Source organism: Staphylococcus sp. Mo2-1 (genome assembly GCF_046721385.1).
Taxonomy (GTDB): domain Bacteria; phylum Bacillota; class Bacilli; order Staphylococcales; family Staphylococcaceae; genus Staphylococcus; species Staphylococcus equorum_A.
In genome coordinates this window covers 1,268,773-1,384,115 of the sequence record NZ_JBEUUK010000001.1, presented here as the reverse complement: position 1 = coordinate 1,384,115, position 115,343 = coordinate 1,268,773, and the positions used below count along the sequence as shown (strand labels likewise).

Sequence of the window (115,343 nt, the reverse complement as noted above, 5' to 3'; positions counted from 1 at the left end):
TTTCAAACAAAAATAATGTAATATATTTAAATTAAACAGTGGTGGTGTTTGTAATGTTGAATAAATCAATTGATAAAAGAGATAGAAACGAACGTAGCTTACCATTGGTAGTAAGGTTAAACTATTTAGATAAAGTACCTCGTTTAGGTACATTTAGTAAAAACTATACACGCCGTTTTCATGATACAGATTTATTTTCACAAAGAATGTGAAAATTTTTAAAACAACGTGTGAAAAGTTTGAGAACCTACGAAAGATATTAATACAGACAAAGTCTGGTTAAGCTCTGTTATAGAACAGTTAACGTTAAAATTAAAGCTGTTCATTTAGATTGTATTGAATCTAAAAAATCTAATTGCATCACTTAATAGTGAGCATGTAAATAAAAAAACGAGATAATACCTAAAGATTCTAGGTATTATCTCATTTATAAAAATCACACTTATAATAGAAGATATTGATAGTTATTATTAAAAAATGATACATGAGCATATGGTAACAGCGAGTAGTACACGCCGTTTTTACTATTAATTAAATACGATTGTTTTATTTCCTTTTGTAACTATTACTTTATGTTGAACGTGGTATTCAACAGCTTGTGCTAATACACTTGATTCAACATGACGACCAATTTTTCTTAAGTCTTGAACATTATAACGATGATTAATACGTGTTACATCTTGATCAATGATAGGGCCTTCATCTAAGTCAGATGTTACATAGTGACTCGTAGCTCCGACAAGTTTCACTCCACGTTCCCAAGCTTGTTTATAAGGATTTGCTCCAATAAATGAAGGTAAGAAGGAATGATGAATATTGATGATTTGATTTGGATATTGGCTCACGAAATCGTCACTTAAAATTTGCATATATTTTGCTAATACAATGAGTTCAATTTCGTGTTTGCCACAAATATCTAAAATATATTTCTCAACTAAATCTTTAGCATCGTTGCTAGGCACATAATAAAAAGGAATATTAAACGTTTCTGCAAAATGTCTATTATTTTCGTGATTACTGACAACACATACAATTTCCGCAGGTATTTCTCCACGTTTCACTCTCAGTAAAACTTCATTGAAAGCATGATCTTCTTTTGAAACAAATAAGGCAATTTTAGTTTTATGACTATTATCGAATAAGTTAAATTCAATATCATTTTCACTTAGTGTTTTTTCTAAAGCTTCTTTTACTAAAGGCACTTTATTAAATTCAAATCGTAAATATAATTTTCCATCGGCATCTTGTGCATGATCATATTCTGTAAAGTGATCTAAATGTAAAATATTAGAATCATATTGTGAAATGATATTTGTGATTAATGATGTAATTCCAACTTTGTCTGAACATGTTGCTAGTAATATGTATTTATCTTCCATTTTAAGCACCTCTAATTTTGAAAAGTAACTCAGAGTATAATGAAGATTCTGAAAAAAGTAAACGGTTATAGCTCAATTTAATAACTTTTAAATTTTTTAAATCTTTTTCTATGCGCAAATGGGTAAAGTAGGCTATAATGATTAATAGTGTTTTTATCTTAAAAGAGTAATAAGTAATTTAAGAAAATAACACTTTTCACAAAAATAATACGCTTACAATCAAAATGTTTTTTGTTTGTAACTTATTTATAAGATATAAGATTGATTATTTTGATAATTGCGCCAATGATAAAAAACAATGAAAATTTCATTTCACTCTTTTATTTTCTTGAAAATTGTATTAAGATGTAATTTGTGTTTCAAGAAGCGTGTATTATTGCAATTTCTTGTGTCCGGATAAAATATTCTTTTATGAAAGGTAGATTAAAGTAATGGATAGACAGCATTTCACAGATTTAATTCAAACAAAATTTAAAATGGTACGTATTGAAGCGAGGTTATACGCAAGATACGATGGCCCAAACTATTGGTCTTTCAAAAAAGACATTAGTTCAAATAGAAAAAGAGAGAGTATTACCTAACTGGACTACGTGTGTATCAATTTGTGCGTTATTCAGAGATTCAGATGTTCTAAATAGTACTTTTGGTTGTGATCCTTTAGAAATGGTACAAACGATTTCTCGTAATCATTGTGCATACCCTAACCATTCTACAACAAGTGACATATACTGGAATACGATTGATAGCCGCAACGGTTTCATCTTACAAAGTAATAAAGTAAGTGATATCTATCGTGTACTTAATAACGAAACGCAACCAATATTTGGAACGTCTAAATTAAGAGAAGCTGAAACATACTTCGGCAGAATATCAAAAGAAGAATTAATGCACGTATAATATTAATTCATTTTGTGATAGGAGAATCATTATTTATATAATTGGGTGACATGGGACTTTAAATTGTATATGAATGATTTAGTCACTTTACTCTACTTGACCTAAACAAAGATTTAGGTCTTTTTTTATTTGGTTGTTTTGTCACTTTATTTTAGTTGCTTGTGATATTTAAGATGAATTAAGTAACTAAATATAGAAAACAAGGTATTTTTACTACACATTTTTATAGTAAGTATTATACAATGTAAAAATGATTGTAATTTAAAATGGTCTTTCAATAAAACAGAAATAAATTATAGAATTTAAAGGAGAAATCATCTATGCATACTTTTTTAATAATTGTATTTATGATGGTGATTGGAGCATTGATAGGTGGGGTAACAAATATTTTAGCAGTTAGAATGCTATTTCATCCATTTAAAACCTATTATATTTTTAATAAACGTGTGCCCTTTACACCAGGATTAATACCAAAACGTAGAAAAGAAGTCGCTGATAAGATTGGTCAAGTAGTTGAAGAACACTTATTAACAGAAAGTTTAATCCAATCAAAATTAAATGCACCATCTTCAAGACAAGCAATTGAAGAAGTATTACTTAAACAAATTCAAAAATTAAAACAAGAACATATGACATTGCAATATTTCGCTGATAAGTTAGATTTAGATGTTGCGCAGTGTAGCAAATGAAAAATTAGACTTAGTGATTTCAAATAAATTAGATGCATTTTACCAAGATAATCAAACTACACCTATCAAACAGATTATTCCTGAAGAAATAGAAGCTAGTATTGATAGTAAAATAGATTTAGTTCCTGATTTATTGTTTGAAAGAGCAAGCGTGTATCTAAGTTCAGAAAAAGGTGCAACTGATATTGCATCTATGTTGGAGACTTTCTTCAACGAAAAAGGTAAAATAGTTGGCTTATTACAAATGTTTATGACTAAAGAGAGTATTGCTGATCGTATTCAACATGAACTTATTCGTTTAACTAAACATCCTAAAGCTAAGGCAATTGCAAAACAGGTCATTGATAATGAATATGAGACTATGAAAGCTAAAAATTTAAATGAACTTGTTAGCGAAAGTCAGTACAATTCATTTAAAACTTCTATAACTGAATTAGCTGTTGGTTATTTAGATGTAGATAAAGTATCAAAACAATCGTTTAATACTTTAATGCCAAGCTTTATTCATTTCTTAGAAAGTAAAGTTTCTCAAAAACTAACAGATGTTATTATAGAGAATATATCTAAACATATATCTCCAATCATGAAAAAGATTAATTTAAGACAAATGGTTGAAGAACAAATTAATACATTTGATTTAGCTTATATAGAAAGATTAATCATTGATGTCGCAAATAAAGAACTGAAATTAATTATGCTTTTAGGTTTTTTATTAGGGGGCATAATAGGGCTATTACAGGGCGTAATTGCAATTTTTGTATAACATATTAAATTATGTTATTGTAATACCGATGTGGTTTTCACACATATACAAAAAGGAGTGAAGCATAGTGGCAGTAAATTTACACGATCATGCAAATCAATTAGAACAAGCTTTAAGAGAAAGTGATGAATACCAAGCTATTCAAAAAGCTTATGCAAATGTTAAAGAAAATAAAGAGTCAAAAGAATTATTTGACGAATTCCGTGAAACTCAATTAGAATTCCAACAAAAACAAATGCAAGGTGAAGAAATCGGTGAAGAAGAGCTACAAAAAGCACAAGAACAAGCTCAAAAAATCGAAAATGATTCAAACATTTCAGAATTAATGGCCGCTGAACAAAACATGAGCCAAGTATTCCAAGAAATCAACCAAATCATTGTTAAACCTTTAGACGAAATCTACGCTGACTAATATCAATTAATCAGATTTTTGATTTCCAGCTACAATACATTTTATGTATTGTAGCTTTTTTTGTTTTATCGACTGAATCTTAGACAATGTGGTAAAATATAGAGATACAAGGTATTCGCATGCACACATCTTAAAATTTGAATGAGCAACTAATTCATTTATAGATTGTCTTGCATGTATCATCTTAAATAAACCTTTAGATAAAGGAGAACTGTACTGTATGGTGAAATTTATTCATTGTGCTGACTTACATTTAGATAGCCCGTTTAAGTCAAGAAGCTATTTAAGTCAGTCGATTTTTGAAGATATGCAAAAAAGTGCGTACGAAAGCTTTAAAAAAATAGTAGATTTAGCATTGAATGAAGAAATAGATTTTATGATTGTTTCTGGTGATTTATTTGACCAACAGAATCGGACATTACGTGCAGAAGTGTTTTTGAAAGAGCAATTTGAGCGCTTATCTAAAGAACAAATATTCGTCTATATTTGTCATGGCAATCATGATCCTTTATCATCGAATATTGGAACAGAATGGCCAGATAATGTTTCAGTGTTCTCAGAAAATGTTGAAACTTATCAAACAATCACTAAAAATGGAGAAGAAATCTATCTTCACGGCTTTAGTTATCAAAATGATGCGAGTTACGAAAATAAATTAGATGCTTATCCATCAAGTCAAGGCCAAAAAGGAATCCATATTGGCATACTTCATGGTACATATAGTAAATCTAGTGCGAAAGACCGCTATACAGAATTTAGATTAGAAGATTTAAACAATAAGCTGTATCATTATTGGGCACTAGGTCATATTCATGAACGTCAACAATTAAGCGATATGCCTCAAATTCACTATCCAGGTAATATACAAGGCCGACACTTTAAAGAATTAGGTGAAAAAGGTTGTTTACTCGTAGAAGGCGACGATTTAAATCTCGAGGCTAAATTCGTACCTACACAATTTATTCGCTTTGAAAAAGCAACGCTTGAAACAGATAAAACTTCTAAGCAAGGTCTTTTTGAAGCAATTCAAACTTTTAAAACACAAGTGAGAAAAAATGGTAAATCGATTTATCAATTGAAGGTTATTGTTAATTCCGATCAATTGATACCTGAACAAGACGTCATACAAGTTCATGAAATGATTAGTGATTATGAAGAAAATGAACATAACTTTGTATTTATTGAAAATTTAACAATCAACAATAAATATGAAGATCAAAATACATTAGTAAAAGAATTCTCGCCAGAGTTAATCGATGACAACACTGTTTATGATAAAGCTATGAACGATTTATATTTAAACCCTAAAGCTTCTAAATATCTAGAAAATTATAGTGATTTTGATCGACGTGGTTTGATAGAACATGCCGAAGAATTATTAAAGTCAGATATGAGGGAGGAATAATATGAAAATTAAATCGTTAGAGATATATGGTTATGGTAGATTTATACAAAGAACAATCGAATTTGATGAGACTTTCACTGAAATATATGGTGAAAACGAAACTGGAAAGTCTACGATACAAGCCTTTATTCACTCCATCTTATTTGGTTTTCCAACAAAAAAAGAAAATGAGCCGCGCTTAGAACCACGATTAGGTAACCAATATGGTGGTAAATTAACTTTAATTCAAGATGATGGCACATTAGTTGATGTAGAGCGTATAAAGGGTAGTGCAGTAGGCGATGTGAAAGTTTATTTACCTAATGGCACGATTAAAGATGAAAATTGGTTGAAAAAAGAATTGAATTTTATTTCTAAACGTACATACCAAGGTATTTTTTCTTTTGATGTACTTGGGTTACAAGATATTCATAAAAATATGGATGAGACACAATTACAAAATTATTTATTACAAGCGGGTGCATTAGGTTCTACAGAATTTACTAGCATGCGTGGCATTTTAAATGAGAAAAAAGAAATGTTATATAAGAAAAATGGACGTAATCCAATTATTAATCAACAATTAGATCAGTTGAAAGACTTAGAGAGTCAAATTAGAGCAGAAGAGTCGAAGTTAACTACTTATAAAAGACTTGTGGATGATAAAGATAAATCAGAACGCGGGTTAGATAATATAAAGCAAAATCTAGCACAGTTATCTAAAATGCATAACGAAAAACAAAAAGAACTCACTTTGCATGAACAAACACAAGAATGGAAAACATTAGAATCTCAACTAAATATTGAACCAGTACTTTTCCCAGAACAAGGTATTGATCGCTACGAATCTGCAAAAATTCAAACCCAAAACCTTAAAAGAGATTTGGGTTTAAGAGAAGAAAAGTTAGCGCATCTTAAATCAGAAAATGAAAAAATCAATGTTCCGAAACAAAGTGATATAGATGCTTTCAATCATTTACACCAACAAGAGAATGAAATTAAACAAAAAGAATACGAACTTAAAGCTATTGAAAAAGACATCCAAGATAAAGAGCGCGAAAAGACTGGTCTGAAGTCTAATATTGGTCGGCATGATGTGCATCATCAAGTTGACAGTTCAGAAGCAATGAAAAGCTTTGTAAGTAATCAAATTAAAAACAAACAAGAACAAACTGCATTTGTACAACAACTCGAACGTAATATCGAAGAAAATAAAATTGATCAAGAGACCAATGCTACGGAAATAGATGCTTTAGAAGCAGATATTGTACCTGAAGAAAATTTTGAAAAGAAAAAACAATATAATAAACAAGTATTTGAGCTTCAAGAAAAGAATAACCTTTACCAAAAAATGAAAGAGGCTTTTGATAAAGATCAACAAGAAAATGAGAAAAAACAGAATTTATTACGCATAAGCTTAATTATATTAGCAGTAATAAGTATAGGACTAACGATTTTCTCATTCGTATCTGCGAACATACTCTTTGGCGTTGTATTTACGATATTGTCAGTCATATTTATCATAGGCGTTTTCTTTGTAAAATCTAAGGAAATAGGTCATAGTGAAACTTTCTCAAAAGAAATAGATGATTTGCAACGACAAATTACGCATTTAGAAGATAATTATGATCTTGACTTTGACTTGGATGATCAGTACCGAGTGCGGGAACAGTTGCATAGTACAGTTAAGACAAAAGAAGCACTTGATAAAAAGGCCGACTATTTAGCAACGAGTTTAGAGCAAGCTCAAAAACAATATCAAGAAGCACAAGACAGTATTCATAAAGTTAAAACAGATTTGCATTTATCTGATAAAATGTCAGATGAACTAATCATTGATAGTATTGGCACAATGAATAAGATTAAAGACTACGATAAGCATATCGATGAACTTAAAGAGCAAGCGCGTCAATTACGTGAATCGTTAGAAGCATTTTATGCACATGCTAAAGAAATAACTAATAATCAATTTACGTATTTTAATGATTTATCACTATTCCATGACATTAGACAGTGGCTCAAAGAAGAAACAAGTAATCTTGAAAAATGGAATAGAAACGATGAGCAAATCAAATTAATTGAGAGTGAAGTATCGCAACTACACAATCGATTAAACGAAAATAATAATGTGATTACACAGTTATTTGGCTATGTTAATGCTTCTGATGAAGAGAGTTATTATCAACAACATGTACAATATCAAAATTATCAACAACAAATGACAAGGTTTAATGATTTATCGAAATACTTAGAGAATCAAAATTATAATTATGATTTAAGCTCAAGGTTAAGTGAAAAGACTTATGCGCAATTAACGCATGAAGATGAAGTCTTAGCACGACAAGTAGACGAATATAATGATCAATATTTAGAAATGCAGTCAGAAGTTAGTGACTTAAACGCAAAAATAACTGATATGGAAACAGACAAGACATTAGCTGATTTAAGACATAGATTCCATATTCTTAAAAATAAAGTAAATGATGAAGCAAAAGATTGGGCAAGTCTGAGTTACTTACAATCTTTAGTAGAAGGTCACATTGCACAAATTAAAGATAAACGTTTACCAGAAGTGATAAGCGAAGCAACTGATATATTTACGCATTTAACAAATGGTCATTACGTACAAGTGACTTATGCTAACGATGAATTAATGGTGAAACAACAAAATGGTCAAATGTATGAACCAGTAGAACTTAGTCAGTCTACTAAAGAAATACTTTATATTTCATTGCGATTGAGTTTAATCAAAACGTTAAAACCATACTATCCATTTCCAATTATCATTGATGATGCATTTGTACATTTTGATAAACAACGCAAAGAAATTATGATGAATTATTTAAGACAAATGCCGAAAGACTATCAAATTTTATTCTTTACATGTGTGAAAGATACAAGTGTGCCTTCAAAACAAATCATTACGTTGAATAAATTCGAGGAAGGCGGTAAATAATGAGAAACGTAGAAAATTTAAAGCCTGGAGATTCTGTAGATCACTTTTTTCTAATTCATAAAGCAATACAAGGTGTGACAGCTCAAGGCAAAGATTATATGACACTACATTTACAAGATAAAAGTGGGGATATAGAATCTAAATTATGGACGGTTTCAAAAGAAGATATGAAAATATTAGAGCCTGAACAAATTGTCCATGTTACTGGTGATGTTATCAATTATCGTGGTAGAAAACAGATGAAAATCAATAAAATACAGTTAGCTAAACCAGAAGATAATATGAAAACACAAGATTTTGTTGATGGTGCGCCATTAACACCAGATGAAATTCAAGAAGAAGTTTCACATTATATGCTAGATATTGAAAATGCTACGCTACAACGTATTACGCGTCATTTGATACGTAAGCATCAAGAAGCATTTTTCACATTCCCGGCGGCAAGTACACATCACCATAACTTTTCTAGTGGTTTAAGTTATCATGTATTAACGATGTTGCGTGTTGCTAAATCTATATGTGATATTTATCCTTTACTTAACCGTAGTTTATTATATAGCTCAATTATTTTACATGATTTAGGTAAAGTAAGAGAATTAAGCGGACCAGTTGCTACATCGTACACAGTAGAAGGTAATTTACTTGGTCACATCTCCATAGCGAGTGATGAAGTTGCAGAAGCGGCAAGAGAGTTGAATCTTGACGGAGAAGAAGTACTTTTATTGCGCCATATGATTTTAGCACATCATGGTAAGATGGAATATGGTTCTCCTAAGTTACCGCACATGAAAGAAGCAGAAATATTATTCTTTATTGATAATATCGATGCTAAAATGAATATGTTTGAAAAAGCATATAAGAAAACGGATAAAGGTCAATTTACTGAGCGTATTTTTGGACTAGATGGCAGACAGTTTTATAATCCAACGTCACTAGACTAATCACGTCATTGTTTATATAAGAGGATAGTTTGGAACATCAAGAACACATCCTCAAATTAAATACACCAAGCCATTTGTTTTTCTGTTGGCTTGGTGTTTTCTATTATAAAAAAGGCTGATAGAATCTCTTTTAGAATCTATCAGCCTTTTTGAATTTGTGTGAGCTATTTCAGAGACACTGTGATGGCTTTTTATTGTCCTGTAGACATTCGAGCGCCACCTTGTTGCATAGCTTGTTGCTGTTGCTGTTGTTGCTTGCTGTTGTTTTATTTTTTCTGGGTTTAAGATTGAATCTTCAATAGCTTTTTTGATATCTCTATCCTTATAGTCTACATTATATTCATCTAATAATTCTTTGTATGCATCTGTTAATAGTTTAGGCTCTTTTTGTACTTTAGATTGTAATAATTGAGATTTAAGTTTATCTTTTTGTTTATCAAAGTCGTCTTCTTTGTCTGCTTTAATAATATGATAACCATAATCTGTTTTCACTACTTTAGAAATTTCGCCTTCTTTAAGTTTAAAGAGAGCTTTTTCAAATTTATCTTCCATTTGGCCTTTCATAACATAACCTAAGCTACCGTCTTTTTTAGCTGATGATTTATCTCCTGATTCTTCTTTTGCGATTTCACCAAATTTGTCTGGATCTTTATCGACTTGTTTTTTGATTTTTTCTGCTTTTGCTTTTGCATCTTTATCAGATAAACCTTCTTTATCATCTTCATTTTCTTTTACTTTAATTAAGATATGAGAACCTTTTTTAGTGTTTTCTTTGATTTCTTTATCTGAAACATCGACTTTGTCATTAAGTAATTCTTTTTGATAAGCTTGCGTTTTCTTCTGTTCTTTATAATCACTTATAGACATTTTTTGCTGTTTTAACATACTTTCAAATTGTTCTTTACCGCCATATTGTTTTTGTTCTTTTTCAACTTCTTTGTCGATGTCTTTCGTATTAACTTCGTCTTTATATTTATCTGCTAGTAATTTGTTTAATAAGATTGAGAATGAACTGTTGGCAATTTGTTCATCGCCCATTTTGCTCATGACATCTTCTACTTTAACGTCTCCGGCTTTTGATGAAATAATCGTATCATCTTTTGAATCTGTTGCACTACTACCACAAGCACTTAATAGCAACGCGCTTGCCGTAACCGGAAGTATAACTTTTTTAAATGTTTTCATGGTTGGAAACTCCTTTTGTAATAATAACAACGTAAATATAACATATTATGCTGTGTTCACCAATAAGAAACCCTATTTCTAAGACTATAGTATTAGTAAATATATAAAAAAATAGATTATTAAAATTAATTTGAATAAAAAACAAAAAAGTGGGATAGAAATCAAAATTTAAAATTTGATTTCTATCCCACCCACAAGACGTATTAGGTATCTGATAGATAGCATGCTCGCTTGTATGTCAAAGACACTATGCATTATTGTTCATATTTAGTGTCAACTTTATTTAGAATATTAATACCAGTTTGATGTTCTTCTATATATGAACCTTCATTGGAAAATAGTATTATTTTTAAATAAAGAAAATCCATTACTGAATAACCCATATTTAATGCAAGAATAAACATAAAGTAGTGACCAAATTGTGGGAACTGTATGCCGGCATATGCACAGATGCTCGTAATAATGATTACAGGCGTAATTAAATCAAAGCAAAAGTAATATTTATTTACAGGTGTGTTCACATACGTATTATAAAAAGGAACGGATTTATGTCGCACTAATTTATATTTTTTGAAAGATTTATAATAAGGAAACAGAAATACTAAATGAATTGCTTTATGAATAGGGTATAAGATCACCACTAACACTAAAAATACTAAAAAATATTGATCCGTCAATTTCGTATTGGAAAAGAAATACAAAATTTCATAGGCAATTAAGAATGTAATGATCGTTGTGACTAAACTTAGAAATGCGATTCTAGGTAAGCCGAAACGTGCATTTATATCAATTTGGCGTGTACATAGATACATAACTAAATCATGCTCCTCTACTTAATAAATATCAGCACTTATATACTTTCGTATTATCTATCCTAACAGTAAAAAGGTCAAGATAATTTTGAATATGTAATAGGGCGCATATAAAAGAAGAAATAAGCGATCAATTGAATGCTTTTATAGGAGTTTATATCAGTATATAAAAAGAGCTGTAAACCTCATTATGGACAATGCTAAAGGTTACAGCTCTATGTTTAGGTTTGATAGATGTTTAGCATAAAATCAATTGAATAACTGTAGGTTACTTATCTTTTTCAAAAGTTTTGCTAATTTCTTCGCCACGATTTTGTAAATTCTCGATATGAGACTGTAATTTTTCAATGTTAGGGTTGATATCAGATTTGAAATCACCAATCATTGTTTTCACTTCATCACCAATTGTACTACCAAATTCTGTACTTTCAGATTTAATTTGAGAGATATAATTCGTAATATCATTTATACTTTGCTTAATGGTATTAATTTCTCTATCAACTTCTGATTCAGCGCCGGCAGGTCTTTTTGTTTGTGCATTAAATTGGTTAGACTCTCTTTTATCGCGATTCATTAAAGCAAAGCCAAGACCAGTTGCAACGCCAAGCACCAAGACCTAATAATATTTGAGCTGTTTTCATAAAAATTCTCCTCATTTCTAAATAATATCGCATTCTTTAATATGTTTTATATACCCCGTATGAGATAAGATAAGCATATTTAGTCGAATTGAGCTGCTATTTCTTGTGCGAGTTTAGCTTTTTGGTCATCATCAATCGTATCTTCATGCGTTTCCCATTTATAGCCAAAGCCATCCACATCGTTTTCATATCTTGGTAAAAAGTGGAAATGAAGATGGAAGACAGATTGATCGGCAAATTCACCATTATTCTGTATAATATTTAATCCATCAGGGTTAAATGCTTTTTTAATCGCATTTGCCACTTTAGGTAATGTTGCACCAATATGTTTCATTGTCTCAGTATCTGTTTCGAAAATATTGGCTGATGCTTTTTTAGGAACTAATAGTGTGTGACCTTTTGTAACTTGAGAAATGTCTAAAAATGCGTAAACATAATCATCTTCGTATACTTTATGGCTAGGTATGTCACCATCAATAATTTTACTAAAGACTGTTTCTGACATGAATCTTCACTCCTTGTAAGATTGTTACTGACTATTATAGCATTAGTATATTATTTCCGTCATTTTTCGCAGTAAATTTATGCCTATAGACTGATTTTTGATACAATATAATTTGTGGAGGTGCCATATGACAGTAAAAATAGAACATTTAACAGGCGGTTATGGTAAACGACCTGTAATTAAAAATATAAATTTTGAATTAACCCAAGGTGAAATTGTTGGGCTTATTGGATTAAATGGAGCAGGTAAAAGTACGACAATCAAGCACATGCTTGGTTTACTGACACCTATGGAAGGTGAGATGACAATTTCTAATATAAATATAAAACAAGATGTTGAAACTTATAGAAGAAAATTATCTTATATTCCAGAGTCTCCAGTTATTTATGAAGAATTAACATTGCAAGAACATATCTACATGACAGCTATGGCTTATAATATTAGCAAAGAAGCCGCAATGGAGAAGGCACAACCTTTATTAAAAACATTTCGCTTAGAAGATAAATTAAATATATTTCCAAGCCACTTTTCTAAAGGTATGAAGCAAAAAGTAATGATTATTTGTGCCTTTATTGTAGATCCAGAATTATACATTATTGATGAACCATTTCTTGGATTAGATCCTCTAGGCATTCAATCAATGTTAGATTTAATGGTTGAGAAAAAAGACGAAGGTCGTACTGTATTAATGAGTACACATATTTTAGCAACTGCAGAAAGATACTGCGATAGATTCTTAATTATGGACGAAGGGCAAATTGTAGCATTCGGAAACTTAGATGAACTAAGAGCACAAACAGGCTTAGAAGGTAAAACATTAGATGAAATATATATCCATGTCACACAAGGTGGCCAACAAACATGAATCAAAATGCGAAACAATTATTTAATACAAGAAAACAAGAGATAAGCAAAGAAAAGCAATACTATAATAAATTCATCTTTAATGGCCATTTCTCCGTATTTCTTGTAATTATGTTTGGTGCCTTTCTAGTAGGCTATGGTGATTGGCTACAATCTATACCACATGATTTTAATTACGCTTTGATTGCTAGTATCGTCGTAGCATTAACATCTATGTTTCCAATTAGAACGTTGCTTAAAGATGCGGATAGACTTTTTCTATTACCATTTGAAAAACACATGTCGGAATATATGAAACATAGTTTGATTTATAGTTACTTTTCTCGAATAGGGTTTCAAGTATTAATACTAATTGTGTTATTCCCATTGTTCTTTGTGATTAATAATCAAACGTTTGGTTTTTATATTTTGTTTGCTGTATTAGCACTCATTTTCCCATTGCTAGGTTTATTATTAAAATGGCAATGGTATAAATACCGATTAGAAGGTTGGTCTCTGTATGTATTACTCTTTATTATTTTCACCTCGGGATATTACTTAGCATTAGACCCGAAACAATTATCAAGTATTACTTCTGTTTTCCTCCTCGTGGGTATAACAATGTTAATCCGTTATCAAAATAAGACACATTTATATCCTTGGGAAAGAATGATTAAATCAGAACATCAACATCACATGAATTATTATAAATTCGTTAATATGTTCACGGATGTAAAACATCTTAAAGAAACAGCAGTAAGAAGAAGCTATCTAGATCCATTGCTGATTACGCCTAAGCGTAAAAAGTTTAATTCAAATTATATGTATCTTTATTTATTTATAAGAAGTTTTGTACGTGGTAAAGATGCTTTTAATATTATTTTAAGGTTAGTAATGCTTGCACTTGTTTTAATGTTTTGGTTAGAACAACCTATTATCATGTTAATTATTGGTAGCTTGTTTATGTACATTATCTTATTACAAATGGCACAATTTTATACACAACAAGCCTATGGGTTGTGGCCACAAGTATGGCCCGTTACTGAATCGAAAGTAATAAAAGGATATGAACAATTCTTGTATAGATTAATGTTAATTGTAGGAGCGTTATTTATTATCATCTATGCTGTAGTATTTCCGCTCTATAGTTACTTTGGTTTGTTATACTTCCTTGTAGGTTGGCTAACAATTTTAAATGTCATTAAAAAACTTAAATATCAAGAAACATTGTTAAGAGATTAAAAAAAGTCGTTTCTCGATGTGTTAGATAGTTTATCTAGCGCATAAGAAACGACTTTTTATTTTAAAAATTGTAATTTCCAATATTAATTATCATCAATCGGGAATAAATATCTTTCGAAATAACTCGAATGTTGACGACTTGAGCCGAAGAACTGGCTTAATGCCGGCTTATCAAAGTTGTCTTTGAATAAAGACGAAGCTCTAAAATCTTCATAAGCATTTCTACTTTCGAAGCCAAAGTAAATCTTATATGTTAAACCTTGTTCCGGTTTTAAGAAACGATAACTTCTATAACCAGCAAATTGATTGAAATCAGTAGAAAAGCCTTCCAATTTTTTCTCTAATTGATAAGCATGATCTTCTGAAGTCGGAATAAATATTACTGAATAAAAGTTATTCTCATCTAAATCGCCCTCAGCCTTTAGAACTTCATAAACTAAAGGTTGTTTTAAAACGGATTGATTATCTGTTTCTTCAATGATTACTGAAGAGTCAGAAGCTGAAAATTGTAATAAGTTATGATCAGGGTTATTAAGTCTGATTTGATTCAAATAACCAAAAGTACCATAAGATGCATGAATTTTCATAAGATTTCCCCCTTGCTTTGTTTAAGAAAGTGCATATAACTATTATACTGTACTATAGATATATCTATGTTATCAAATAAATATAATAATAGTCTTTGATAACATTATAATAGATTTCTAAAAGAAAACAATAGTCAAATGATTAAGATGGTAAAAGTAGACTGTTTGTCTTTTTTATGACATTTTAACACAATGAAATACGGGGTATATAACAGTATGGTATTATAAATAAGAATGATTATAATGTAGGAGGATTCAAGGTGCATAATAAAAATAATACAATCCTAGATATGATAAATGGTGAGGCGGTAGACCACACACCAGTATGGTTTATGCGTCAAGTTGGTAGATCACAGCCTGAATATAGAAAATTGAAAGAAAAGTATTCTTTATTTGAAATTACACATCAACCTGAGTTATGTGCTTATGTTACACATTTACCAGTTGATAATTATAATACAGATGCGGCGGTGCTGTATAAAGATATTATGACACCACTTCAGCCGATAGGGGTAGATGTAGAGATTAAATCTGGTATAGGTCCAGTAATTCACAACCCTATAAAAAATATACACGACGTTGAAAAATTAGGAAAGATTGATCCTAAGCGTGACGTGCCATATGTTTTAGATACAATAAAAATATTGACTGAAGAAAAATTAAATGTGCCATTAATTGGTTTTACGGGAGCGCCATTTACATTAGCAAGTTATATGATTGAAGGTGGACCTTCAAAGAATTATAATTTTACTAAAGCAATGATGTATAGTGACGAAGCAACTTGGTTTGCACTTATGGATCATTTAGTAGACATGTCCATCACATATACCTCTGCTCAAGTTGAGGCTGGCGCAGAGATAATACAAGTGTTTGATTCATGGGCTGGGGCGTTAAATGTAAAAGATTATCGTTATTACATTAAACCGGCGATGGAGAAACTTATTAAGGGTATAAAAGCGAAACATGATGTACCTGTAATATTATTTGGTGTAGGTGCAAGTCATTTAGCACAGGAGTGGAATTCATTACCTATCGATGTATTAGGTCTAGATTGGAGACTCTCTATCAAAGAAGCTGGAGATTTAAATATCACTAAAACACTGCAAGGCAATTTAGACCCATCATTGTTATTAGCACCATGGGACGTTATTGAAGAAAGATTAAAACCAATATTAGATCAAGGTATGGAACATGGACAGCACATTTTCAACCTTGGACATGGCGTTTTTCCAGAAGTTAAACCAGAAACACTTAAACGTATAACAACATTCGTTCATGATTATACTAAGAGATAGTAGACATAAACACACGTCATCAAGAGTAACAATTTATTATGTCATATACATCTAAAATTTATTATACAAAAGGATGATTTAAAAATGACAAAAACAATAGGCTTATTAGTTATGGCATATGGAACACCATATCAAGAAAGTGATATTGAGGCTTACTACACAGATATTAGACATGGGAAAAAACCTACTGAAGCAGAATTACAAGACTTAAAAGACAGATACAAACATATCGGTGGGTTATCACCATTAGCTAATACAACCAATCGCCAAGCTGAAACACTTTGTGATGCACTAAACGAAGCTTACAGTGATGTTGAATTTAAATTATACATTGGTTTGAAACACATACATCCTTTTATAGAAGATGCGGTTCAATCAATGTATGATGAAGGTATAGAAGAAGCAGTTACAGTAGTATTGGCGCCACATTATTCTAGTTTCTCAGTTGGTTCATATAATACGAGAGCTCAAAAAGAAGCGGATAAATATGGTATTACATTTAAACATGTAGAACACTATTATCAACAACCTAAATTCATTCAATATTGGACAGAAAAAGTGAATGAGTCATTATCGGAAATTCCAGAAGAAGAACATAATGAAACAGTGTTAGTTGTATCAGCGCACAGCCTGCCAAAAGAACTTATTGAGCAAAATAATGATCCATATCCAAATGAATTACACCATACGGCACAATTATTAGAAGAACATTCTAATATTCTCCATGTAGCTGAAGGGTGGCAATCTGAAGGTAATACTGGTACACCGTGGTTAGGGCCTGATGTTCAAGATTTAACTAGGGCGTTATATAAAGAACATGGCTATAAAAATTTCATTTACACTCCTGTTGGTTTTGTATGTGAACATTTAGAAGTGTTATACGATAATGATTATGAATGTAAAGTAGTCTGCGACGAATTAGGCGTTAACTATTTCCGTCCCTCAATGCCTAATACGGATCCATTGTTTATTGGGGCAATCGTTGATGAAATCAAAAATGTTTATTAAAGGAAGCGTGAACTGTTTTGACTAAAAGTATTGCGATTATTGGTGCTTGGTATTACAGGTTTATCAAGTGCATATTTTATTAAAAAACAACGACCTGACATTGATGTCACTATATATGAAGCATCTAATAGAACTGGTGGTAAAATTCAAACTTATAGAACTGAAGGTTACACCATTGAACTTGGGCCAGAATCCTATTTAGGACGCAAACAGATAATGACAGATATTGCTAAAGAAATTGGTTTAGAAAATGACCTTATTACAAACCAAACAGGACAGTCTTTTATATATGCTAAAAATAAATTATTTCCTATCCCAGGCGGATCAATTTTAGGTGTGCCAACTGACATTAAACCATTTTTAAAGACAAAATTAATTTCTCCTACGGGTAAATTAACAGCTGGATTAGATTTATTTAAGAAATCGATAGAAATGAACCATGATATTTCAGTAGGATCATTTTTCCGCCAACGTCTAGGGGATGAAGTGTTAGAAAACTTAATAGAACCTCTAATGGGTGGTATTTACGGTACGAATATAGATGACTTGAGTTTGATGAGTACTTTTCCAGAATTCAAACAAAGAGAAGAACAATTTGGCAGCTTAATTAAAGGTATGCGATATGAAAAAGAACAACGACAAAAACAACGTCAACTATATCCAGGTGCGCCAAAAGGACAATTCAAGCAATTCAGACATGGTCTGAGTTCATTTATAGAAGCTTTAACAAAATATGTTTTAAATCTAGGTGTCAAAATAGAGTTTAATACGCCTATTCAAGATATTATTGTTGCTCAAAAATCTTATGAAATCGTCACATCAGAAACGAAAACTGAATATGATGGTGTCCTAGTTACTACGCCACACCAAACATTTATGCAATGGTTTGGCAATGATCCTTCCTTTGACTATTTCAATACAATGAATTCTACGACTGTGGCAACAGTCGTATTAGCTTTTGATGAAGAAAATATTGAAAACACATATGACGGTACCGGATTTGTCATTGCGCGTACAAGTAAGACAAGTATCACTGCATGTACATGGACAAGTAAAAAATGGCCATTTACAACACCAGAAGGTAAAGTACTTATTCGTGCATACGTAGGTAAACCTGATGACACGGTCGTGGACGATCACACAGATGAGGAAATTGTAAATATTGTTAAAAAAGATTTGAGTCAAATGATGACATTTAAAGGTGCACCAGATTTCAGCATCGTGAATAGATTACCTAAAAGCATGCCGCAATACCATGTAGGCCATATAGATCGTATTAAAGAATTACAAACACATATTAAAACAAGCTATCCAAGACTACGTATTACTGGTGCCTCATTTGAAGCAGTAGGGTTACCTGATTGTATTCAACAAGGCAAAAATGCTGTCGAAGAATTAATAGCTGAACTATAATAGAAAGTTTAAAGAGCCGCTACTTCGATATAATAAGTTATTATATCGAAGTAGCGGCTTATTTTTATATTTTTAATTGTTGGATAATTTAATATTTATAATAATTGTGAGATACTTAATATATAGTGTAGTAGAAACGTATGCAGTAGCAATATAACAATGGTTTATGAGCTATTGTACAGGGGGAGTAGTTATGACAGATATTATAATTGTACATTCAAAAATTGGAGATGCCACAAATCATTGGTATAAATGGTTAGCTAATAATCTTATTTTAGAAGGTTACAATGTAACATTATTTGATTTACCAGTAGAAGAAAATGATAATCTTGAGCAGTGGGTGGAAAGAATGAAAGACCAGATCACTGTAAAAAAATATGAAACGTATTTTATAACACATGGTTTTGGTACTTTAGCATCACTAAAGTATATAGAAGAAATGAATATAAACCACATCGAAGGATTGTTTAGTGTTGCGGGCTTTATGGATGACGCGGAAGAAATAGATGCCTACATCGATCCTGAAACAAAAGCAATCGATTATGAGATTGTTAAAAATAAAGTAGATGAATTTTATGGTTTATGTTCTAAAAATGATGAATATGTATCGTATTTAGAAACTAAAAGATTAATGGATACATTAAATGGTGTATGTAAAGTTACAGAGAACGGTGGCCACTTTATAGAAGATGATGGCTTCACTACATTCACAATTTTACATGGAAAAATGCAAGGCATTATGAGTAAGTAATTTACTATTGTACATTAAAGAACATTATTTAGTTAGTTATTGTTCTTTAATGTACAATATTGAATGTAATGACATCACTATAAATGTAGTATTTAAGTATGAAAACAATAGAATTTTGTATAAATAAGGAACTAAAGATAAAATATTATTATTATATTCCTTTTTTACACAAAATAGTTTATAAAAGTTATTGACTAAAGTGTTGGAAATTTATATACTAAGTTAGTATTGATTGATAGGGGATGTGCAAACATCAATTATCGCATTAAAGTTTTAACTCCTGATTAAGCCAATGTAAATTACTTTTAAAAAGTTGTTGACATTAAGTAAAGATTCATGGTATATTAATTGGGTAGGCGTCATTAATAATATTACCGCGGGATGGAGCGGCGGTAGCTCGTCGGGCTCATAACCCGAAGGTCGGTGGTTCAAATCCGCCTCCCGCAATTTTTTATTTTAGGTCTCGTAGTGTAGCGGTTAACACGCCTGCCTGTCACGCAGGAGATCGCGGGTTCGATTCCCGTCGAGACCGCCATTATCATTATGGTTCAGTAGCTCAGTTGGTAGAGCAATGGATTGAAGCTCCATGTGTCGGCAGTTCGACTCTGTCCTGAACCATTTTTTTAATATTAGTTTTGGCGGTTGTGGTGAAGTGGTTAACACATCGGATTGTGGTTCCGACACGCGTGGGTTCGATCCCCATCATCCGCCCCATAATGATTAATTAAGCGGGTGTAGTTTAATGGGAAAACCTCAGCCTTCCAAGCTGATGTTGTGGGTTCGATTCCCATCACCCGCTCCATTTTAATTATTCCACAGTAGCTCAGTGGTAGAGCTATCGGCTGTTAACCGATCGGTCGTAGGTTCGAGTCCTACCTGTGGAGCCATATGGCCCCGTGGTCAAGCGGTTAAGACACCGCCCTTTCACGGCGGTAACACGGGTTCGAGTCCCGTCGGGGTCATACAAACAGAAGTGAAATATCGCTTCTGTTTTTTTATATTCTATTGGAGAGTTGTCCGAGTTGGCCGAAGGAGCACGCCTGGAAAGTGTGTAGACGTCACAAGCGTCTCGAGGGTTCGAATCCCTCACTCTCCGCTATTTGATTATGATTTCCCTCATTACTCATCATTCCTTAGAATGTTGATGTAGTGGGGGTTTTTTATTTCGTCTAACTATTAAAAAGATGGGTACTAAACAAAGAAATTGTGATTTTTAAATTTAAAAACTATACTAAATTAGAAAGCTTGAAAATCATAATTACGGGGGCTCATACTTGGAAAATAGAATAGATTATTATGAAATTGCTAGGGAAGAAATGGCATTAATTATGGATTTGGAAAAACAATTAAAGAAAACATCTATTAATAGAAAGTTACGAGAGTTGATTAAAATACGTGTTTCTCAAATAAACGGCTGCGCTTTTTGTATTGGTATGCATACTGCAGATGCTAGAAAAATGAAAGTATCAGAAGAAGAAATTTATTTATTAAACGCATGGCATGAAACAAATATATATTCTGTAAAAGATAAACTAGCTTTTAAACTTGCAGAAGCAGTGACAAATATTACTGTAAATGGCGTTACAGAGGAACTATTTAACGAAGTTCGTAAAGTGTATACAGAAGAGGAGTACACAGACTTAATATTAATCATTAATCAAATTAATATGTGGAATAGATTATCTATTTCTATGGGGAATAAACATATCGTGTAAGTCATAAATTTATAGAAATAATAAAGGAGAATCAATAATTTAATATTGATTCTCCTTTGTTATTTAGTGCGTTTTAATCATCTTGTTCATTGTTTAGTACATCGCCACTTTTAGCATCTATTGTGATTTCGTGCTTAGTACTATCATCTTTTAGGTCTAAATCGTAAACGAGTTTGCCATCATCTTCAGATAGGGACCATTCTTTGATGTCGCCATCAAATTCTTCTTGTCCTTTTTTGATAGCATCTTTATAATCGATGGCATCACTATATTTAAAGGCTTCATTTTTATTTACTGAATCTTCATTTTCAGTGTTTTTATTTAAAACTTCTTTGTTTTTATCAGAAATGATAACTTCTGATTCTTCACCATTTTTTTGTTGCTCTATTTTATAAGCCCATTCACCATTACTCTTTTCATAAGAGATACCTTTTAAGTCTTGTCCGCTATATTCATCTTGTGCTTTTTTAATAGCATCTTCAGGGCTTGTTTTGATTTTATCTAAAGCAATAACTTGTTTATCTGTATCTTTATTACTAGAATCCTCAGATTTAGTATCGCTCTCTGAATCTCCATTACCACATGCTGTAAGCAAAATACCTGATAGTGCAACCGCAGTCACCAATTTTAATTTCATTTTTATCTCTCCTTGTAAATGATTCATTAACAAGTATATACCCATTAATAATACTTTTAAACTATAAAATAAAAGAAAAAATAGTTTTTTGAGGGATTTTAGCGTGGAAAAATTTATATTTTTGAATATAAATAACTAAAAATGATAAATTAAACATATTTTCTATTTATGATATTCCAATTTTGAAAGCACATGTTTGTCTGCTTTTTTTATAATGTGACTCAGTTAATGCCGCCAATGGAAACTTCGATGTTCATATCAAACAATGCTATCACCCATGTAGTTAATTAAATTGTTGAAACAATTTTAGGAATAGAATACAATCACTTAAATGACTCGTTAACTTATCATCTTATAATGATTTAAAATCTACAAGATACACGGAGAAGAGGGGTATTATTAAAATTAAATTCTCCTTTTAAATCATGAATGTTTATATGACTTTTTAAATTGCTAATACTTGCTATTTTATACCCATTCATCATTAATATTGGTGTTTTATTTTTGTTCCATTTAACTGAAAATGTAATTTGCTCATAATTGGTGAATATCCATTCAATTTTTTCTTTGTTTAGTTTTAAATCTTCTTGCTTCAATGCTAAGTAATGTCTATTTTCATAATTAAAGTTTTCCAATTATATCTTTAACCACCTTTTAATATTTTATCTGCAGTCATCACAGCTAATAGGTTATTTTGTCGTATAGCCTCTAATTTTAAATTAAATATAGGTGTTACATATGTATCTGCGGTTCTGGGAACTTCATTTATAGTTTTTGATAAATAGTTAAGCCATTCTTTTTTCTCTCTATAACTCATTTTACTAATTGAAAAATGCTTATTCTGTCCATGTCTAAATAGTCTTGTCGTATACTTCGGCGCAAGTTTGTCACGGAGCACTCGCTTTTTGTATACTTTACTGCAATATATAGCGTTATAGATATTACTTATAGTAGAAAAATATTGTTTTGGTGTGCTTTTCTTAGTAGATAGATGATTTTTTTCGAGAAATCATTCACAACAATGTAGTATTCATAATCAGTTTTAATAGAATAATTTTTTGAATTCATTAGGAATTCTATAGTGAAAAGTTGATCCTCTGCAGTTTTAGCATTTGTTTTAAAACGAATTTTATTTTTATGTATAATATTACTTTTAAACATCTTTAAAACTGATAATGCATAAAATAAACTGTTTTCTATAATATCTGCTCTTGGCACATTACCATTTTCAAACACTGCTTTCGGAACACCTCTACCTTTTCCTTCCACACCATACTTACCAATAATTAAATCACTATTATTTTCTTTCCCATATATGTAAAGGTCCTCTAACGCTCTTTCATGCAAGTAATCATCAGAATCTAAGAAGAAAATGTACTCCGAATTACTCATGCTTATGCCTTTGTTTCTTGGAGCACTTGCGCTTCCTGTATTTTTATTTAATCTTTTAAATTTTATTAAATGCTTATAATTAACCCAATATGCTTTAATAGTTTCAATGGTTTCAATATCGTTTGAATGATCATCTATAATTATTAATTCAAAATCTTTATGACTCATAGTTTGATTTAGAATTGAATCGATAGTACGAGAAATCATTTTTCCATTATTATATGTAGGCATAATGACACTAATCATTTTCATAAGAAATCACTCCTTTAAACTAAAATAGCAAAGTTAAATATGAGATGGAATAAAGTTTAGTAAAGTGTGAAAAATATAACGGTAAATGTAAAAAAACATATGTATGAAAATTCAAAAGCTATTTGAAATAATAACAAGCTTTAAAAATTAGAATGTGTGACTAAAAATTTAACTTATAAAACCTTTGCGTAGTCATAACATTAAAGTGAAGATTTGGACCATGTTAAATAATAATAAAAGCGTTATAATATAATATGAGATGGAGGAATGTAGGCGTGGAATTTTGGTTGAAAAAACAAGCAGAACTAAATGGTGAAAAGGTGTTTATAGATGATGGCACAAAGCAAATTTCATTTAATAAGACCTATCAATATGCTTCGAGATTAGCATATCAATTAAAACAATTAGATAAGCCAAGAATTGGATTATATATCGATAATTCGATAGCATCTGTCATTTTAATTAATGCGGCGTGGCTAGCTGGAATTGAAATTGCTATGTTAAATACAAGGCTGACTAAGAAGGAAATGCTTGCACAAATGGCATCAATTGAGGTTGATACTGTGATAGCACGTGAGCCAATACAATTAGAAGGTATTCATATAGTTAATTTTGAAAACTTATGGACTTATTTGGATGATAAGCAATTTGAAGCTTCATTTTCAATAGAACGTATTGCATCAATTATGTTTACATCAGGGACAACAGGGCCTCAAAAAGCTGTGCCACAGACATTTAGCAATCATTATGCAAGTGCAAGTGGTTGTAAAGAAAGCCTTGGGTTTGATCAGAATACTAAATGGTTATCGGTATTGCCTATTTATCATATTTCAGGATTAAGCGTAGTATTAAGAGCATTAATTGAAGGCTTTACAGTTCGTATAGCATCTAAATTTAATTCTGTAACTATGTTAAATATTATAAAAGAAGAATTACCTACACATGTGTCACTCGTACCACAAACCTTAAAATGGTTAATGGATGAAGGGTTTAATCAACCTTATCATGTTCAAAAGATATTACTTGGTGGTGCGAAACTCTCTAGTGCTTTGATTGATCAAGCACTTCAAAGTAGATTGCCAATATATAATTCCTTCGGTATGACAGAAACGTGTTCACAGTTTTTAACTGCCTCACCAGAGATGTTAGCACATCGTTATGATACAGTAGGGAAACCGAGTGAAAATGTTGATGTAAAAATTAAAGCTCCAAATACGCAAGGTCATGGTGAATTGTTAATCAAAGGAGATAACGTTATGCAAGGTTATCTATATCCTGAAAATAAGCAAGATACTTTTGAAGCAGGCTATTTTAATACTGGTGACATTGCAGAAATAGATGACGAAGGTTATGTCATGGTTTATGATCGCAGAAAAGATTTAATAATCAGTGGTGGAGAAAATATCTATCCTTATCAAATTGAGTCAGTTGCTAAGAATTATTTTGGCATAGAAGATGCGATGTGTGTCGGCATAGAAGATGATACTTGGGGGGAAGTCCCATATTTATATTACGTTGCGAATATAACAATATCTGAGGCGCAATTATTAGAACATTTCAAACAAAATTTAGCAAAATATAAAATACCTAAGCAATTTGTACGTGTTGAATCATTACCCTATACATCAACAGGAAAGCTACAGAGAAACCGTTTGAAACTTTAAATTCGAGGTGGATATGAAATTACAAGCAGTGAAATTATACGAATATAATACTAGTTTTAAACATGCTATTGTGACGCCGAAAATTAAATTGAGTTGCCGGAAGGTATTAATTATTGAATTAATTACTGATACGGAGCAACATTATTTTGGTGAATGTAATGCTTTTGAGACGGATTGGTACTCACCAGAAACGATAGAAGTTGTACGCCGCCAAACTGAGAAATGGATTAAACAATACCAAAATGAAACGTTTAATCATTTTGGAGAGGCACAAGCAACATTAGGTTGTTTGATGGCATATCCAGCTACAAGAAGCATGCTAGTAATGGCTTTTTATCAAATGTTTTATGAAATGCATTCATTTAATGTTCCTTATGGCGCAACAGTCAGTGGTTTGACTGAAGGGAATTTAAAGCAACTTGTAGATACCCAACCACAACGTGTTAAAATAAAATGGTCACAGCATATACTACAAAATATTGAAATGTTAAAACAATTAGATTTTCAACCGGATATCGCAATAGATGCGAATGAATCTATTCAAGATAATGAGTCGCACAAGTTAAAACAACTGGCTAATAAATCATTACTCTATATCGAAGAACCTTTTAAATCGTTAGATAAACTAGAGGCTTTTACTAAGTCTGAACTACCACCAATCGCAATTGATGAAAAAGCATTATCTCAAGATCAAATTATGGAAATCATTGCTAATAATCCTATTGATGTAGTTGTGTTGAAACCATTTAGATTGGGTGGCGTAGATAAAGTATTAGAAATCATTAACGTATTAAAAGCAAAAGATATCAAAATTGTTATCGGTGGTATGTATGAATATGGATTAAGTAGATATTTCACCGCATTGTTAGCTCAATTTGCTGACTATCCAAGCGATATCACACCAGAAGGTTATTATTTTAAAAATGATATAGTAAATAATGCAGGCATATTAAAAGGAGATTCAATATATTTTGAACCTCCTGTTGTTAATACAGCACAATTAAAGCGCGTTTATTAATCTTTTTTCTTTTCTTTTTTCTTTAATGGTACTGGGTCAAAGCCACCTTTATGAAGTGGATGGCATTTCGAAATTCTTTTAACACCTAACCACGTACCTTTAAATGCACCATAGACTTGTATCGCTTCTCTCGTATATTCAGAGCAAGTTGGATAGAAGCGACATGTAGCAGGTGTCATTGGCGAAATGAAACGTTGATAAATACGTATAAGTCCTAGGAACAATGTTTTCATTATAATTTTGCCTCCAACAAATAACTTAGCATAGATAGTTTAACATAATTAAAGGGAGAAGGATGAACGTGAAGTTTAAAGATAGCGAAAATGATGATGTGTTTTTATCATATAAAAATGACGAAAATCATGCTGATGGTAACCATGTCTTGATTATACCTATATTTCAAGGAGAGTTGCTGTTTACCAATCATAAATTGAGAGGTATAGAGTTTCCTGGTGGCAAAAAAGAAATAGGAGAATCCAGTGAGGTAGCAGCAGACTAGAGAATTATTTGAAGAAACAGGTGCAACGATAAAAAAGTGTAATTATATTGCGCAATATCGTGTAGAAAGACAAAATGGATTAAGCTTTACTAAAGATGTATTTATGGTTGTCGTTAAGGATGTAGCGCAACAAAACGACTATTTAGAAACAAATGGACCTTTATTTTATAATAATGTTTATGATATTCCAGAAGAACGTAAAAGCTATTTATTGAAAGATGCAGACAATTTTACAATGTTTAGAGAGAGTGATGGAGCTTGGATTTTATTCATAGAAAACGTATGCCAGTTGAATCATCAACACATTTTTTTGAAGAAGTCACATATCGTGTCGATGCGTTAAAAGTGCGTGGCCTCTTAATGGCACCTAAAGCTAATGTTGAAAGAATTGTAATTTATTTACGAGGTGGAAAAGGGCAAGTAGGTATGGTACGTACAGGACGTTTAATGCAATTTGCAGACGATCATACATTAGTTTTCGGTCCATATTATCGAGGGAATAATGGCAGTGAAGGAAAAGATGCATTTTACGGTGAGGATTTAAACGACGTTACTGTTGCTATTAGAATGTTAAACCAAATGTATCCAGAGGCACATATTCACATGATTGGATTTTCTAGAGGTGGTCTACAAGGATTATTAACATTTCAAGATTTACCAATATCTAGTTATATAATTTGGGGTGGCGTCTCTGATATATATTTAATGTATGAAGAGCGTGTAGACTTAAGAGGAATGCTTAAACGTATGATTGGTCATCCTAAAAAGAATGCTGAAGCGTATAGGCAACGAGATGCAGTTTCTCAAATTACTGAGGATAGCCCACCAATTTTAATAGTTCACGGTGGAAAAGATCATCAAGTTGGTATTCATCAAGCGTATTATTTAGCGGAACAATTAAATCGTATAGGTATGACTTATCGTACATTTTATCAAATGGAAGAAGGACATATTCCTAGACCTTTTGCATTAAAATCTACATTGTCGACCATCAAACAATGGATGACAGATGTTGAAGTCCAAGCATATTAAACAAAATTATAATGAAAAATAAAAGACATGAACTACAATGCTTTCGTAGTTCATGCCTTTTTATTTATTTAACTTATTTGAAACCGCCATTGTTAGCTAAATCTTCTACTTCTGTACCAAATTTTTCGAAATTATGTTTAAAACGGTTAATTAAATCTTGGGCTTGCTCTCTATATGCTTCTGGCTTACTCCAAGCATTAATAGGGTTTAATAATGTCTGTGGTACACCTTCAATTTCTACTGGGATATCTAATCCGAACATATCATCTTTCATATATTCAATTTCACTTAATTGCCCAGTAATAGCTTGGTTTACCATTTGTCTTGTATAGTTAAGGCTAATGCGACGTCCGAGCCCATATTGGCCACCAGTCCAACCTGTATTAACTAGATAAACATCTACACCATGTTTATCAATTAAATTTCCTAATAAATCTGCATATACTTTTGCGTTGAGAGGTAAGAATGGTGAACCGAAACAAGTTGAAAATGATGGTTCTGGCTCTGTGACACCACGTTCTGTACCAGCTAATTTAGCTGTGAAACCACTAAGGAAATGGTACATCGCTTGATCTTTAGATAGTTTAGAAATAGGTGGTAATACACCAAAAGCATCAGCAGTTAAGAAAATAATTGTATTCGGATGTGCTTGCTTTAGATGGTGTCACGATATTATCGATATGATCAATTGGGTAGGCAGCTCTAGTGTTTTCAGTGTAGTAGTTATCATCGAAGTCTACATCACCATCTTCATCGACAACTACGTTTTCTAAAATAGTACCATATTTAATTGCGTCGTAAATTTGCGGTTCTTTTTTATATGAAAGGTTAATTGCTTTAGCATAGCGACCACCTTCAATATTGAAAATGCCGTTTTCATTCCAACCATGCTCATCATCACCAATCAGTTTGCGTGTTGGGTCAGCAGAAAGTGTTGTTTTACCTGTACCGGATAAACCGAAGAACAATGCTACATCACCTTTATCGCCAACGTTAGCCGAACAGTGCATGCTCATGATTTTATCTTTAGGGAGTAAGTAGTTCATTACTGAGAAAATTCCTTTTTTCATTTCTCCAGCATATTCAGTGCCACCAATCAATATCACTTTATGTTTGAAAGAGGTAATTATAAATGTTTCGGAGTTTGTGCCATCAACTTCAGGAACTGCTTTAAAAGAAGGTGCTGAAACAATAGTGAAATCTGATTTGATTTCGCTAGCTTCTTCTTTAGTACTTGGGCGAATGAACATATTTTGTGCGAATAAATTATGCCAAGCTAACTCATTAATGACAGTGAGTTTTAATTGTGAATCTTCATCACTACCTGCATAACCATTAAATACATAAAGTTCATCTTTTTTGTTTAAATGGGCTAAAACTTTATCATACAAATTTAAGAACGTTTCTTCTTCGATAGGTTGATTTATGTTTCCCCAATCGATGTCATCTCTATAAGATGGTTCATTTACAATAAACTTATCTTTTGGAGAACGACCTGTGTATTTACCTGTTTTAGCGTTAATTGCTCCAAGTTCAGTCAATGCACCTTCATCATTATTTAAAATTTTGTTATACAACTGTGTTGTAGATAGTTGAAATAATGATGATGGTTTCTCTAATATACTTTCAATCTTGCTTGTGTATGTGTATGTATCTACCGCCATACTAATCCCTCCAACGCTATTTAGTTAATGTAAGCCTTTACAATTAAAGAGTATAACACATATGAATTAATAGTCCACATCATATTAAAAGGAATTTTAGAAATTTTAAATAAATATTAATAATTGTTAAATTGACAATATATCATAGATTAGGTACTATAGGACTTAACGGATTCTCTTATCCTGAGTGGCGGAGGGACATGGACCCAATGAAGCCCAGACAACCTCTTCTTAATACGAAGAAAGGTGCCAAACCGTTTGCAGACATATATCGTCTGAACGATAAGAGCGAATGGACGTATAAGGGCCTTCTCTCTATTTAATATAGTGATGAAGGCCTTTTTTAATGAGCTCAACAGAGAGAGAATTTTCGTAATTTAAAACTAAAGGAGCAAATTATGACATACAATAGAAGATTATTCACTTCAGAATCTGTAACAGAAGGGCACCCGGACAAAATAGCGGATCAAGTATCTGATGCAATATTAGATGAGATTTTAAAAGACGATCCTAATGCAAGGGTCGCTTGTGAAACTACGGTAACTACTGGTATGGCGTTAATTTCAGGTGAAATATCTACAACAACTTACGTTGATATTCCAAAAGTAGTAAGAGAAACAATTAAAGAGATTGGTTACACACGTGCAAAATATGGGTATGACAGTCAAACCATGGCCGTATTAACTGCAATTGATGAGCAATCTCCTGACATCGCGCAAGGTGTTGACACAGCATTAGAGTATCGTGAAGATGCATCAGAAGAAGAAATTGAAGCAACTGGTGCTTGGTGATCAAGGCTTAATGTTTGGTTATGCTACAAATGAAACGGATACGTATATGCCTTTACCAATCTTCTTATCACATCAACTTGCTAAGAAATTATCTGATGTACGAAAAGATGAAATATTAAAATATTTACGCCCAGATGGGAAAGTACAAGTAACGGTTGAATATGATGAACAGGATAAGCCGCAACGTATAGACACTATCGTTGTTTCTACGCAACATGCAGAAGATACTGAATTGCAACAAATACAAGATGACATTAAAGCGCACGTTATTTATCCAACAGTGCCTGAACATCTATTAGATGAAGATACTAAGTTTTATATTAATCCTACTGGTCGTTTTGTGATTGGTGGTCCTCAAGGAGATGCTTGGACTTACTGGTCGTAAAATTATTGTAGACACATATGGTGGTTATGCACGTCATGGTGGCGGTTGTTTCAGTGGTAAGGACCCAACAAAAGTTGACCGTTCTGCTGCTTATGCCGCACGTTATGTAGCTAAAAATATTGTTGCGGCTAAATTAGCAGACAAATGTGAAGTACAATTAGCATATGCAATTGGTGTTGCTGAACCAGTTTCAATTTCTATTGATACATTTGGAACAAGTAGCGTAAGTGAAGATGAGTTAGTAGAAGCTGTACGCACGCATTTTGACTTAAGACCTGCTGGCATTATTAAAATGTTAGATTTAAAACATCCAATCTATAAACAAACAGCTGCCTATGGTCATTTTGGCCGTACAGATATCTTATTACCATGGGAAAAATTAGATAAAGTAAACCTATTAAAAGATTCTGTAGAAGCATAAAAAACTAAAATTTAATTTTCTGGACTTTTCTATCGAATGATGAGCTATTATCTATTATAATTAAGTTACTGAACACATAAAGGAGCGTTTTTGTTATGAATTCATTAGGGCCAATAGAAATTGGTTTAATCGTGGCAATCATCGTAGCAGTCATTTGTTTGATATTATTTATGCTTGCTTTAAAAAGTAAAAAGAAAGCGCAAAAAAACGCTGAAGAGCAGTATAAATCTAGAGAACAAAAATTAAGCGATGAGCATGAAGAAGAGTTGGAAAAGGAAAGAATAGAAAATAAAAAAACTGTAACGAAGCAAAAGGAAGAATATGCGACTACAGTTAGTTCTAAAGATAGAGAAATTGATGCTTTAAAATTATTTTCTAAGAATCATAGTGAATATGTAACTGACATGAGATTGATTGGTATCCGTGAACGTCTTGTAAATGAAAAAAGAATACGTCCTGAAGATATGCACATTATGGCTAATATATTTTTACCTAGAAATGAATTTAGCGATGTTCAACGTATCAGTCATTTAGTACTGACACGTACTGGTTTATACATCATAGATTCTCAATTATTGAAAGGGCATGTTTATAATGGTGTTAGTGCAGCCCAATTCAAAGAACAACCAATGATGGAGCAGGTATTTAATACTTTAGATCTTGATAAGCATACACCACAAACACTTGTGTTAGATCAGAATGAAGATACGCAATCATTATCGTTTGTAAATTATACATCGCACTTAAATGAAATAGAAAAACTTGCCGGTGATATCCAAACAGAACTCAATTTAAAATTCACACCAACTACTATTTTATACTTCAATCCTAAAAATGAAGGTGCTGTAACAATTTCAAATTATGCACAAAGTTCAAATACTAAAGTGCTAGTGGGTGCAGAGCAACTTGATGAGTTCTTTAATAAATTTGTATTCCACGGTCGAATTCAATACAATGTTGAAGATTTACAACGTGTTATGGATGAAATAGAAACATTTAATTAATGTGAAATACTTAATTTTAACAAAGATAGGTAGCCATATAGGTTATCTATCTTTTTTTGTTGAATTTTAAAATGCCTGAACAATGTATTTTAATTATTAATTCGAGATAATTTGGTAAATTAAAGTCCTTTTAATTTATAATTTAAAGAAAATTGATTAATATAATAGTTATCTAAATAGAAAAGGGGATTTTAATTTGGAACATGTAACTTTTTATAATGGCAATGAAATGCCAATTGTTGGTTTAGGTACGTTTCGTGTCGAAAACAGTAACGAATGTAAAGCATCAGTAAAACATGCGATAGAAAATGGTTACACACATATAGATACGGCAATGGTATATGATAACGAAGAAAAAGTAGGGGAAGGTATCGCAGAAGGTTTAGTAGCTACAGGTAAGCAAAGAAGTGATTTGTTTATCACATCTAAATTATGGTTAGCAGATTATGGCCGTGAAAACGTTGCAGATGCTTATGAAACGAGTTTAAATAAACTTGGATTAGATTACCTAGATTTGTATCTCATGCATTGGCCAGGTACAGATGAAGCTTTAATGATAGATACTTGGCAAGGTATGGAAGATTTATACAAAAATGACAGAGTGAAAAACATTGGTGTAAGTAATTTTAAAACAGAGCATTTTGAAGCGTTGTTAGCCCAAGTTTCTATTAAACCTGTGATTAACCAAGTTGAATTCCATCCATATTTATTGCAAGAATCATTAAGCAGATATTTAGAAGTACAAAATATTCACATGGAATCATGGTCACCACTCATGAATGCGCAAATTTTAGAAGATGATACTGTAAAAAGTGTTGCATCTGAAGTAGGGAAATCACCAAGCACAAGTGATTATTCGTTGGAACATAGAACATGGTGTTGTAGTAATACCTAAATCAGTAACGCCTTCTAGAATAGAAGAAAATTTAAATGTATTTGATTTCCAATTAACATCAGCACAAATTGAGAAATTAGATAAACTCAACGAAGATAGAAGAATTGGACCAGATCCATCTGAATATAGTGGGCACTAGTATGAAAAGAAGAGAGTGAGTTACAAATACGCACTTCTTAAATAGAAAAGGACCAATCTATTTGTTTTTTCAAATAGATTGGTCCCTTTTAAGTCTTTTTATAGTTAAGCCGTATGTTTAACTATTTTTATAATAAGGATGGTGATTGAAGTTATTAATACCTATTGTATTTATATGCATCTGAATTTCAATTAATCGGCTAAATCATGATGTATCCTAATAAACAGGATAAAAATGAAACGCCATATTGCAGTAAAGAATAAATTAAAAAGTTAAAAATGTTCTTTTCGGATGTTAGTAATTTGACTAACTCTGAAGATAAAGTAGAAAATGTAGTTAATCCACCGAGAACGCCGACAACTACAAAGGGATGGACCCAATCTATATTTAATGTCATACCCATCAATAAACCAATTATTAAACTGCCTAATATATTAACAATTGGCGTTGCAATAGGTAGCTTACTATTAAATCTACTTGTACAAACGTTAGTAATAAATCCTCTGATTACAGCTCCGAGACCGCCACCTAACATAACTAACAGTAATTGTGTCATGATATACGAGCCCCCATTTTCACACCAAGATAACAGACAAGTATACCTATAATATAACTACTTAAAGCGTATAAAATCATTAATAAATATGCTTGTTGTTCTAAAAACGAAACAAGCTCAAATTGAAAAGTAGAAAAAGTAGTGAGTGCACCTAAAAATCCAGTAGTTATACCTTTTTTAAGTAATGGATTATTTCTAAAATACTTTATAGTCATCGTTCCAATAAGTCCCATTAAGAAAGCGCCAACAACATTAGCAATAAATGTGTCTGCTTGGAAATTCAGTAGTTTGATTGATGAATGTTAATAGATATCTTAGTAAAGCACCAATCGCGCCGCCTATAAAAATATATAAGTATTGCATTGTTTTTATTCTTCCTCTCGACAAAAAATAAAAAACTACAAAAGTATTATAACTTTTGTAGCATTAATTAGAAAATAATACCAAACGTTGATAGTGAAGCAACGATATGGATGATAAGCACTACTAATATCACATAAGGTAATATTTTACTTGCTTTTCTAACCCATCCAGAATTTTCATGTAAGTGTTTAATTGATTTATCTGCTAAAATAATTGAAATTATTAAAATTATAGCGTTAATAATACTACAAACAAAAATTAATTTGATCATTGAACTAAAATGCATAGTAATTAGAGGATTTCTAGTATTAAAATACAAGCTAATAATAACCAATAAACTAGATAAATAAAAATAAAGTTTTGAACGTGCCATATTTACCTCCTAGTACAATTCATTAAATAATAATACCATAGATTTACAAAAATTTAACTAATTTGTAAATTTAGAATATATATATATTTAGATTTATAGTAAAACATAACAATATAGAGCTTGAAGTATCTTAATGTTTCTTTTTACTCTAAAGATTTTGACAATTTAAGCAAAAAATTAGAATTTAGTGATTAATGGTGGTATAAATGAGTTGTATGGTTAATAACCGTTATAAGAATAATTCTTTATTGAATTATTTATTTAAGTCAGGAGGAATTAGTAATGGCAAAATTAAATGTTGAAGTGTTTGCAGATGGTGCAGATATTGAAGAAATGAAAACAGCTTATAAAAATAAACAAGTAGATGGTTTTACTACTAACCCTAGTTTAATGGCAAAAGCAGGTGTAACAGATTATAAAGCTTTCGCAGAAGAAGCTGTTCGTGAAATTCCTGATGCTTCTATTTCATTCGAAGTATTCGCAGATGATTTAGAAACAATGGAAAAAGAAGCTGAAATTTTGAAACAATATGGTGAAAACGTATTTGTTAAAATTCCAGTCGTAAACACAAAAGGTGAATCAACTATTTCTCTAATTAAAAAATTATCAGCAGACAATGTACGTTTAAATGTAACTGCTGTTTATACTTTAGATCAAGTTAAAGAAATTACAGAAGCTGTAACAGAAGGTGTTCCAACATATGTATCAGTATTTGCTGGTCGTATTGCTGATACTGGTGTAGATCCAGTTCCAATGATGAAAGATGCAGCAGAAGTAACACATAGTAAAAAAGGCGTTAAATTACTTTGGGCAAGCTGTCGTGAAGTAATCAATGTAATCCAAGCGGATGAAGTTGGCGCAGATATCATTACATGTCCTGCAGACGTTGTTAAAAAAGTAAATAACAACCTTGGCCGTGATATTAACGAATTATCAGTTGATACAGTACAAGGATTTGCTAAAGATATTCAAAGTTCAGGATTATCTATTCTTTAATAGAAGATTAAGAAATTTAAATTTCAAATAATAATAAGCTGAGGCAATTCATTCTAAATGAGTTGTCTCAGCTTTTATATTGAGCATAAGTATAGGATGCTAGATATCTGTTATACTGTTGAAGTTCTTAAAATATATATACTTGTTCGATTAAACATGAATGATATAGAGGGGAAGATGATTTATGAAAATACAACAACCCAAAATCAGCGCAAATTTAGAACTTAAAGAATTAGAAGAAATTTTTCAAGATGAAGATGATATAGTTGAAGTTGCGGAAATACAAAATGCTAATTTAAGTAATAAAGTTTTACAAAGATTTGTAGTTTATGGTTCATATATCAAGGATTGTGATTTTTCTAACTCTGATTTAGGTCGCGCTGATTTTACAGATGTTATTTTTGAAAATTGCGATTTCTCGAATACGAAAATGGATCATGGTTCCATACATAGAGTGACATTTAAAAATTGTCGTATGACCGGAACTTTATTTAACTATATGAGGTTTGGAAATACAGTGTTTGATGAAGTGAAAGCTGATTTTATAAGTGTTGTGGACTCTAAGATAGAAGCACTGATGACACAAAAAAGTAACTTTGAAAATGCTGAATTTCATAATTCAAATTTGAAAAAGGTTGTTTTTGACAATAGTAATTTAGAGCATTTATCAATTTACCAAACCCCATTAAAAGATTGTGATTTGAGCCAATCTTATTTTGAGTCATTTGTGGTTAATAAAGAAGACTTATTAGGTTGCAAAGTTTCTAGAAATCAAGCTGTACAATTTGCGGCATTAATGGGCTTAGTTATCGTAGATTAGATGAAATAAAAATCGATAAAATTAAAGTTAATACAAATATTATAAAATTTAATTGAATAACTTAGATAATTGATTTATTATTTAATGAGTATAGTGTACTGTGAAAGTTCTAAAGGAGAAACATTTATGAAACTAGATATCTTTAAACAAAAAGTTAAAAAGCAATTATGGTTTTTAAATAAAAAAGAAAAAAGTCAATTGAATGAAGTATTAGAGGAAGTTACTAAGTCTAGTGATGGACAAAATTTTAATCGTCCTATTGCATTTTCAAATCAATTTTTAAAGGAATATGTCTTTAAAGAGAAAGTTGTATCATCAACACAATTATTTGCATTGCTTATAGGTATTTTAATCACATATATCGTGCTCTTAGGTTTGTTTTTATTTGGTTTTTTGACAAGTCTATCATCTGTGCAATACTTTATTAAACCTGAAGTGCAATTATCTACAACCACTGTTATTTTGACCTTGATTGGCTCAATATTACTATTAATCGTTAGTTTATATTTGATTAAAATGGTAACTGCTTATTTTACGAAAAAATTATTAGAATATAAGCATAATAAAGCACTATAGTTGAATCGTGTTAAGTTAAATGGTGAGAAAGTGTTAAACTTTCTTGCCATTTTTTATGAATAAATACATAGGAAGCATTAACTGTAATATAGGTAGCATTAACTGTAATATAGGTAGCATTTTCAAAATATATAATTGTTTGTGTTCCTTTTGACTTTAATCCAGTGATTGGGATTGCGTTAATATAATATTGTATTGGTGAGCGCTGTGGTTTTACTGGAAATAATGTTATATCGCTATTAATAAATATTGGAACGATCTTGCGTATTTTTAGTAATTGTTTGGCTTGTTTCGTCTGAAGTGTTAAAGATAAATGTCGTGATTCTAAAAAATAATTTAACGTGAGATTAATTGTAGTAGGGTAAGTGAATTGGTGCGTAGTATATTGGCATATTGTTAATATTTCTGGTCCAAGAACTGTTTTGAAATAAAGCAATTGAGTAAGTGGCGTCATATCATATTCACCTCAATCTTAGGTATAAAATTTCAAATGTTTTTGTTGAATTCGTTTTTGATAGTTTTTTAAAGTTGAGACAGAACAATTTAGAAGTTTTGCAATTTCATATTGTTTAAGTCCCGCAAATTTTAATCGTAACCATTGTTGCTCTTTATCAGTCAATAATGATAAAAATTGTTGGAAAACTAGCATACTGTCATAATCATCATTATATAAAGAAGCTTTAACTTCTTGTTCTATAGGATCAACTAGTAGTAGTGGTTGGTGTTTGCGGAAAAGGTCTATCAAATAGAAATTTAATCGTGAATATAAGAAGGTGTTTAATGAGCTGCTTTTTTGTGAATTGTAGATTTTGCTTAGCTCCCACATTTTAATTAAGAGGAGTTGAGCATATTCATCATAATTGTACTTAATATTGTACTTTTTTAATAGATAATGAATAATATGTTTGTACTTTTTATAAACTTCTTCAAAGGTCATTCATTCTCTCCATTGTCGTATATACAACATATATTTCCGGATGTTATTATTTTATTATAAGAAATAGTAATTTTCATTTGCCAAATAGGGATAATAGGTGTTAAATAGTAGTCATAAGATAGATAAATTTTAAGTTTTATAACATTAGCGCGTATTCAACTTAAAGATATAACACTTTAGAGGTATATTATTATCTTCGGACAATTATCAGGAGGTTTATATGGATTACGCATATTTAAATTTAGAACATTTTTTTGCAAGGCATGATGATTTGGATACGATTAAAGATAAATCAGATTTTGTTATGATAAACAACATGGCAAAAGAAATGATGTATCGAGATGGGGAAATAGAAGGTACGATTGATTTAAATCGTTATTTTTATAAAAATAGATCACAAGCCGCAAGCTTTATTATAATGGATTATTATAAAAGTCAAGAGTAATGAAATTAAAATTTCATTACTTTTTTTATGAATATGTAACAACGTTCATATTAAATTGTCTGTTCAAGTAATTAGTGTTAAACTTTATAATCGGATGGCTTTAAAGCTATGATACATATGACGAAGGCGTGTCCTTCCTAATTATTACCTAAGAGGTGTAAACATGACGAAGCATAAAAAAGGCTCAATTCTATCAATCATTGGTTTATTGATAGTCTTAGGTGTAGTCACGGTTGTTGTTTTTTCAATGATCTCAGATCAAATCTTTTTTAAAGAAGTTGACGAACAAGAAAAAGTAGAAAATCTTAAAGTAACTTTGGATAAAGCATCAAAAAAACAAATTGATAATTATACTAGCCAACAAGTTTCAAGCAAAGATAATAAAACATGGAGAGATGCGTCATCTACTGAGATAAAAGCTGCGATGAACAGTAGTGAATTTATTGAAAGTGATACGCAAAAATACCAATTTTTAGAATTAGATAAGTATCAAGGTATTGATGAAAATAGAATAAAACGCATGCTCATAGATAACCCTACGTTGTTAGAGCATTCAGATGATTTTATAAAAGCGACACAGGATAAGCACGTCAATGAAGTTTATTTAATTTCACATGCGTTACTTGAAACAGGCTCTGCTAAAAGTGAGCTTGCAAGTGGTGTAGAAATTGATGGTAAAAAATATTATAACTTCTTTGGTGTAGGTGCACTTGATGAAGATCCGATTAAAACAGGTTCAGAATATGCTAAAAAACATGGCTGGGACACACCACAAAAAGCAATTAGTGGTGGGGCTAACTTCATTCATGATCACTTTCTATCTAATGAAGATCAAAACACGCTTTATAGTATGAGATGGAATCCTAAAAATCCAGGAGAACACCAATACGCTACAGACATTAAATGGGCTGAAAGTAATGCGACTTTAATGGCTCATTTCTATGAAGATATGAAAACAGAAGGTAAATATTATAAATATTTTGTTTATAAAGATGATGAAAAGCACAAAAATTAGATAAGTATTTGAAATATTATTTCTAATACAATAGAACGAAGAATACCAATTGCTATAAAAGCAGTTGGTTTCAGACTGCCAACAAAGCCTCTGATTTTGTTGGCAGTTTTTTTGTGCATGCTTTCCGCCGGCACTGCCTTAGCCTGTAGTCTTCAGCTAGTGATTTATTAACGAGTCAGGCGTCGGCCCAAATTACTGCCAATATTTTAATATTTATAAATTAAACAGTGATGGTGTTTATTATGTTGAATCAATCAATTGATAATGGCAGAGCATCTATAAATCCTATTTTTTAATTGATATTATTCTCTTGAAGTAAGCTTTATTTATTAATTTCATAATTTATATAAAAAAAGAGTCTCCAATTTTGGAAACTCTTTTTTATTATTCTACTTTGTTTTTTTTGCTTATAAGAATGAAGAACATGAGCGCTGATATAAACACTTTTATAGTAAATTTCATATTATCACATCCTAATCTATGCCAACATATTAACATTAAATGGGTGTGAAGATACATCAATAACTACATACAGGTGTATATACTGAGCATTATTCTTTTTCAAAGTAATTGTGCTCTTTTAAAAATTCTTCTGCAACAACTGCGGGCTCTTTGCCTTCTCCATCTGCTTCATAATTTAATTTTTGCATTTGCTCCGTACTTATTTTATCGTTCAATTTATTAAGTGCTTTCTTAACTTCTGGTTGTTCTTTTAAAAGTTTATTTGGTGCTACAGCACTTGCATCATATGTTGGGAAGAACTTTTTATCATCTTCAAGTACTACTAAATCATAAGCCGCAATTCTACCATCAGTCGTATAGCCTAGTGCAACATCTAATTTTTTACTTTTCAAAGCATCGTAAACGAGTCCGATTTGCATCGGTTTAATAGAATCAAAAGCAAAGCCATAATGTGCTTGGAAAGGTGCATAACCATCGCCCCCACGTTTAATCCAAGTGGTATCTGTGCCTACATCTACTTGATCTTTTACTTTTTCTAAATCTGAAACAGTATGTAAATCATATTTTTCAGCAGTTTCTTTGGTTACCATAAAGGCAAAGGTATTTTCAAAACCATATGAATCAAAAAAGGTCTGATTAAATTTTTGCTGAAACAATTTTTTAGTTAAAGCCATCGCTTTTTTAGGGTCAGTAACGGGTTCAGACTCAAGGACACCCACTAAATCTGTCCCAGTATATCGCGTGCTCGAAATATCAGCATCGTTATTCATTAGCGCATTATGCTGGATTGTAGCTGAGCCTAAGTTATTAATGATTGAACCTTTAGTTTTACCTTTTGTATCATGTTCGATAAGATCTATGATCATATATGCCATGATTTGAGACTCACTCGTAGCCAAAGCTGAAACTTTAATCTCGTTCTTTGATTGACTTCCACCAAGTCCTGGCAATCCACAACCGGATAATAATATTGTACTTGCTATAATTAAAAATAATAAATGTTTTAAAAATTTCATTGTCTAGCTCCTTAAAATAAGTACAGAAATAATATTTTTTCAATATATTAATATTAACATATTTATCAAAATATTATAACAACGCTAAATTGTACGGTAGTTGAATACATTAGCATGTAATATAAGGTTAATCATTGCTATAATGAATATAAATAAATTTAATAAGGATGTGTACAATGCGAATAGCTATCATAGGAATGGGCACAGCGGGTGTAAGCTTGCTAAAGGAATTAGTGAAACATGATAATTTTGCAACAATGAATATAGACATGTACGATAATCCTAAAAATATGGGGCAAGGTGTACCTTTTCAAAATGACAGTGATCAATTATTAATCAATATGCACGCGAAACAAATGTCTTTAAATTTAGATAATCAAGGTGAATTTTACGAATGGTACAAATCACAATCGATATTTAAGTTTTCTAATCCGGAGTATTTACCAAGGTTTATATTTGGTCATTATATGAAAGATTTTTTAGAAAAATATAATCAGCAATTTGAAAATGTCCAGATGATTAAAGAAGAAGTGTCAGAAGTTTTCATTGAGGCTGATGTAGGTCAAACGGATGTTAAATATTATGTTTGTACGTCGAAAGACATGTCGAATTGTCAAAAGTATGATGCTGTATTTTTAACGATTGGTACACTGTCATACCATGATCCATACCATTTGAAAGGAAAAAAAGGATATATTCACACACCATATCCAACTTATAATACGTTAGATGATGTGAAGGATACTGACAGAATTGCGATCATTGGCACAGGTTTAGCATCTTTAGATGTAATTCGTTATGTTACTGCACATCATCCTAAATTACCAATTACTATAACAAGTCGCAAAGGTCAATTGCCAAGCGTGAGAGGCGAAATGCCTGACATTGAATTTAAATACTTAACACCAGAAAATTTTAATGCAATAAAGAACGAAAATTTTGGAAACGTACCTTTAGAAAAAGCACTAACTTTATTTATGAAAGATTGTGCATATTATGATATTGCAATTGAAAAATTAGTGCACCGTAGACAAAATGACCCTGTGAAGGATTTAACATATGATTTAGAACACGCAACTGAATTAGGGGCATTCCAAAGTATACTTGAATTAGTAAAAGAGAATTTAAATTGGATTTGGAATAGTTTCAGTAGGGAAGATCAAAAACAATTTTTAAAAGATTACCAATCTATATTAAAGGATAATTCTAATCCAATGCCTCCACGCACAGCTCGATTAATTATAGATCATATCAAAAATGGGACTATTGAAATTAAAAGTGGTCTAGAGGATGTTCAATATGAAGCAAGTCAATTTTGTTTCAAATATAAAAATGAAACAGAGGCAAACCATAAATTTGATGTCGTAATCAACGCAACTGGTTCAAAAACACAACTTTCAGATCTTGATAGTGATGATCAATTGGTTTTGAATCTTGAAAATAGACAGGTTGTACAAGCGCATCCACTTGGTGGTATTCAAATTATTGCTGAAACAAATCAAATTATAAGCCCTCGTTATGGAACACTTAAACACATGTACGCATTAGGTCAATTAACAAATGGAATCAATCAGTCTCGAAATGGTGTAGCAATGATAGTTAAACAAGCAGTTAGCATAGTAAATCAGTTATTACCGAATAAGTAATTACAAAAATAAAAACATTAACTGTATGGTTTCGAGAGGTTAATCTGTTAAATGATAACTAGATTATTAAGGTTATAAAAGTCATAATAAAAATTAATTTATTTTTTCATTAATTTAAGTAAAAAGCTTTTCTTATTAGTATTTAAAGCATTTTAATAATAATAATACGTTAAAAATAAAGCCGACTTAGATAATATGAATTGTCATTCTGCCTAAAATGTAGTACGATATTGGTGTAACTTAGTAAGAGTTACTTGACTCAATCATTAATTACAATTTCATAGATATTCTTTCGGGGCAGGGTGAAATTCCCAACCGGCAGTAAACAAAGCCTGCGACCTGCATTTGATTATTCAAATGTGGCTGATCTAGTGAGATTCTAGAGCCGACAGTAAAGTCTGGATGGGAGAAAGAATGAAGTATAACAAAAACGACACTTTTTAAGTGTTTATTTGGCATACACTTATGTTTGAAAATGGATAAGTGTATTTAACTTGAAGCTAATGATGTTATATCAATATATCCCACACCTGAAATATTTTATTTCAGGTGTTTTTTTATTATTTAGAGGTGATAACGTGAGTCAATATTTAAATTATGCAATCCAATTAGCAAAAATGGTCAATGGTCAAACGGGTGTAAACCCACCTGTAGGCGCGGTAGTTGTTAAAGACGGCCGAATCGTAGGGATGGGCGCACACTTAAAAAAGGGCGATAAACATGCTGAAGTACAAGCGTTAGATATGGCACAAGATGAAGCTAAAGATGGTACCATTTTTATCTCATTAGAGCCATGTACACATTTTGGTTCAACGCCACCTTGTGTAAATAAAATTATTGATTTTGGCATAAAGAAAGTCATATATGCTGTAAAAGATACGACTTTAGCGTCTAACGGTGACGAAATATTACAACATGCAGGAGTAGAAGTTGAATTTCGTCATAATGCAGAAGCAGAACACTTGTACAAAGACTTCTTTATAAGCAAAAGTAAAGAGGTTCCTGAAGTGACAGTTAAAGTAGCTTGTAGTTTAGACGGTAAACAGGCCACTGATGAAGGTGAAAGTAAATGGATTACGAATACAGCCGTTAAGCATGATGTATTCAACTTACGTCATACGCATGATGCTGTACTTACAGGTAGAGGCACGTTAGATGCAGATAACCCTCAATATACAACACGAATTGAGGAAGGTAAGCATCCAATAAAAGTGATTTTATCGCAATCAGGCCAAATTGATTTTGAATTAGACATGTTTAAAAATGCTAATACACCTATTTGGATTTATACACAAAATAAAAACTTGAAAACAGATATTGAACATGTAGAAATTATTATTTTAACTGATTGTTCAATTGAAAATATTTTAATAGATTTATATCAAAAGGGAATTGGGAAATTGTTAGTAGAAGCGGGTCCAACCGTATCTTCAGCATTTCTACAATCTCAATATACGAATGAACTTATCTTATATTATGCCCCGAAAATTATAGGTGGTTCTGGTAATTATCAATTTTATCAAACTAAAAACATTTTTAGATTATCAGAAGTACCACAATTCGAAATTGTTAATTCCCAAATGCTTGAGCAAAACATTAAATTAGAGTTGCGAAAGAAGTGAATAATCATGTTTACCGGTATTGTTGAAGAAATAGGCACGATTAAAAAAATAACGACACAACAATCTGTAGTTAACTTAACAATTGATTGCGAGACCATCTTATCAGACATGCATATAGGAGATTCTATAAGTGTGAATGGCGCATGTTTAACTGTTGTTGATTTTAATAAGCATTCGTTTTCAGTACAAGTAATTAAAGGTACAGAAAATAAGACTTATCTAAATCATTTAAACCAATCTGCAGAAGTGAATTTAGAAAGAGCGATGAGTGGTCAAGGTCGTTTTGGAGGGCACTTTGTGCTCGGGCATGTAGATGAAGTAGCTAAGATTACACGTATACAAGCATCAGATAATTCTAAAATTGTAACAATAAAGCCTACTACTACACTTATTAAACAAATGGTGCCACAAGGATCCATAACTGTAGATGGCGTAAGTTTAACTATTTTTCAATTAAAAGATGCTGAATTCGACATTCATCTCATTCCTGAAACGCGAAGATCCACTATTTTAAATCAAAAACGTGTAGGCGATCCGGTCCATATTGAAACTGATATGTTATTCAAATATGTAGAGAGAATTGTCAGTAATAATGAATCAGGATTAAGCACCGAAAAACTTAGAGCATTTGGATTTTAGGAGGGGTAGTATGAAATTAGATAGTATAGATACAGCGCTTGCGGAGCTTAAAAAAGGTAAAAGTATTGTGGTCGTTGATGATGAAAACAGAGAGAACGAAGGCGACCTAGTAGCTGTGACAGAATGGATGCAAGATAATACCGTTAATTTCATGGCGAAATATGGTAGAGGACTCATCTGTGCACCAATTAGCAAAGATATAGCCAGAAAATTAGAACTCAATCCAATGGTGAGTCATAACTCTGATGTTTATGGTACAGAGTTTACTGTGAGTGTCGATCATATTAATACGACGACAGGTATTAGTGTTGGAGAAAGAACAATGACAGCAAAAGCGTTGATAGAAGAAAATGCAACAGCTAGTGATTTTAATAAACCAGGTCACTTATTTCCGTTAATTGCACAAGATAATGGTGTGTTAGAAAGACGTGGTCATACAGAAGCATCTGTAGATTTAGCAAAACTAACAGGAGCAAAGCCAGCAGCATTAATTTGTGAAATTATGAATGAAGATGGTTCAATGGCTAAAGGTGAAGAATTAGAAGCATTTAAGGAAAAGCATGAGCTTGTAATGATTTCTATTGAAGATTTAGAAACATATAGAAAATCACTCACATCTAAGTTAGAAGCAAAAGCAAAAGTAAAAATGCCTACTAAACATGGTAAGTTTGATATGTATGGTTTTACTTCACAGACGAGTGACGAAGAACTTGTGGCGATTGTAAGTGGAGACATAAAGAAAACTGAGAATGTGCGTATTCATTCTTCTTGTCTGACAGGAGATATTTTTCATAGTCAAAGATGTGATTGTGGAGAACAACTTGAAGCTTCTATGAAATATATAAGTGAACATGGTGGCATTATTTTATATTTACCTCAAGAAGGTAGAGGTATTGGTTTAATTAATAAGTTAAAAGCATATGAACTTATTGAACAAGGTTATGATACTGTGACAGCTAATATTGCTTTAGGTTTCGACGAAGATTTGAGAGATTATAAAGACGCCGCAAAAATTTTAAAGTATTTTGGTATTGAAAGCGTGAATTTGTTAAGCAATAATCCCAAAAAATTCGAAAGTCTAGAAACTTATGGTGTAAATATTGCGAAAAGAATTGAGCTAGTAGTTCCAACAAATAAATTTAATCAAGATTATATGGATACAAAAAAAGAAAAAATGGGTCATTTAATATAGGAGGGCAATAAGATGAATTTTGAAGGTAAATTAATAGGTTCAGATTTAAAAGTAGCAATTGTGGTAAGTAGGTTTAATGATTTTATTACAAATCGTTTATTGGACGGGGCTAAAGATACTTTAGTGCGACATGAAGTACCGAAAGAAAACATTGATGTAGCATATGTACCAGGTGCATTTGAAATTCCATTAGTAGCTAAAAAATTAGCTCAAAAAGGTGAATATGATGCTGTAATCACTTTAGGTTGTGTAATAAGAGGATCTACTTCTCATTATGATTATGTTTGTAATGAAGTGGCGAAAGGTGTTTCTAAGGCAAATGATATTGCTGATACACCAGTTATCTTCGGTGTTGTGACAACTGAAAATATTGAACAAGCAATAGAACGTGCCGGCACAAAAGCAGGTAATAAAGGTGCAGATGCAGCAATTAGTGCAATAGAAATGGCTAATTTATTAAAAGAAATATAATAGAACCAGACTGAAGCACTAACTTTTTTATAAAGGCTATAGGTGTTTCTACTAAAATAAAAAGAATTGGACTTAACGAAATCGTTATTGTCCAATTCTTTTTTGTTAAAGATTATTTTTTTAAAAGACGATATACTAAAGCACTAGCTGCTCCAAAGGCTGCAACTACACCTGTAACGATACCCGCTTTTTTCATTACTTCGGGTTTCATTAACTCTTTAAACATTAAATTTAAATTTTGAGGTCGTTCAGCTAGTCGTCTCATAAAGTAACTAAACCAATCATCCCCATATGGTACATAAATACAGAAATTGTTACCTTCACCAGCTATTTTCTCTGCTAAATCAGTACGGAAACCATATAACATTTGAAATTCGTACTGATTTTTTTCAATATTATTATCTTTGATAAATTGTTTTATATGTGTAATAACTTTATCATCATGAGTGGCAATTGAAGTTACATTTTTAGCGTTTAATAGTCTTTTTTCAATTAAACGTATGTAATTTTCGTCAATGTCTTCTTTAGTTTGATAAGCTATTGTATCAATTTCTTTATATGCGCCTTTAACCATGCGCAATCGTAATTCCGGATATTTTTCTACAAGTGTATCGGCTTCATATAAATAACCTTGAATTACGGTACCTACATTTTTGAATTCACCTTTTAAACGGTCTAACACTTGCGTGATGTCAAATAAACTATCATACTTTTCAGTATCGATATTAATATGCATATTATTAAACTCATTCGCTTTTAATAATATTTCACGTAGATTGCGATAAGCAAGATCTAAATCAAATTCAGAGCCTAACTGGCTTAATTTAATAGACATGTGACCATCTAAGCTATGATTATAAATAGCATACATCACTTCTAATATTTGATCTTTTGATTGAATTGCTTCACCTTCAGTTACAACAAATTCTCCAAGGCAATCTACAGTAACTGTAATTCCCTTGCTGTTTAGACGTTCAATTGTGTTTAATAAGGCTTCGATTGTATTGCCGGCAACCACTTTATTAGCACCGAGCATTGGACCGATTTCCTTAGCACTCTTATTTAAAAAAGGGTTGTTAGATAACCCGATAAAAAAATTTTTCACAATTGGCATATTAATTCCTCCCATTCTGCTTACAGCTGATCTTTCAATATAAGTGTAGCATGAATCTAAAGGGAATGAAATCGTTTACAATAGAATATATTACACTTTATTTTATTAAATACACTTATGATAAAGTGTTGATTATAAGATGCTTTTAATTTTTAAAACAAATTGAGTTTTTCGCGTCTATGGTTATCTTTAAAATGGAAAAAGTACATCGTATTTTGATACAATAAATATAATGAAATTTAACGAGAAGGGGAAGTATGTATTATGTGGAAATGGGAAACCGAAAAGGAAGCTAAAGGTGTCGTTGTAATTGCACATAACATGCTTGAACATACGGGAAGATACGCATATGTAATTACGATGCTTCGCCGAAATGGATATCATGTTATTATGGGCGATTTACCTGGACAAGGGCAAACGTCACGTTCTAACAAAGGTCAAATTGACAGTTTTGATGTATATCATGAGCATATTCTAGAGTGGATTAGAATAGCGAATGAGTATAAAATACCTACTTACGTGTTAGGTGTCGGTTTAGGTGGTTTAATTACACTTAATTTACTTGAAAAAGTAGAAGTACCAATTGAAGGTTTGATGCTTTTATCTCCACTTTTAGAATTTAAAAAGAGTAATAAATCTCGTAAAGACAAAATAATTTCAAATATAGGTAAAGTAGCTAAAGATACAAGATTTAAAGTAGGGATTACAGTTGAAGACTTAACACGAAACGAAGAAGTAATTGAAGAAACAAAAAATGACCAGTTGATGTTGCAAAAAGTAACTTATCATTGGTATAAACAAATCATAGAAATTATGAAAGAAACGGTAACACATTTAACTGATATTAAACCATTACCACTATTGTTAATGTATGGTCTAGAAGATCAAGTTGCGGATGTATCAACAATGGAATTAATTAAAGACAAAGTCACAACCGAAGAATTATATTTCAAAGCATGGGAAGGACTTTATCATGAGGTACATAATGAACCTGAAAGAGATGAAGTAATGAGATATATTTTGGCATTTTTAAATAATAGTGCTAGCAATAATGGCTTTATCGTTCATGATGAACATGAAGTATCTTAATTAAAAGAACCCTTATACTAAAATAGAGTAAGAAAAGCATCGGAAAACTTTAAATGTTATCTGATGCTTTTTTTATAAAATTATCAGAAGTATGGTGTATGTAAATCTATTAGAAAGATTAACAAAATAATATTGTGAAAAAAATAACAAAGTTATTGAAAAACTTATGAAATACTGTTATATTTATATTGTGAAATAAATCACAAACATTAACTAAATGATTGAATACGTGAGGAGCGTCATATAATGAAACAAATTAAAAATAATAAAGTAGTTTTAATAGGTGATGGGGCAGTAGGTTCAAGTTATGCTTTTGCGTTAGTAGCTCAAGGTGTTGCTGATGAATTAGTAATTATTGATTTAGACGAAGAAAAAGTTAAAGGCGACGTCATGGATTTAAATCACGGTGCGCCATATGGTGATTCACCAGTGAAAATCAAAGCAGGCGCATATAATGAATGTACAAATGCAGATTTAGTAGTTATTACTGCTGGAGCAGCTCAAAAACCAGGTGAAACACGCTTAGATCTTATCGAAAAAAACACCCAAATTTTTAAAGGAATTGTTTCTGAAGTTATGAAATCTGGATTTGATGGTATTTTCTTAATTGCAACCAATCCGGTAGATGTCTTAACATATGTGACATACAAAGTATCTGGTTTACCGAAAGAAAAAGTGATAGGCTCTGGGACAATTTTAGATACAGCACGTTTTAAATATGAATTAGCTGAAGAATTTGGCGTTTCACCAGGTAGTGTGCATGGTCAAATCATCGGTGAACATGGCGATTCAGAATTAGCGGTATGGTCTCAAGCTAATATAGCCGGTCAATCTTTATATCAATTTTTAAAAGATGACCCTGAAAAACAACACAGGGTTGAAGAGATTTTTACAAATACGCGTGATGCTGACCTACGATATAATACAAGCAAAGGGTGCAACGTATTATGGGATTGCAATGGGGCTATTACACATTACAAAAGCAATTTTAAATAACCAAAATGTTGTACTAACAGTTTCGAGTTATTTAGAAGGTGAATACAACCAAGAAGATGTCTATATTGGTGTACCAACACAAGTAAATAAAGAAGGTGCTGTAAAAGTTTTTGAAATGCCTCTAGACAGCCATGAGCGCGAATTATTCGAAAAATCAGCTACTATTTTGAAAGAAATGCAAAATAAAATATCTCATATAATTGCATAATTCATAGTTTAAATTTAAACTGTATATAAGATTAATTTTATTAAAAATTCTAATGTTAATTCAGTGAAGAATTTATTTACTAAGAATGATGTTTTTTGATAAATTAATTTTACATGTTTAACTTTATACTATGATTGGGGGATTATTCTATGGGGAAGACATTTACTGATAATGTTGATGGCGTTTTAAGATTAGAAATGGTGTTGAATGACATCGAAGATATCTTTAACAAAGTTCAAAAGCAGTACAAGATGTCGAAAGAAGAAATTTTGATTCTTTTAACGCTTTGGAAAGAAGGATCGATGACTTTAAAAGAAATGGATGATTTTGTGCACATTAAATCTTATAAGCGTACAAGAACTTATAATGATTTAGTGGAAAAAGCGTGGATCATTAAAGAAAGACCACAAAATGACGAACGTACAGTTATCATTCATTTCAATGAAGATTTAAAAGCGCAACGGGAAAGCCTTTTAAATTTCTTCAAAGAAGAAATTGAATCAAAATCAACTAGCATTCAAACTAGTCTTAAATCTATCATTAACTTATAGGGAATAAGCAAAGCCTCGGTAGTCAAATACCGAGGCTTTTGTTTGTCTTTTTTATTTTATTTTCGAATAAATTGTTAATAATCGTGATTGTGTTAAGAAATTATATCTTGAACTCATGAGGTATTCACAGTCTAAATTTTTTCAAGTGCACAGATAAACGGCGGGTTATTCTGTTGATTGATAAATTGATATTGCAATACATGTGCTTTAGTTTGATCAAACTGTGACAAATATTCAATTACAGCATCACGTTCTAATTTACCTTCATCATGACCATGGTAGATCACTAATATAATGACGCCTTCTGGAGCTAATATATCAAAAATTGAGTTGATAGCTGATAATGTACTTTCAGGGTGGGTAACAATCGATTTATCACCTTTAGGTAAATATCCTAAATTGAAAATGGCAAGCATCCACTTTACCGGCTTCAATCTCTTGAATATGCTGTTTTACATGCGCATGACTATCTTGAATCAACATTACATTGTCATAACCTTCAGTTTTTTGTTTTGTATTACTAATAGCTTCTGCTTGGATGTCAAATGCATATACTTTACCGTGAGGCACTTGTTGCGCAAGAAAAAGTGTGTCATTGCCATTACCACAAGTAGCATCTATGACAATGCTTTCTGATGTCATATGTTGTTGAAGCAACGTTTTCGCAAATGGTAAAATGCGTTCTAATTTCATGATTTTATCGTACTTTCAAAATGTTTTCCTTGATATGATTCTCTGCGACCTAGTTCATTATCAATTTCGTTCAGTACTTCCCATTTATTAACACTCCACATTGGACCTACCATTAAATCAATCGGACCATCACCAGTAATTCTATGAACAATCATTTCTTTTGGAATGATTTCTAATTGATCACAAACTAATTTAGTATATTCATCCTGTGACATAAATTCTAACATGCCTTTATCATACTGTTTCACCATTGGCGTGCCTTTAAGTAAATGAAGTAAATGAATTTTAATACCTTGGACGTCCATTTGAGCGACTTCTTTAGCCGTCTCCATCATCATCGTATAGTCTTCGCCTGGCAAACCATTAATAATATGCGTACAAATATTAATATTATGCTTACGTAATTTAGCGATACCTTCATAATATGTTTGCATATCATGCGCGCGATTGATTAAATCTGATGTTTCTTGGTGTACCGTTTGTAAGCCAAGCTCTACCCATAAATATGTACGCTCATTTAACTCTGCCAAATACTCAACCACATCATCAGGCAAACAATCAGGTCGTGTACCTATTGAAAGGCCAACAACACCAGGTTCCTTCAAAGCAGTTTCATATTTTTCACGTAATTCTTCGACAGGTGCATGCGTATTTGTAAATGCTTGGAAGTAAGCAATGTATTGACCGTCACTCCATTTTTCGTGCATTCTATCTTTAATTTGTTGAAATTGTACATCGATTGGATCCACACGATTACCTGCAAAATCTCCGCTACCCGCAGCTGAACAGAAAGTACATCCTCCATGTGCTACAGTACCGTCTCTATTAGGACAATCAAAGCCACCGTCAATTGCTACTTTGAAAATCTTTTGTCCAAATTTATTTTTTAAGTGATAATTCCAAGTGTGATATCTTTTATTCTCGAATGCGTAAGGGAAAAATTGTCCCATAAAACATTTTCCTTTCTGAATTCATTCTAGTTAAAGATTTTAACATATTTTAATGATATAGTGTTTAGTGTAAAATTAGAAATTTTTAAAATAGAGAGGAGCTTACTGTTATGAAAATGCCTAAATCAGTGTGGTGGTTAGTTATTGGGATGGCATTAAATATCACTGGCTCAAGTTTTTTATGGCCCTTAAATACAATTTATATGAATGAACAATTAGATAAAAGTCTTACAATGGCTGGTTTTGTCCTAATGATTAATTCGTTTGGTATGGTCATTGGTAATTTATTAGGTGGTAATTTATTTGATAAATTAGGTGGCTATCCAACGATTATGATAGGTACTGTTATATGTTTAATCAGTACAACACTCTTGAATTTCTTCCACGGATGGCCTTGGTATGCGGTTTGGCTCGTAGCATTAGGTTTTGGTGGGGGTATGATTATTCCAGCTATTTATGCACTTGCAGTGCGCTGCATGGCCTCAAGGTGGCCGCCAAACATTTAACGCAATCTATTTAGCGCAAAATTTAGGCGTCGCTATAGGAGCAAGATCCGGAGGTTTTGTGGCAGAGTTGAGTTTCAATTATATATTTATAGCTAACTTATTAATGTATGTAGCATTTGCAGTGGTAGCAATTACACAATTTAATATTAAACTTGATGTGAAAGTAAAATCGAATGATACGATGTCCTTATTATCTAAACAAAACAGAGTTCAATTTACTGCGCTGTCACTTTTATGTGTGATGTTTAGTATTTGTTGGATTGCATATATTCAATGGGAGAGTACGATTGCTTCTTTCACTCAAGAAATTAATATGTCAATGAGCCAATACAGTTTATTATGGACTGTTAATGGTATTATGATTCTGGTTGCACAACCGCTGATTATGCCGGTGATCAGGTTGCTAAAAGGTAATTTGAAATATCAAATGTTAGTAGGTATATCGATTTTCATAGTGTCATTTTTAGTGACGAGTTTTGCTGAACAATTTTCAGTGTTCATGATAGGTATGATTATACTGACATTAGGTGAAATGTTTGTTTGGCCGGCTGTTCCAACAATTGCAAACCAATTAGCTCCAAAAGGGAAAGAAGGAGCGTTTCAAGGGTATGTTAACTCAGCGACAACTGTTGGTAAGGCTTTTGGTCCACTTATAGGTGGGGTCCTTGTAGATACACTAAATATGCAAGCGATGTTTTTAAGTATGATAGGGTTATTAGTTATCGCAGTGTTTTTCTTAATGATTTATGATAAGAAATTACCAAAAGACGTATAAGTTATACGTGGAAAATAAAAAGTTTAATCATTTTCTCGAACAGGTGTAAGGTTGCCTGTTCGATTTTTTTATAAAAACTAATAAATCGCCACACAGAAACTTTTAGTGTAGCTTTATTTCACGTTTTCCACTTGAAATAAAACCTTTTTTCAAATATCATTAGTAATGTATAGGAGTAGTAACTTAAAAGCTTTTCTACAGAGAACTAGGAAAGGTGGAACCTAGTGTTAAGCATTGAGTGAACTTACCAGGACTTAAATGAATTTATAACATCTCTAACTATTAATTTAAATGAGCGCACATTTAATGTGAAACTGGGTGGTACCGCGGTGAAAGTCGTCCCTTTTGAAGTCGATAATAGTTTGAGGTGTTTTTTTATTGAATAGGAGGAAAAGTAGTGAACTACAATCATAATGAAATTGAAAAGAAATGGCAGGATTATTGGGCAGAACATAAAACTTTTAAAACGAGCGATAATTTAGGTCAAAAAAAATTCTATGCACTAGACATGTTTCCATACCCATCAGGTGCAGGACTTCATGTAGGGCATCCAGAAGGTTATACAGCTACAGATATTATTTCTCGTTATAAACGTATGCAAGGATACAATGTGTTACATCCAATGGGGTGGGATGCATTTGGTCTTCCCGCAGAACAATATGCCTTAGACACTGGGAATGATCCTCGTGAATTTACTAAAAAGAATATTCAGACGTTTAAACGTCAAATTAAAGAATTAGGTTTCAGTTATGATTGGGATAGAGAAGTGAATACTACAGACCCAGAATATTATAAATGGACGCAATGGATTTTTATTCAATTATATAATAAAGGACTCGCTTACGTAGATGAAGTTGCAGTAAACTGGTGTCCAGAACTTGGTACAGTACTTTCAAATGAAGAAGTTATTGACGGTTTGTCTGAACGTGGTGGCCACCCTGTGGTAAGAAAACCAATGAAACAGTGGGTATTAAAAATTACTGAATATGCAGATCGTTTACTTGAAGATTTAAATGACTTAGATTGGCCTGAGTCTTTAAAAGACATGCAACGTAACTGGATTGGTCGTTCAGAAGGAGTCGCTATCGCATTCGACGTAGAAGACAGTGATGCCCAAATTGAAGTGTTTACAACACGTGCAGATACTGTATACGGTGCAACCTTCTTAGTGTTAAGTCCTGAACATGAACTAGTAAATGAAATTACAACAGCTGATCAAGAAGCGGCTATCAAAGATTATCAACAAGAAGCGGCTAAAAAGTCAGACTTAGAACGTACAGGTTTATCTAAAGAAAAATCGGGTGTGTTCACTGGCGCATATGCAACGAATCCTTTATCGGGGCAACAAGTGCCAATTTGGATTGCTGATTATGTGCTTGCCACATATGGAACTGGTGCAGTTATGGCAGTACCAAGTGGAGACCAAAGAGACTATGAATTCGCAAAAACATTTGATTTGCCACTTTTAGAAGTTATCGAAGGTGGAGACTTATCGCAAGAAGCCTATGATGGAGATGGACCACATGTTAATTCAGGTGAGTTAAATGGTTTATACAACGAAGAAGCGATTGCTAAAGCAATTGAATTGTTGGAACAAAAAGGTGCGGGTACTCGCAAAGTAAATTATAAATTACGAGACTGGTTATTTAGTCGCCAAAGATATTGGGGTGAACCAATACCTGTAATTCATTGGGAAGATGGTTCAATGACCACTGTTCCAGAAGAAGAACTACCATTACTTTTACCTGAAACGGATGAAATCAAGCCTTCAGGTACAGGTGAATCTCCATTAGCTAACATTTCAGATTTTGTTAATGTGGTTGATGAAGAAACTGGAATGAAAGGTCGTCGCGAAACAAATACGATGCCACAATGGGCAGGTAGCTGTTGGTATTATTTAAGATATATTGATCCTGATAATGACCAAATGCTTGCAGATCCAGAAAAATTAAAACACTGGCTACCGGTTGATTTATACATTGGTGGTGTAGAACACGCAGTACTTCACTTATTATATGCGAGATTCTGGCATAAAGTTTTATATGATTTAGGTGTAGTTCCTACTAAAGAACCATTCCAAAAATTATTTAACCAAGGCATGATACTTGGTGAAGGTAATGAAAAAATGAGTAAGTCAAAAGGTAATGTAATCAACCCAGATGATATCGTGAAATCACATGGTGCTGATACTTTACGTATGTATGAAATGTTTATGGGACCACTTGATGCGGCAATTGCATGGAGCGAAAATGGCCTGGACGGCTCTAGACGTTTCTTAGATAGAGTTTGGCGCTTATTAGTAACTGATGATGGTTTGATTTCCGATAAAGTGGTAAACAATAACAGTAAAGCTTTAGATAAGAGTTATCATCAAACAGTGAAAAAAGTAACTGAAGATTATAATACGTTGAATTTCAATACTGCAATAAGTCAACTTATGGTATTTATTAATGATTGTTATAAAGCAGATGAAATTTACAAACCATACATTGAAGGTTTCATTAAAATGTTGGCACCAATTGCGCCACATATATCTGAAGAATTATGGACGCAACTTGGACATGAAGAAACAATCACTTATCAACCATGGCCTTCATATGATGAATCATTACTCGTTGATGATGAAATCGAGATTGTTGTTCAAGTGAACGGTAAAGTACGTGCTAAGATTAATATTCCTAAAGACACTTCAAAAGAAGAAATGGAACAATTAGCACTTGGTAATGAAAATGTTAAGGCTGAAATTGAAGGTAAAGAGATTAAGAAAGTCATTGCAGTACCGAAAAAATTAGTTAACATTGTAGCTCAATAATAACAGGAGGAATTATTTATGGAATCTATAACAATTGATGAATTAAAAGAGAAAATTTTAGATAGTGACCCAATTCATATCGTTGATGTTAGAACAGATGAAGAAACAGCTATGGGTGTGATACCAGGCGCAGAAACAATACCGATGAATCAAGTTCCGGATGAATTAAATCATTTTAATAAAGATGAAACATACTACATCATCTGTAAAGTGGGCGGTCGTAGTGCACAAGTAGTACAATACCTTGAGCAAAATGATATCCATGCAGTTAACGTTGAAGGCGGCATGGATGCATGGGGCGACGAAGGTTTAGAAATCAATAGTATTTAAGTTAAAATAAAGCTTATAATATTGAATTGAAAATATTGTAAGTTTTATTTTTAGAGCGTTTATTGCAATTTTAAAATGTCGACAAAGTCTCTGACTTTGTTGGCATTTTTTTGTGCAGTATTCCATAAGCGCAACATCATCTTATAGTCTTTAGCTATGAACTTGTCGAAGACAAAGATTACTTCAAAGAAAAATACAAATCAAAAAAACAAACAAAATGCTATAAGCGCATTTTGTTTGTTTTTTTTGATTTGTGAAGCTTATATTTCAGCATTAAAGATGAAATTCACCCGCGTTTGAACCGGCTACATTACCAGTGACTAAAGCGCTTGTGATATTATATCCACCTGTGTAACCATGTATATCTAATACTTCACCGCATAAAAATAACCCTGGTACGTGTTTTGACATCATAGATTTAGGGTGTATTTCTTTTAATGACACACCACCACCAGTTACAAAAGCTTTATCGATGGGCAACGTTCCATTGACAGTAAAAGTAAATCCTTTAAATAATTCAACTAATTTATTAATTTGTGCATTTGAAATATGGTGAGCAGTTAAGTCATCACTAATTTGTGCTTGTTCAATAATGAATAATAAATAACGTTCTTCGATTAACCCGTGCAAACTATTTTTAATATATTTGTCAGGTGTATCTTTTAATATATTTCTAATTTGTGCTTCTAATTGAGCGACACTCAGATTTGGAAAAACATCAAGTTGCATCTGAATCTCTTTTTGTTTTTGACTTTTTTGCTCTTTATATACAAATTGACTACATCTCAGTGCGGCAGGTCCACTTATACCAAAATGTGTGAATATCATATCCATTTGATGTGTGATACGTTGTTTGCCATTCTTTTTTAATACGGATAGTGCAACATCTTTTAAACTTAATCCTTTTAAACGTTTGTTCTTAATAAATGGTTCAGAAGATGTTATAGGGACTTCGGTTGGAAATAATTCTGTAATTGTATGCCCTAAATGTTTAGCGAATTTATAACCATCTCCAGTAGAACCAGTTTTGGGTACACTAGTACCACCAGTCGCAATAATAAGACTCTTACATTCAAATTGTTGTTGATTATTTAGCATAACTTCAAACGTTTGTTGGGGCGTATATTCAATAGATTGAACAGTTGATTCTTCTTTAACGTCGACATTATTTTGTTGTAACGTATGAATGAGTGCATCTACCACGTCTTGTGCTTTATTAGATACTGGAAACATACGACCATGATCTTCTTCTTTTAAACCTACACCTCTGGATTCGAAAAATTGAATGATGGATTCATTATCAAATACAGAGAAAGGGCTATATAAAAACTTTCCATTACCCGGTATGTTTTTAATAATTTCATCATAAGGAAGGCGGTTAGTAACATTACAGCGGCCACCACCAGAAATTTTCAGCTTGCGACCCAATCCTTTTTTCTTTTCAATTAATAAAACATTTTCACTATTTTGACTTGTCATGCAGCGGCAGCCATGAGTCCACTTGGCCCACCACCGATTATAATTGTTTGATACATTTTATTGCCTCCCTTAGCTATATAGTGTTATTTTATAGTAATATACTTTTGAAAAAAAGTAGTTATAACGTTATTATTAAAGTTATGAGTGTAAAAATTAATTTGAGATAGGAAGATCTGAATGAGTGAAAGTAAAGAATTAGTGAGGGGCACCTTTTTAATTACGCTTAGTATTTTGATTACTAAGGTTTTAGGTGTTATATATATTATTCCATTCTACTCGATTATTGGTGGAGAGGAAAATTTGGCGCCTTTCAACTATGCATACACCCCGTATAATATAGCGATTGCTATTGCAACTGCGGGCGTCCCATTAGCGACTGTCTAAATATGTATCTAAATATAATGCAATGGGCGCGTATAGGGTAAGTGAGAAACTGTACAAATCAAGCTTTCTTGTTATGACTGTAACAGGATTTATAGGTTTTTTCATCTTATATTTATTAGCTCCAACAATTGCATCTATTACTTTAGCAAATAAAGCAGGTGCAAATGGCGGATGGTCAGTAGATGAAATTACATGGATTATTAGAATTATTAGTATGGTAGTTATTTTTATCCCGCTACTTGCTACATGGCGTGGTGTGTTCCAAGGTTACAAATCTATGGGACCGACGGCAGTGTCAGAAGTTATCGAACAAATCGCACGTATACTATTTATTTTAGTTGGTAGTTATTTAGTGCTTAATGTATTTAACGGTAGTGTACTTGCGGCTAATGGTATTGCTACATTTGCAGCGGCTGTAGGAGCAATTGCAGGGATTTTCACGCTATGGTATTACTGGAGAAAAAGAAAGCCTAATATTGAAAAAATGGTTGCAACGGATACAACGGGTATCGATGTATCATACGGTAAAATGTATAAGGAAATTATTTCTTACAGTATCCCGTTCGTCATTGTGAGTTTAAATTTCCCATTATTTAATTTAGTCGATCAATTTACACATAACAGTGCACTCGGTTTAGTCGGCGTTCCAAGTCATATGCATGACTATTTCTTTACAATTTTAAATATGACGACAAACAAAATTGTGATGATTCCAACAGCATTATCAGCAGGTTTTGCAGTAAGTTTAATTCCATTTATTACGAAAACTTATGCAAAAGGTGAATTGCATGAGATGCACAGACAAATGCGTACGTCGTTAGGTGTTTTAATGTTCATCACAGTGCCTGCAAGTTTAGGTATTATGGCATTAGCGTTACCATTATATACAGTCTTTTATAGTTATAATGTTGATGGTAGCCAAATGCTATTCTACTATGCGCCAGTAGCGATTCTAATTGGTTTACTGAGTGTAACAGCATCTATGTTACAAGGTATTGATAAACAAAAATTAACAGTATTTGTTATATTAGCAGCAGTTGTAATAAAAGTAGTATTAAATACGCCATTAATTTTAGCGTTCCATTCTGTCTGGTGCGATATTAAGTACGGCAATTGCATTGTTATTTGCAGTATCATGTAATCTGTATATACTTAAAAAACACGCTAAATTTGATTTTTCAGAAACATGGTTACATTTTGGTAAAATATTCTTATATAGCTTAATTATGATGATATCAGTTGAGTTAACATTCTTTATCTTACAATTATTTATTTCAACACAATCTAAATTTGGATCGCTGATTATAATTATTGTTAGTGTAATTGTAGGTATGTTAGTTTATGCTAGCATGACAATGAAGACAAGGCTTGCAGATCAGTTTTTAGGTGATATTCCACAGAAAATTAGACGTAAGTTAGGTATTGCGAGAATGAGAATAGATAAATTCTTAGCTAATATGGGCGTAGGAACACGTACAGAAGTGAAACAGTTATTAAAAAAAGGCAATGTTACCGTGAATGATAAAAAAGAGAAGTCACCAAAAATTCAAATTAATCCAGAAACGGATATTGTAAGCGTCAATGAAACGCAAATTCAGTATATAGATAAAATCTATTTGATGTTAAATAAACCAAAAGGGTATTTATCAGCTACTGAAGACAATAATCAACAGACTGTTATAGACTTAGTAGATGAATTTAGATATTTAGAACTATTTCCAGTTGGTCGTTTGGATAAAGATACTGAAGGGTTATTGCTCATCACGAATGATGGGCAGTTTAACCACCAATTGATGAGTCCAACAAAGCATGTTTCTAAGACATATGAAGTGATTTCTGAAAAAACTATTACAAAAAATGATATAGAATCCTTTAAAACGGGTATTGAATTAAATGAGGGATTGGCGAAACCTGCTCAATTAGTTGAAGGTGATGAAAAGAACAAATCATTTGTCACAATATACGAAGGAAGGTATCATCAGGTTAAGCGTATGTTTCATGCTATAGATAATGAAGTTTTAGCTTTGAAACGTATTAGCATTGGCGACTTAAAGCTAGATTCAGCATTAGCGCCAGGAGAATTTCGTCATTTAACTCAACAAGATTTTAAACAATTAGGATTAAAATAATGAAGAGGTGTTTTTATGTCAAATTTATTTAAAGCAGTATTAGGAATCGGTGGAGCAACTGGTCGCAGTTGTTCTTTCTAAAAAAGAAAATAGAGATAGATTGAAAGATGAGTATGGCAAATACAAATCTAATCCAGAATCATATAAGCAAAACGCGAAAGATATCGCTAGTCAAATTAGTTCAAAAGCAGGCGAAACTTATAGCGAAGTAAAACAAGATCCTAAAGGTTATGCTTCAAAAGTAAAACAAGACCCTAAAGGTTACCTTAAAGATCAGAAAAATAATTTCAAAAATAGTGTTAAAAAAGAAGACGTAGAGATTGAAGAAGCTAGATTCGATGATGAAGGCGGAGATCCTTCTAATAATCTACGTGTCGTAACTGAAGAAGAATTAAAAAATAATAGTAATAAACGTGATAATAAATAGTAAATTACTATTTGGCGACCTAGTTCACTTTAATGAACTAGGTTTTTTTATGCGTGTGGGACAGAAATCTATATTTTTAACAAGATTTCGTCGTATGAACCCGACCCGACAAAGTAGACTAGAAAATGGAATACAAGCGCTGAAGCGCTTTTTCAATTTAGTCAATCACTGCGAAATTAATCATTGAGGCTGAGATATGTATTTTATCTCACCTTCTTTTTTATATTAATACAGATTTTGAAATATATTAATATATATAGGTTGAACTGTTTTATCTGTTAGCGAAACAGTTGGAATTTTTAAAAAATAATGACATCTCACTGTAGTTTCTGCCACACATCATGTAAAATATTAAATATATAAGTTTGGAGAAGGAAGTGGATCACAAATGTGGAAAGACAAAGTGAAAGAATATGAAGATCTAATCATTGAAGATTTGAAAGGTTTATTATCTATTGAGAGTGTTAGGGAAGATAATAAAGCATCGACCGAATATCCAGTTGGACCTGGTCCACGAAAAGCCTTAGATTACATGTACAAAATAGCTGAACGCGACGGATTTGGCACACATGATGTAGACCATATTGCTGGTCGAATTGAAGCGGGTGCTCGGAGAAGATGTTTTTGGTATATTATGCCATGTTGATGTCGTACCTGCTGGAGAAGGTTGGGATTCTGACCCATTTGATCCAGTTGTGACAGACGATAAAATTATTGCAAGAGGTACGCTTGATGATAAGGGACCAACAATTGCGGCGTACTATGCAGTTAAAATATTAAATGATATGAATGTAAATTGGAAAAAACGTATACATATTATAATAGGCACTGACGAAGAATCTGATTGGCAATGTACTGAGCGTTATTTTGAAACTGAAGAAATGCCTGCTTTAGGATTTGCACCAGATGCAGAATTCCCTGCAATTCACGGCGAAAAGGGTATTACTACTTTTGATGTGATTCAAAACGAAAAAGCAGAAGACCAAGACGAGCCAGAATATGAATTAATTTCATTCAATTCAGGACAAAGATATAATATGGTACCTGATGAAGCTGTGGCGAATGTATCTGTAAAAGAAAACATGACTGATGTCATTCAAAACTTCGAACAATTTGTTCACGAGAACAATATTGAAGGGGAAAGCATCGTTGATAGTGGCGTACTTGTATTAAAAGTTCAAGGAAAAGCCGTACACGGTATGGATCCTTCTATAGGTGTTAATGCTGGTTTGTACTTGTTGAATTTCTTATCTAGTCTAGATTTAGACAAAACAGCAGCTAATTTCGTGAATTTCAGTGAAAAATATTTATTTAATTCTCATTTTGGAGAAAAAATGGGTATGAAATTTCACACAGATGTTATGGGTGATTTAACGACGAATATAGGTGTCATGTCTTATGACAATGTTGAAGGTGGAACATTTGGTGTTAATTTAAGATATCCACAAGGATTTGAATTTGAAGAAGCAATGACGCGCTTCAAGAGTGAAGTTCAACCACTTGGATTTTCAATTGAATTAGGTAAAAACCAAACACCGCATTATGTAGAAAAAGATGATCCCTTCGTTCAAACGTTAGTACAAGCCTATAGAAATCAAACAGGTGACGAAACAGAACCATACACAATTGGTGGTGGCACATACGCACGTAATTTAGACAAAGGTGTTGCCTTTGGCGCAATGTTCAGTGATTCTGAAGATTTAATGCACCAAAAAAATGAATATATCAGTAAAAAGCAATTGTTTGATGCGACGAGTATCTACTTAGAATCACTATATACTTTGTGTGTGGAGGAATAAATATGACAAAAGTATTAATAAATGAAAGATTACTAGAGGAAAAAGATGCGAATGTAGCTTATAACGATAGAGGATATGTATTTGGTGATGGTATTTATGAATATATAAGAGTTTATGACAATCATCCTTTTACTGCCAATGCGCATTTTGAAAGATTATTAAGAAGCGCTAAAGAAATTGGCTTAGAATTAAACTATACAGTTGATGGCCTTATAGAACTTGTACGAGAACTGATAGTCGCTAATGGTATTGTTAATGGCGGCGTATATATTCAAGTGACGCGTGGTACTGCGCCGCGTGATCATGCCTTTCCTACGCCATCAGTAAAAGCGAATATCACAGCTTTTACAAAATCTTATGACCGTCCATACAAATTATTAGAAGAAGGCATAAACGCCGTAACGACTGAAGATATCCGCTGGTTAAGATGTGATATAAAAAGCTTGAATTTATTAGGCAATGTATTAGCAAAAGAATATGCTGTTAAATATAATGCACAAGAAGCAATCCAACACCGTGGTGAAACTGTTACAGAAGGATCTTCAAGCAATGTTTACGCAATTAAAGATGGCGTGATTTATACGCACCCAATCAATAACTATATTTTGAATGGTATTACGCGTATGGTAATAAAAGAAATTGCTGAAGAAAAAGGTATTTCGTTTAAAGAAGAAACATTTACTTTAGAATTTTTAAAAAATGCGGATGAAGTTTTGGTTTCAAGTACATCAATTGAAGTGATGCCAGTTGTTAAATTAAATGGTGAAGCTGTAGGTGATGGAAAAGTAGGACCAATCACTAAATCGCTACAAGAAGGATTTAATAGATATATTGACACGCATAGTTAATAATTTCAATAAATGGATAGAAAATGTAACATATATTAAGGTCAAATTATGTTATAATTCTTACTGAGCCGTTTAATAGAATTCCATAAAGGTATGGAATCAAAATGTGAATTTTAATTTCTCATTTATAGTTGAAATAAAGTATTAAAGATTATAAAATCTTTTATAAGTCGTGAAATTTGGAAGTAAAAAATTTCACAAAAAAAGATAGAGAAATATTAAATTAATACTCTGTTAAGAGCTAATTTATGATATGATGTAAAAGTTATTGTAAATTAGCTCAGACAGTATGAGTATTAATAAATTAAAAAGAACTTGAACCATGATGGGACAATGTGTCAGTCATAAAACTTGAGGCTGCACAATTTTGGTTGGAGTTTATAATTTTGAATTAAAAAATTATTATATATGGCTCTCGAAAATTCTTTTCAGGAGCCATTTTCTAGTTGAAAGTGAGGTGAACGTGTTGGAGCAGTTTTATCAATTAGGATGGACGCTTGATTCAGCAGGTGGTGCATCTGGTGAAGCTTATATGGCTGAACAGGATGGGCAGAAATTATTTTTAAAAAGAAATTCAAACCCCTTTATCGCAGCCTTATCTGCTGAAGGTATTGTGCCAAAACTAGTTTGGACGAAACGAATCGAAACTGGAGAAGTTGTAACGGCGCAACATTGGAAAAATGGTAGAGAACTTACTTTCAATGAAATGCATGAACAAAGAGTAGCTAATTTATTGAAAAAAATTCATAGTTCTAGAACACTATTGAATATGTTAAAACGAATGGAAATGGAGCCGATCACACCAGATATTTTGTTAAATAAAATTAACGCTTCATTATCTAGAGAAGTTTTAACGCATCATGTAGTAAGAAAAGCATTAACGTATTTAGAAGACCATATGCCTAATTTAGATCCACGTTTCTTTACCGTTGTACACGGCGATGTTAACCACAATAATTGGCTATTATCAGATCGTGATGAGCTTTACTTAGTTGATTGGGAAGGCGCGATGATTGCTGATCCTGCAATTGATTTAGGCATGCTCGCTATACAATTACGTTCCTGAAAAAAATGGCCTCACTGGTTAGATGTTTATGGAACTAAAGACTCAATGGACTTACAAAAACGTATGAAATGGTATACAGTTATTCAGTCTATAGGTATGGTCCAATGGTATGAAGAACAAAAGCGCTACAAAGATATGAATATGTGGCTCAAATTCTTAAATGAAGTAATGAATAACAATGCTTTTATATAAGGAGTTATCAGAATGAGAATGCGTTACAAGCCTTGGGCAGAAGATTATTTGAAATCACATCCTGAACTAGTGGATATGGATGGTAGTCATGCAGGGCATATAAGTGACTGGTTTGATAAAGACCAAGAGATATACATTGAAATAGGATCAGGAATGGGACAGTTTATTACAACACTTGCCGGACAAAACCCTGACATAAATTTTATTTCTTTGGAACGAGAAAAAAGTGTAGTGGTTAATATTGTAGATAAAGTTAAAGAACTTGGTCTTACTAACATTAAATTGATTTGTAACGATGCACTGGAGCTCAATGAATATTTCAAAGATGGCGAAATTGATCGCATATATTTGAATTTTTCAGATCCATGGCCTAAAAAACGACATACTAAACGCAGATTGACGTATCATACGTTTTTAGCACTGTATAAGCAAGTTTTGAAAGAAGACGGAGAACTTCACTTTAAAACTGACAACAGAGGTCTTTTTGCTTATAGTTTAGAGAGTATGTCTCAATTCGGCATGTATTTTACTAAACTCAATTTAAATCTTCATCAAGAAGATGACGAAGATAATATAGAAACTGAGTATGAAAGAAAGTTTTCTGACAGAGGTTCAAGAATTTATCGAATGGAAGCAAAATTCCATAAAAATTTATAATGATTTTCAAATTAAAAGCAAGCAATCTATTAGTTTTGATATGCTCCCTTCAAAGTAGACACTTAAAAAGTAAAAACTTTGAAGGGAGTTTTTTTGTGTCTCAAAAACTTAAAGTAGATTTAAATTCACTTCTTATTGCCTTTGACAAATATGAAGAAGGCATGAGTTTTGCGAATATTGTAGATGAATTAAACCTAGATATTCATACAGGTATATTAAGAGATAAATACTATCAATATTTAGATAAAGGTATGGAATCGTTGATTCCAAAATCAAATAACAATAGTTATTCAAAAGAATTTAAAATGAACGTTGTTGATGAATATTTTCATAGTGAGTTATCTTATCGAGATTTAGCGATTAAATACAACGTGCCATCACATAAGACTATAATTAATTGGACAAAACGTTATACTGAGGATAAAGAGAACCAAAATTATTCTTCAATATCTGAGGTGTATATAATGAAAGCGAAAAAAACGACTTATGAAGAAAAATTAAATATCGTTAAATTTTATCTGGATAATGAATTAAGTTACAAAGAAATAGCCCAAAGATTTAATGTTACTTACGGTCAAGTGTACCAATGGATACAAAAATATAAAGAGCATGGCAGCTGACGGTCTAATCGATGGTCGAGGTAAAGGTAAACCTCAATCAATATTAACTTCTGAAGAAGTTAATGAAGCTGAAATTAAAGCATTAAAAGAACGTAATAAAATTTTAGAAATGGAAAATAAAGTTTTAAAAAAATATCAAGAAATAGAAAGAGAGATGATGAATCAAAAATCAAACAAATCACGGCATACGAAACGATCCAAACGCTAAAAGAAGAATATCCTGTTCAACAACTATGCCAAACGCTTGGAATTTCAAGATCCAGTTATTATAAATGGATTCATCGCGTACCTACACAAAGAGATGTAGAAAACGAATCTTTAATGGAAGACATACAAGAAATATATGATAAATATAAAGGCATTTATGGTTACAGACGTATTTACATTTATATTCGAATTAAATTAGGTAAAAAAGTGAATCAGAAGCGTATTTATCGATTAATGAAAAAACTGAGGCTAACTGCTGTCATACGTCGTAAGAGAACACCATATAAACGTTCAACGCCTCAAATCACAGCTGAAAATATATTGAATCGTGAATTTCAAGAAGATAAACCTAACGTTAAATGGTTAACTGATGTAACTGAGTTTCGACTTAAAGCTGGAAACAAAGTATATTTAAGTGCTATTTATGATTTAGGTACAAATAAAATAGTTAGTTATGAAACAAGTGCTTCAAATAATAATCAACTCGTATTTAACACTTTTGATAAAGCAGTATGTAATATGGACTCTACCGAAGGTATTCTTTTGCATAGTGAACGAGGGTACCAATACACATCTAGGCGATTTAGAGATAAATTAAATCGCTTTGGCGTAATTCAAAGTATGTCGCGTGTTAGTAGATGTATAGATAATGGACCAATGGAAAGTGTTTGGGGGATTATTAAAAGTGAGATTTATAGAGGAAATAAACATTATTTATTTGAGAATATAGAAAGAGCTAAAATTATTATAGATGATTATATTCATTTTTTTAATAATGAGCGCATCACATTAAAAATGGCTGATCTCGCTTAATACGAGATCAACCTAAAATTTAATTATTTACTTGTCTACTTGACTGGGTGCAGTTCAGTTTCTAATGGATTGTCGCTTTTCTATTTAAAATATTCCGATTTTGAAAACGCATGTTTGCCTCGGGTATGGGAGTGGGACAGAAATCTAATTTTTCTAATAAGATTTCGTCGTCCCACCCTGGCAAAGATGACTAGAAGTGAAACAAGCTTCATATTATGCGCGTTTTCACTTCAGTCATCTACTGCCAATATAGCAATAGAGTTGAGATATTATTTGTTTTACAGACTCATACTATTCTACTAGGCGTCAGCGCTTTAAAAAATCGGTACAATTAAACCTTATTTAGAGCACATTAAAAATTATCATGGTGACATTCCTGTATATATCGTTGTCGCAGGCAATGGAAGTGAACCAAATTATTTATCTATTCTAGATGATTTTGGTAAAACACCTTTAGTTACATATGGAATGTTTATCAAAGAACAAAAAAAGAAATATAAAAATGACAAGTTTAATACACAAAACTGGCCATACAACGAGATTAACGATGAACTTATTTGTCCGAATAATTGTAGATTACCTTTTATAAAGTATGATTATAGAAATGATAAATATGGTTTTAGAAGAGATTTCAAACTATATGACAGTGATAGTTGTAACGGATGTTTATTAAGAAATCAATGTATTAAAAATAACTCACTATCTAATAAAAAGTAATGAAGAATTAGAATTGGGGATATTTTAAATTTCAAATCATTGCCTTTATTTTACGTAGTAAATGTATTGTATTACTATAGTAAGTAATTGACGTTGTTAAATGAAAGGTGAGGAGGAATTAAATGATGAAATTAGGTAATTATAAAGTACATTATTTAAATGGGGGTATTACTCATATTGATGGGGGCGCAATGTTTGGCGTTGTACCTAAAGCATTATGGACAAAGAGATATGAAGTAAACGAAAAAAATCAAATCCCATTACCGACGCATCCGATACTTATCCAAACTGAGGACAAAAATATTGTTGTTGATACTGGTGTTGGTGCGGGAAAATTAACTGATAAAGAACGTAAAATATTTGGTGTCCATTATGAGAGTGATATGGAAAATGATTTAAAAGCGTTAAATCTAACACTAGAGGATATTGATTATGTATTAATGACTCATCTTCATTTTGACCATGCAACTGGGCTAACGGATAACGATGGGCACGCTATTTTCAGTAATGCAATCCATGTCATTCAACAAGACGAATGGCATGAGTTCCAAAGTCCAAATATACGTAGTAAATCGACTTACTGGCAGAAAAATAATGGAGATTTTAAAAATAAATTAATGCTTTTTGAGAAAGAGATAGAAATATATCCTGGCATTCAAATTCGTCATACTGGGGGACATAGTTACGGACATTCAGTAGTAACAATAGAAAGTGAAGGAGAAAAAGCAGTGCACATGGGAGACATCTTCCCGACACTGGCTCATAGAAATCCATTGTGGGTAACAGCATATGATGACTATCCTATGCAATCCATAAGAGAGAAAGAACGTTTAATTCCAAACTATATTATGCAAGATTATTGGTTCTTATACTATCATGATGCTAATTACTTTGCTGTGAAATTTGATAAGAATAAATTGAATGAAATAGAAACTTATATTTCGAGAAATTAAAAAGGTTAAAGTTATGAACGAAGAGATATGGATAATCACTGTTTTAGAAACGGATGGGTGTGGTCCTTGTGTCTATACAGTGTAAACCTTTATCTCTTGTCTTGTAATGTTTATCAGTGCTTTGAGCGATTGATACATTACATGTTCAAAACTTTAACCTTTTATGATTCACATTCAATAATATCTATAACTTCTCCACTTTTTGCATCTGCAAAAAAGTCATAATATGTTAATGTTTTATTGTTTTGTGTGGTAATACCACCTTGAAAAACAATAAAATTATCATCGGATTTTTTATACGTAATCGGTTCATTCAATATATAAGATCCTACAACATTCATAAAGTATGTTCTTACTTCAGTAATAATTTTATCTGGATCGTGATATTGTAGATCTTTTTGACGTTTATAAAAATAAGTCGCTCCGACAATTGTTGTTAGTGAAATAAATAAGATGATAAGCCAATTCTTTTTATTTAACATAACACAATCTACCTCCAATAAAGTCATATTTATAGTTTACCATAATGAAGATGATATAATAAATAGTAAGGAGTGAGGGACATTGAATATAGACAATAATAAAACATTAGCTAGAATGAAAACATTAACAGAATTACATGGGGCACCTGGTTTTGAAGATGATGTAAAAGCATACCTTAAATCAGAATTAGAACCATTTGTAGATGAGTTTGTTTATAATCGCATGGGTGGCATTTACGGTGTTAAACGTTCGAAAGTAAAGAATCCAAAGCGTGTAATGGTGGTCTGCTCACATGGATGAAATTGGCTTTATGATTACAAATATTACAGAAAACGGTATGATACAATTTACAAATTTGGGTGGCGTTGCTACAGATATTTGGCAAGGTCAACGACTTAAAGTAAAATCGCGTAAAAATGAAGAAATCATCGGCGTGGTGGCGAATATACCTAAACATTTTAGGACAGGTAATGAAGGTGCACCTAAAATAGAAGATTTACTTTTAGATATTGGCTGTGAAAATCCAAAAGAGGTAAGAAAACGTGGCATTGAAATTGGTGATTCAATTGTTCCAGAAACACCGTTCACACAATTATCAGAGCATCGTTTCTCAAGTAAGGCTTGGGACAATCGTTATGGTTGTCTGCTTAGCATTGAATTATTGGAATTATTAAAAGATGTAGAGCTTGGCTATGACTTATATGTAGGTGCTAATGTCCAAGAAGAAGTTGGTTTAAGAGGAGCTAAAGCGTCTGCTGAATTGATAGACCCTGATGTGGCTTTTGTAGTAGACTGTTCACCAGCTAATGATATGAAAGGTAAACAGAATTTATCTGGAGAATTAGGTGTCGGCACATTAATTAGAATTAAAGATGGTACGATGCTACTTAAACCAATTTTTAGAGATTACCTATTAGATTTAGCTGACCAATTTAAAATTAAGCATCAATATTATATTTCACCTGGTGGTACTGATGGTGGAGAAATCCACAAAGCAAAAATCGGTATCCCAACCGCAGTAATTGGAGTTTGTGCACGATATATCCATAGTACAAATGCAGTGTTTGATATAAGAGATTACGAAGTCGCAAGAGCATTATTAACACAAGCTACAACTCAATTAGATGATTCTAAAATTGAAGAATTACAATATAAATAACACACTAAGGAGTGATTGGATGCAACAATTAGAAACTGAACAACAATTTGAGCAACTTAAAAACGAGCAAACAGTATTTTTATTTACGGCTGATTGGTGTCCTGATTGTAAAGTGATTGAACCTGAATTACCACAGTTGGAGGAAAAATACACTAATTACAAATTCATCTCAGTTGATAGAGATAAATTTATAGATATTTGTGTGGAAAATGGAATTATGGGTATACCAAGTTTCTTAGTTTTCCGTAATGGCTCACAAATCGGTAGTTATATTGGAAAAGAAAGAAAATCCATTGAACAAATTGATAACTTTTTAGCTTCTTTATAAAAAATTTTACTTCGTAAATAATTAATGTTGAAATATAAAAATATATACCCTTAGAACTTACATTTTTTCTGTTCCTAAGGGTGTATTTATTGTAAACTATAATAAGGCACGTAAATAGGAGTGTTAACAATGAATGTCTTTCAAATGAGAGATAAATTAAAAGATCGATTAAGCAAACCAGAAGTAAAGTTTACTTTTAATCGTGAAGATGAAACGCTACGTATATCTAGAGTAGACAATGGCAAGGGCGTCACTGTTAAAGTTGCTACGATAGTAGCTAAATATAAAGAACAAAAAGAAAATATAGTAGATGAAATTGTATATTATGTAGAAGAAGCAATTGAACAAATGAAAGGGGAGGGGCTATCAGAGGTTAATAGTGCTCAAATCATGCCAGTACTGAGATCCCCAAGCTTTGATAAAAAAGACAAAGATGGTAATGCATTTGTTATAGAAGAACACACTGCAGAAACAAATATTTACTATGTAGTTGATCTAGGGAAATCATATCGTCTTATGGATGAAAAAATGTTAGAGTCAATGAAGTTATCTAAGCAACAATTAAAAGAAATGGCTTTATTTAATGTGCGAAAATTAGAAAATAAATATACTACAGATGAAGTAAAAGGCAATATATTTTACTTTATTAACTCTAACGATGGCTATGATGCGAGTAGAATCTTAAATACAACATTTTTAAATGAAATACAAGACCAATGTGAAGGAGAAATGTTAGTTGCAGTGCCACATCAAGATGTCTTGATTATTGCAGATATCCGTAATAAAACGGGTTATGACGTAATGGCACATTTAACTATGGAATTCTTTACAAAAGGCTTAGTGCCTATCACATCATTATCATTAGGTTACGACAAAGGTCATTTTGAGCCTATTTTCATCTTAGGAAAAAATAACAAACAAAAAAGAGATCCTAACGTGATACAAAGATTAGAAGCAACAAGAAAACAATACGAAAATAAAGATAAGAAATAAGGAGTATATAGATATGAATTTATTTTATAATAAAGAAGCAGTAGGAGACGTTGCATTTTTACAAGTTGAACCAACTAGCGGTGAGTTCAACTATGAGTATAAAGGTGATGTTGTTGAAATTAAAAGTGAATCACAAGTTGTAGGTTATAACATTTTTAATGTATCAGAAAAATCAACTATAAGTGGAAATGGACATGTTAAGTTAACTGAAACATTAGTTAATGAATTTCAAAAAGCCATTGAAGATGCTTGGATTTACATTTAAATTAAAGGCAGATTTATCTCCTAAGTTTGTTGTAGGCTATGTTGAAACTAAAGAAAAGCACCCAGATGCTGATAAATTAAGTGTGCTTAGTGTTGATGTAAGTACTGAAAAGTTACAGATAGTTTGTGGTGCGCCTAATATAGATGCTGGACAAAAAGTAGTAGTGGCTAAAGTAGGCGCTGTAATGCCAAGTGGTATGGTTATTAAAGATGCTGAGCTAAGAGGTGTAGCTTCAAGTGGTATGATTTGTTCTATGAAGGAACTTGATTTACCCAATGCACCTCAAGAAAAAGGGATTATGGTCTTATCTGATGATTATACAGTTGGCCAAGCATTTTTTGAAGAATAAAAGGAGGTAATGTACGAATGAGTCAGGTTCGACAAGTTATTTGGAGAAGATAATGATTCTACAGAAGATTATCTTAGTAAAAGAAACCAACGACGTCAAAAAGCTACACAACAAGAAGAACAAGATTCATTACTTCCTCAGAACAATGATGTTTATGAAAGACCCAAAGGAAAATTCAGGTTTCCAATGCGTATTTTAGAAGAAGCGAATGAAGCCAAGCATCCAGAAGAAGATTCAATTTCAAAAGATAGTTCAGATTATGGTAATCAACAACATAGTGACCGTCATGCTTCAGACTCAATAAATGCTAATCATAAGCAGAGAAGACGTAGACATATGTATGATAAGACAGCTTCTAATGATGTTAATACACAAACAGAAAATCAGCCGTCACAAAAAGAAACATATTCAGAACCAAAACGAGAACCAAAATCTCATAAAGGTCAACGAATGAGAATACAAACTGATGTTTTACGTGCAAATGCTTCTAAGAAAACTAAAAGAGACATACCTATGTATCATGAGAGTGATTTTAAAGCGAGTGAAGTGCCATCTGCAATATTTGGTACTCAAAAGCCACACCCGCTGGAAAACGGTGTTATAAAACCTTCAGACGAAACTGAAAACGGAAATAGCGAGCAAGTTTCAAATGATGAAGATAACAAAACACAATCACAAACTCTAGCACAGGAATCATCTGAAATACATGACACTAAAATTTATAATGACCAATTTGTAGAACCATCAAATGATGCAACAGACGATGAAAATTTACAAGTTGATAATCAGCAACCATATTCTTTTGAAGATAATGACTATTTAGAAGCGCAAGTGGAAGAAGATAATGAACAGTCACAACAACTTTCTGAACAAAAGCGACGATCTTCAAATGAACAACCTAAAGTAAACAACGCAATTAATATTGAAAATATTTACGCATCACAAATCGTAGAAGAAATTCGAAGAGAACGTGAACGTAAAGTACTTCAAAAACGCCAATTCAAAAAAGCGTTGCAACAAAAACGTCAAGAAAACCAAGATAATAACGAAGACAGCATACAAAAAGCAATAGATGAAATGTATGCCAAACAAGCACACCATTTTATTGGAGAAAGCTCTTTAGACGAAGAGAGCAAAAATAAAAATGTTTCTGAACATCAAACAGAAGCATCGATTCAAGACGCTCAACTATCCGATGATAGTCAACAAAATGAGGATGAAAGCAGCTTAGGCGCTACATCACCATTTAATTATGAAGAAATTGATTTAGATCATGTGCGTGATGTACATACAATTAATGATGAATACGTAAATGTAGATGCAGATTTAGAATCAGAATCGCCTGATAGTGACATTGAAAATCATGCATCAACTGAGTACAAATCATTAAATGATGATGTCGAAACAACCATTTCAAACGATGATACTTTAAATACAGTTGAAGATAATAATGAAAATATTTCTGATGAAAATCTTTATGTAGAAATAGAAGATAATGAAGATATATCAGACGCTCAATATAGAGAAGTGACAAGCCCACAAAATGAATTAACAGAAGCGGATAGTATTATATCTGAGGGCGAGAGCGAAATACATTGTGAAGATCAGGAGTTAGCGACTGAAACAGAACTAAATAGTGCTCAAGATATGACACAACCGTCAGAATCAGAGATGTCATCGGAATCTGTATCTAATGAAATAGCTGAAGTACAACAAGATTCAGCACAATACAATACAGAGCAATCTGATACAGACCAATTTGAAATCGAAGATGAAGTGGTTGATCAAGAAACACAGCTTGATCCTAGTAGTACGCAATCAAGTGTACTAAAAAATGAAACAACTGAATCAAGTGAAGCGACTACAAGTAGCAATCAAACATCAATTAGAAAAGGTAGCAAGCCATTTAATGTTGTTATGACACCTTCTGACAAAAAACGTATGATGGATGCTAAAAAACCTAAGAATAGTAATCAGCATTTTACAAATTCAAGTAACACATCACAATCATCACAAAATGAAAGTAAAGAAATTGAATCCAATGATCTTGGTACTGAAAGTGTAGTTAAAGATGAAACAGTTGGACAAGAGCAACAAGAGCAACAAGAGCAAAATCTGACATCAACGCCCGAAATAACAGAACATCCATCAACTACTATGGATGCATCAAATCATAGTGAACAATCTATCAATCATGGAACGTCAGAAAAACATGACGATGAAATAAATCCATCTTCAGTTGACTCCGCTCAACATGCGGAGCATAAGGAAACTGAAATTAATAATGAACAGACGTCACCAATAACACAAAATCAAGAGCCGAAATTAAAACCCGAGATGGCACACAATCAATTAGACGCTAACAAGACAACTGACGACAGTGGTAAGCCAACAATTAGAAGAGGGCCAAATATTAAGTTGCCTAACTTAGATTTATTAGAAGAACCTAAACAACATGAAATTGATAACGCTTGGATTGAAGATAAAAAACAAGAATTGAATGATGCGTTTTACTATTTTAATGTACCTGCTGAAGTTCAAAACGTTACTGAAGGACCAAGTGTCACACGTTTTGAATTATCAGTAGAAAAAGGTGTCAAAGTTTCTCGAATCACTGCATTGCAAGACGACATTAAAATGGCACTTGCGGCTAAAGATATTCGTATAGAAGCACCAATCCCTGGTACTAGCCTTGTAGGTATAGAAGTTCCTAATCAGAACGCTACCACAGTCAATTTACGTTCAATTATTGAAGATCCCACATTTAAAAATGCAGAGTCTAAATTAACTGTTGCTATGGGGCTTAGAATTAATAACGAACCTTTACTAATGGATATATCTAAAACCCCACACGCACTTATAGTCGGTGCAACTGGTTCAGGTAAATCTGTGTGCATAAATAGTATTTTAATGTCATTATTATATAAAAATCATCCAGAAGAGCTAAAATTATTACTTATTGATCCTAAAATGGTAGAATTGGCACCATATAATGATTTACCACATCTGGTAGCGCCTGTTATTACTGACGTAAAAGCGGCGACACAAAGCTTAAAATGGGCTGTAGAAGAAATGGAACGTCGTTATAAAGTGTTCGCAAAATATCACGTAAGAAATATTACTGCTTTTAATAAGAAAGCAACTTACGAAGATAGAATGCCAAAAATTGTTATAGTAATAGATGAATTAGCTGATTTAATGATGATGGCGCCACAAGAAGTAGAACAATCTATCGCACGTATTGCTCAAAAAGCCCGTGCATGTGGGATTCATATGTTAGTAGCAACACAACGTCCATCAGTAAATGTCATTACAGGTTTAATTAAGGCAAACATACCTACAAGAATTGCATTTATGGTATCATCTAGCGTTGATTCAAGAACCATTTTAGATAGTGGCGGCGCTGAACGCTTGTTAGGTTATGGAGATATGCTTTATTTAGGCAGTGGTATGAATAAACCGATACGTGTTCAAGGCACATTTGTATCGGATGATGAAATAGATGATGTTGTTGATTTTATAAAACAACAAAGAGATCCAGAATATTTATTTGAAGAAAAAGAATTATTGAAAAAAACGGAAGCACAACCTCAGGATAGTTTATTCGATGATGTATGTAGTTTTATGTTGAAAGAAGGTCATATTTCTACTTCATTAGTACAACGCCATTTCCAAATCGGTTATAATCGTGCGGCGAGAATTGTAGACCAATTAGAACAATTAGGTTATGTTTCTGGAGCAAATGGTTCAAAACCAAGAGATGTATACATTACAGAATCAGATTTGAATGAGAATTAAATAGAGATAAAGGAGTGTTACAATGACACATTATCATTTTGTCGGCATAAAAGGCGCCGGCATGAGTTCATTAGCACAAATAATGCATGATCTTGGAAATGAAGTACAAGGTTCAGATATAAATAATTATGTTTTTACAGAGGTAGCATTACAAAATAAAGGTATTCAAATATTACCTTTTGATGAAAACAATATAAAAGAAGACATGGTTATTGTTCAAGGTAACGCATTTCCAAATTCACACGAAGAAGTTGTTAAAGCGAATGAATTAAAACTAGATGTCATACGCTATCACGACTTTTTAGGTCATGTTATCAGTCAGTATACATCTGTAGCTGTAACAGGTGCACATGGTAAAACATCTACAACTGGTTTATTGTCACATGTGATGAATGGGGATAAAAAGACATCATTTTTAATTGGAGATGGCACTGGTTTAGGTATTCCTGCAAGTGATTATTTCGCATTCGAAGCTTGTGAATACCGTAGACATTTCCTAAGCTATCATCCTGATTATGCTATTATGACTAACATTGATTTTGATCACCCTGATTACTTTAAAGATGTTGAAGATGTATTTAGTGCTTTCCAAGAAATGGCACATAATGTTAAAAAAGCAATTATTGCGTGGGGTGATGATGATCATTTACGTAAGATAGAAGCAGATGTTCCAGTATATTATTATGGGTTTTCAAAAAATGATGATGTATATGCGGATAACCTACAAATTAGTGAAAATGGAACTAAATTTGATGTATACATTAAAAATGAATATTATGATACGTTCTTATCTCCACAATTTGGTGATCATAATATATTAAATGGACTTGCTGTAATTACAGTGAGCTATCTTGAAAGTTTGGATGTAAATAATATAAAAGAAGCCTTAGAAACATTTGGTGGCGTAAAAAGAAGATTTAATGAGACAAAAGTGGGAAAACAAGTATTAGTTGACGATTATGCACACCATCCTAGAGAAATTAGTGCTACAATTGAGACAGCTAGAAAGAAATATCCGAATAAAGAAGTTGTAACTGTATTCCAGCCTCATACTTTTAGTCGAACACAAGCATTCTTAGATGATTTTGCTGAAAGTTTAAATTTAGCAGATAAAACTTTCTTATGTGAAATTTTTGGTTCAATAAGAGAAAACACTGGTAATTTAACAATTCAAGATTTACTCCAAAGAATTGATAATGCGACATTAATTGATGAAACTACTGTGAATGCGTTAGAACAATATAGTGATGCAGTTATTTTATTTATGGGTGCGGGCGATATTCAAAAGATTCAACGTGCTTATATGAAAGAAATGGGTGTTACTACCTCATTTTAATATGTTTATGTTAAAATGATTTGGGTATTTATATTAAATAACAACATATGATTAATAGGAGGCGTTTTAAATGGAATGGATTTTACCTATAGTCGGTATTATTGCGGCGGTTGCTTTTCTTATTTTAGTAATTGGTATCGTTGTAATTTTACTTTCAGTTAAGAAAAACTTAGATCACGTTGCAAAAACTCTTGATGGTGTTGAAGGACAAATTCAAGGTATTACACGTGAATCTACGGACTTACTTCATAAAGCAAATCGCTTAACTGAAGATATCCAAGACAAATCAGATCGTTTGAATTCTGTAGTTGATGCAGTGAAAGGCATCGGTGAATCAGCTCAAACGTTAAATGGTTCAGTTGATAGAGTTACAAACTCAATCACGCACAATATTTCTCAAAATGAAGATAAAATTTCTCAAGTAGTTCAATGGTCAAATGTAGCAATGGAAGTTGCTGACAAATGGCAAAACAGAAGAAATCGTAGAGATAGTGCAAATTATAAAGCGAGCAGTGTAGCAGATGATTCTAATCATAGCTATACTACACGTGTAGATAATAAATAATTCGTATATTTAAACAAACAAATGCACTTAAATGAGGTATGAAACTTATTTAAGTGCATTTGTTATAGGAGGCATTCAATTATGAAGTACTATAACCGTGATAATTACGAAAGAAATGTAGAAAGTTATGAAGTGCCAGAATATTTTACTAAAGGTGCCAGAAATGAGTTTGTTTACGGATTTCTAATCGGTGCATTTATTGGCTCAGCTGTTGGATTAATTTCTATAAGCAAGTCACGCACTAAAGATAAATCTCAAGTTGATTCTGAAGATGACTCACGTTTTAAATCTAGTATTATTGAGCAGTCTGAAAGCGAACAAACAGATGCTGAACAACAAGTAGATAGTATTAAATCTACAGTCGCAGATGCGCAAAACAAAGATACTGAAGTAACAGATTCTGAACTAGTCGCTCAAAAAGCGGCGATTCAGCAAGAAAGTTCAGACAACAATTTAGCAGATACGTCACCACAAGCACAAGATCTACAAGATGATAATAATTTGGATCAGAGTGACGACACAACAACACATATTGATCCCAATTCAGAACCGACTGAGGACGAGGTCAGTGCGCAGCAGAATGCTATTAAAGAAGAAGCGAGCAGATAATAACTTAGCTGATTCCACTACTACACCTTCAAATAATAAAGGTACAAAAACTGCAGCTGCAGCAACAGGTGGTGCAATAGCAACAGGTAGTTTAGCTAAAGTTGCACAGGATAAAAAGCAATCATTAAATAATGATTCACAAGTTGCAGAAAACACTGATAATCTTTTGAAATCTGAAGAAACAACGAAAGGTGATAATCAAAAAGATGCGCCTAACTTAGTTACTAAAGACTCAAAAGAAGATGAAAGTAAAAATAATGATCATTTGAAAGCGGGCGCTTTAGCAGGTACTGTCACAGCATCTGGATTAGCGTTAGCAGCTAAAAATAAAAACAAAGCTTTAAATGACGATAATAAAGTTGCAGAAAACACAGCAAGTTTATTAAAACCAGAAACACCTAAACAAAGCACAAAAAAAGATGTGCCTAATTTAGTAACACCTAAAGTTGGTCATGCGGTAGAATCAACTGATAAAGTAGAAAACTCTGCAGACAAAAATAAAAGTAATACGATTGCAAAACCAGAAAAAGCAGAACAACGTGTAAAACAGACACATAAAACTGTAAGTTTCAAAGATGGTATTATTGTTCATAATGAAGCAGAAACTGGTCTTAGTAATCAAACTGCAAACAAAGTACAACAGAGCGAAGCTACTACAAATGCAACAGATAAAACATCATCATTTAAAGATGGTATCCTTGTGCATGATGAAGCAGAAACTGATATTAGCAACCAAAGTGCAAGTGAAGGGCAACAGAACGCGACCACTACTAATACAACAGATAAGACATCATCATTTAAAGATGGCATCCTTGTGCATGATGAAGTAGAGACTGATAAAACAACAGACGATAGTGAAGCACAACAAAGTAAAGGTGGACATAATGAGCCAACTTACTCTAAAAACAGATCGCAGTTGAAAAAATCAGAAAAAGCTCAAAGTAAAATAGACAAAAGAACTTTTAATGATTAATCATTACTAAAACTGAAATATAATAAAAGGAATCGAACATGTTTTGTTCGATTCCTTTTTAATTTATACTTTTTATTAGCTAGGTCATGTTAAGTGTAATACGAATTAGAATTTATTATACTCATTGAGCCTCTTAAAACGATTATGTTACTATTTTTGAAGTATTATAATTACACAAATAACTATGATGCATCTAGAACGTTATTTAAGTCATCTAGAATGCCTACAAATACTTTATTGCATATATTTGATTGATTAGACGATATAGCTACATTTTGATGCCTCAACGTGCAATGTGCTTTGCAAATTTATAATGGACGCTTAAAATTAATGCCAATCCTTTTTTAGTGCTTTTTAAAGCAAAAATAATTATGAGATAAACAATGTATTTATTTAATAAATGTTTGAGTAAATCATTATATAGAAAGTACAATTCAGCATTTATATGACAATAAATTGAATTAAATGAAACTTAAGTTAATAAATTATAGAAAATGAAAGAATAGTGTAAAATATTACTGGTAAATGACTGAAAATTCAGTTACCATTAGGGATATTCACTTACAGAAAGTGAAATTTTAACAATCATTACTTGAACTTATAAGTAGTTATTGTTAGAATTACGTTTAACAAATATTTTATCGCTTTAAAGCAGAATAAAATATCGATTTTAAATTTTTCATAGAGGTGAATAAAATGACAGACAAATTACAAGAATTCAGAAGCGAGATTGTTGATATTAATGAAGAAATTTTAAATCTTTTATCTAAAAGAGGAAAAATAGCACAAAACATTGGTGAGGAAAAACGTAAGCAGGGTACAGCAGTGTACGATCCTCAACGTGAAAAAGAAATGATTAATAAACTATTAGATAAAAATGAAGGTCCATTTAACGATAATGTGATTAAACAATTATTCAAGGAAATTTTTAAAGCCTCTACTGATTTACAAAAATCTGAAAATGAAAAACATTTATATGTATCAAGAAAATTAAAACCAGAAGATACAATAGTACAATTCGATAATGGGGGCATTATTGGAAGTGGTAATAAATCATTCGTATTTGGACCATGTTCAGTTGAATCTCAAGAACAAGTTGATGCAGTTGCGGCTAATTTACAAGCTAGAGGCGAAAAATTCATTAGAGGTGGTGCTTTCAAACCGCGTACATCTCCATATGATTTCCAAGGATTAGGTGTTGAAGGTCTTAAGATTCTTAAAAATACTAAAGACAAATACGGCCTGAATGTAGTTAGTGAAATTGTAAATCCTGCAGATTTTGAAGTAGCAGATGATTATTTAGATGTATTCCAAATTGGTGCACGTAATATGCAAAACTTTGAATTATTAAAAGAAGCAGGTCGTTCAAATAAACCAGTATTATTAAAACGTGGTTTATCTGCAACAATTGAAGAATTTATCTTTGCAGCAGAATACATTGCTTCTCAAGGTAATGAAAACATTATTCTATGTGAACGCGGTATCCGTACTTACGAAAAAGCAACAAGAAACACATTAGATATTTCTGCAGTACCTATTTTAAAACAAGGTACACACTTACCAGTAATGGTTGACGTTACACACAGTACAGGACGTAAAGATATCATGTTACCAACAGCTAAAGCTGGCTTAGCAGTAGGCGCAGATGGCATCATGGCTGAAGTCCACCCTGATCCATCAGTTGCATTAAGCGATAGTGGTCAACAAATGGATTTCGATGAATTCGAGAATTTCTATAATGAAATTAGACCATTAGCTGATATGTACAATAACAAACAATTAAAATAAGATATATATAAAGCCCTTGTTACGTTACTACTTGATTAGTAATTGTAATAGGGGTTTTTTGTGTCTTTATACTATTTTTGAAATGAATGAAGCATATTGAGGTAATTTATAAAATGCTCATGCTTTGGAGTGACATGCTAACTGAATAGCATATTTAAATATAAAATAAAAACTAAATGATGAATCATCAAATTACACTTGATTTTAATAAAAAACATAAAAATTTAAACGAAAAAGGTTTGTTTTCACTGAAAATAAGAAATATAATACATTTAGTAGGTTTATAATTTTATAAAATGACATAATTATGACATTCAAAACAAAACTATTTTACATTTAGTGAAAATATGGTAAACTTTGAAAATGTTATGAAAACAGAGTATAATAATAAAGAAATCGCTTTCAAGGAGGAAATTATGACTGTAACTATATATGATGTAGCTAGAGAAGCAAGAGTATCTATGGCAACTGTCTCACGTGTTGTTAATGGTAATCAAAATGTTAAACCCGAAACACGTGACAAAGTAAACGATGTTATTAATAAATTGAACTACCGTCCAAACGCAGTAGCAAGAGGATTAGCTAGTAAACGAACAACAACAGTAGGCGTTATTATTCCAGATATTTCAAATGTCTATTATTCGCAACTTGCTCGAGGGTTAGAAGATATAGCAACAATGTATAAATACCATTCAATTATTTCAAATTCTGATAATGATCCAAGTAAAGAAAAAGAAATATTTAACAACCTATTAAGTAAACAAGTAGATGGTATTATTTTCTTAGGTGGAACAATTTCAGAAGAAATCAAAGAATTGATTAATAAAACATCAGTTCCTGTAGTAGTTTCAGGTACAAATGGTAAAGATGAAGGTATTTCATCTGTAAATATTGATTTCAAATCAGCGACTAAACAAATTACAAATCAATTAATCGAAAACGGTGCAAAAACGTTTGCTTTTGTGGGCGGAGATTATTCTAAAAAAGCACAAGAAGATGTGCTAGTAGGATTAAAAGACGTCTTAGCAGAGCATAAACTTTCATTAAATGAAGGATTGATTTTTAATGGTAATGAAACGTATAAAGATGGTCTACGTGCATTTGATGCTTTGAAATCTGCTAAGCCAGATGCAATTTTATCAATCAGTGATGAACAAGCAATTGGCCTAGTTCATGTCGCTCAAGATGCAGGGATTAATGTTCCAGAGTCATTACAAATTGTAAGTTTTAACAATACTAGACTTGTTGAAATGGTAAGACCTCAATTATCTAGTGTAATCCAACCGTTATACGATATTGGGGCAGTGGGTATGAGACTTCTTACTAAATATATGAATGATGAAGAAATCGACGAGCCTAATGTGATTTTACCTCATAGAGTTGAGTATAGAGGTACTACAAAATAAAATTTTTGTAGATATAGCAAAGTATAATTAACAATCAATGTTATTAAACTATAATGAAATACAAAAAACGAAATTCTTATTAATTAAGAATTTCGTTTTTTATTTAAATTAAAGATTTAACTCAGTATATGTGATGTAGATTTATTTAAAACCAACTCAGCACTTGTTTAGCATATTTTAAATTGGTTTCCGTAATTTCTTTTTGTCTAGGTATGATGTGATAGTCAGTTTTTTCATCGGTCCAAGTTTGTGGTAGTTCGCAAGGTGCGTATTGTTGCCATTTTGTTAACCATTTATCAGGCAAACGACCAGTTTGTGGTTTTTCTCCGATTAAAGCTAAAAAAACGTGGCTCCAAGCACGTGGGACAACTTTCCAAATATTATAGCCGCCCCCACCAAACATTAATACTTTACCATTTGTGTATTTATCTGCTAAATCTTTAATGATATATGGAATTTGATATAGTGATTCAAGCGTACAGTTTAAATGCGTGAGTGGATCTAAGTAGTGAATATCAACACCATGCACACTCACAATGATATCTGGTTTAAATGAAGCTACTATAGGCTCTATCGTTTCTTTAAATATTTCCAGAAATGAATCATCTTCTGTATAAGGTTCAAGTGGAATATTTACTGTATAGCCAAAACCTTGTTCGCTACCACGTTCTGTGTAACGTCCAGAACCAGGGAAAAGAAATTTTCCAGTTTCATGTATCGAATAAATTAAGGCTTGATCATTTGTATAAAAACTCCATTGAGTCCCATCACCATGATGTGCATCTGTATCAATACATATCACGCGTTGCCCATATTTCTGTATGAGATAGGCGATTGTAACTGCAACATCATTATAAATACAAAAACCATTTGCACGGCCTGGTAGGCTATGATGTAAACCGCCACCTAAATGGCAACCATTGGTGATTGTATCATCCATGATGTGATCAGCTAAATTCAATGCGCCACCCACAATGCGTGCACTGTGCTTATGCATCATTCTAAATTGTAGGGTATCATCGCCATCTAATCCATACTTCTTAGCTTCATTGTCACTTAAAATACCATGTGAAGCACGTCTGATCGCTTGAATATAATCATGAGAATGAATTAATGATAATTCGGTATCATTAGCTATACGTGGTTTAATAATATGATGTGATTTTAAATATCCTAAATCTGTTAATAATTCTGTTGTTAATTTTAATCTCATTTGATTAAATGGATGGCTATTACTAAAACGATATTGCAGTATTTCATTAGAATAGACAAAGCCCGTTGATTGTTGCGTATTACTCATATGTTTCTCCCCTTTAAAAGAAAAAGCGATTCATAAATCGAATGTCATCAAATGCTTGTAATTGTTCTATAGAAATTCTTGAACCAATTCTTGCCATAAGACAATTAGCAGGATGACTTGTAATTTCTGGATCATCTGTTGCAAATACTTCAAGGCCCCCATAACCCATCAATTTCTGCATTAATTTTTTATATTCATACACATCAAGTCCAGAATTTTTCAAATCCCAATGCCAATAATATTCAGTAGTTAACACGATGTAATCTTCATATTCATCAGCTGCTAAACTGACTTTGATAAGTTCACTGCCTAAATGTAAATCACGATAGGCTAGGCTTAACTCTATAGCGCCTAATTCTATTAAGTATTCCAAATTACCACTAGACCAACGTTCTAATGGGTCTGGATAATGATAAGTGACATAGCCAATAATATGCTGTGAATTACGTAGTACAAAAATTCTGCCTTCTTCTAATTCACTAATTTCTTTTATGGCTTCAAATTGATCCGCAAGTGGGCGAAATGCAAAGAGCCCATCATCAAATGTCATAGATTCAAGGTTATTTCTTGAAACAGGACCTTCTATCACAAATGTTCCTTGCTCCAAATGATAAGTTTGAGATTGATATGTTTTTATATGTTCCATTTTTTCACTCCAAACTACCGCATACGCATACAGTAAACAATCTATTATAAGTCTATTATAAGTTAAAAAAGTTTAAAATAACACAATAATGTATTCGTTTACACACTATTATTTTGAAAATTTTGACAATGTTAGTTATAATAATTTTTAAGCAAGCGATTTCATTAAGAGGGGGATTCAAAATGAAAGTAGAAGTATACAAAGGGGAAAATGGAAATTTTAACCTACAAGACTATGAAAAAGAATACGCAAATTTTGACTGGAAAGAAATAGAAAAAGCATTTTCATGGTCAGAAACTGGTAAGATCAATATGGCACATGAATGTATTGACCGCCATGTGGATGAAGGTAATGGTGAAAAAATCGCATTACATTATAAAGATGATAAGCGTAAAGAAAGTTATACTTTTGAAGAAATGAAATCAAATTCTAATAAAGCCGCAAATGTATTAAAAGATAAAGCAAACATTGAGAAAGGTGATCGTGTTTTTGTATTTATGCCTAGAACACCAGAACTTTATTTTGCTTTATTTGGAATATTAAAAATAGGTGCAATTGTAGGACCGTTATTTGAAGCATTTATGGAAAAAGCTGTTGCAGATCGTTTAGAAAATAGTGAAGCGAAAGTGATTGTGACAACGAATGCATTATTGCCACGTATTCCTAAAGATAAATTACCACATTTAGAAACGATTGTAGTCGTAGATGAGGAAGTAGACAGTGAATATGTTGACTTTAATAGTGAATTTAAAAATGCGAGTGACCAATTTGAAACAGAATGGTTAAACTTAGATGACGGTTTGATATTGCATTATACTTCAGGTTCAACAGGCCAACCTAAAGGTGTATTACATGCTCAAAAAGCAATGCTCGTTCATTATATTTCTGGTAAATATGTACTAGATTTTAAAGAAGACGATGTATATTGGTGCACAGCTGATCCGGGCTGGGTGACAGGTACTTCATATGGTATTTTCAGTCCTTGGTTAAATGGTGTGACAAATTGTATCGTTGGAGGTAGATTCTCACCTGAAGCGTGGTACGGCATGATTGAAGAATATAAAGTTACAATATGGTATACGGCGCCAACTGCATTAAGAATGTTGATGAGTGCAGGCGATGATATTATCGACAAATACGACTTATCATCACTAAAAAGTATCTTATCCGTAGGCGAACCACTAAATCCTGAAGTAATTAAATGGTCAAAAGATGTTTTTGGTAAACGCGTCTTAGATACGTGGTGGATGACTGAAACAGGGGGCCATATGATCGTTAACTATCCATCTATGGATGTTAAATTAGGATCCATGGGTAAACCGTTACCAGGTATAGAAGCATCTATTGTTGATGATCAAGGTAACGAGTTGCCACCAAATCGAATGGGTAACCTTGCAATTAAAAAAGGATGGCCATCTATGATGGTTTCTATTTGGAAAAATCCTGAAAAATATGATTCATACTTTATTGGTGATTGGTATGTTTCTGGAGACTCTGCTTACAAAGATGAAGATGGCTATTATTGGTTCCAAGGTCGTGTAGATGACGTTATCATGACGGCAGGCGAACGTGTAGGTCCTTTTGAAGTAGAATCGAAACTAGTAGAACATGAATCGGTTGCAGAAGCAGGTGTGATTGGTAAACCAGATCCAGTAAGAGGAGAAATTATTAAAGCATTTGTTGCTTTACGCCCAGAGTATGAAGCTTCAGATGAACTGAAAGAAGAAATTCGCGTATTTGTTAAAGAAGGTTTAGCCGCACACGCCGCACCACGCGAAATAGAATTTAAAGAAAAACTTCCTAAAACACGTTCTGGTAAAATTATGCGTCGTGTCCTTAAAGCTTGGGAACTTGATTTACCTGAAGGCGATTTAAGTACAATGGAAGACTAATTAAACAAAAAAGTAGTTTTATTTTACTAAGTTTAATCATAAATATTTAACCTGTATTTCCAATGTGAAATAATACAAGCTATTTTATACTCCCTTTATATTATCAACTTTAAGTATGTGCTTTATGCTACACACTAAAGATTATGATGATATTCAGGGAGTTTTTTGTGTAAAATAACAATTTAAGCGTAACATAGGTCACATAAGGTGAATATATTCACTTATTATTTTGAAAGCGCTATCTCTATTAATCGACAACACAACATAAGTTAGTTAATATTAATATGTAAGGATTTATTTTTATCAGTAGTATATATGGGAAATATATGTATTGATTTAAAATTTATTTAAGAAGAGGCGAATGAATTTGGCACACTTATCTGATTTAGATATAGCAAATCAATCAACATTAAAACCGATTGGAGATATTGCTAAGCGGGCGGGCATACCCGCAGATGCATTAGAACCATACGGGCACTATAAAGCTAAGATTGATATTAATCAAGTTCAACAAAAAAATGGTAAGGGGAAAGTAGTATTAGTTACTGCTATGAGTCCAACGCCAGCAGGTGAAGGTAAATCGACAGTTACAGTTGGGTTAGCAGATGCATTCAACGAACTTAAAAAAAGCGTCATGGTAGCGTTACGTGAACCAGCTTTAGGTCCTATTTTCGGAATAAAAGGTGGGGCAACTGGTGGTGGCTATGCACAAGTATTACCAATGGAAGATATAAATCTACACTTCAATGGTGACTTCCACGCAATCACTACTGCAAATAATGCACTGTCAGCATTTATTGATAATCATATGCATCAAGGTAATGAATTAGAAATCGATCAAAGACGTATTGAATGGAAACGTGTTTTAGACATGAATGACCGTGCATTACGTAATGTAAATGTAGGTTTAGGTGGACCAACGCAAGGGGTTCCAAGAGAGGATGGTTTTAATATTACCGTTGCTTCTGAAATAATGGCAATTCTTTGTTTATCTAATGACCTTAATGATTTAAAAGCGAAAATCAGTAGAATTACTGTAGGTTATACTAGATCACGTAAACCTGTTACTGTAGCTGACTTAAAAGTAGAAGGCGCATTAGCGATGATTCTTAAAGATGCAATTAAACCTAACTTAGTACAAACAATTGAAGGCACACCAGCCCTTGTACATGGTGGGCCATTTGCTAATATTGCACATGGTTGTAATTCAATTTTAGCAACAGAAACTGCAAGAGACTTAGCAGATATTGTTGTAACTGAAGCTGGCTTTGGCTCAGATTTAGGTGCTGAAAAATTCATAGATATTAAAGCACGTGAAGCAGGATTTGAACCTTCAGCAGTTGTAGTAGTTGCGACAGTTCGTGCGCTTAAAATGCATGGCGGTGTAGCTAAAGACAACTTAAAAGAAGAAAATGTTGAAGCGGTTAAAAAAGGCATCGTGAACTTAGAACGCCACGTTAAAAACGTTAAAAAATATGGTTTAGAACCTGTAGTTGCGTTGAATGCGTTCGTACATGATACTGAAGAAGAAACACAATATGTACAACAATGGGCAAAAGAGAACGGTGTGAGACTTGCTTTAACTGAAGTTTGGGAAAAAGGTGGTAAAGGCGGCATCGATTTAGCAAATGAAGTGCTAGAGGTGCTTGATGAACCACAAGACTTCAAACATTTATACGAATTAGATTTACCACTTGAAGAAAAAATTGAAACAATTGTTAAAGAAATTTATGGTGGCTCAAAAGTTACATTTAGCGAGCAAAGCACAAAAACAGCTTAAACAATTTAAAGAAAATGGCTGGGATAATTATCCGGTTTGTATGGCTAAAACACAGTATTCATTCTCGGATGATGCAACACAATTAGGCGCACCTGAAGGTTTTGAAATCACTATTCGTGAATTAGAAGCTAAAACTGGCGCAGGATTTATTGTTGCATTGACTGGAGCAATCATGACTATGCCTGGTCTTCCTAAAAAACCAGCAGCATTAAACATGGATGTTACTGATGATGGACATGCAATTGGTCTATTCTAAATTTTAACTATTATATAATACAAACATATTAAAAATAGCTGTAAGGAAATCTATAAAGATAGATTTCTTCACAGCTATTTTTTTAATTGTCAGAGAAGTTTATGAACTAGACACTTTATTTTGTCATTAAATGTTGTTTGATATTGTATTTTTCAGCTTTTTTAAAGTCATAAGTAGTAATTTCACCTTCAACTAACATCCGTTTGAGCACATAGTGTTGGCGATCCAAACCAATTTGTATTTGAGCGTCAGATTTGAGTGAACCATCTGTTTCATAAGGAGTGTAATAATAAGGGCTTTGTAAAAGTCCAATCAGATAGGCTGATTCAGCGATATTTAAGTTTGTAGCTGCTTTTCCAAATAAACTGTAGGATGCTGAAGCGATACCTGTGATATCAGTGCCATTATAATCACGTCCAAAAGGCACGATATTCAAATAAGTATAGATAATTTCATCTTTGGTTAAAATCTTTTCAGTTCGCATAGATAGGATGAGTTCATTAGCTTTGCGATGATATGTTTTTTCGTTTGTCAGTAATTGATTTTTTACGAGTTGTTGTGTGATGGTGCTTGCCTCCAGTTGCAGCTTCTGTATTAAATATATCTTGACCAACAGCTCGAATAATAGCCTTTGGTAAAATACCATTATGATAGAAAAACAAGCTGTCTTCTGAAGAAGTTAACGCCTTTATCACATTGCTATTCACATGTTTTGGTCCTACGATAAGTGAATTTGTTGATCCATTGTATTCTGTTAAAATATGTTTACTGTTATAATTTATATCTTGACTACCGACAATGTTCAGCAATTTAGTACGTAATTCGTTATCTGACATGTTTACAGATTCATCAGTCAAACTTTGGAAGTAAAATACCGATATGGCTAATAGAATAATAAAGGTACATGCGAAAATTGCAAACAAGCCAATGAAAAGATGCTTTAATTTTTTATAGATAATTTCAAATTTAGAGAATTTAGAGTTATGTAAATGATTGTGAACATTATTTTCATGTGTTTGATTTTCCATGTCTGACCTCCTTACGTATGCAATATTATAACATAATATTTGATATTGACTTTTAAAATAGAGTTACTTATAATTAACATCAATTCGATATCGTTTTTGGATAAAGGAGAAGTAACATATGGTGTCATCTTCAGAGAGTTAGTGGTTGCTGTGAACTAACGATGATTCATATGTGAATACACCTTAATGATTTCACTCATCCAAACGTTTAAGTTAATGAACGTATCATTAATAAAGTTGTTTGACTTAAAGTATGGTGGTACCGTGCGCATGCGCCCTTACATTAATTTGTAGGGGCGTTTTTTTATTTTTTAAGTGTTATTCGGTCGCACTTGCTAAAAGTAAATTAAACTTTGGATGATATTTAAAATCTATTCGAAACAATATCTTAATAAATATAGGAGGTATATACAATGACAAATGCATTATTAGAAGATTTAAAATGGAGAGGCTTAATTTATCAACAAACAGACGAAGTCGGTATAGAGAATGTATTGAATAAAGAACAAGTTACATTATACTGTGGTGCCGATCCAACTGCAGATAGTTTACACATCGGTCATTTATTACCATTTTTAACTTTACGTAGATTCCAAGAACATGGGCATCGTCCACTCGTATTAATCGGTGGGGGCACAGGTATGATTGGTGATCCATCAGGTAAATCTGAAGAACGTGTCTTACAAACAGAAGAACAAGTTGAATTAAACGTTCAAGGCATCAGTGAACAAATGCATAAAATTTTCGAATTTGGTACTGATAAAGGTGCTAAACTGGTTAATAATAGAGATTGGTTAAGCCAAATTTCTTTGATTGATTTCTTAAGAGATTACGGTAAACATGTTGGTGTGAATTACATGTTGGGTAAAGACTCCATTCAAAGTCGTTTAGAATATGGTATTTCGTTCACTGAGTTCACATATACAATCCTTCAGGCAATTGATTTTGGTCATTTAAACAACACTTACAACTGTAAAGTACAAGTTGGTGGTTCTGATCAATGGGGCAATATCACAAGTGGAATTGAATTAATGCGTCGTATGTACGGCCAAACAGAAGCTTACGGACTGACGATTCCATTAGTCGTTAAATCAGATGGTAAAAAATTCGGCAAATCAGAAGGTGGCGCAGTTTGGTTAGACGCTATAAAAACGAGTCCATACGAATTTTACCAATTTTGGATCAACACTACAGACGATGATGTAATCAAATTCTTGAAATATTTTACATTCTTAGAAAAAGAAGAAATTGAAGCATTAGAAAAATCGTTAAATGAAGCACCACATTTACGTGAAGCACAAAAAGCCTTAGCTGAAAATGTAACACGTTTCATCCATGGTCAAGCCGCATTAGACGATGCAATGCGTATCTCAAAAGCATTATTTGCTGGTGACTTACAATCATTGTCGGCTTCAGAATTAAAAGCAGGATTCAAGGATGTGCCACAAGTTGAATTGAGCAAAGAAATAACAAATATTGTTGAAGTAATTGTTGAAACTGGTATTTCATCGTCTAAACGTCAAGCACGTGAAGATGTGAATAACGGTGCAATTTATATCAATGGTATAAGACAACAGGATGTGAAATATGAATTAACAGCTGACGATAAAATTGAGAACGAATTTACAATTATTCGTCGTGGTAAGAAAAAATATTTCATGGTTAATTATAAATAATATATATAAAGATAGAAGAATAATACGATATTTAAATTATCGACAAAACAGCCGACAATGCCTTAGGACTTTGTCGGCTGTTTTTGTTTAGCTTGCCTCAGCCTTTATTCTTCGGCTAATACATTTTTTCCACAGGAGTCGGCTAAAGTATTGTCATTTTTTAATGAAAATTGTCTCATGGGAAAAGTGCTTTCTGTAGGATAGAACTGAGTTTAATTTTTATCATAATTATTAATTTGAATAAAATGGAATAGGCCTGATTGTTATGTAATAAAAAACCAACCAAGTCAGATTAATTTACTTGGTTGGTTCAAAATAGGTATTCTGTTATTGTTTTTAATTAAACGGTGAAGTATTTTCACTTTCTTTCTCAGATGACTCTGAAGATGTTGATTTTTGTTCTTTTAATGGTACTTCCACTGTTTGCTCTTTACCATTTCTTTCAATAGTCATTTCTACTGAATCACCAGGTTTTTTATTTTCATATAAATAAGAGCGTAAGTCTGTGTCTTCTTTAACTTTTTTATCGTCTATCGCAGTGATGATATCACCTTCTTTAAGCTCATTATCAGCATGAACTTTGGCAATGTAGACACCATCTTTGCGTTTTGTATTCAGTTCTTCTTTATATTGTTCTGGTATCTCACTTACATTGAGTAAACTAATTCCAATAGAAGGGCGCTCAATCTCGCCATTTTCTACAAGCTCTTTAATGGTAACTTTAACTTCATTACTTGGGATTGCAAAACCAATACCTTCAACTTGTTCACTTGCAATCTTCATTGAGTTAATACCTACGAGATTACCATTAATATCAACGAGTGCGCCACCTGAATTACCAGGATTAATTGCCGCATCTGTTTGTAATACATTTACTTTATTGGTACCGAGCAGATGTTTTCGTATCAATTGTGCGTTCGCTAGCAGAAATAATACCTGAAGTCACTGAGTTAGCAAATTGTAAGCCTAAAGGATTACCCATTGCAAAAACACTGTCTCCTGTTTTTACTTTTGAAGAATTAGCAAAATCAATTGCTTTTGTACCTTTTGTATCATTGATTTTTAATACTGCTATATCTGTTAACGCATCTTTCCCAACTAATTTAGCATCGACTTGTTTAGAATTATGTAATTGTACTTTAATTTCATTTGCACCATCAATGACGTGGTTATTCGTTACGATATATGCAGAACCATTATTTTTTTGATAAATAACACCTGATCCAACACCAGACTTCTTCTGATTTAGAAGATTCACCTTTCAGTAAACTATCTAAATTCTGAGCTTTTTGCATATTAATAACGCCTACAATAGCAGGAGAGACATCGTTAATCATTTGATTCACAGAATCATATTTTTCACTTTTTCCATCAAGTGTATTGCCACCATTGCTACTATTAGAAGCGTCTTGAACGGAAGACCCGTTATCATTTAAACCTGTGCTTTCCATAATTTTCCCAATGCCTAATACCAAAAGCGCACCTATAATACCGGCAACTAAGGCCACGATTATTGTTTTAAACCAGGGGAATTTGGCTTTATGTTTTGACCTTTTATTTTGAGGTTGTTGCGGTTGTTGCGGTTGACGAGGGTTTTGAGTTTCATTAGAGTTATTATCGTTATTAAAATCTGACATACTTTACCTCCGATTTATTCTATATAACCTATTATGCTAGGTTTATACAACTTTTTCTAGTATATCACTATACAACTTTAGACTGAAATATAAATATTCTTGTTCATAAGGTGACTAAATGATAGAATCAATAGGTAAATATAATGGAAAATGAAGTAGGTGGAGAAATGTATAAATTCATTAGCGGTTTGTTAGATTTAATTATTATGAAAATATGTAAATCACTAGAGGTGCAAGGTAAAGAAAATATACCTCAACTTCACAGATATGTAGTGACTTGTACTCACGAAAGCTATAATGAAGTAATCATGTTAGGGACAGCAATATACCCAAATCAAATTCATTACATGGCTAAAAAAGAGTTATTCAACAATAAATGGTTTGGTAAGTTTTTAAGTTCTTTAAATGCTTTTCCTGTAGATAGAGAAAATCCAGGGCCAAGTACATTGAAAAAACCGGTTAAATTATTAAAAGAAAATAAAACGGTAGGTATATTCCCAACTGGTCATCGTATGAAATATGATGAGGGATCGCCAATGAAACGTGGCGCAGTAACTATTGCTTTGATGGCGCAAGCTCCCATTTTACCTGCTGCATATGTTGGACCTAAAGAAATTAAGGGACTCATTACAGGTAAAGCAATTGTTAAATTTGGTGAACCTATCGAAACAAAGCATTTACCAAAAAACATGAAACGCAATGAAAAGTTAGAATATCTAACTAAAGAATTAGAAAGTAGAACGATACAATTACAAAATGAATTAAATGATTATGTGAATGATAAATAGTAAGTTTCAATATTTTTTAAAAAGTTAGACATTTTAATTTATATACGAATTTTTTTAAACTTGTGTTATTATGTAACTGTACAATGACAACAAGTAAAACGTTTACAAACACCACGTGGACATATTGTGCATGTGGTGTTTGTTTGTGTAAATATCTATTTTGAAATGGGGAATTGTTATGTTTAGTTTCTTTCAACGTCTTGGTAGATCTCTTATGCTTCCTGTTGCAGTATTACCAGCAGCCGCGATTATTACAGGTATCGGTAACGCGTTAACAGCAATGGGAGTCTTGCCAACGGTAGCGGCGTTTTTCTCTTCTGCCGGTTCGACGATTCTTGAACAACTAGGTATTCTTTTTGCGATTGGGGTAGCATTAGGAATGGCTAAGAAAAATGACGGTGCAGTAGCACTTGCTGCAGCAGTTGGTTTCTTTTTAACGACAGTGGTTTTAAGTCCAGCAAAATTAGCACCATTATTAGGTGTTAAGGAGACAGGTGTAAACGAAGCTTTTGAACAAATGAATAATTCTAACGTTTTTATTGGTTTATTGATTGGTTTAATTGCGGCGTATACTTATAACAAGTTTAGTAAAACTGAATTACCTACAGCATTATCATTCTTTAGTGGTAAACGTTTAGTACCTATTTTAACAGCATTTTTTAGTATTATATTGGCTGTATTGATGCTATTTGTTTGGCCAGTTATCTATTCAGCAATTGTAACATTTGGGACGTGGATTTTAGATTTAGGTCCAGTCGGTGCTTTCTTATATGGTTTCTTTAATAGATTATTGATACCAACTGGCTTGCATCATGCATTAAATTCAGTGTTTTGGTTTGATTTAGCAGGTATTAATGACATTGCTAAATTCCAAACTGGTGATGGTGCAGTACATGGTATTACAGGACGTTATATGGCTGGTTTCTTCCCAGTAATGATGTTTGGTATTCCTGCTGCAGCATTAGCGATGTACCACACAGCTGAATCTAAACAGAAAAAACGTGTCTATGGTTTAATGTTTGGTGGCGCAGTTTCAGCATTCTTTGTTGGTGTTACTGAACCAATTGAATTCTCATTCATGTTTGTAGCACCAGTATTATTTGTTATACATGCATTTTTAACTGGTTTATCCATGTTTATAGCAGCATTGTTTGAGTGGACAGCAGGGTTCTCATTTAGTGCTGGTTTAATAGACTATGTACTATCATTAATTAATCCTGTTTCAAGTCAACCATTCATGTTATTACTACAAGGACTTGTATTCTTTGTGATATATTACTTTGTATTTAGAATAGCGATTAAAGTATTGAAATTAAATACGCCTGGTCGTGGGGATAACTTACTACCAGATCCAACTACTGATGAAGCGTCAACGGGGGATGCTGCAGATTCAGAAGGCGCATCTACAGCGGCAACTAATAAATATACAAATACAGCAAGCCAAATTTTAGATGGATTAGGTGGCAAAGAGAATATTGCATCATTAACAAACTGTGCTACTAGATTACGCATGGAATTACATGATAATAGCATTATTGATGAAGCTAAGATTAAGGGCGCAGGAGCTGTCGGTGTGACGAAGAGTGGTAAACATAATGCCCAAGTTATTATCGGCACTCAAGTTCAGCAAGTAGCTGATGAAATTGAAGTACAAATGGAATCAGAGCAACAAAAATAATAACTAAATAGTTTATTTTAGAATACGCCTAAGCATAGTTATCACTGAAAAAGTGGATCTTTGTAGGGCGTATTTTTTATATGAAAAAATTAAATATTTAACGATATGATTTGTTTGATAAAATGATGAAAATACATTGCTCTTTTCATGGGTAAATAGTACGATGAACTAGTATCAGAATTTTCTGATTTAAGGAGAGTAGATGAGATGAAGTCGGTATTATTTGATGTTGATGGTGTTTTTTTAAGTGAAGAAAGGTGTTTTGATGTATCTGCATTGACGGTTTACGAAATGCTTATGAGTAAAGATTATATGGGATTAGATCCATCTATACAATTTGATGATTTAAGTGATCAACAAATTACTGAAATAAGAGATATCGTATTCTATCATGATGAAATTTTAACTAAGTTAAAATCACTTGGATTAAATTCAAATTGGGATATGTTGTTTGTAGTAGTTGCCATTCACTTTATTGAAATTTGCAAAACATTACCCCAAGAAAAATTAGTAGAAGTTTTAAACTCAGAAAGCTTTAATCAAGAAACATTGCAACAGATTGGTGAAAACATTTTTGATATAGAATTGAACTTTGAGTCACCATTATCGTTTTTAGATGGTATAAGTTCAGGAAAAGACAATATTTATCAAACACTTGTTACGCATGCTCGGTGATCAGTTAAATACAAAACAAACAGCACTATTTGAACTAAAAAGTCCGTTTTGGACGCTTGCGCAAGAAGTTTACCAAGAGTGGTACTTAGGCTCCCAGTTATTTAATGAAGTAGAACAAAAGCCTAACCGTACAGAATTTAAAGAAGGATACATATATAACGAAGTCGTGTTAAGACCTGTATCTGAAATTAAACAGTTATTAACAGATTTGAAAGCTCGCTGGCTATCATATAGCCATTGCAACTGGTAGACCTAGAACAGAAACAATAGTGCCATTTGAAGCAATTGGTATCAAAGATTTATTTGATGACTTACATATTGTTACCGCAAGTGAGGTATTAATCGCTGAGGAACAATATCCTGAGTTAAAGCCATTAGGTAAGCCTAATCCCTTTAGCTATTTAGCAACATTAGAAGGTAATCATTTAAAAAATTATGAACGATATGCTACAAATCAAGAAAATCGTGTTAATAAAGATGATGTCTTTGTGGTAGGAGATTCATTAGCAGATTTATTAAGTTCTAAGAAAATTGGGGCGACTTTCATTGGTCCATTAACAGGTTTGAAAGGTCAGAATGCTCGTGAAGAATTAGAGTCTTATGACGCTGAATATATCGTAGACCATGTAGGAGATATCAGAGAAATATTATTGTAATTAAAAAAGATACTTCGCTTATTATTTGATGACTAAAAAATAATGCGTCAGTATCTTTTTTATTGTTAATAAAAAACACCAATCCATTAGAAAACTAATAGATTGGTATTTTTAATTTGAGAAATAAGCTATTTATGTTCCGGGTTCTTTTATGATGATTCACTATTTAAATGTTGTAGTTTGCATCACTCTGGATATCAAGTTCAACGCTTCGTATTAAATTAAATCCTTCAATTTGATATAAAGCATCAATAACATCTGGTGTAACAGGATGATCTATTGATAATACCATTAGCGCATTACCACCTTGGTTTGTACGACCAAGATGCATAGAAGCGATATTGATATCATATGTGCCAAGAATTTGTCCTGTACGGCCTACAATGCCTGGTCTATCGTTATGATTTATTACCAGTTGGTGATGTTCAGGTTTAAAGTCTACTGGATAGTCATTTATACGTACGATTCTTGGACCATAACCATTGAGTACAGTTGCACCAAGTTTAATTTGAGTATCTTTATTGATTAATGTTAATTCTATATAGTTACTAAAACCACGATGTTTTGTGTTTTTTTCAATATTATAAGATACACCTTGTTCATTTAAGAGTACTAAAGCATTGATTAAGTTTACACGCTCTGCTAAATCTTGACGTAAGACACCAGATACAAGTGTTCTGGTAATCAAACTTGTATCATCTAATGCAATATCACCTTCGTATTTGATTTGTAGTTCGCGCGGTGCTTTTTCAAGTAATTGAATACCCACTTCACCTGTCATTTTACTTAATTCAATATAAGGCTTCAATTCATCATTGATTTCACTGTAAGTCATTTTTGGTGCATTAATCGCATTTAAGACGTTACCATTTTCGAAAATATCCACGATTTCATTTGCTACTGAAACAGCTACTTTTTCTTGTGCTTCAACAGTGGATGCACCTAAATGTGGCGTAACAATAATTTTATCGTGCTCAACAAGAGGGGACTCAGTTGCTGGTTCGCTTTCAAATACATCTATCGCCGCACTTTGAATTTGATCATTGTTCAAAGCGTCTAATAGCGTCGCTTCATCAATAATACCACCACGTGCTACGTTAATAATCTGTAACGTCGGTTTTGCTTTTTCGAAAAATGCTTTACCGACGATACCTTTGGTTTTTGGAGTTAATGGTGTATGTACAGTAACGAAATCTGCTTGTTCAGCAATTTCTTCAACTGTTGCACGTGTTACATTTAGTTCTTTTGCTTTATCTTCAGATAAGTAAGGATCAAAAGCTAAGATATGCATACCGAAACTTTGTGCGCGTTTTGCAACACCTAAACCAATTCTACCAAGCACCAATGACGCCAAGCGTTTTATTATAAAGCTCTGTACCTCTATATGTTTTACGGTCCCATTTTCCATTTTTTAATGACTGATGTGCTTGTGGGATATTACGCGCCATTGATAAAATCATGGCCATAGAGTGTTCAGTTGCAGAAATAGTATTACCATCTGGTGCATTAATTACAATAACACCATTTTTGGTCGCCGCATCAACATCAATGTTGTCAACGCCGACGCCGACTCTAGCAATAACTTTTAAATTTGGCGCTGCTTCAATCATCTCTGCAGTGACTTGTGTCTGACTTCTAACGATTAAGCCTTGGTAATCACCAATTTTTTCAACGAGTTCGCTTTCATTTAATTCTGTATTGATTTCGACTTCGAAGTCTTTATGGTCAATTAAACTTTTTAAACCTTCTGGTGAGATTGGATCAGATACTAAAATTTTATACATATGCTTTTACGACCTCCATGTACTGAGTAATTGCGGTACCAATATATGATTCTTTTCTGAATTCTGTTAATAGAATTTCTAATGCTGATACGACTTGTAAAATATCAAAAGGTGAAATTTGACCCATATGACCTATACGTAGAATTTCTCCTTTTAGATGACCTTGTCCACCCGCAATTGTTATAGCAAAACGGTTTTTAAGTTCTTTTTTAATGAAGTTGAGTTCTTCTTTTGATTTAGGTACAAAAGCTGTAACAGTAGGTGAAGCATATTCGTCTTGTACCAATAATTCTAAGTCTAATGATTTGAGTGATTGTCTTAAAGCATCACGTATTGCATAATGACGTGCAATAACTTGGTCTAATCCTTCTTCTTCAACTAATTTGGCATATGCATTCACACCTCTAAATAACGAAACGTTTGGTGTGAAAGGTGTTGAATTTGCTTCTAATGATTTTAAATATTTATTTAAATCTAAATAAAACCTCGGCGTAGTAACTTGGCTAAATCGTTTTTTAGCACGATTATTGTAAGCTACAAACGCTAAGCCAGGAGGCAACATAATGGCTTTTTGACTACCAGATATAAGAACATCAATCTGATCTCGTTGTAAGTCTACATTAACTGCACCGATACAACTCACGCCATCAACGATAAAGTAAATCGATTCGTCGTAGGCTTTAAGGGCATGTCCTAATTCATGGACAGGGTGCAAAACTGCAGTGGATGTTTCACAATATTGACTATAAACTGCTGTAATATCTGTGTTCAATGATTTTAAGAAGTCAATAAATTCAGGCACATTTACAGCTTTACCCCATTCGACTTCAAAAATATGTACGTTATCGTAATATGTTTCAGCAATTTGTTTAAAACGATTACCGAAAGCACCTGAAACAATGATAACAATATCGTCGTCAGGATTTGCAATATTTAACATACTTGCTTCTAAAGAACTTGTCCCGCTAGAAGTTAATATCATTACGTCATTTTGCGCACCGAATATTGGTTTTAGTGCACGAAACGCTTCTTCAGCAATTGTTTCAAAGTCACTTGATCTGTGTCCGACCATTGGTGACTGTGTTGCGTGTAAAATTTCTTCTGGTACTGGCGTTGGTCCTGGTGTAAGTAACATAGGACGATAATATTTCATGTGTGATTCCCCCAATGCTTATGATTGTCTTAGTTTAGCAAATTTTCAGAAAATATAAAAGTGCAAAAGTTAAAAGATAATGTAAATAAACAAAATAAAATATCATGAAAGGGCATACATTGTTATCACATTCATATTCCGTCATATATAAAATTTTTTTAAATTATTTTATTTTTGGTTCTATTTTTACAGTGACATTACCTTTAATTGAGTTTGAAATCATACAATTATTGTCCGCAACCTTTAAGAGTTTAGGTAGTTTTCTAACTAAACTATCTTTTTGTGCAGTTTCAACTTCAATAACAGGGTAATGGATAATGTTGTCCATACGAAATTTTGCATTTTCAAAAATAGCTGTACCTATAGATGATTGTTGAATTTCTATATTATTAAAACCAGAACGTTCGAGTACAGCCGCAAGTGAGATAATATAACAAGAAGATGCGACTGAAACTAACAATTCATCTGGATTTGTACCAGTTCCATTGCCACCTAAACCTGATGGTATAGATATTTGTTCATCTAATACGTCTCCGTGAAGTTGACCTACAGCTTCGCGACCACCAGACCATTGTGTGTTTACTTTGAATTCATGTTGAACCATAACGATTGACCTCCAGTTGATTTGTGATAATTTAAGTTTAGATGAAAATAAGCTATAAAGAAAGAGGAGAGCAATTTTAATGACAATATATACTTCTGACAACAAGCTCATATTAGTGGCACATCGTGGTATTGCTACATATTTTCCTGAAAATACGATGATTGCTTTTAAAGCCGCACTTATAAGTAATATTGATATATTAGAAATAGATATACACAGGACATTAGACAATCAACTTGTAGTTATTCATGATGATTCGATTGACCGTACCTCAAATGGATCAGGAAAAATCAAGGATATGACTTTAGCAGCTTTGCAACAATTTGATTATGGTATAACTAAAGATAAGCAATTTGAAGGAGAGACATTACCAACATTGGATGAAGTAATTAAATTAATCCAAGACTATCCTCAAAAATTATTAATAGAACTAAAACAACCGCAGAATTATCCTGAAATTGAAAACGAATTAATAGATGCATTAAATGCTTGGAATTTACCAAAAAACAAAGTCATCATACAATCATTCAATCAAAAAAGTATGAAAAAAATATTTGATATGAATGAAGGATATGAGCTAGGTGTATTGATTAGTAAAAAGAAGTATTGGTATAAATTACCTCCATTTAAAAGCATTGCGGCCTATGCCAATTATGTAAATCCCAATTATGCATTAGTTACAGAGAAGTTTTTAAAAAGTGCACATCAGTATAGATTGTCAGTGATGCCCTATACAGTTAATGAACATGAACAAGCAAAATCATTGCAGAAATTAGGGGTAGACGGACTGATTTCAGATAACCCAAATGATATTTTGTAAAATGAAAAAGTTAAAAAAGCTTAAATGAATAGTAAAGATTCATTTAAGCTTTTTATAGTTTTAATAAATAGGCAAGACATATTATTTAATATGAGATAAATCATTATCGTGATGATTTACCCAATTCTTTTTTAATAACCCCATCACATGACAATCACTATATTCACCGCGAGTATAAAAATGTTCTTGTAATGTACCTTCGATGGAGAAGTTTTGTGCTTTATAAATATGAACGGCTTTTTCATTGTTTACATCAACAAATAAATATATTTTGTGGAGATTAAGTACTAGGAATGCATAATCAATAGCCATTTTAAAAGCGCTTTTAGCGTATCCTTTACCACCATATTCGGAATCAATGATAATTTGAATTTCACAATTACTATGTATAAAGTCAATTTCAACTAATTCAACAACACCGATACGCGTTTGATCTTTTTCAATAATAAATCTACGTTCAGTTTCATCTAATAAATGTTTTTTATATAATGATTGAAGCTCGCTTAATGATTGATAAGGTTCTTCAAACCAATAAGACATAATGGAATATTCATTATTTAAGTGATGTACAAAATCTAAATCTGTCTCCTCTAATGCTCTAATAATCAAATTTAACACTCCTTTACCCATAGCATACAGTAATTATTATAAAAAAGTAAAAAGATATTGTGCTTTAAAGCGGGGGAGTTAAAAAGATTTCTATTTATAATTAAATAATAGGGGGCAGTTTATTACTTTTATAGAAATAAAAAAACCAAGAAATCCTCAAAAGGACTTCTTGGTTTGAAATTAAAACGCTTATCTTGAGTAATACTCAACGATAAGTTGTTCGTTGATTTCAGCAGGTAATTCACTACGTTCAGGAACGCGTACATATTTACCTTTTAAGTTGTCTGCATCAAATTCTAAGTACTCAGGTACGAAGTTGTTGATTTCAACAGATTCAGCAATGATATCTAATTTTAAAGATTTTTCACGTACTGAAATTTCTTGACCAGGTTTTAAAGTATATGATGGAATGTCAACACGTTTACCATCTACTAAAATATGACCGTGGTTAACAAGTTGGCGAGCTTGGCGACGCGTACGCGCTAAACCTAATGAATATACAACTGCATCTAAACGAGCAGACTAGTAATTGCATGAAGTTTTCACCATGGACACCGTGTTGGTTACCAGCAATTTCAAATGAGTTACGGAATTGTCTTTCAGTCATTCCGTATAAATAACGTAATTTTTGTTTCTCACGTAATTGTAATGCATATTCTGATAATTTTTTACGTTGGTTAGGACCATGTTGGCCTGGAGCGTATGGACGCTTCTCTAATTCTTTACCAGTACCACTTAATGAGATACCTAAACGACGTGATTTTTTCCAGTTCGAACCTCTAAATCGAGCCATAATAGACTCCTCCTTTTTCTCTTTTGTTGTTATGAAAAAACAAAAAAGAGTGTTGCATGCTTATTTGGATATATTGTTTTATGTATCCTCACCTCATAGCTACGGTTACACGACACGTCCGCGTTGGGAACAACATAGAGCCAACTAATAGGCAACTGCTAATTTCGTTTATTCACACAAAGTACATTGTACCTTTGTTATAAATGACTGTCAACAGTAAACAAAGATTTACTTATTAGAAAGGCAAGCGTTAAATGTTAAGCTATTTGTTGTTCAATAATGCTTACGATTTCTTCTAAAGCAATTTTATCTGTGTTTGAAAAGCGATTTATAATAGGGGCATCAATATCTAAGACACCAATGACTTGATTGCCTTTATGAATAGGAACAACAACTTCTGACTTACTATTCGCATCACATGCAATATGTCCTGGAAAAGCATTAACGTCTTCAACGAGTTGTGATTCATTTGTTTCTACAGCTGTGCCACATACGCCCTTGCCGATAGCGATATGTACACAAGCAGGATGGCCTTGGAATGGTCCTAGGATTAATTCATTATTTTCTATTAAATAGAAGCCAACCCAATTAATTTGATCTAATGAATCATTTAGTAAAGCAGAGACATTGCTAAGTATAGCAATTAAATTTGATTCATCTTCGATTAGACTAGCAACTTGCTTTTGTAATAAATCGTAATTTGTTTCTTTTACCTCTGTCATATTAATAAAACCTCACTTTTTACTTTTCATTTAGTATAAAGACTGTTTTAATAGTAATCAATCAAATGATTTGTAAGGGCTTTTTTTAGTAGCAACATGATACATAATATTAACAGAGATAGATTTACTATGAAATTTAAAATATTATTATTGATTAATTCATTTTCTCTTTTAATGCATGGGTAAATTACGTTATAATGAATAGTGATAAAATAGGAGGAGAAAACATATGGTATTGTATATCATTCTAGCAATTATTGTTATTATACTGATTATTGTCGGTGTATTATTCTATATGCGTTCGAATAAAAGCCAAATGATTGAGAAGGCTGAAGAACGAAAATTACAAGTAGAGCAATTACCCTATGATGAAAGTTTATCTCAATTATCTGATTTAACTTTAACAGGTGAAACAAAATCTACTTATGATAGATTAAAACAAACGTCTTTAGATAGTAAAAATCAATATTTGTTACCATTAGAAGAAAAGATTCACAATGCGGAAGGTTTACTTGATAAATTTAAATTTTCGCAAGCGCAAACTGAAATTGATGAAGCACATGAATTGATGGATAAATACGAAGAAAATTATAATGTATTAACTACAGATGTCGAAGATATTATGGGCGTACATAAAGAAAGTGATCACTTATATGAAGCATGTAAAGTGGATTACCGAGAAATGAAGCGCGACGTGTTAGCGAACAGACATCAGTTCGGTGAAGCAGCAGCGCCATTAGAACATGAAATTGAAGCATTCGTACCAGAAATGGAAAGCTATGAATCATATAAAGCAGAAGGTAATTATGTTTACGCACATGAACATATCAAAACTTTAAATGAAGATATGAACTTTTTAAAAAAGGATATGTCAGAAATTCCTGAGTTAATCAGAGAAGCACAAAAAGAATTACCTGGACAGTTCCAAGATATGAAATACGGATGTAGAGATCTCAAAGTAGAGGGCTATGATTTAGATCATGTCAAAATTGATAGTACTTTACAAACGCTTAAAACAGAACTTAGCTTTGTAGAACCGATGATTAGTAGATTGGAACTTGATGAAGCGAATGAAAAATTAAATAATATTAATGATCGTCTTGATGAAATGTATGAATTAATTGAGCATGAAGTTAAAGCAAAAAATGAAGTAGAAGAATCAAAAGAAGTCATTACAGATAATTTGTTTAGAGCGAAAGAAATGAATTATACATTACAAACTGAAATTGAATATGTACGTGAAAATTACTATATAAATGAAAGTGATGTACAGAATGTAAGACAGTTTGAAAATGAAATTCAAAACTTAATAGCTGTTTATGATGAAATTCTAAAAGAAATGGCCAAATCTGCAGTACGTTACAGTGAAGTTCAAGATAACTTGAAATATATCGAAGAGCATGTAGCTGTAATTAATGAAAAACAAGAAAAATTACAAAATCACTTAATTCAACTACGCGAAGATGAAGCGGAAGCAGAAGAAAATATCTTACGTGTACAAAGTAAAAAAGAAGAGGTTTATAGAAAGCTATTAGCTTCTAATTTACCTAGCGTACCGGAACGTTTCATTATAATGAAAAATGAAATTGATTACGAAGTGCGTGAAGTAAACAAGAAATTCAGTGTACGTCCGATACATGTTAAGCAATTGAAAGATAAAGTATCTAAAGTAGTGCTGCAAATGAATAAATTTGAAGATGAAGCTACGGATGTACTCGTTAATGCAGTTTATGCTGAGAAACTTATTGAATATGGTAACCGTTACCGTAAAGATAGTTCAAATATAGATAAAAGCCTTAATGAAGCTGAAAGACTATTTAAAAATAATAGATATAAACGTTCAATTGAAATATCTGAACATGCGTTAGAAAGTGTGGAACCAGGAATTACAAAACAAATAGAAGATCAAGTTATTGGTTAAATTATTTATTTTTTAAAAATAACACGAGTAAGACACGAAATGAATTATGATTTCGTGTCTTTTCTTTTTATTAAAAGCGCGTATAATGCTTAAAGGGAAAGTATAAAATTAATTTTTAAAATGACAGAAAAGTATTGTTGTTGATGTAATAACTTAAATATAAATATAAAATTAGTGTCACTTCTTATATAAGTGTGTATGATAAAAATGAAATGGAGTGAAAGAATTGATATATCTTGATAATGCCGCAACGACAAAGCCAAACCAAGACGTGTTGGATACTTATGTAAAAGTAAATCAATCATTGTATTTTAACCCTAATAGTCCACACCAAGCCGGCTTACAAGCAGACCAATTGTTACAACAAACTAAAAAACAAATAAAAGATTTGTTTAATTTAGATGAAAAATTTGATATTGTTTTTACAAGTGGTGCGACTGAATCTAATAATATGGCGCTTAAAGGCGTAGCATATAAGAAAAAAGCATTTGCTAATGAAATAATCACTTCAGTACTTGAGCATCCATCTGTATTAGAAGTTGTACGTTCATTAGAAACAGAAGGATTTATTATTAAATATGTTGATGTTACTGACGAGGGTCAAATCGACTTGGACCATTTAAAAACATTGATGTCGGATGATGTTGCTATAGTAACCTGTATGCACGTTAATAATATTATGGGTCAAATCCAACCAATAGAAGAAGCGACAAAAATTGTGCACCAATATCCCAAAGCACATTTTCATGTAGATGCAGTACAAGCGATTGGTAAAGTGCCATTATGCTTTGAAGGTGTAGATACGTTGAGTTTGAGTGGGCATAAATTTCACGGTTTAAAAGGGCAAGGTATATTATTTGTTCGAAATATTCATCAACTTGAACCTATTATTCACGGTGGTGGACAAGAATATGGTGTGAGAAGTGGTACAGTTAATTTACCAATGGATATTGCAATTGTTAAAGCCATGAAAGCAGCTGTGAATCATACCACAGAACTTAACCATGCTTTAAGTGAATTTAATGCTGACTTATGTCAATTTCTTACAGGTTTTCACGGCATTAAACTGAATTCACCTCAAAATTCGGCGCCACACATTCTTAATGTTGGATTACCAGGCGTTAAAGGCGAAGTATTGGTCAATGCTTTTTCAAAACATAGTATTATGTTATCTACAACAAGTGCATGTTCATCTAAAAAATCGAGTCTAAACGAGGTGCTTTTAGCGATGAATATACCTAGAAAACAAATTGAAGGTAGTATTAGAATTTCAATGGGAGCCAATACGACTCAAGAAGATATTCAAATATTTAAAGATAATTTTTATAAAGTATATGAAGAAGTAAGGGAGCTGTTAGTATGATTTATGATCATATATTAGTTAGGTATGGTGAATTAACATTAAAAGGCGCTAATCGTAAAATGTTCGTGAATAAATTGCGCGCAAATGTAAAGCGTTCATTAATGCCATTGCAAGGTTATAAAGTAAAAGCGAATAGAGATAGAATGTATATTGAATTAGACGAAGGCGCAGATATAGATGAAATGTGTAATAGACTTAAAAAAGTATTCGGCATTTATTCTATTAGTCCAGTGTTAAAAATTGATAAAACTGTAGAAGCGGCAAATGAACAAGCCATTCAATTTGCAAAAGACTACGCAAACGGAGATACATTTAAGATAGACGTGAAACGTTCAGATAAAAACTTTCCTTATGACACTTATCAATTACAACGTGGCATTGGTGTCATGCGGTATTAAATGCAACAGAGGATTTAACTGTTGATGTCCACAATCCAGATCACAATATAAAAGTAGAAGTCCGTTTAGATGCCATTTATGTTTATGACAAAACCATAGCCGGACTTGGTGGCTTGCCAGTTGGAACAGGTGGCAAAACATTACTTATGCTCTCAGGTGGTATAGATTCTCCTGTAGCAGGTATGGAAGTCATGCGTAGAGGTGCAATGATTGAAGCCATTCATTTTCATAGTCCGCCATTTACAAGTGAAAAAGCTAAAGAAAAAGTTATTGAATTAACACGTATTTTAGCTTCTCATGTAGGTCCAATTAAATTACACATTGTGCCTTTTACAGATTTACAAAAACAAGTTAATAAAGTTGTACATGAACGTTATACAATGACATCTACACGTCGTATGATGATGAGAGTGGCAGACAAAATTGTTCATGAAATTGATGGGCATGCCATTGTAAATGGTGAGAATCTTGGTCAAGTTGCGAGCCAAACGTTAAAAAGTATGTACGCAATCAATAGCGTAACTTCAACACCAGTGTTACGTCCATTACTCACATTAGATAAAGAAGATATCGTGAAAAGAGCTAAAGAAATTGGAACTTTTGATGTCTCTATTCAACCTTATGAGGATTGTTGTACTATTTTCACACCAAAAAATCCGGTAACTGAACCTGATATTGAAAAAGTGGAAAAATATGAAAATATTTTTGATTTTGAACCATTAGTACAACAAGCTGTGGATCAAATCGAAACAATAGAAATTTCAAATGACTACCAAAGTGATAAAGACTCAGAGACACAAGCTTTGGCAGACGATTTATTTTAAATATAAATATAAGTTTAAATTATAGTAAGCATCATTTAAAAAATAGAAAACTTAGTTTTAGATGTTCAATTTATAATGAATAATCAGTTAACATGATTTAAACAGACAGGGGTTGGCGCATGTTAGAGTGGGACATTTCAATTGTAATTATCATCATACTTCTTGGATTTTTAGCAGCGTTTATTGATGCAGTTGTCGGCGGTGGAGGGTTAATTTCTATCCCCGCGCTTTTAGCAGTGGGTATGCCACCGACTATGGCTTTAGGTACAAATAAATTAGCCAGTGCGTTTGGATCGATGACTAGTGCATTTCGTTTTTTAAGGTCAGGCAATGTCGATTTGAAAATTGTTGGAAAGTTATTTCCATTTGTATTCCTAATGGCTATGGGTGGTGCGAGTGTTGCTACATTTTTACCGTCTGAACTTTTGAAGCCAGTCGTAATCATTATCTTAACACTTGTCATGATTTATACATTAATGAAAAAAGATTGGGGTAGTATACGTACTTTTACAAAACTTACTACCGGTAAAGCCATATTATTTGCCGCGTTAATGTGCTTAATTGGTCTATATGATGGATTTTTAGGCGGTGGCACAGGTTCATTTATGCTTTTTGTTTTATTAATGTTTGGATTTGATTTTCTAGGTGCAACAGGCAATGCTAAAGTGTTAAATTTTGCATCCAATTTAGGGGCATTAATATTATTTATATTTTTAGATCAAGTCGATTATTTTTATGGTTTTATCATGGTCGGTAGTATGATTTGTGGCTCATATTTGGGTGCTTTATTCGCAATTAAAAAAGGTGTTGGTTATGTCAAAGGTCTGTTTATTGTAGTTACTGCTATTTTAATTTTGAAAAATGCGTATGATTATTTAATGCAAATCATATAGTACTTAAAAATAGATTAAATTAAAAATTATATAACAATCTCATGCAAAATCTTCAGTGCTTATCTTCCTTTTTCAGTCCAGCCTTATAGGAACGGGAATACGAAATCAAATTTTGACTTCGTATTTCCGTTCTTTTTTGTATATGATTTTCGAAAATATAATATAATGTCTGTTCATATTTTAGTACCTTATTACTACAGTTACGATAAAACATTATTATTATTTTAAAACTCTTTTATTTTATATTTGAGATAAGGTATACATAGCTTAATTGATTATGGTTAAATTGAGGATGGAGTTAAAAGGAAAATAAATTATGGGAGTGAGTGTAAATGTCGAAGAAAAGGATTATCGCAATCATACTTGCGGTTGTCATCGTGTTAGGCGGCATCGTGATGAGTTCAATTTCAGCGGTCTTTTCATCTTTATTTGATGAACAAGCTACATCTAAAATGGACCCATTTACAGAAAAAGTAGAAAAAGAGGGCAATTCAAGTAAACGAATTGCACATTTAACATTAGATGGCCAAATAGCTGAAGGTACAGGCGGGGGCATGTTTGGTGGCGGTGGTTACAACCATGAGGCGTTCTTAAAACAATTAGAAAACGTAAAAAATGATGACACAGTCAAAGGTATGTTGTTATCTGTAAATACTCCTGGTGGTGGCACGTATCCAAGTGATGAAATTTATCAAAAGATAAAAGAAATTAAGCAAAAAGATAAAAAGATTTATGTACATATGGGTAGTATGGCAAGCATCTGGTGGATACTACATTTCAGCACCAAGCAGACAAAATATACGCAGGTCCTCAAACAATGACAGGATCAATCGGTGTTATTATGTCTAGTGTTGATTATTCAGAATTACAAGAAAAAATAGGCGTTAAAGAAAATGTTATAAAATCAGGGGATCATAAAGACATATTAAGTAGCTCAAGAGCTATGACAAGTGAAGAAAAAGATATTTTACAATCTGTATTAGATGATAGTTTTGATCGATTTGTGAATATAGTTAAAGATGGTAGAGGTATGTCTGAAAGTAAAGTTAGAGAGTTAGCTGATGGACGCATCTACAGTGCAGAACAAGCGGAAGATAATGGTTTAATTGACGAAATTGGTTATGAAGATGAAACTTTAAAAGCAATGAAAAAAGATATGAAAGCAAAAGATGCAGAAGTGTTTGAATATAGTGAAGAAGGTAGTTTCTTCTCATCGTTTAGTAATGCAAAAGCGAGTATTGGTCAGTTTAAAAATGAATTCAATGAAGTTAAATCAATAATTAAAAATGATACTGAAGCTGAACCTATGTATCTATACGAAGGTTAGGTGTAATAATGGATAATATGAAACAAGATGATACTGCACATTCGGTTGCAGATTCAAACGAAGCACAAACAGAGTCAGATGTACTTGCTCATAATCAATTAGCAAAAGCACTATATGCAGGATTTGGTATAAGATTTTGTAGTTTTCTCATTGATTTGCTCATCATTTTTGGTATTCAAAGTATTATATTGAAACCAATCTATCATTTTACACATATAGATAATGCAAAGTTATGGATTGATTATTTTAGTGTAGGTCACGTATTAGATGCACTCGTATTTTATTTGTACTTTGTGTTATTAACGAAATATTTTAAACAAACTATTGGTAAAATGATTTTGAATATAAGAGTGGAACGTGCAGATAGACAACCATTAACTTGGGTAGACGTATTATTTAGAGAATGGATTGGTCGCATTATCAGTGGCGTATTTGCTAATTTACCTTATTTAGTAACAATATTTACAGATAAACACAAAGGTATACATGATTATTTTGCTGATACTGTTGTAATAAAAAACAAATTCGAAAAATTGTTTTATTTGAAGTAGATTGTTATGTTTCAAAGGGTTTAAGGTTTATTTCATCAGATTAAACAGTTATAATTATTGAGTAAGCACTTTTTATAGGAGGCATTCAAATGGCGCAAATTACATTTAAACAAGAACCAATTACATTATTAGGATCACAAGTAAAAAAAGGTGAAACAGCACCAGATTTTACAGTGTTAGACAATGATTTAAATGAAGTAACTTTATCAAACTATGATGGTCAAAAGAAATTGATCAGTGTAGTACCATCTATTGATACAGGTGTCTGTGATAAACAAACACGTAAATTCAACGAAGAAGCAGCGCAGGAAGATGGCGTCGTGTTAACTATTTCTGTTGACTTACCATTCGCACAAAAAAGATGGTGTGCATCAAATGGCTTAGATAACGTGGTTACTTTAAGTGATCATAAAGAACTTTCATTTGGTAAAAATTACGGCGTAGTTATGGAAGAATTACGTTTACTTGCACGTTCAGTTTTTGTTTTAGATGAAAATAATAAAGTAGTATATACTGAAGTTGTTTCTGAAGGCACTGATTTCCCAGACTTCGACGCTGCTTTAGAAGCATATCGTGCTATTTAAATTAAATATAGGTAATATAAAATTTGTCATTTGATTTGAAGTTAAACAATCAAACAGTATCATTGACATTATAAAGTATACTGTCCATAATTATTTGGTAATATAAGTTAGCATAAACTGACTTAATTTCAAACAAATTATGGACAGTTTTTTTAGAAAGGACTATTAAATGACACAAGAAGAAACAGTAATGGAAAAGTTATTCCAAACACTCGACGAAAAAGCTAAAGCTTTAAATGAAAATAACGGTCAAAGTTTTATTGAAAACTTAGGACTAGCAATGGAACATATTTATACAAGTAAAAGAGACTTGTTAGAACAAGCTACATTGCAAGATAGAAGAAAAGCATTTCAGTTTGCTTACTTAAGCTTAATGCAAAAAGAAGATATCCAAGCAAATCATCAAATTACACCAGACTCTATTGGCTTAATTTTAGGCTTTTTATCTCAACGCTTCTTAAAAAACAAAGAAGAATTACACGTTGTAGATATCGCAAGTGGGGCAGGTCATCTAAGTGCGTCTGTACATGAAGTGTTAACTGAACATACGGTAATGCATCATCTTATAGAAGTTGATCCAGTATTATCAAGAGTCAGCGTTCATTTAGCCAACTTTTTAGAAATACCATTTGATGTTTATCCACAAGATGCAATTATGCCATTACCTTTTGAGGAGACAGATGTTGTTATTGGCGATTTACCTGTTGGTTATTATCCGGCAGATGAGAGAAGTAAGGAAATGGCTTTAGGATTTGAAGAAGGTCACAGTTTCTCTCACTTTTTATTAATTGAACAAGCTGTTGTAGCCTTAAAACAATCAGGTTATGCTTTTTTAGTTGTTCCAAGTAATATTTTCGAAGGTTCAAATGTGAAACAGTTACAAAACTTCATTGCAACAGAGACGGAAATGCAAGCATTTTTAAATTTACCCTCAACATTATTTAAAAATGAAAAAGCACGCAAATCTATTCTTGTACTACAGAAAAAAGAAACAAACGTTACTAAACCAGTAGAGGTTTTATTAGCGAACATTCCTGACTTCAAAAGCCCTCAACAATTCCAAGCATTTTTACAAGATTTAAATGTGTGGATGGAAGAAAATCATCCTGAAAATTAAACTGTATTATTCTTGAAAATAAACTGTATTAATGATTAAATAGATAGGTATATTAAAACTTAATTGAAAATGGAGGCAACAAGCTTATGTCAAAATTAGTTTTGGCCATTAACGCTGGTAGTTCATCACTGAAATTCCAACTTATTGAAATGCCGGAAGAAAAAGTTGTTACTAAAGGACTAATTGAACGTATTGGTTTAAAAAATTCTGTCTTTACTATTGAAGTGGATGGAGAAAAAATTACTGATACCAATGATATTGCTAATCACGAAGTAGCAGTAAACATTATGTTAGAAAGCTTTAAAAAACATGGTATCATTGAAAGTATTAATGATATTGATGGTACGGGTCACCGTGTTGTTCATGGTGGAGAATTATTCCCAGAATCAGTTTATATAACTGATGAAGTAGAAAAGCAAATTGAATCGTTAAGTGAATTAGCTCCGTTACACAACCCAACAAACTTAATGGGAATTCGTGCATTCCGAAAACTTTTACCAGAGACACCACATGTCGCTGTGTTTGATACTTCATTCCATCAAACAATGCCAGAGAAATCTTATTTATATAGTTTACCATATCAATATTATGAAGATTTTGGAATTCGTAAATATGGTTTTCATGGCACGAGTCATAAATATGTTTCACAACGTGCAGCTGAAATTTTAGGAAAACCAATTGAAGAATTACGTATTATCTCGTGTCATATTGGTAATGGTGCTTCAATCGTCGCTATTGATGGTGGCGAATCTGTAGATACGTCTATGGGCTTCACTCCTCTAGCAGGTGTTACAATGGGCACACGCTCAGGTAATATTGACCCAGCTTTAATTCCATTTATTATGGAAAAAACGGGTAAAAATGCAGAAGAAGTATTAAATACACTTAATAAAGAATCGGGATTATTAGGTATTTCAGGTACTTCAAGTGACTTAAGAGATATCATTGAAGACTCTAAAGAGGGTAAAGAAAGAGCGCAATTAGCACTTGATGTCTTTGCATCTCGTATTCACAAATATATCGGTTCATATGCGACGCGTATGCATGGTGTAGACGTTATTGTATTTACAGCAGGTGTAGGTGAAAATTCTGACCCTGTAAGAGCAAAAGTCTTAGAAGGTTTAGAGTTTATGGGTGTTTATTGGGACGCTAAGAAAAATGAAATGATTCATGGATCTGAAGGTTTCATTAATTATCCACATTCACCTGTAAAAGTTATTGTTATTCCTACGAACGAAGAAGTAATGATTGCTCGTGATGTTGTTGATTTTGGAAACGTAAAATAATCTGGAAGTAAACCCAGATTCATTAAATAAGTATGAGTTGTAAATATTTATACTTAAATTAAAAGCACCCATTCATTAGAAAAACTAATGAATGGGTGCTTTTATTATATTGTTAATCCATTTTAGCAAATGGATTATTTTTTCTCTGGTTTAACCTCAAAAGCAATAATTTGAGATTGTTGTGTTTCATTAAAATTATTATCAGCTGTCAATACTAGACTGTCATTACCGTTGGATAGCTTTTTACCAAAGGTCATACCTTCAATATTATCCACTTTACCAATGTCTTGTTCATTTAAATCAGCAATCAGCGTTTTGTTTAAAGGTTTTGAGTTTGTTTCTTTGAGTGACTCTATATCTTTGATATCAGTTCCTTTACTCACATCAATTTTATATATACGCACATAATTACTAAATGAGCCATCTTCCGCTTGTACAGATGCACGCTCTAAAGTAAGAAATTCATGGTCATTGAGGGCTAATATTTCTGTGATGCCATTATCAGCTTGTTTGTCTTTGCCAGGCTTTTTAGGAATCGCATCAAGTGGATATGCAAATTCAGATAATATGTTGCCTTCGCGGTCATATTGTGTGATGCGTGATAAGGCGCCTGACTCAGGCGTAGGTTTTTGGCCATCTTGTATTAGTGGACCTTCCATAGAAGTCCATAACGTATTACCATCTTGAGAAAAAGTGCTACCTTCAATAGCTTGATTATTGCGGAAACCTTTCTTATTTTGTTTGTCCATTTTTATTGTATCTTTAATAGGAATTTCAGCTGAGTATTTACCATCTTCAGTTGCTTTACGAATAAATGGATTCAATCCTAAGGAACGATCTCCTTCACTAGTATATAGAATCTCATTAGTTTGTGGATCGAACCGTATCGATTCTGGGTCAGCGACAATATTATCAGCGTCGTTCTTATATTGCTCTTTATTGATGTAATCTTTGCCATTCGGTTGTTTTAACTTGTGAACGCCATTAAATTTGACGTCTTTGAATTCATTACTATTATAGTCGATATCAGCTTCATAGAACCTTGCTCGGATTGTGTTCTGATCGGTCATCGCTCATAAGTAGCCATTTATCATTTTTAGGGTCATACGTTATACCAGATAATCCACCAACTTTTGTATCTTTGTAAGTTTTATCGAACGGTAAGATTTTGGTGTCTATTAATTTGAGATGATCTGCGGTACGTGTTGTATTGTCTTTTTCTGTAGCAATTATTTCACTATGTAAGGTTGTGCTCGAAATGAATAATGTAAACATGCTTGTAATAAGCGCTTTACGCATCGGTTTCATAGGTTGTTCATACTCCTTTCATTATGCTTTTCAACTTCAATCATATATCTTTTGTTTAAAGTGCATATGAAGTTTTGATAAGGAGTTTGTAAAACTCACTTTGAATGCGCAATATAACTTTGCAAGTTCATTTCTTTGGATATTAAAAAGGATAGATTGCTCTAAATAAATGAACAAACTATCCTAACGAAACAAGCCAATTATCTTTGTTTCGATTTTAAAGGTAACTAAATTATTTTTATGAAATTAAACTAGTGAATTTTTATTGAGCTTGGTGTTGCGATCTAAGTTCGTCTGTTGCTACTTGTGGTTGGAAATCTTCTGGCAGTTCTTCAGTACGTACAACAAGTACATCACAAGGTGAGTGGCGTACAATTGCTTCAGAAACAGAACCAACAATAAATCTTTCTACAGCATTTAAACCAGAAGTACCACACATAATTAAATCAGCTTCTACTTCAGTTGCTAATTTTTTTGGAATAATTGCTTTTGGAGAACCAAATTCTAAGCGAGTTTCAACATCTTTAATACCAGCGTTTGTTGCAACTTCTTTATAACCTTTTAACA

The 115,343-nt window shown here is 32.4% G+C and carries 78 protein-coding genes, 8 tRNA genes, 32 pseudogenes and 2 riboswitches (1 of these 120 running past the window's edge); of the genes and pseudogenes, 82 read left to right on the top strand and 36 right to left on the bottom strand.

What is annotated here, in order from left to right; translation table 11 throughout:
• Positions 1-60: 60 nt before the first annotated feature.
• Positions 61-203, top strand: a pseudogene (locus ABLV95_RS06940) (IS5/IS1182 family transposase); the annotation flags it as partial.
• Positions 204-527: 324 nt separating this feature from the next.
• On the opposite strand, the gene purU reads toward ABLV95_RS06940, so the two are convergent.
• Positions 528-1,379 (bottom strand): formyltetrahydrofolate deformylase, encoded by an 852-nt coding sequence (gene purU, locus ABLV95_RS06935; RefSeq protein ID WP_427707000.1) that lies wholly within the window; start codon positions 1,377-1,379, stop codon positions 528-530.
• A gap of 431 nt (positions 1,380-1,810) precedes the next feature.
• Here purU and ABLV95_RS06930 point away from each other — a divergent pair.
• The 6 genes and pseudogenes from ABLV95_RS06930 (at position 1,811) to yhaM (ending at position 9,421) form a co-directional block, all read left to right on the top strand.
• A pseudogene (locus ABLV95_RS06930) lies at positions 1,811-2,276 on the top strand (helix-turn-helix transcriptional regulator).
• A 320-nt stretch (positions 2,277-2,596) separates the two neighbouring features.
• Positions 2,597-3,728 (top strand): annotated as a pseudogene (locus ABLV95_RS06925) (DUF445 domain-containing protein).
• Positions 3,729-3,795: 67 nt separating this feature from the next.
• Positions 3,796-4,140 (top strand): YlbF/YmcA family competence regulator, encoded by a 345-nt coding sequence (locus tag ABLV95_RS06920; RefSeq protein ID WP_046466332.1) that lies wholly within the window; start codon positions 3,796-3,798, stop codon positions 4,138-4,140.
• Between the two features lie 220 nt (positions 4,141-4,360).
• The gene (locus tag ABLV95_RS06915) at positions 4,361-5,545 is read left to right on the top strand and encodes a metallophosphoesterase family protein (protein ID WP_046466333.1); all 1,185 of its coding nucleotides are present in this window, start codon (positions 4,361-4,363) and stop codon (positions 5,543-5,545) included.
• A gap of 1 nt (position 5,546) precedes the next feature.
• Positions 5,547-8,480, top strand: a complete 2,934-nt coding sequence (locus tag ABLV95_RS06910) for an AAA family ATPase (RefSeq protein ID WP_460876691.1) — start codon at positions 5,547-5,549, stop codon at positions 8,478-8,480.
• Positions 8,480-9,421, top strand: a complete 942-nt coding sequence (yhaM, locus tag ABLV95_RS06905; RefSeq protein ID WP_046466335.1) for a 3'-5' exoribonuclease YhaM — start codon at positions 8,480-8,482, stop codon at positions 9,419-9,421. The genes ABLV95_RS06910 and yhaM overlap by 1 nt, the downstream gene beginning before the upstream one ends.
• Positions 9,422-9,612: 191 nt before the next feature.
• Here the strand turns inward: yhaM and ABLV95_RS06900 are convergent.
• The 4 genes and pseudogenes from ABLV95_RS06900 to ABLV95_RS06885 all read right to left on the bottom strand — a co-directional run bounded on the left by ABLV95_RS06900 (position 9,613) and on the right by ABLV95_RS06885 (position 12,564).
• Positions 9,613-10,606, bottom strand: a pseudogene (locus ABLV95_RS06900) (peptidylprolyl isomerase).
• 254 nt (positions 10,607-10,860) lie between these two features.
• Positions 10,861-11,418: a DUF3267 domain-containing protein gene (locus ABLV95_RS06895; RefSeq protein WP_460872748.1), complete on the bottom strand. Its 558-nt coding sequence runs from the start codon at positions 11,416-11,418 to the stop codon at positions 10,861-10,863.
• A gap of 268 nt (positions 11,419-11,686) precedes the next feature.
• Positions 11,687-12,059, bottom strand: a pseudogene (locus ABLV95_RS06890) (YtxH domain-containing protein).
• A 79-nt stretch (positions 12,060-12,138) separates the two neighbouring features.
• Positions 12,139-12,564 carry an HIT family protein gene (locus ABLV95_RS06885; protein WP_460876689.1) on the bottom strand — a complete coding sequence of 142 codons (426 nt, stop codon included), beginning with the start codon at positions 12,562-12,564 and terminating at the stop codon, positions 12,139-12,141.
• Between the two features lie 127 nt (positions 12,565-12,691).
• On the opposite strand from ABLV95_RS06885, the gene ecsA reads away from it, so the two are divergent.
• Positions 12,692-13,429, top strand: a complete 738-nt coding sequence (gene ecsA, locus ABLV95_RS06880) for an ABC transporter ATP-binding protein EcsA (RefSeq protein ID WP_069818064.1) — start codon at positions 12,692-12,694, stop codon at positions 13,427-13,429.
• On the top strand, positions 13,426-14,649 hold the full coding sequence (gene ecsB / locus ABLV95_RS06875) for an ABC transporter permease EcsB (protein ID WP_285323449.1): 1,224 nt from the start codon (positions 13,426-13,428) through the stop codon (positions 14,647-14,649). Before ecsA ends, ecsB begins: the two co-directional genes overlap by 4 nt.
• An 83-nt stretch (positions 14,650-14,732) precedes the next feature.
• On the opposite strand, the gene ABLV95_RS06870 is transcribed toward ecsB, so the two are convergent.
• On the bottom strand, positions 14,733-15,236 hold the full coding sequence (locus tag ABLV95_RS06870) for a signal transduction protein TRAP (protein WP_460876686.1): 504 nt from the start codon (positions 15,234-15,236) through the stop codon (positions 14,733-14,735).
• A gap of 260 nt (positions 15,237-15,496) precedes the next feature.
• On the opposite strand from ABLV95_RS06870, the gene hemE reads away from it, so the two are divergent.
• The 13 genes and pseudogenes from hemE to ABLV95_RS06805 all read left to right on the top strand — a co-directional run bounded on the left by hemE (position 15,497) and on the right by ABLV95_RS06805 (position 21,418).
• A complete protein-coding gene (hemE, locus tag ABLV95_RS06865) occupies positions 15,497-16,531 on the top strand; it encodes a uroporphyrinogen decarboxylase (RefSeq protein ID WP_460872745.1) in 1,035 nt (344 codons plus the stop codon).
• 84 nt (positions 16,532-16,615) lie between these two features.
• Positions 16,616-17,539: a ferrochelatase gene (gene hemH, locus ABLV95_RS06860; protein WP_285323446.1), complete on the top strand. Its 924-nt coding sequence runs from the start codon at positions 16,616-16,618 to the stop codon at positions 17,537-17,539.
• 17 nt (positions 17,540-17,556) lie between these two features.
• Positions 17,557-18,952, top strand: a pseudogene (gene hemY / locus ABLV95_RS06855) (protoporphyrinogen oxidase).
• A 193-nt stretch (positions 18,953-19,145) separates the two neighbouring features.
• On the top strand, positions 19,146-19,703 hold the full coding sequence (locus ABLV95_RS06850) for an RBBP9/YdeN family alpha/beta hydrolase (RefSeq protein WP_427707008.1): 558 nt from the start codon (positions 19,146-19,148) through the stop codon (positions 19,701-19,703).
• Positions 19,704-20,078: 375 nt separating this feature from the next.
• Positions 20,079-20,150, top strand: a tRNA-Met gene (locus tag ABLV95_RS06845).
• A 12-nt stretch (positions 20,151-20,162) separates the two neighbouring features.
• Positions 20,163-20,238 (top strand) — tRNA-Asp (locus ABLV95_RS06840).
• Positions 20,239-20,248: 10 nt separating this feature from the next.
• Positions 20,249-20,321: transfer RNA gene (locus ABLV95_RS06835), tRNA-Phe, on the top strand.
• Positions 20,322-20,341: 20 nt separating this feature from the next.
• Positions 20,342-20,417, top strand: a tRNA-His gene (locus ABLV95_RS06830).
• A gap of 14 nt (positions 20,418-20,431) precedes the next feature.
• Positions 20,432-20,505, top strand: a tRNA-Gly gene (locus ABLV95_RS06825).
• 10 nt (positions 20,506-20,515) lie between these two features.
• Positions 20,516-20,590: transfer RNA gene (locus tag ABLV95_RS06820), tRNA-Asn, on the top strand.
• Positions 20,591-20,593: 3 nt separating this feature from the next.
• A tRNA-Glu gene (locus tag ABLV95_RS06815) sits at positions 20,594-20,665 on the top strand.
• A gap of 45 nt (positions 20,666-20,710) precedes the next feature.
• Positions 20,711-20,799 (top strand) — tRNA-Ser (locus ABLV95_RS06810).
• A gap of 178 nt (positions 20,800-20,977) precedes the next feature.
• A complete protein-coding gene (locus tag ABLV95_RS06805) occupies positions 20,978-21,418 on the top strand; it encodes a carboxymuconolactone decarboxylase family protein (protein WP_046465635.1) in 441 nt (146 codons plus the stop codon).
• Positions 21,419-21,491: 73 nt separating this feature from the next.
• Here ABLV95_RS06805 and ABLV95_RS06800 read toward each other — a convergent pair whose 3' ends face one another.
• The 4 genes from ABLV95_RS06800 to ABLV95_RS06785 all read right to left on the bottom strand — a co-directional run bounded on the left by ABLV95_RS06800 (position 21,492) and on the right by ABLV95_RS06785 (position 23,699).
• The gene (locus ABLV95_RS06800) at positions 21,492-22,055 is read right to left on the bottom strand and encodes a PepSY domain-containing protein (RefSeq protein ID WP_427707010.1); all 564 of its coding nucleotides are present in this window, start codon (positions 22,053-22,055) and stop codon (positions 21,492-21,494) included.
• A 362-nt stretch (positions 22,056-22,417) separates the two neighbouring features.
• A complete protein-coding gene (locus tag ABLV95_RS06795) occupies positions 22,418-22,690 on the bottom strand; it encodes a hypothetical protein (RefSeq protein WP_056935754.1) in 273 nt (90 codons plus the stop codon).
• An 8-nt stretch (positions 22,691-22,698) separates the two neighbouring features.
• Complete coding sequence (locus ABLV95_RS06790; RefSeq protein WP_460876744.1) at positions 22,699-22,983, bottom strand: hypothetical protein; 285 nt, start codon at positions 22,981-22,983, stop codon at positions 22,699-22,701.
• Positions 22,984-23,000: 17 nt separating this feature from the next.
• A complete protein-coding gene (locus ABLV95_RS06785) occupies positions 23,001-23,699 on the bottom strand; it encodes a glycosyltransferase family 2 protein (protein ID WP_460876681.1) in 699 nt (232 codons plus the stop codon).
• Between the two features lie 275 nt (positions 23,700-23,974).
• On the opposite strand from ABLV95_RS06785, the gene menE reads away from it, so the two are divergent.
• Both menE and menC read left to right on the top strand, forming a co-directional pair.
• Positions 23,975-25,363: an o-succinylbenzoate--CoA ligase gene (gene menE / locus ABLV95_RS06780; protein ID WP_427707014.1), complete on the top strand. Its 1,389-nt coding sequence runs from the start codon at positions 23,975-23,977 to the stop codon at positions 25,361-25,363.
• A gap of 13 nt (positions 25,364-25,376) precedes the next feature.
• Complete coding sequence (gene menC, locus ABLV95_RS06775; protein ID WP_460872741.1) at positions 25,377-26,381, top strand: o-succinylbenzoate synthase; 1,005 nt, start codon at positions 25,377-25,379, stop codon at positions 26,379-26,381.
• Here the strand turns inward: menC and yidD are convergent.
• Positions 26,378-26,614, bottom strand: coding sequence for a membrane protein insertion efficiency factor YidD (yidD, locus tag ABLV95_RS06770; RefSeq protein WP_002507269.1), 237 nt, complete (start codon positions 26,612-26,614; stop codon positions 26,378-26,380). The genes menC and yidD overlap by 4 nt on opposite strands.
• Positions 26,615-26,676: 62 nt before the next feature.
• Between yidD and ytkD the strand changes: the two are divergent.
• Both ytkD and ABLV95_RS06760 read left to right on the top strand, forming a co-directional pair.
• Positions 26,677-27,155: pseudogene (gene ytkD / locus ABLV95_RS06765) on the top strand (RNA deprotection pyrophosphohydrolase).
• Positions 27,139-27,912 carry an alpha/beta hydrolase family protein gene (locus tag ABLV95_RS06760; protein ID WP_460876679.1) on the top strand — a complete coding sequence of 258 codons (774 nt, stop codon included), beginning with the start codon at positions 27,139-27,141 and terminating at the stop codon, positions 27,910-27,912. Before ytkD ends, ABLV95_RS06760 begins: the two are co-directional and overlap by 17 nt.
• A 73-nt stretch (positions 27,913-27,985) precedes the next feature.
• Here the strand turns inward: ABLV95_RS06760 and pckA are convergent.
• Positions 27,986-29,576 (bottom strand): annotated as a pseudogene (gene pckA, locus ABLV95_RS06755) (phosphoenolpyruvate carboxykinase (ATP)).
• A 175-nt stretch (positions 29,577-29,751) separates the two neighbouring features.
• Positions 29,752-29,865, top strand: a riboswitch (SAM riboswitch).
• 109 nt (positions 29,866-29,974) lie between these two features.
• On the opposite strand from pckA, the pseudogene metK reads away from it, so the two are divergent.
• The 3 genes and pseudogenes from metK to ABLV95_RS06740 all read left to right on the top strand — a co-directional run bounded on the left by metK (position 29,975) and on the right by ABLV95_RS06740 (position 33,211).
• Positions 29,975-31,173, top strand: a pseudogene (metK, locus tag ABLV95_RS06750) (methionine adenosyltransferase).
• Between the two features lie 95 nt (positions 31,174-31,268).
• A complete protein-coding gene (locus tag ABLV95_RS06745) occupies positions 31,269-32,177 on the top strand; it encodes a nuclease-related domain-containing protein (RefSeq protein WP_460872739.1) in 909 nt (302 codons plus the stop codon).
• Between the two features lie 196 nt (positions 32,178-32,373).
• Positions 32,374-33,211 (top strand): annotated as a pseudogene (locus ABLV95_RS06740) (aldo/keto reductase).
• 199 nt (positions 33,212-33,410) lie between these two features.
• Here ABLV95_RS06740 and ABLV95_RS06735 read toward each other — a convergent pair.
• The 3 genes and pseudogenes from ABLV95_RS06735 to ABLV95_RS06725 form a co-directional block, all read right to left on the bottom strand.
• Positions 33,411-33,767 (bottom strand): fluoride efflux transporter FluC, encoded by a 357-nt coding sequence (locus ABLV95_RS06735; protein WP_046465624.1) that lies wholly within the window; start codon positions 33,765-33,767, stop codon positions 33,411-33,413.
• Positions 33,764-34,130, bottom strand: a pseudogene (gene crcB, locus ABLV95_RS06730) (fluoride efflux transporter CrcB). The gene ABLV95_RS06735 and the pseudogene crcB overlap by 4 nt, the downstream one beginning before the upstream one ends.
• 67 nt (positions 34,131-34,197) lie before the next feature.
• The gene (locus ABLV95_RS06725) at positions 34,198-34,503 is read right to left on the bottom strand and encodes a hypothetical protein (RefSeq protein WP_002507278.1); all 306 of its coding nucleotides are present in this window, start codon (positions 34,501-34,503) and stop codon (positions 34,198-34,200) included.
• Between the two features lie 282 nt (positions 34,504-34,785).
• Between ABLV95_RS06725 and ABLV95_RS06720 the strand changes: the two genes are divergently transcribed.
• The 3 genes from ABLV95_RS06720 to ABLV95_RS06710 all read left to right on the top strand — a co-directional run bounded on the left by ABLV95_RS06720 (position 34,786) and on the right by ABLV95_RS06710 (position 36,895).
• Positions 34,786-35,499, top strand: a complete 714-nt coding sequence (locus tag ABLV95_RS06720) for a transaldolase (protein ID WP_069818193.1) — start codon at positions 34,786-34,788, stop codon at positions 35,497-35,499.
• A gap of 184 nt (positions 35,500-35,683) precedes the next feature.
• Positions 35,684-36,319 (top strand): pentapeptide repeat-containing protein, encoded by a 636-nt coding sequence (locus ABLV95_RS06715; protein ID WP_046465621.1) that lies wholly within the window; start codon positions 35,684-35,686, stop codon positions 36,317-36,319.
• A 126-nt stretch (positions 36,320-36,445) separates the two neighbouring features.
• Positions 36,446-36,895: a hypothetical protein gene (locus ABLV95_RS06710; RefSeq protein ID WP_427704205.1), complete on the top strand. Its 450-nt coding sequence runs from the start codon at positions 36,446-36,448 to the stop codon at positions 36,893-36,895.
• A 10-nt stretch (positions 36,896-36,905) separates the two neighbouring features.
• On the opposite strand, the gene ABLV95_RS06705 is transcribed toward ABLV95_RS06710, so the two are convergent.
• Complete coding sequence (locus ABLV95_RS06705; protein ID WP_427704207.1) at positions 36,906-37,349, bottom strand: competence protein ComK; 444 nt, start codon at positions 37,347-37,349, stop codon at positions 36,906-36,908.
• Positions 37,350-37,367: 18 nt separating this feature from the next.
• Positions 37,368-37,832: a sigma-70 family RNA polymerase sigma factor gene (locus tag ABLV95_RS06700; protein WP_427704208.1), complete on the bottom strand. Its 465-nt coding sequence runs from the start codon at positions 37,830-37,832 to the stop codon at positions 37,368-37,370.
• Between the two features lie 220 nt (positions 37,833-38,052).
• On the opposite strand from ABLV95_RS06700, the gene ABLV95_RS06695 reads away from it, so the two are divergent.
• Positions 38,053-38,277: a hypothetical protein gene (locus tag ABLV95_RS06695; protein WP_046465617.1), complete on the top strand. Its 225-nt coding sequence runs from the start codon at positions 38,053-38,055 to the stop codon at positions 38,275-38,277.
• A 163-nt stretch (positions 38,278-38,440) separates the two neighbouring features.
• The gene (locus tag ABLV95_RS06690) at positions 38,441-39,292 is read left to right on the top strand and encodes an N-acetylglucosaminidase (RefSeq protein ID WP_460876675.1); all 852 of its coding nucleotides are present in this window, start codon (positions 38,441-38,443) and stop codon (positions 39,290-39,292) included.
• A gap of 551 nt (positions 39,293-39,843) precedes the next feature.
• On the opposite strand, the gene ABLV95_RS06685 is transcribed toward ABLV95_RS06690, so the two are convergent.
• Entirely contained in the window at positions 39,844-40,770 is a 927-nt protein-coding gene (locus ABLV95_RS06685; protein ID WP_427704210.1) for an osmoprotectant ABC transporter substrate-binding protein, read from the bottom strand.
• Between the two features lie 176 nt (positions 40,771-40,946).
• Here ABLV95_RS06685 and ABLV95_RS06680 point away from each other — a divergent pair, with 176 nt between their 5' ends.
• The 5 genes from ABLV95_RS06680 (at position 40,947) to ribE (ABLV95_RS06660) (ending at position 46,340) form a co-directional block, all read left to right on the top strand.
• Positions 40,947-42,416: an FAD/NAD(P)-binding protein gene (locus ABLV95_RS06680; RefSeq protein ID WP_460876673.1), complete on the top strand. Its 1,470-nt coding sequence runs from the start codon at positions 40,947-40,949 to the stop codon at positions 42,414-42,416.
• Positions 42,417-42,700: 284 nt separating this feature from the next.
• Positions 42,701-42,834, top strand: a riboswitch (FMN riboswitch).
• A 160-nt stretch (positions 42,835-42,994) separates the two neighbouring features.
• Positions 42,995-44,038, top strand: a complete 1,044-nt coding sequence (ribD, locus tag ABLV95_RS06675; RefSeq protein ID WP_427704213.1) for a bifunctional diaminohydroxyphosphoribosylaminopyrimidine deaminase/5-amino-6-(5-phosphoribosylamino)uracil reductase RibD — start codon at positions 42,995-42,997, stop codon at positions 44,036-44,038.
• 6 nt (positions 44,039-44,044) lie between these two features.
• Positions 44,045-44,677, top strand: coding sequence for a riboflavin synthase (gene ribE / locus ABLV95_RS06670; protein ID WP_046465612.1), 633 nt, complete (start codon positions 44,045-44,047; stop codon positions 44,675-44,677).
• Positions 44,678-44,687: 10 nt separating this feature from the next.
• Positions 44,688-45,869, top strand: a complete 1,182-nt coding sequence (gene ribB / locus ABLV95_RS06665; protein WP_460876671.1) for a 3,4-dihydroxy-2-butanone-4-phosphate synthase — start codon at positions 44,688-44,690, stop codon at positions 45,867-45,869.
• A gap of 12 nt (positions 45,870-45,881) precedes the next feature.
• The gene (gene ribE, locus ABLV95_RS06660; protein WP_046465610.1) at positions 45,882-46,340 is read left to right on the top strand and encodes a 6,7-dimethyl-8-ribityllumazine synthase; all 459 of its coding nucleotides are present in this window, start codon (positions 45,882-45,884) and stop codon (positions 46,338-46,340) included.
• A 112-nt stretch (positions 46,341-46,452) separates the two neighbouring features.
• Here the strand turns inward: ribE (ABLV95_RS06660) and ABLV95_RS06655 are convergent, their stop codons facing one another.
• Positions 46,453-47,454 carry a proline dehydrogenase family protein gene (locus ABLV95_RS06655; protein WP_427704215.1) on the bottom strand — a complete coding sequence of 334 codons (1,002 nt, stop codon included), beginning with the start codon at positions 47,452-47,454 and terminating at the stop codon, positions 46,453-46,455.
• 264 nt (positions 47,455-47,718) lie between these two features.
• Here ABLV95_RS06655 and ABLV95_RS06650 point away from each other — a divergent pair, with 264 nt between their 5' ends.
• From ABLV95_RS06650 to ABLV95_RS06640, 3 genes and pseudogenes are all read left to right on the top strand, one after another.
• Positions 47,719-48,543 carry an alpha/beta fold hydrolase gene (locus tag ABLV95_RS06650; protein ID WP_069818199.1) on the top strand — a complete coding sequence of 275 codons (825 nt, stop codon included), beginning with the start codon at positions 47,719-47,721 and terminating at the stop codon, positions 48,541-48,543.
• Positions 48,544-48,789: 246 nt separating this feature from the next.
• Positions 48,790-49,747 (top strand): annotated as a pseudogene (locus ABLV95_RS06645) (L-lactate dehydrogenase).
• A 149-nt stretch (positions 49,748-49,896) separates the two neighbouring features.
• Positions 49,897-50,298 carry a transcriptional regulator, SarA/Rot family gene (locus tag ABLV95_RS06640; RefSeq protein ID WP_021339039.1) on the top strand — a complete coding sequence of 134 codons (402 nt, stop codon included), beginning with the start codon at positions 49,897-49,899 and terminating at the stop codon, positions 50,296-50,298.
• A gap of 131 nt (positions 50,299-50,429) precedes the next feature.
• Here ABLV95_RS06640 and ABLV95_RS06635 read toward each other — a convergent pair.
• Together ABLV95_RS06635 and ABLV95_RS06630 are read right to left on the bottom strand one after the other, a co-directional pair.
• Positions 50,430-50,991 (bottom strand): annotated as a pseudogene (locus ABLV95_RS06635) (tRNA (mnm(5)s(2)U34)-methyltransferase).
• The gene (locus tag ABLV95_RS06630) at positions 50,988-51,941 is read right to left on the bottom strand and encodes a tRNA modification radical SAM protein MnmL/YtqA (protein ID WP_285323414.1); all 954 of its coding nucleotides are present in this window, start codon (positions 51,939-51,941) and stop codon (positions 50,988-50,990) included. The pseudogene ABLV95_RS06635 and the gene ABLV95_RS06630 overlap by 4 nt, the downstream one beginning before the upstream one ends.
• 110 nt (positions 51,942-52,051) lie before the next feature.
• On the opposite strand from ABLV95_RS06630, the pseudogene ABLV95_RS06625 reads away from it, so the two are divergent.
• The 3 genes and pseudogenes from ABLV95_RS06625 to ABLV95_RS06615 all read left to right on the top strand — a co-directional run bounded on the left by ABLV95_RS06625 (position 52,052) and on the right by ABLV95_RS06615 (position 56,364).
• Positions 52,052-53,222: pseudogene (locus ABLV95_RS06625) on the top strand (MDR family MFS transporter).
• A 397-nt stretch (positions 53,223-53,619) separates the two neighbouring features.
• Positions 53,620-56,034 carry a leucine--tRNA ligase gene (gene leuS / locus ABLV95_RS06620; RefSeq protein ID WP_460876668.1) on the top strand — a complete coding sequence of 805 codons (2,415 nt, stop codon included), beginning with the start codon at positions 53,620-53,622 and terminating at the stop codon, positions 56,032-56,034.
• 18 nt (positions 56,035-56,052) lie between these two features.
• A complete protein-coding gene (locus tag ABLV95_RS06615; RefSeq protein ID WP_069818201.1) occupies positions 56,053-56,364 on the top strand; it encodes a rhodanese-like domain-containing protein in 312 nt (103 codons plus the stop codon).
• Positions 56,365-56,637: 273 nt separating this feature from the next.
• On the opposite strand, the pseudogene ABLV95_RS06610 reads toward ABLV95_RS06615, so the two are convergent.
• Positions 56,638-57,899 (bottom strand): annotated as a pseudogene (locus tag ABLV95_RS06610) (NAD(P)/FAD-dependent oxidoreductase).
• 121 nt (positions 57,900-58,020) lie between these two features.
• Here ABLV95_RS06610 and ABLV95_RS06605 point away from each other — a divergent pair.
• From ABLV95_RS06605 to ABLV95_RS06560, 10 genes and pseudogenes are all read left to right on the top strand, one after another.
• Positions 58,021-59,657: pseudogene (locus ABLV95_RS06605) on the top strand (polysaccharide biosynthesis C-terminal domain-containing protein); the annotation flags it as partial.
• Positions 59,658-60,356 (top strand): pseudouridine synthase, encoded by a 699-nt coding sequence (locus ABLV95_RS06600; RefSeq protein ID WP_046465599.1) that lies wholly within the window; start codon positions 59,658-59,660, stop codon positions 60,354-60,356.
• Between the two features lie 15 nt (positions 60,357-60,371).
• Positions 60,372-60,783 (top strand): annotated as a pseudogene (locus ABLV95_RS06595) (YtxH domain-containing protein).
• A 388-nt stretch (positions 60,784-61,171) separates the two neighbouring features.
• A pseudogene (gene pepV / locus ABLV95_RS06590) lies at positions 61,172-62,582 on the top strand (dipeptidase PepV).
• 2 nt (positions 62,583-62,584) lie between these two features.
• A complete protein-coding gene (gene dat / locus ABLV95_RS06585; protein WP_460876666.1) occupies positions 62,585-63,430 on the top strand; it encodes a D-amino-acid transaminase in 846 nt (281 codons plus the stop codon).
• A gap of 466 nt (positions 63,431-63,896) precedes the next feature.
• Positions 63,897-64,688: pseudogene (locus ABLV95_RS06580) on the top strand (phosphotransferase).
• A 12-nt stretch (positions 64,689-64,700) separates the two neighbouring features.
• The gene (gene trmB / locus ABLV95_RS06575) at positions 64,701-65,345 is read left to right on the top strand and encodes a tRNA (guanosine(46)-N7)-methyltransferase TrmB (protein ID WP_046465594.1); all 645 of its coding nucleotides are present in this window, start codon (positions 64,701-64,703) and stop codon (positions 65,343-65,345) included.
• 38 nt (positions 65,346-65,383) lie between these two features.
• Positions 65,384-66,985, top strand: a pseudogene (locus ABLV95_RS06570) (IS3 family transposase).
• Positions 66,986-67,312: 327 nt separating this feature from the next.
• A pseudogene (locus tag ABLV95_RS06565) lies at positions 67,313-67,710 on the top strand (transposase); the annotation flags it as partial.
• Between the two features lie 117 nt (positions 67,711-67,827).
• Positions 67,828-68,655: a YtnP family quorum-quenching lactonase gene (locus ABLV95_RS06560; RefSeq protein ID WP_460876742.1), complete on the top strand. Its 828-nt coding sequence runs from the start codon at positions 67,828-67,830 to the stop codon at positions 68,653-68,655.
• A 161-nt stretch (positions 68,656-68,816) separates the two neighbouring features.
• Here the strand turns inward: ABLV95_RS06560 and ABLV95_RS06555 are convergent, their stop codons facing one another.
• A complete protein-coding gene (locus ABLV95_RS06555; protein ID WP_046465591.1) occupies positions 68,817-69,137 on the bottom strand; it encodes a hypothetical protein in 321 nt (106 codons plus the stop codon).
• Positions 69,138-69,252: 115 nt separating this feature from the next.
• Here ABLV95_RS06555 and ABLV95_RS06550 point away from each other — a divergent pair.
• From ABLV95_RS06550 to ccpA, 11 genes and pseudogenes are all read left to right on the top strand, one after another.
• Positions 69,253-70,297 (top strand): annotated as a pseudogene (locus tag ABLV95_RS06550) (M42 family metallopeptidase).
• A gap of 19 nt (positions 70,298-70,316) precedes the next feature.
• Positions 70,317-70,625 (top strand): thioredoxin family protein, encoded by a 309-nt coding sequence (locus ABLV95_RS06545; protein ID WP_046465589.1) that lies wholly within the window; start codon positions 70,317-70,319, stop codon positions 70,623-70,625.
• A gap of 129 nt (positions 70,626-70,754) precedes the next feature.
• Positions 70,755-71,618 carry a DUF1444 domain-containing protein gene (locus ABLV95_RS06540; RefSeq protein WP_046465588.1) on the top strand — a complete coding sequence of 288 codons (864 nt, stop codon included), beginning with the start codon at positions 70,755-70,757 and terminating at the stop codon, positions 71,616-71,618.
• Between the two features lie 13 nt (positions 71,619-71,631).
• Positions 71,632-72,232, top strand: a pseudogene (gene ytpR, locus ABLV95_RS06535) (YtpR family tRNA-binding protein).
• A 27-nt stretch (positions 72,233-72,259) separates the two neighbouring features.
• Positions 72,260-76,030, top strand: a pseudogene (locus tag ABLV95_RS06530) (DNA translocase FtsK); the annotation flags it as partial.
• A gap of 22 nt (positions 76,031-76,052) precedes the next feature.
• Positions 76,053-77,366 carry a UDP-N-acetylmuramate--L-alanine ligase gene (gene murC, locus ABLV95_RS06525; RefSeq protein WP_046465585.1) on the top strand — a complete coding sequence of 438 codons (1,314 nt, stop codon included), beginning with the start codon at positions 76,053-76,055 and terminating at the stop codon, positions 77,364-77,366.
• 70 nt (positions 77,367-77,436) lie between these two features.
• Positions 77,437-77,931, top strand: coding sequence for a DUF948 domain-containing protein (locus tag ABLV95_RS06520; RefSeq protein WP_460872732.1), 495 nt, complete (start codon positions 77,437-77,439; stop codon positions 77,929-77,931).
• Positions 77,932-78,012: 81 nt separating this feature from the next.
• Positions 78,013-78,540: a hypothetical protein gene (locus ABLV95_RS06515; RefSeq protein ID WP_460876664.1), complete on the top strand. Its 528-nt coding sequence runs from the start codon at positions 78,013-78,015 to the stop codon at positions 78,538-78,540.
• Entirely contained in the window at positions 78,500-79,513 is a 1,014-nt protein-coding gene (locus tag ABLV95_RS06510; RefSeq protein ID WP_460876663.1) for a hypothetical protein, read from the top strand. The genes ABLV95_RS06515 and ABLV95_RS06510 overlap by 41 nt, the downstream gene beginning before the upstream one ends.
• A gap of 696 nt (positions 79,514-80,209) precedes the next feature.
• Positions 80,210-81,301 carry a bifunctional 3-deoxy-7-phosphoheptulonate synthase/chorismate mutase gene (locus ABLV95_RS06505; RefSeq protein WP_002507320.1) on the top strand — a complete coding sequence of 364 codons (1,092 nt, stop codon included), beginning with the start codon at positions 80,210-80,212 and terminating at the stop codon, positions 81,299-81,301.
• A gap of 416 nt (positions 81,302-81,717) precedes the next feature.
• The gene (gene ccpA / locus ABLV95_RS06500) at positions 81,718-82,707 is read left to right on the top strand and encodes a catabolite control protein A (protein WP_460872729.1); all 990 of its coding nucleotides are present in this window, start codon (positions 81,718-81,720) and stop codon (positions 82,705-82,707) included.
• Positions 82,708-82,852: 145 nt separating this feature from the next.
• On the opposite strand, the gene ABLV95_RS06495 is transcribed toward ccpA, so the two are convergent.
• Both ABLV95_RS06495 and ABLV95_RS06490 read right to left on the bottom strand, forming a co-directional pair.
• Positions 82,853-84,007, bottom strand: coding sequence for an acetoin utilization protein AcuC (locus ABLV95_RS06495; protein ID WP_427704229.1), 1,155 nt, complete (start codon positions 84,005-84,007; stop codon positions 82,853-82,855).
• A 13-nt stretch (positions 84,008-84,020) separates the two neighbouring features.
• Positions 84,021-84,653 (bottom strand): N-acetyltransferase, encoded by a 633-nt coding sequence (locus ABLV95_RS06490; protein ID WP_460876660.1) that lies wholly within the window; start codon positions 84,651-84,653, stop codon positions 84,021-84,023.
• Between the two features lie 182 nt (positions 84,654-84,835).
• Here ABLV95_RS06490 and acsA point away from each other — a divergent pair, with 182 nt between their 5' ends.
• Both acsA and ABLV95_RS06480 read left to right on the top strand, forming a co-directional pair.
• Positions 84,836-86,545 carry an acetate--CoA ligase gene (acsA, locus tag ABLV95_RS06485; RefSeq protein ID WP_046465579.1) on the top strand — a complete coding sequence of 570 codons (1,710 nt, stop codon included), beginning with the start codon at positions 84,836-84,838 and terminating at the stop codon, positions 86,543-86,545.
• A 367-nt stretch (positions 86,546-86,912) separates the two neighbouring features.
• A pseudogene (locus tag ABLV95_RS06480) lies at positions 86,913-88,581 on the top strand (formate--tetrahydrofolate ligase).
• A gap of 115 nt (positions 88,582-88,696) precedes the next feature.
• On the opposite strand, the pseudogene ABLV95_RS06475 reads toward ABLV95_RS06480, so the two are convergent.
• Positions 88,697-89,609 (bottom strand): annotated as a pseudogene (locus ABLV95_RS06475) (transglycosylase domain-containing protein).
• Between the two features lie 413 nt (positions 89,610-90,022).
• On the opposite strand from ABLV95_RS06475, the gene tyrS reads away from it, so the two are divergent.
• A complete protein-coding gene (gene tyrS, locus ABLV95_RS06470; protein WP_460876658.1) occupies positions 90,023-91,285 on the top strand; it encodes a tyrosine--tRNA ligase in 1,263 nt (420 codons plus the stop codon).
• A 336-nt stretch (positions 91,286-91,621) separates the two neighbouring features.
• Here tyrS and ABLV95_RS06465 read toward each other — a convergent pair.
• Positions 91,622-92,922: pseudogene (locus ABLV95_RS06465) on the bottom strand (S1C family serine protease).
• 167 nt (positions 92,923-93,089) lie between these two features.
• Here ABLV95_RS06465 and ABLV95_RS06460 point away from each other — a divergent pair.
• From ABLV95_RS06460 to ABLV95_RS06450, 3 genes and pseudogenes are all read left to right on the top strand, one after another.
• Positions 93,090-93,710, top strand: coding sequence for a lysophospholipid acyltransferase family protein (locus ABLV95_RS06460; RefSeq protein WP_069816471.1), 621 nt, complete (start codon positions 93,090-93,092; stop codon positions 93,708-93,710).
• A gap of 178 nt (positions 93,711-93,888) precedes the next feature.
• On the top strand, positions 93,889-95,388 hold the full coding sequence (nagE, locus tag ABLV95_RS06455) for an N-acetylglucosamine-specific PTS transporter subunit IIBC (RefSeq protein ID WP_427704234.1): 1,500 nt from the start codon (positions 93,889-93,891) through the stop codon (positions 95,386-95,388).
• A gap of 207 nt (positions 95,389-95,595) precedes the next feature.
• Positions 95,596-96,719: pseudogene (locus ABLV95_RS06450) on the top strand (HAD family hydrolase).
• A gap of 166 nt (positions 96,720-96,885) precedes the next feature.
• Here the strand turns inward: ABLV95_RS06450 and serA are convergent.
• The 3 genes and pseudogenes from serA to ABLV95_RS06435 all read right to left on the bottom strand — a co-directional run bounded on the left by serA (position 96,886) and on the right by ABLV95_RS06435 (position 100,260).
• Positions 96,886-98,503: pseudogene (gene serA / locus ABLV95_RS06445) on the bottom strand (phosphoglycerate dehydrogenase).
• On the bottom strand, positions 98,496-99,656 hold the full coding sequence (locus ABLV95_RS06440; protein WP_427704237.1) for a pyridoxal-phosphate-dependent aminotransferase family protein: 1,161 nt from the start codon (positions 99,654-99,656) through the stop codon (positions 98,496-98,498). The pseudogene serA and the gene ABLV95_RS06440 overlap by 8 nt, the downstream one beginning before the upstream one ends.
• Positions 99,657-99,819: 163 nt before the next feature.
• Positions 99,820-100,260 (bottom strand): SACOL1771 family peroxiredoxin, encoded by a 441-nt coding sequence (locus ABLV95_RS06435; RefSeq protein WP_460872727.1) that lies wholly within the window; start codon positions 100,258-100,260, stop codon positions 99,820-99,822.
• Between the two features lie 79 nt (positions 100,261-100,339).
• On the opposite strand from ABLV95_RS06435, the gene ABLV95_RS06430 reads away from it, so the two are divergent.
• Positions 100,340-101,080 (top strand): glycerophosphodiester phosphodiesterase, encoded by a 741-nt coding sequence (locus tag ABLV95_RS06430; protein WP_427704239.1) that lies wholly within the window; start codon positions 100,340-100,342, stop codon positions 101,078-101,080.
• An 81-nt stretch (positions 101,081-101,161) separates the two neighbouring features.
• On the opposite strand, the gene ABLV95_RS06425 is transcribed toward ABLV95_RS06430, so the two are convergent.
• The 3 genes and pseudogenes from ABLV95_RS06425 to ABLV95_RS06415 form a co-directional block, all read right to left on the bottom strand.
• Positions 101,162-101,689: a GNAT family N-acetyltransferase gene (locus tag ABLV95_RS06425; RefSeq protein WP_002507336.1), complete on the bottom strand. Its 528-nt coding sequence runs from the start codon at positions 101,687-101,689 to the stop codon at positions 101,162-101,164.
• A gap of 189 nt (positions 101,690-101,878) precedes the next feature.
• Positions 101,879-102,482, bottom strand: a pseudogene (gene rpsD, locus ABLV95_RS06420) (30S ribosomal protein S4).
• A 257-nt stretch (positions 102,483-102,739) separates the two neighbouring features.
• Positions 102,740-103,204, bottom strand: coding sequence for a GAF domain-containing protein (locus tag ABLV95_RS06415; protein WP_427704241.1), 465 nt, complete (start codon positions 103,202-103,204; stop codon positions 102,740-102,742).
• Between the two features lie 229 nt (positions 103,205-103,433).
• On the opposite strand from ABLV95_RS06415, the gene ezrA reads away from it, so the two are divergent.
• The 9 genes and pseudogenes from ezrA to ABLV95_RS06370 all read left to right on the top strand — a co-directional run bounded on the left by ezrA (position 103,434) and on the right by ABLV95_RS06370 (position 113,468).
• Positions 103,434-105,125 carry a septation ring formation regulator EzrA gene (gene ezrA, locus ABLV95_RS06410; protein ID WP_046465568.1) on the top strand — a complete coding sequence of 564 codons (1,692 nt, stop codon included), beginning with the start codon at positions 103,434-103,436 and terminating at the stop codon, positions 105,123-105,125.
• 226 nt (positions 105,126-105,351) lie between these two features.
• Complete coding sequence (locus ABLV95_RS06405) at positions 105,352-106,488, top strand: cysteine desulfurase family protein (protein WP_460876655.1); 1,137 nt, start codon at positions 105,352-105,354, stop codon at positions 106,486-106,488.
• Positions 106,485-107,710, top strand: a pseudogene (thiI, locus tag ABLV95_RS06400) (tRNA uracil 4-sulfurtransferase ThiI). The gene ABLV95_RS06405 and the pseudogene thiI overlap by 4 nt, the downstream one beginning before the upstream one ends.
• 119 nt (positions 107,711-107,829) lie before the next feature.
• Positions 107,830-108,603, top strand: coding sequence for a sulfite exporter TauE/SafE family protein (locus tag ABLV95_RS06395; RefSeq protein WP_460876653.1), 774 nt, complete (start codon positions 107,830-107,832; stop codon positions 108,601-108,603).
• A 332-nt stretch (positions 108,604-108,935) separates the two neighbouring features.
• Positions 108,936-109,930: pseudogene (gene sppA / locus ABLV95_RS06390) on the top strand (signal peptide peptidase SppA).
• A 17-nt stretch (positions 109,931-109,947) separates the two neighbouring features.
• On the top strand, positions 109,948-110,481 hold the full coding sequence (locus ABLV95_RS06385) for an RDD family protein (RefSeq protein WP_460876651.1): 534 nt from the start codon (positions 109,948-109,950) through the stop codon (positions 110,479-110,481).
• An 89-nt stretch (positions 110,482-110,570) separates the two neighbouring features.
• Positions 110,571-111,065 (top strand): thiol peroxidase, encoded by a 495-nt coding sequence (gene tpx, locus ABLV95_RS06380; RefSeq protein WP_069815379.1) that lies wholly within the window; start codon positions 110,571-110,573, stop codon positions 111,063-111,065.
• Positions 111,066-111,234: 169 nt separating this feature from the next.
• On the top strand, positions 111,235-112,182 hold the full coding sequence (locus ABLV95_RS06375; protein ID WP_046465561.1) for a class I SAM-dependent methyltransferase: 948 nt from the start codon (positions 111,235-111,237) through the stop codon (positions 112,180-112,182).
• 86 nt (positions 112,183-112,268) lie between these two features.
• A complete protein-coding gene (locus tag ABLV95_RS06370) occupies positions 112,269-113,468 on the top strand; it encodes an acetate kinase (protein ID WP_460872722.1) in 1,200 nt (399 codons plus the stop codon).
• Positions 113,469-113,602: 134 nt separating this feature from the next.
• Here ABLV95_RS06370 and ABLV95_RS06365 read toward each other — a convergent pair whose 3' ends face one another.
• From ABLV95_RS06365 to ABLV95_RS06355, 3 genes are all read right to left on the bottom strand, one after another.
• Positions 113,603-114,538 carry an esterase-like activity of phytase family protein gene (locus ABLV95_RS06365; protein WP_460876648.1) on the bottom strand — a complete coding sequence of 312 codons (936 nt, stop codon included), beginning with the start codon at positions 114,536-114,538 and terminating at the stop codon, positions 113,603-113,605.
• Positions 114,501-114,776, bottom strand: a complete 276-nt coding sequence (locus ABLV95_RS06360) for a hypothetical protein (RefSeq protein ID WP_460876646.1) — start codon at positions 114,774-114,776, stop codon at positions 114,501-114,503. The genes ABLV95_RS06365 and ABLV95_RS06360 overlap by 38 nt, the downstream gene beginning before the upstream one ends.
• Positions 114,777-115,038: 262 nt before the next feature.
• Positions 115,039-115,343: the 3' portion of a universal stress protein gene (locus ABLV95_RS06355; protein WP_046465558.1), read on the bottom strand. It continues 199 nt past the right edge of the window; the window shows 305 of its 504 coding nt (coding positions 200-504); its start codon lies beyond the right edge, outside the window; the stop codon is at positions 115,039-115,041.

What these genes read in the sequence shown, in the direction of transcription:
- ABLV95_RS06870 (WP_460876686.1), bottom strand. Translation starts at nt 15,236, where the DNA reads ATGAAAATTCATGCATCTTATGGTACTTTTGGTTATTTGAATCAAATC.
- menC (WP_460872741.1), top strand. Translation starts at nt 25,377, where the DNA reads ATGAAATTACAAGCAGTGAAATTATACGAATATAATACTAGTTTTAAA.
- yhaM (WP_046466335.1), top strand. Translation starts at nt 8,480, where the DNA reads ATGAGAAACGTAGAAAATTTAAAGCCTGGAGATTCTGTAGATCACTTT.
- ABLV95_RS06655 (WP_427704215.1), bottom strand. Translation starts at nt 47,454, where the DNA reads ATGCCAATTGTGAAAAATTTTTTTATCGGGTTATCTAACAACCCTTTT.
- ABLV95_RS06555 (WP_046465591.1), bottom strand. Translation starts at nt 69,137, where the DNA reads ATGTTAAATAAAAAGAATTGGCTTATCATCTTATTTATTTCACTAACA.
- purU (WP_427707000.1), bottom strand. Translation starts at nt 1,379, where the DNA reads ATGGAAGATAAATACATATTACTAGCAACATGTTCAGACAAAGTTGGA.
- ABLV95_RS06850 (WP_427707008.1), top strand. Translation starts at nt 19,146, where the DNA reads ATGACAGATATTATAATTGTACATTCAAAAATTGGAGATGCCACAAAT.
- ABLV95_RS06505 (WP_002507320.1), top strand. Translation starts at nt 80,210, where the DNA reads ATGACAGACAAATTACAAGAATTCAGAAGCGAGATTGTTGATATTAAT.
- ABLV95_RS06680 (WP_460876673.1), top strand. Translation starts at nt 40,947, where the DNA reads ATGCGAATAGCTATCATAGGAATGGGCACAGCGGGTGTAAGCTTGCTA.
- ABLV95_RS06460 (WP_069816471.1), top strand. Translation starts at nt 93,090, where the DNA reads ATGTATAAATTCATTAGCGGTTTGTTAGATTTAATTATTATGAAAATA.
- ABLV95_RS06700 (WP_427704208.1), bottom strand. Translation starts at nt 37,832, where the DNA reads ATGACCTTTGAAGAAGTTTATAAAAAGTACAAACATATTATTCATTAT.
- ABLV95_RS06435 (WP_460872727.1), bottom strand. Translation starts at nt 100,260, where the DNA reads ATGGTTCAACATGAATTCAAAGTAAACACACAATGGTCTGGTGGTCGC.
- ABLV95_RS06615 (WP_069818201.1), top strand. Translation starts at nt 56,053, where the DNA reads ATGGAATCTATAACAATTGATGAATTAAAAGAGAAAATTTTAGATAGT.
- ABLV95_RS06715 (WP_046465621.1), top strand. Translation starts at nt 35,684, where the DNA reads ATGAAAATACAACAACCCAAAATCAGCGCAAATTTAGAACTTAAAGAA.
- ABLV95_RS06725 (WP_002507278.1), bottom strand. Translation starts at nt 34,503, where the DNA reads ATGGCACGTTCAAAACTTTATTTTTATTTATCTAGTTTATTGGTTATT.
- dat (WP_460876666.1), top strand. Translation starts at nt 62,585, where the DNA reads ATGACAAAAGTATTAATAAATGAAAGATTACTAGAGGAAAAAGATGCG.
- yidD (WP_002507269.1), bottom strand. Translation starts at nt 26,614, where the DNA reads ATGAAAACATTGTTCCTAGGACTTATACGTATTTATCAACGTTTCATT.
- ABLV95_RS06735 (WP_046465624.1), bottom strand. Translation starts at nt 33,767, where the DNA reads ATGACACAATTACTGTTAGTTATGTTAGGTGGCGGTCTCGGAGCTGTA.
- nagE (WP_427704234.1), top strand. Translation starts at nt 93,889, where the DNA reads ATGTTTAGTTTCTTTCAACGTCTTGGTAGATCTCTTATGCTTCCTGTT.
- ABLV95_RS06560 (WP_460876742.1), top strand. Translation starts at nt 67,828, where the DNA reads ATGAAATTAGGTAATTATAAAGTACATTATTTAAATGGGGGTATTACT.
- ecsB (WP_285323449.1), top strand. Translation starts at nt 13,426, where the DNA reads ATGAATCAAAATGCGAAACAATTATTTAATACAAGAAAACAAGAGATA.
- ABLV95_RS06520 (WP_460872732.1), top strand. Translation starts at nt 77,437, where the DNA reads ATGGAATGGATTTTACCTATAGTCGGTATTATTGCGGCGGTTGCTTTT.
- murC (WP_046465585.1), top strand. Translation starts at nt 76,053, where the DNA reads ATGACACATTATCATTTTGTCGGCATAAAAGGCGCCGGCATGAGTTCA.
- ABLV95_RS06375 (WP_046465561.1), top strand. Translation starts at nt 111,235, where the DNA reads ATGACACAAGAAGAAACAGTAATGGAAAAGTTATTCCAAACACTCGAC.
- ABLV95_RS06710 (WP_427704205.1), top strand. Translation starts at nt 36,446, where the DNA reads ATGAAACTAGATATCTTTAAACAAAAAGTTAAAAAGCAATTATGGTTT.
- tpx (WP_069815379.1), top strand. Translation starts at nt 110,571, where the DNA reads ATGGCGCAAATTACATTTAAACAAGAACCAATTACATTATTAGGATCA.
- acsA (WP_046465579.1), top strand. Translation starts at nt 84,836, where the DNA reads ATGAAAGTAGAAGTATACAAAGGGGAAAATGGAAATTTTAACCTACAA.
- ABLV95_RS06705 (WP_427704207.1), bottom strand. Translation starts at nt 37,349, where the DNA reads ATGACGCCACTTACTCAATTGCTTTATTTCAAAACAGTTCTTGGACCA.
- ABLV95_RS06895 (WP_460872748.1), bottom strand. Translation starts at nt 11,418, where the DNA reads ATGTATCTATGTACACGCCAAATTGATATAAATGCACGTTTCGGCTTA.
- ABLV95_RS06915 (WP_046466333.1), top strand. Translation starts at nt 4,361, where the DNA reads ATGGTGAAATTTATTCATTGTGCTGACTTACATTTAGATAGCCCGTTT.
- ABLV95_RS06695 (WP_046465617.1), top strand. Translation starts at nt 38,053, where the DNA reads ATGGATTACGCATATTTAAATTTAGAACATTTTTTTGCAAGGCATGAT.
- ABLV95_RS06720 (WP_069818193.1), top strand. Translation starts at nt 34,786, where the DNA reads ATGGCAAAATTAAATGTTGAAGTGTTTGCAGATGGTGCAGATATTGAA.
- ABLV95_RS06600 (WP_046465599.1), top strand. Translation starts at nt 59,658, where the DNA reads ATGAGAATAGATAAATTCTTAGCTAATATGGGCGTAGGAACACGTACA.
- ribB (WP_460876671.1), top strand. Translation starts at nt 44,688, where the DNA reads ATGAAATTAGATAGTATAGATACAGCGCTTGCGGAGCTTAAAAAAGGT.
- ABLV95_RS06685 (WP_427704210.1), bottom strand. Translation starts at nt 40,770, where the DNA reads ATGAAATTTTTAAAACATTTATTATTTTTAATTATAGCAAGTACAATA.
- ribE (WP_046465610.1), top strand. Translation starts at nt 45,882, where the DNA reads ATGAATTTTGAAGGTAAATTAATAGGTTCAGATTTAAAAGTAGCAATT.
- ezrA (WP_046465568.1), top strand. Translation starts at nt 103,434, where the DNA reads ATGGTATTGTATATCATTCTAGCAATTATTGTTATTATACTGATTATT.
- ribE (WP_046465612.1), top strand. Translation starts at nt 44,045, where the DNA reads ATGTTTACCGGTATTGTTGAAGAAATAGGCACGATTAAAAAAATAACG.
- ABLV95_RS06430 (WP_427704239.1), top strand. Translation starts at nt 100,340, where the DNA reads ATGACAATATATACTTCTGACAACAAGCTCATATTAGTGGCACATCGT.
- ABLV95_RS06910 (WP_460876691.1), top strand. Translation starts at nt 5,547, where the DNA reads ATGAAAATTAAATCGTTAGAGATATATGGTTATGGTAGATTTATACAA.
- ABLV95_RS06885 (WP_460876689.1), bottom strand. Translation starts at nt 12,564, where the DNA reads ATGTCAGAAACAGTCTTTAGTAAAATTATTGATGGTGACATACCTAGC.
- ABLV95_RS06440 (WP_427704237.1), bottom strand. Translation starts at nt 99,656, where the DNA reads ATGAAATATTATCGTCCTATGTTACTTACACCAGGACCAACGCCAGTA.
- ABLV95_RS06495 (WP_427704229.1), bottom strand. Translation starts at nt 84,007, where the DNA reads ATGAGTAATACGCAACAATCAACGGGCTTTGTCTATTCTAATGAAATA.
- trmB (WP_046465594.1), top strand. Translation starts at nt 64,701, where the DNA reads ATGAGAATGCGTTACAAGCCTTGGGCAGAAGATTATTTGAAATCACAT.
- ABLV95_RS06630 (WP_285323414.1), bottom strand. Translation starts at nt 51,941, where the DNA reads ATGGGACAATTTTTCCCTTACGCATTCGAGAATAAAAGATATCACACT.
- ABLV95_RS06690 (WP_460876675.1), top strand. Translation starts at nt 38,441, where the DNA reads ATGACGAAGCATAAAAAAGGCTCAATTCTATCAATCATTGGTTTATTG.
- ABLV95_RS06545 (WP_046465589.1), top strand. Translation starts at nt 70,317, where the DNA reads ATGCAACAATTAGAAACTGAACAACAATTTGAGCAACTTAAAAACGAG.
- ABLV95_RS06515 (WP_460876664.1), top strand. Translation starts at nt 78,013, where the DNA reads ATGAAGTACTATAACCGTGATAATTACGAAAGAAATGTAGAAAGTTAT.
- ecsA (WP_069818064.1), top strand. Translation starts at nt 12,692, where the DNA reads ATGACAGTAAAAATAGAACATTTAACAGGCGGTTATGGTAAACGACCT.
- ABLV95_RS06365 (WP_460876648.1), bottom strand. Translation starts at nt 114,538, where the DNA reads ATGACCGATCAGAACACAATCCGAGCAAGGTTCTATGAAGCTGATATC.
- ABLV95_RS06415 (WP_427704241.1), bottom strand. Translation starts at nt 103,204, where the DNA reads ATGACAGAGGTAAAAGAAACAAATTACGATTTATTACAAAAGCAAGTT.
- hemH (WP_285323446.1), top strand. Translation starts at nt 16,616, where the DNA reads ATGACAAAAACAATAGGCTTATTAGTTATGGCATATGGAACACCATAT.
- ABLV95_RS06360 (WP_460876646.1), bottom strand. Translation starts at nt 114,776, where the DNA reads ATGAAACCGATGCGTAAAGCGCTTATTACAAGCATGTTTACATTATTC.
- ABLV95_RS06785 (WP_460876681.1), bottom strand. Translation starts at nt 23,699, where the DNA reads ATGAAAATGATTAGTGTCATTATGCCTACATATAATAATGGAAAAATG.
- ABLV95_RS06490 (WP_460876660.1), bottom strand. Translation starts at nt 84,653, where the DNA reads ATGGAACATATAAAAACATATCAATCTCAAACTTATCATTTGGAGCAA.
- ABLV95_RS06540 (WP_046465588.1), top strand. Translation starts at nt 70,755, where the DNA reads ATGAATGTCTTTCAAATGAGAGATAAATTAAAAGATCGATTAAGCAAA.
- tyrS (WP_460876658.1), top strand. Translation starts at nt 90,023, where the DNA reads ATGACAAATGCATTATTAGAAGATTTAAAATGGAGAGGCTTAATTTAT.
- ABLV95_RS06640 (WP_021339039.1), top strand. Translation starts at nt 49,897, where the DNA reads ATGGGGAAGACATTTACTGATAATGTTGATGGCGTTTTAAGATTAGAA.
- ABLV95_RS06650 (WP_069818199.1), top strand. Translation starts at nt 47,719, where the DNA reads ATGTGGAAATGGGAAACCGAAAAGGAAGCTAAAGGTGTCGTTGTAATT.
- ABLV95_RS06745 (WP_460872739.1), top strand. Translation starts at nt 31,269, where the DNA reads ATGAATTCATTAGGGCCAATAGAAATTGGTTTAATCGTGGCAATCATC.
- ABLV95_RS06800 (WP_427707010.1), bottom strand. Translation starts at nt 22,055, where the DNA reads ATGAAATTAAAATTGGTGACTGCGGTTGCACTATCAGGTATTTTGCTT.
- ABLV95_RS06370 (WP_460872722.1), top strand. Translation starts at nt 112,269, where the DNA reads ATGTCAAAATTAGTTTTGGCCATTAACGCTGGTAGTTCATCACTGAAA.
- ABLV95_RS06395 (WP_460876653.1), top strand. Translation starts at nt 107,830, where the DNA reads ATGTTAGAGTGGGACATTTCAATTGTAATTATCATCATACTTCTTGGA.
- ABLV95_RS06385 (WP_460876651.1), top strand. Translation starts at nt 109,948, where the DNA reads ATGAAACAAGATGATACTGCACATTCGGTTGCAGATTCAAACGAAGCA.
- ccpA (WP_460872729.1), top strand. Translation starts at nt 81,718, where the DNA reads ATGACTGTAACTATATATGATGTAGCTAGAGAAGCAAGAGTATCTATG.